This is a genomic window from Sulfitobacter sp. L-8 (genome assembly GCF_056859255.1).
This window is the reverse complement of the sequence record NZ_JBSXOD010000045.1, coordinates 54,376-169,718: the sequence shown is the minus strand read 5'-3', so window position 1 is coordinate 169,718 and position 115,343 is coordinate 54,376. Positions and strand designations below refer to the sequence as shown.

Annotated in this window: 109 protein-coding genes and 1 pseudogene (2 of these 110 only partly in view); 63 read left to right on the top strand and 47 right to left on the bottom strand. The window is 56.2% G+C overall.

Annotation, left to right across the window (positions count from 1 at the left end):
- On the top strand, window positions 1–1,004 hold the 3' portion of the coding sequence (gene ribA, locus AC13DE_RS08970) for a GTP cyclohydrolase II (protein ID WP_483047616.1). Its footprint begins 85 nt before the window's first position; the window shows 1,004 of its 1,089 coding nt (coding positions 86–1,089); the start codon falls outside the window, past its left edge; its stop codon occupies window positions 1,002–1,004.
- A complete protein-coding gene (locus tag AC13DE_RS08965; protein ID WP_483047615.1) occupies window positions 1,001–1,537 on the top strand; it encodes a L,D-transpeptidase family protein in 537 nt (178 codons plus the stop codon). The genes ribA and AC13DE_RS08965 overlap by 4 nt, the downstream gene beginning before the upstream one ends.
- Here the strand turns inward: AC13DE_RS08965 and AC13DE_RS08960 are convergent.
- Together AC13DE_RS08960 and AC13DE_RS08955 are read right to left on the bottom strand one after the other, a co-directional pair.
- Window positions 1,505–2,158 carry a YggS family pyridoxal phosphate-dependent enzyme gene (locus AC13DE_RS08960; RefSeq protein WP_446297813.1) on the bottom strand — a complete coding sequence of 218 codons (654 nt, stop codon included), beginning with the start codon at window positions 2,156–2,158 and terminating at the stop codon, window positions 1,505–1,507. The genes AC13DE_RS08965 and AC13DE_RS08960 overlap by 33 nt on opposite strands.
- Window positions 2,159–2,261: 103 nt before the next feature.
- Complete coding sequence (locus AC13DE_RS08955; RefSeq protein ID WP_483047614.1) at window positions 2,262–3,581, bottom strand: porin; 1,320 nt, start codon at window positions 3,579–3,581, stop codon at window positions 2,262–2,264.
- 83 nt (window positions 3,582–3,664) lie between these two features.
- On the opposite strand from AC13DE_RS08955, the gene AC13DE_RS08950 reads away from it, so the two are divergent.
- The 5 genes from AC13DE_RS08950 (at window position 3,665) to AC13DE_RS08930 (ending at window position 8,880) form a co-directional block, all read left to right on the top strand.
- A complete protein-coding gene (locus AC13DE_RS08950; RefSeq protein WP_446297810.1) occupies window positions 3,665–4,159 on the top strand; it encodes a DUF3576 domain-containing protein in 495 nt (164 codons plus the stop codon).
- An 85-nt stretch (window positions 4,160–4,244) separates the two neighbouring features.
- Window positions 4,245–6,791 (top strand): leucine--tRNA ligase, encoded by a 2,547-nt coding sequence (leuS, locus tag AC13DE_RS08945; protein ID WP_446306448.1) that lies wholly within the window; start codon window positions 4,245–4,247, stop codon window positions 6,789–6,791.
- Complete coding sequence (lptE, locus tag AC13DE_RS08940; protein WP_483047613.1) at window positions 6,778–7,263, top strand: LPS assembly lipoprotein LptE; 486 nt, start codon at window positions 6,778–6,780, stop codon at window positions 7,261–7,263. Before leuS ends, lptE begins: the two co-directional genes overlap by 14 nt.
- Complete coding sequence (holA, locus tag AC13DE_RS08935; protein ID WP_483047612.1) at window positions 7,260–8,258, top strand: DNA polymerase III subunit delta; 999 nt, start codon at window positions 7,260–7,262, stop codon at window positions 8,256–8,258. The genes lptE and holA overlap by 4 nt, the downstream gene beginning before the upstream one ends.
- A 31-nt stretch (window positions 8,259–8,289) precedes the next feature.
- A complete protein-coding gene (locus AC13DE_RS08930) occupies window positions 8,290–8,880 on the top strand; it encodes a glutathione S-transferase family protein (protein WP_446313933.1) in 591 nt (196 codons plus the stop codon).
- On the opposite strand, the gene AC13DE_RS08925 is transcribed toward AC13DE_RS08930, so the two are convergent.
- The 3 genes from AC13DE_RS08925 to AC13DE_RS08915 all read right to left on the bottom strand — a co-directional run bounded on the left by AC13DE_RS08925 (window position 8,877) and on the right by AC13DE_RS08915 (window position 11,632).
- On the bottom strand, window positions 8,877–10,079 hold the full coding sequence (locus AC13DE_RS08925; RefSeq protein ID WP_483047611.1) for a TIGR03862 family flavoprotein: 1,203 nt from the start codon (window positions 10,077–10,079) through the stop codon (window positions 8,877–8,879). The genes AC13DE_RS08930 and AC13DE_RS08925 overlap by 4 nt on opposite strands.
- A 171-nt stretch (window positions 10,080–10,250) precedes the next feature.
- Window positions 10,251–10,886 carry an enoyl-CoA hydratase/isomerase family protein gene (locus tag AC13DE_RS08920; RefSeq protein ID WP_483047610.1) on the bottom strand — a complete coding sequence of 212 codons (636 nt, stop codon included), beginning with the start codon at window positions 10,884–10,886 and terminating at the stop codon, window positions 10,251–10,253.
- Window positions 10,883–11,632 (bottom strand): SDR family oxidoreductase, encoded by a 750-nt coding sequence (locus tag AC13DE_RS08915; RefSeq protein WP_483047667.1) that lies wholly within the window; start codon window positions 11,630–11,632, stop codon window positions 10,883–10,885. Before AC13DE_RS08915 ends, AC13DE_RS08920 begins: the two co-directional genes overlap by 4 nt.
- Before the next feature lie 249 nt (window positions 11,633–11,881).
- Between AC13DE_RS08915 and AC13DE_RS08910 the strand changes: the two genes are divergently transcribed.
- The 6 genes from AC13DE_RS08910 to lpxK all read left to right on the top strand — a co-directional run bounded on the left by AC13DE_RS08910 (window position 11,882) and on the right by lpxK (window position 18,142).
- A complete protein-coding gene (locus AC13DE_RS08910) occupies window positions 11,882–13,420 on the top strand; it encodes a DUF2125 domain-containing protein (RefSeq protein ID WP_446314313.1) in 1,539 nt (512 codons plus the stop codon).
- A gap of 87 nt (window positions 13,421–13,507) precedes the next feature.
- Window positions 13,508–14,854, top strand: coding sequence for a TldD/PmbA family protein (locus AC13DE_RS08905; RefSeq protein ID WP_483047609.1), 1,347 nt, complete (start codon window positions 13,508–13,510; stop codon window positions 14,852–14,854).
- Window positions 14,841–15,620, top strand: a complete 780-nt coding sequence (locus tag AC13DE_RS08900; RefSeq protein WP_446314311.1) for an inositol monophosphatase family protein — start codon at window positions 14,841–14,843, stop codon at window positions 15,618–15,620. Before AC13DE_RS08905 ends, AC13DE_RS08900 begins: the two co-directional genes overlap by 14 nt.
- Before the next feature lie 54 nt (window positions 15,621–15,674).
- Window positions 15,675–15,917, top strand: a complete 243-nt coding sequence (locus tag AC13DE_RS08895; RefSeq protein WP_483047608.1) for a DUF4170 domain-containing protein — start codon at window positions 15,675–15,677, stop codon at window positions 15,915–15,917.
- Between the two features lie 6 nt (window positions 15,918–15,923).
- Window positions 15,924–17,153, top strand: a complete 1,230-nt coding sequence (locus tag AC13DE_RS08890) for a 3-deoxy-D-manno-octulosonic acid transferase (protein ID WP_446296015.1) — start codon at window positions 15,924–15,926, stop codon at window positions 17,151–17,153.
- Window positions 17,150–18,142, top strand: coding sequence for a tetraacyldisaccharide 4'-kinase (gene lpxK / locus AC13DE_RS08885; RefSeq protein ID WP_483047607.1), 993 nt, complete (start codon window positions 17,150–17,152; stop codon window positions 18,140–18,142). Before AC13DE_RS08890 ends, lpxK begins: the two co-directional genes overlap by 4 nt.
- 64 nt (window positions 18,143–18,206) lie before the next feature.
- Here lpxK and AC13DE_RS08880 read toward each other — a convergent pair whose 3' ends face one another.
- Genes AC13DE_RS08880 through AC13DE_RS08870 form a run of 3 tightly spaced genes read right to left on the bottom strand, consistent with a single transcriptional unit; the run spans window position 18,207 to window position 20,525 of the window.
- Window positions 18,207–19,319, bottom strand: coding sequence for a CaiB/BaiF CoA transferase family protein (locus tag AC13DE_RS08880; protein ID WP_446314307.1), 1,113 nt, complete (start codon window positions 19,317–19,319; stop codon window positions 18,207–18,209).
- Window positions 19,319–20,002, bottom strand: coding sequence for a DsbA family protein (locus AC13DE_RS08875; RefSeq protein ID WP_483047606.1), 684 nt, complete (start codon window positions 20,000–20,002; stop codon window positions 19,319–19,321). The genes AC13DE_RS08880 and AC13DE_RS08875 overlap by 1 nt, the downstream gene beginning before the upstream one ends.
- Window positions 20,003–20,015: 13 nt before the next feature.
- Window positions 20,016–20,525 (bottom strand): DUF721 domain-containing protein, encoded by a 510-nt coding sequence (locus AC13DE_RS08870; protein WP_483047605.1) that lies wholly within the window; start codon window positions 20,523–20,525, stop codon window positions 20,016–20,018.
- 84 nt (window positions 20,526–20,609) lie between these two features.
- Here AC13DE_RS08870 and mutY point away from each other — a divergent pair, with 84 nt between their 5' ends.
- Both mutY and AC13DE_RS08860 read left to right on the top strand, forming a co-directional pair.
- Window positions 20,610–21,674: an A/G-specific adenine glycosylase gene (gene mutY, locus AC13DE_RS08865; RefSeq protein ID WP_483047604.1), complete on the top strand. Its 1,065-nt coding sequence runs from the start codon at window positions 20,610–20,612 to the stop codon at window positions 21,672–21,674.
- An 88-nt stretch (window positions 21,675–21,762) separates the two neighbouring features.
- Window positions 21,763–22,914, top strand: a complete 1,152-nt coding sequence (locus AC13DE_RS08860) for an alkane 1-monooxygenase (RefSeq protein WP_483047603.1) — start codon at window positions 21,763–21,765, stop codon at window positions 22,912–22,914.
- A 118-nt stretch (window positions 22,915–23,032) separates the two neighbouring features.
- On the opposite strand, the gene AC13DE_RS08855 is transcribed toward AC13DE_RS08860, so the two are convergent.
- From AC13DE_RS08855 to AC13DE_RS08845, 3 genes are all read right to left on the bottom strand, one after another.
- A complete protein-coding gene (locus tag AC13DE_RS08855) occupies window positions 23,033–23,659 on the bottom strand; it encodes a LysE family translocator (RefSeq protein ID WP_483047602.1) in 627 nt (208 codons plus the stop codon).
- A gap of 219 nt (window positions 23,660–23,878) precedes the next feature.
- Window positions 23,879–24,985, bottom strand: a complete 1,107-nt coding sequence (locus AC13DE_RS08850; RefSeq protein WP_446298076.1) for a site-specific DNA-methyltransferase — start codon at window positions 24,983–24,985, stop codon at window positions 23,879–23,881.
- Between the two features lie 101 nt (window positions 24,986–25,086).
- Window positions 25,087–25,704 carry a ribonuclease HII gene (locus tag AC13DE_RS08845; RefSeq protein ID WP_483047601.1) on the bottom strand — a complete coding sequence of 206 codons (618 nt, stop codon included), beginning with the start codon at window positions 25,702–25,704 and terminating at the stop codon, window positions 25,087–25,089.
- Between the two features lie 307 nt (window positions 25,705–26,011).
- On the opposite strand from AC13DE_RS08845, the gene AC13DE_RS08840 reads away from it, so the two are divergent.
- The 6 genes from AC13DE_RS08840 to AC13DE_RS08815 all read left to right on the top strand — a co-directional run bounded on the left by AC13DE_RS08840 (window position 26,012) and on the right by AC13DE_RS08815 (window position 30,905).
- The gene (locus AC13DE_RS08840; RefSeq protein WP_483047600.1) at window positions 26,012–26,590 is read left to right on the top strand and encodes a hypothetical protein; all 579 of its coding nucleotides are present in this window, start codon (window positions 26,012–26,014) and stop codon (window positions 26,588–26,590) included.
- Window positions 26,591–26,758: 168 nt separating this feature from the next.
- Window positions 26,759–27,052 (top strand): hypothetical protein, encoded by a 294-nt coding sequence (locus tag AC13DE_RS08835; RefSeq protein ID WP_446298096.1) that lies wholly within the window; start codon window positions 26,759–26,761, stop codon window positions 27,050–27,052.
- A gap of 1 nt (window position 27,053) precedes the next feature.
- Window positions 27,054–27,728 (top strand): winged helix-turn-helix domain-containing protein, encoded by a 675-nt coding sequence (locus tag AC13DE_RS08830; protein ID WP_446298097.1) that lies wholly within the window; start codon window positions 27,054–27,056, stop codon window positions 27,726–27,728.
- 129 nt (window positions 27,729–27,857) lie between these two features.
- Window positions 27,858–28,634 (top strand): aldolase/citrate lyase family protein, encoded by a 777-nt coding sequence (locus AC13DE_RS08825; protein WP_483047599.1) that lies wholly within the window; start codon window positions 27,858–27,860, stop codon window positions 28,632–28,634.
- Window positions 28,631–29,806, top strand: a complete 1,176-nt coding sequence (locus AC13DE_RS08820) for an MFS transporter (protein WP_483047598.1) — start codon at window positions 28,631–28,633, stop codon at window positions 29,804–29,806. The genes AC13DE_RS08825 and AC13DE_RS08820 overlap by 4 nt, the downstream gene beginning before the upstream one ends.
- 76 nt (window positions 29,807–29,882) lie before the next feature.
- Window positions 29,883–30,905, top strand: a complete 1,023-nt coding sequence (locus AC13DE_RS08815) for an aspartate-semialdehyde dehydrogenase (RefSeq protein WP_446312191.1) — start codon at window positions 29,883–29,885, stop codon at window positions 30,903–30,905.
- A gap of 51 nt (window positions 30,906–30,956) precedes the next feature.
- Here the strand turns inward: AC13DE_RS08815 and AC13DE_RS08810 are convergent, their stop codons facing one another.
- A complete protein-coding gene (locus AC13DE_RS08810) occupies window positions 30,957–31,556 on the bottom strand; it encodes an NYN domain-containing protein (protein ID WP_483047597.1) in 600 nt (199 codons plus the stop codon).
- 75 nt (window positions 31,557–31,631) lie between these two features.
- On the bottom strand, window positions 31,632–32,282 hold the full coding sequence (locus AC13DE_RS08805) for a carbonic anhydrase (RefSeq protein ID WP_446298083.1): 651 nt from the start codon (window positions 32,280–32,282) through the stop codon (window positions 31,632–31,634).
- A 147-nt stretch (window positions 32,283–32,429) separates the two neighbouring features.
- On the opposite strand from AC13DE_RS08805, the gene AC13DE_RS08800 reads away from it, so the two are divergent.
- The 3 genes from AC13DE_RS08800 to AC13DE_RS08790 all read left to right on the top strand — a co-directional run bounded on the left by AC13DE_RS08800 (window position 32,430) and on the right by AC13DE_RS08790 (window position 35,033).
- On the top strand, window positions 32,430–32,807 hold the full coding sequence (locus AC13DE_RS08800; RefSeq protein WP_446298084.1) for a hypothetical protein: 378 nt from the start codon (window positions 32,430–32,432) through the stop codon (window positions 32,805–32,807).
- A gap of 67 nt (window positions 32,808–32,874) precedes the next feature.
- Window positions 32,875–34,257 carry a leucyl aminopeptidase family protein gene (locus tag AC13DE_RS08795; protein ID WP_483047596.1) on the top strand — a complete coding sequence of 461 codons (1,383 nt, stop codon included), beginning with the start codon at window positions 32,875–32,877 and terminating at the stop codon, window positions 34,255–34,257.
- On the top strand, window positions 34,254–35,033 hold the full coding sequence (locus AC13DE_RS08790; RefSeq protein ID WP_483047666.1) for a C40 family peptidase: 780 nt from the start codon (window positions 34,254–34,256) through the stop codon (window positions 35,031–35,033). The genes AC13DE_RS08795 and AC13DE_RS08790 overlap by 4 nt, the downstream gene beginning before the upstream one ends.
- Before the next feature lie 49 nt (window positions 35,034–35,082).
- On the opposite strand, the gene AC13DE_RS08785 is transcribed toward AC13DE_RS08790, so the two are convergent.
- Window positions 35,083–35,433 carry a DUF2794 domain-containing protein gene (locus AC13DE_RS08785; protein WP_483047595.1) on the bottom strand — a complete coding sequence of 117 codons (351 nt, stop codon included), beginning with the start codon at window positions 35,431–35,433 and terminating at the stop codon, window positions 35,083–35,085.
- Between the two features lie 116 nt (window positions 35,434–35,549).
- On the opposite strand from AC13DE_RS08785, the gene paaI reads away from it, so the two are divergent.
- The gene (gene paaI, locus AC13DE_RS08780; protein WP_446312195.1) at window positions 35,550–35,987 is read left to right on the top strand and encodes a hydroxyphenylacetyl-CoA thioesterase PaaI; all 438 of its coding nucleotides are present in this window, start codon (window positions 35,550–35,552) and stop codon (window positions 35,985–35,987) included.
- Entirely contained in the window at window positions 35,984–37,294 is a 1,311-nt protein-coding gene (gene paaK / locus AC13DE_RS08775) for a phenylacetate--CoA ligase PaaK (RefSeq protein WP_446312196.1), read from the top strand. Before paaI ends, paaK begins: the two co-directional genes overlap by 4 nt.
- Here paaK and AC13DE_RS08770 read toward each other — a convergent pair.
- Window positions 37,291–37,908, bottom strand: a complete 618-nt coding sequence (locus tag AC13DE_RS08770; protein ID WP_446298089.1) for a TetR/AcrR family transcriptional regulator — start codon at window positions 37,906–37,908, stop codon at window positions 37,291–37,293. The two genes, paaK and AC13DE_RS08770, sit on opposite strands and share 4 nt — an antisense overlap.
- Window positions 37,909–38,045: 137 nt before the next feature.
- Between AC13DE_RS08770 and mbfA the strand changes: the two genes are divergently transcribed.
- The 7 genes from mbfA (at window position 38,046) to AC13DE_RS08735 (ending at window position 43,949) form a co-directional block, all read left to right on the top strand.
- Entirely contained in the window at window positions 38,046–39,020 is a 975-nt protein-coding gene (mbfA, locus tag AC13DE_RS08765) for an iron exporter MbfA (protein WP_446298090.1), read from the top strand.
- Between the two features lie 66 nt (window positions 39,021–39,086).
- A complete protein-coding gene (locus AC13DE_RS08760; RefSeq protein WP_446306097.1) occupies window positions 39,087–40,016 on the top strand; it encodes an AEC family transporter in 930 nt (309 codons plus the stop codon).
- 101 nt (window positions 40,017–40,117) lie between these two features.
- A complete protein-coding gene (gene fghA, locus AC13DE_RS08755) occupies window positions 40,118–40,951 on the top strand; it encodes an S-formylglutathione hydrolase (protein ID WP_483047594.1) in 834 nt (277 codons plus the stop codon).
- 10 nt (window positions 40,952–40,961) lie between these two features.
- Window positions 40,962–41,411 carry a YaiI/YqxD family protein gene (locus tag AC13DE_RS08750; RefSeq protein WP_483047593.1) on the top strand — a complete coding sequence of 150 codons (450 nt, stop codon included), beginning with the start codon at window positions 40,962–40,964 and terminating at the stop codon, window positions 41,409–41,411.
- 74 nt (window positions 41,412–41,485) lie between these two features.
- Complete coding sequence (locus AC13DE_RS08745; RefSeq protein ID WP_483047592.1) at window positions 41,486–42,106, top strand: HAD family hydrolase; 621 nt, start codon at window positions 41,486–41,488, stop codon at window positions 42,104–42,106.
- Complete coding sequence (locus tag AC13DE_RS08740; RefSeq protein WP_483047591.1) at window positions 42,103–43,020, top strand: ornithine cyclodeaminase family protein; 918 nt, start codon at window positions 42,103–42,105, stop codon at window positions 43,018–43,020. Before AC13DE_RS08745 ends, AC13DE_RS08740 begins: the two co-directional genes overlap by 4 nt.
- On the top strand, window positions 43,020–43,949 hold the full coding sequence (locus AC13DE_RS08735) for an alpha/beta fold hydrolase (protein ID WP_483047590.1): 930 nt from the start codon (window positions 43,020–43,022) through the stop codon (window positions 43,947–43,949). The genes AC13DE_RS08740 and AC13DE_RS08735 overlap by 1 nt, the downstream gene beginning before the upstream one ends.
- Here the strand turns inward: AC13DE_RS08735 and AC13DE_RS08730 are convergent.
- Window positions 43,946–45,187, bottom strand: coding sequence for an MFS transporter (locus AC13DE_RS08730; protein WP_483047665.1), 1,242 nt, complete (start codon window positions 45,185–45,187; stop codon window positions 43,946–43,948). The two genes, AC13DE_RS08735 and AC13DE_RS08730, sit on opposite strands and share 4 nt — an antisense overlap.
- A gap of 139 nt (window positions 45,188–45,326) precedes the next feature.
- Here AC13DE_RS08730 and zapE point away from each other — a divergent pair, with 139 nt between their 5' ends.
- The gene (gene zapE, locus AC13DE_RS08725; RefSeq protein ID WP_483047589.1) at window positions 45,327–46,385 is read left to right on the top strand and encodes a cell division protein ZapE; all 1,059 of its coding nucleotides are present in this window, start codon (window positions 45,327–45,329) and stop codon (window positions 46,383–46,385) included.
- Here the strand turns inward: zapE and AC13DE_RS08720 are convergent.
- From AC13DE_RS08720 to AC13DE_RS08700, 5 genes are all read right to left on the bottom strand, one after another.
- Window positions 46,382–47,035, bottom strand: a complete 654-nt coding sequence (locus AC13DE_RS08720; protein WP_483047588.1) for a hypothetical protein — start codon at window positions 47,033–47,035, stop codon at window positions 46,382–46,384. The two genes, zapE and AC13DE_RS08720, sit on opposite strands and share 4 nt — an antisense overlap.
- A 99-nt stretch (window positions 47,036–47,134) precedes the next feature.
- On the bottom strand, window positions 47,135–48,409 hold the full coding sequence (locus tag AC13DE_RS08715; RefSeq protein ID WP_483047587.1) for a bifunctional folylpolyglutamate synthase/dihydrofolate synthase: 1,275 nt from the start codon (window positions 48,407–48,409) through the stop codon (window positions 47,135–47,137).
- On the bottom strand, window positions 48,406–49,350 hold the full coding sequence (gene accD / locus AC13DE_RS08710; RefSeq protein ID WP_446295103.1) for an acetyl-CoA carboxylase, carboxyltransferase subunit beta: 945 nt from the start codon (window positions 49,348–49,350) through the stop codon (window positions 48,406–48,408). The genes AC13DE_RS08715 and accD overlap by 4 nt, the downstream gene beginning before the upstream one ends.
- A gap of 58 nt (window positions 49,351–49,408) precedes the next feature.
- On the bottom strand, window positions 49,409–50,299 hold the full coding sequence (locus tag AC13DE_RS08705) for a CPBP family intramembrane glutamic endopeptidase (protein WP_483047586.1): 891 nt from the start codon (window positions 50,297–50,299) through the stop codon (window positions 49,409–49,411).
- Window positions 50,296–53,397, bottom strand: coding sequence for an ABC transporter transmembrane domain-containing protein (locus AC13DE_RS08700; protein WP_483047585.1), 3,102 nt, complete (start codon window positions 53,395–53,397; stop codon window positions 50,296–50,298). Before AC13DE_RS08700 ends, AC13DE_RS08705 begins: the two co-directional genes overlap by 4 nt.
- A 153-nt stretch (window positions 53,398–53,550) precedes the next feature.
- On the opposite strand from AC13DE_RS08700, the gene ilvD reads away from it, so the two are divergent.
- The 6 genes from ilvD (at window position 53,551) to AC13DE_RS08670 (ending at window position 59,248) form a co-directional block, all read left to right on the top strand.
- A complete protein-coding gene (ilvD, locus tag AC13DE_RS08695) occupies window positions 53,551–55,317 on the top strand; it encodes a dihydroxy-acid dehydratase (RefSeq protein ID WP_483047584.1) in 1,767 nt (588 codons plus the stop codon).
- On the top strand, window positions 55,298–55,912 hold the full coding sequence (locus tag AC13DE_RS08690) for a hypothetical protein (protein ID WP_483047583.1): 615 nt from the start codon (window positions 55,298–55,300) through the stop codon (window positions 55,910–55,912). Before ilvD ends, AC13DE_RS08690 begins: the two co-directional genes overlap by 20 nt.
- A gap of 98 nt (window positions 55,913–56,010) precedes the next feature.
- Window positions 56,011–56,784: a DUF6478 family protein gene (locus tag AC13DE_RS08685; RefSeq protein WP_446314580.1), complete on the top strand. Its 774-nt coding sequence runs from the start codon at window positions 56,011–56,013 to the stop codon at window positions 56,782–56,784.
- 10 nt (window positions 56,785–56,794) lie between these two features.
- A complete protein-coding gene (locus tag AC13DE_RS08680) occupies window positions 56,795–57,166 on the top strand; it encodes a hypothetical protein (RefSeq protein WP_446295109.1) in 372 nt (123 codons plus the stop codon).
- Between the two features lie 79 nt (window positions 57,167–57,245).
- A complete protein-coding gene (locus AC13DE_RS08675; RefSeq protein ID WP_446295110.1) occupies window positions 57,246–57,908 on the top strand; it encodes a potassium channel family protein in 663 nt (220 codons plus the stop codon).
- On the top strand, window positions 57,905–59,248 hold the full coding sequence (locus AC13DE_RS08670; protein ID WP_446314579.1) for a TrkH family potassium uptake protein: 1,344 nt from the start codon (window positions 57,905–57,907) through the stop codon (window positions 59,246–59,248). The genes AC13DE_RS08675 and AC13DE_RS08670 overlap by 4 nt, the downstream gene beginning before the upstream one ends.
- A 79-nt stretch (window positions 59,249–59,327) precedes the next feature.
- Here AC13DE_RS08670 and AC13DE_RS08665 read toward each other — a convergent pair whose 3' ends face one another.
- The 3 genes from AC13DE_RS08665 to gpmI are packed head-to-tail and all read right to left on the bottom strand — an operon-like array spanning window position 59,328 to window position 63,320.
- Window positions 59,328–60,665 (bottom strand): S41 family peptidase, encoded by a 1,338-nt coding sequence (locus AC13DE_RS08665; protein ID WP_446295112.1) that lies wholly within the window; start codon window positions 60,663–60,665, stop codon window positions 59,328–59,330.
- 4 nt (window positions 60,666–60,669) lie between these two features.
- On the bottom strand, window positions 60,670–61,800 hold the full coding sequence (locus AC13DE_RS08660; protein WP_483047582.1) for a murein hydrolase activator EnvC family protein: 1,131 nt from the start codon (window positions 61,798–61,800) through the stop codon (window positions 60,670–60,672).
- Window positions 61,797–63,320, bottom strand: a complete 1,524-nt coding sequence (gpmI, locus tag AC13DE_RS08655; protein ID WP_483047581.1) for a 2,3-bisphosphoglycerate-independent phosphoglycerate mutase — start codon at window positions 63,318–63,320, stop codon at window positions 61,797–61,799. The genes AC13DE_RS08660 and gpmI overlap by 4 nt, the downstream gene beginning before the upstream one ends.
- Window positions 63,321–63,505: 185 nt before the next feature.
- Between gpmI and AC13DE_RS08650 the strand changes: the two genes are divergently transcribed.
- The 3 genes from AC13DE_RS08650 to polA all read left to right on the top strand — a co-directional run bounded on the left by AC13DE_RS08650 (window position 63,506) and on the right by polA (window position 67,286).
- Complete coding sequence (locus AC13DE_RS08650) at window positions 63,506–63,685, top strand: zinc-finger domain-containing protein (protein ID WP_483047664.1); 180 nt, start codon at window positions 63,506–63,508, stop codon at window positions 63,683–63,685.
- Window positions 63,631–64,362, top strand: coding sequence for a TIGR02117 family protein (locus AC13DE_RS08645; RefSeq protein ID WP_483047580.1), 732 nt, complete (start codon window positions 63,631–63,633; stop codon window positions 64,360–64,362). Before AC13DE_RS08650 ends, AC13DE_RS08645 begins: the two co-directional genes overlap by 55 nt.
- 125 nt (window positions 64,363–64,487) lie before the next feature.
- A complete protein-coding gene (gene polA / locus AC13DE_RS08640; RefSeq protein ID WP_483047579.1) occupies window positions 64,488–67,286 on the top strand; it encodes a DNA polymerase I in 2,799 nt (932 codons plus the stop codon).
- Between the two features lie 71 nt (window positions 67,287–67,357).
- Here the strand turns inward: polA and AC13DE_RS08635 are convergent, their stop codons facing one another.
- The gene (locus tag AC13DE_RS08635; RefSeq protein ID WP_483047578.1) at window positions 67,358–67,936 is read right to left on the bottom strand and encodes a DUF1285 domain-containing protein; all 579 of its coding nucleotides are present in this window, start codon (window positions 67,934–67,936) and stop codon (window positions 67,358–67,360) included.
- Between the two features lie 70 nt (window positions 67,937–68,006).
- On the opposite strand from AC13DE_RS08635, the gene AC13DE_RS08630 reads away from it, so the two are divergent.
- From AC13DE_RS08630 to AC13DE_RS08610, 5 genes are all read left to right on the top strand, one after another.
- Window positions 68,007–69,014, top strand: a complete 1,008-nt coding sequence (locus AC13DE_RS08630; protein ID WP_483047577.1) for an AAA family ATPase — start codon at window positions 68,007–68,009, stop codon at window positions 69,012–69,014.
- Window positions 69,011–69,895, top strand: a complete 885-nt coding sequence (locus AC13DE_RS08625) for a DUF58 domain-containing protein (RefSeq protein ID WP_483047576.1) — start codon at window positions 69,011–69,013, stop codon at window positions 69,893–69,895. Before AC13DE_RS08630 ends, AC13DE_RS08625 begins: the two co-directional genes overlap by 4 nt.
- Entirely contained in the window at window positions 69,892–72,663 is a 2,772-nt protein-coding gene (locus AC13DE_RS08620; RefSeq protein WP_483047575.1) for a DUF4159 domain-containing protein, read from the top strand. The genes AC13DE_RS08625 and AC13DE_RS08620 overlap by 4 nt, the downstream gene beginning before the upstream one ends.
- A complete protein-coding gene (locus tag AC13DE_RS08615; protein WP_483047574.1) occupies window positions 72,660–74,705 on the top strand; it encodes a hypothetical protein in 2,046 nt (681 codons plus the stop codon). The genes AC13DE_RS08620 and AC13DE_RS08615 overlap by 4 nt, the downstream gene beginning before the upstream one ends.
- A gap of 156 nt (window positions 74,706–74,861) precedes the next feature.
- Window positions 74,862–77,018, top strand: a complete 2,157-nt coding sequence (locus AC13DE_RS08610; RefSeq protein WP_483047573.1) for a response regulator — start codon at window positions 74,862–74,864, stop codon at window positions 77,016–77,018.
- Here the strand turns inward: AC13DE_RS08610 and yaaA are convergent.
- The 4 genes from yaaA to AC13DE_RS08590 form a co-directional block, all read right to left on the bottom strand.
- Window positions 77,015–77,794 carry a peroxide stress protein YaaA gene (gene yaaA, locus AC13DE_RS08605; protein WP_483047572.1) on the bottom strand — a complete coding sequence of 260 codons (780 nt, stop codon included), beginning with the start codon at window positions 77,792–77,794 and terminating at the stop codon, window positions 77,015–77,017. The genes AC13DE_RS08610 and yaaA overlap by 4 nt on opposite strands.
- A 31-nt stretch (window positions 77,795–77,825) precedes the next feature.
- Window positions 77,826–79,871: a DNA helicase RecQ gene (gene recQ / locus AC13DE_RS08600; protein WP_483047571.1), complete on the bottom strand. Its 2,046-nt coding sequence runs from the start codon at window positions 79,869–79,871 to the stop codon at window positions 77,826–77,828.
- A 106-nt stretch (window positions 79,872–79,977) separates the two neighbouring features.
- Window positions 79,978–80,265, bottom strand: a complete 288-nt coding sequence (locus AC13DE_RS08595) for a YggT family protein (protein ID WP_446298070.1) — start codon at window positions 80,263–80,265, stop codon at window positions 79,978–79,980.
- A gap of 104 nt (window positions 80,266–80,369) precedes the next feature.
- A complete protein-coding gene (locus tag AC13DE_RS08590) occupies window positions 80,370–80,696 on the bottom strand; it encodes a BLUF domain-containing protein (RefSeq protein WP_446315929.1) in 327 nt (108 codons plus the stop codon).
- 184 nt (window positions 80,697–80,880) lie between these two features.
- Here AC13DE_RS08590 and AC13DE_RS08585 point away from each other — a divergent pair, with 184 nt between their 5' ends.
- The 6 genes from AC13DE_RS08585 (at window position 80,881) to AC13DE_RS08560 (ending at window position 86,403) form a co-directional block, all read left to right on the top strand.
- Window positions 80,881–82,254, top strand: a complete 1,374-nt coding sequence (locus tag AC13DE_RS08585) for an MFS transporter (protein ID WP_483047570.1) — start codon at window positions 80,881–80,883, stop codon at window positions 82,252–82,254.
- Window positions 82,251–83,186 carry a penicillin-insensitive murein endopeptidase gene (gene mepA / locus AC13DE_RS08580; RefSeq protein ID WP_483047569.1) on the top strand — a complete coding sequence of 312 codons (936 nt, stop codon included), beginning with the start codon at window positions 82,251–82,253 and terminating at the stop codon, window positions 83,184–83,186. The genes AC13DE_RS08585 and mepA overlap by 4 nt, the downstream gene beginning before the upstream one ends.
- 68 nt (window positions 83,187–83,254) lie before the next feature.
- Entirely contained in the window at window positions 83,255–84,052 is a 798-nt protein-coding gene (locus tag AC13DE_RS08575; RefSeq protein ID WP_446296979.1) for an esterase-like activity of phytase family protein, read from the top strand.
- 84 nt (window positions 84,053–84,136) lie between these two features.
- A complete protein-coding gene (locus AC13DE_RS08570) occupies window positions 84,137–84,757 on the top strand; it encodes a queuosine precursor transporter (RefSeq protein ID WP_483047568.1) in 621 nt (206 codons plus the stop codon).
- A 376-nt stretch (window positions 84,758–85,133) separates the two neighbouring features.
- Window positions 85,134–85,556 (top strand): alternative ribosome rescue aminoacyl-tRNA hydrolase ArfB, encoded by a 423-nt coding sequence (gene arfB, locus AC13DE_RS08565; protein ID WP_483047567.1) that lies wholly within the window; start codon window positions 85,134–85,136, stop codon window positions 85,554–85,556.
- A gap of 205 nt (window positions 85,557–85,761) precedes the next feature.
- Window positions 85,762–86,403, top strand: a complete 642-nt coding sequence (locus AC13DE_RS08560; RefSeq protein ID WP_416879633.1) for a nicotinate phosphoribosyltransferase — start codon at window positions 85,762–85,764, stop codon at window positions 86,401–86,403.
- 81 nt (window positions 86,404–86,484) lie between these two features.
- On the opposite strand, the gene pncB is transcribed toward AC13DE_RS08560, so the two are convergent.
- Both pncB and pncA read right to left on the bottom strand, forming a co-directional pair.
- A complete protein-coding gene (gene pncB / locus AC13DE_RS08555) occupies window positions 86,485–87,777 on the bottom strand; it encodes a nicotinate phosphoribosyltransferase (RefSeq protein WP_446314351.1) in 1,293 nt (430 codons plus the stop codon).
- 105 nt (window positions 87,778–87,882) lie between these two features.
- Window positions 87,883–88,479 (bottom strand): bifunctional nicotinamidase/pyrazinamidase, encoded by a 597-nt coding sequence (gene pncA / locus AC13DE_RS08550; RefSeq protein ID WP_483047566.1) that lies wholly within the window; start codon window positions 88,477–88,479, stop codon window positions 87,883–87,885.
- A gap of 102 nt (window positions 88,480–88,581) precedes the next feature.
- Between pncA and trhO the strand changes: the two genes are divergently transcribed.
- Window positions 88,582–89,481, top strand: coding sequence for an oxygen-dependent tRNA uridine(34) hydroxylase TrhO (gene trhO, locus AC13DE_RS08545; RefSeq protein WP_446296973.1), 900 nt, complete (start codon window positions 88,582–88,584; stop codon window positions 89,479–89,481).
- A 12-nt stretch (window positions 89,482–89,493) separates the two neighbouring features.
- On the opposite strand, the gene AC13DE_RS08540 is transcribed toward trhO, so the two are convergent.
- From AC13DE_RS08540 to AC13DE_RS08515, 6 genes are all read right to left on the bottom strand, one after another.
- On the bottom strand, window positions 89,494–90,813 hold the full coding sequence (locus AC13DE_RS08540; protein WP_483047565.1) for a UDP-glucose dehydrogenase family protein: 1,320 nt from the start codon (window positions 90,811–90,813) through the stop codon (window positions 89,494–89,496).
- Between the two features lie 65 nt (window positions 90,814–90,878).
- Window positions 90,879–92,207, bottom strand: a complete 1,329-nt coding sequence (locus tag AC13DE_RS08535; RefSeq protein WP_483047564.1) for an NAD(P)/FAD-dependent oxidoreductase — start codon at window positions 92,205–92,207, stop codon at window positions 90,879–90,881.
- Window positions 92,204–93,025, bottom strand: coding sequence for an ABC transporter permease (locus AC13DE_RS08530; RefSeq protein ID WP_446296970.1), 822 nt, complete (start codon window positions 93,023–93,025; stop codon window positions 92,204–92,206). The genes AC13DE_RS08535 and AC13DE_RS08530 overlap by 4 nt, the downstream gene beginning before the upstream one ends.
- Window positions 93,022–93,897: an ABC transporter permease subunit gene (locus AC13DE_RS08525; protein ID WP_446306372.1), complete on the bottom strand. Its 876-nt coding sequence runs from the start codon at window positions 93,895–93,897 to the stop codon at window positions 93,022–93,024. Before AC13DE_RS08525 ends, AC13DE_RS08530 begins: the two co-directional genes overlap by 4 nt.
- A gap of 2 nt (window positions 93,898–93,899) precedes the next feature.
- The gene (locus AC13DE_RS08520) at window positions 93,900–95,027 is read right to left on the bottom strand and encodes an ABC transporter ATP-binding protein (protein ID WP_483047563.1); all 1,128 of its coding nucleotides are present in this window, start codon (window positions 95,025–95,027) and stop codon (window positions 93,900–93,902) included.
- 86 nt (window positions 95,028–95,113) lie between these two features.
- Entirely contained in the window at window positions 95,114–96,199 is a 1,086-nt protein-coding gene (locus tag AC13DE_RS08515) for a polyamine ABC transporter substrate-binding protein (protein ID WP_446295920.1), read from the bottom strand.
- 146 nt (window positions 96,200–96,345) lie between these two features.
- On the opposite strand from AC13DE_RS08515, the gene AC13DE_RS08510 reads away from it, so the two are divergent.
- Complete coding sequence (locus tag AC13DE_RS08510; RefSeq protein WP_483047562.1) at window positions 96,346–97,026, top strand: GntR family transcriptional regulator; 681 nt, start codon at window positions 96,346–96,348, stop codon at window positions 97,024–97,026.
- A gap of 112 nt (window positions 97,027–97,138) precedes the next feature.
- Window positions 97,139–98,569, top strand: coding sequence for an aspartate aminotransferase family protein (locus tag AC13DE_RS08505; protein WP_483047561.1), 1,431 nt, complete (start codon window positions 97,139–97,141; stop codon window positions 98,567–98,569).
- Window positions 98,570–98,599: 30 nt separating this feature from the next.
- On the opposite strand, the gene argE is transcribed toward AC13DE_RS08505, so the two are convergent.
- The gene (argE, locus tag AC13DE_RS08500) at window positions 98,600–99,754 is read right to left on the bottom strand and encodes an acetylornithine deacetylase (protein ID WP_446314396.1); all 1,155 of its coding nucleotides are present in this window, start codon (window positions 99,752–99,754) and stop codon (window positions 98,600–98,602) included.
- Window positions 99,751–100,932, bottom strand: a complete 1,182-nt coding sequence (locus tag AC13DE_RS08495) for a M24 family metallopeptidase (protein WP_446295916.1) — start codon at window positions 100,930–100,932, stop codon at window positions 99,751–99,753. The genes argE and AC13DE_RS08495 overlap by 4 nt, the downstream gene beginning before the upstream one ends.
- A gap of 248 nt (window positions 100,933–101,180) precedes the next feature.
- On the opposite strand from AC13DE_RS08495, the gene AC13DE_RS08490 reads away from it, so the two are divergent.
- The 4 genes from AC13DE_RS08490 (at window position 101,181) to AC13DE_RS08475 (ending at window position 106,458) form a co-directional block, all read left to right on the top strand.
- Window positions 101,181–102,281: an ABC transporter ATP-binding protein gene (locus AC13DE_RS08490; protein ID WP_446295914.1), complete on the top strand. Its 1,101-nt coding sequence runs from the start codon at window positions 101,181–101,183 to the stop codon at window positions 102,279–102,281.
- A gap of 112 nt (window positions 102,282–102,393) precedes the next feature.
- On the top strand, window positions 102,394–103,509 hold the full coding sequence (locus AC13DE_RS08485) for an extracellular solute-binding protein (RefSeq protein ID WP_446295913.1): 1,116 nt from the start codon (window positions 102,394–102,396) through the stop codon (window positions 103,507–103,509).
- Window positions 103,510–103,606: 97 nt separating this feature from the next.
- On the top strand, window positions 103,607–105,274 hold the full coding sequence (locus tag AC13DE_RS08480) for an ABC transporter permease (protein ID WP_446295912.1): 1,668 nt from the start codon (window positions 103,607–103,609) through the stop codon (window positions 105,272–105,274).
- 5 nt (window positions 105,275–105,279) lie between these two features.
- Window positions 105,280–106,458 carry an ABC transporter permease gene (locus AC13DE_RS08475; protein WP_446314398.1) on the top strand — a complete coding sequence of 393 codons (1,179 nt, stop codon included), beginning with the start codon at window positions 105,280–105,282 and terminating at the stop codon, window positions 106,456–106,458.
- A gap of 77 nt (window positions 106,459–106,535) precedes the next feature.
- On the opposite strand, the gene AC13DE_RS08470 is transcribed toward AC13DE_RS08475, so the two are convergent.
- The 8 genes and pseudogenes from AC13DE_RS08470 to dapD form a co-directional block, all read right to left on the bottom strand.
- Window positions 106,536–107,771: a lytic murein transglycosylase gene (locus AC13DE_RS08470; protein WP_483047560.1), complete on the bottom strand. Its 1,236-nt coding sequence runs from the start codon at window positions 107,769–107,771 to the stop codon at window positions 106,536–106,538.
- Between the two features lie 80 nt (window positions 107,772–107,851).
- Complete coding sequence (rnr, locus tag AC13DE_RS08465; RefSeq protein ID WP_483047559.1) at window positions 107,852–110,119, bottom strand: ribonuclease R; 2,268 nt, start codon at window positions 110,117–110,119, stop codon at window positions 107,852–107,854.
- A 3-nt stretch (window positions 110,120–110,122) separates the two neighbouring features.
- Entirely contained in the window at window positions 110,123–110,725 is a 603-nt protein-coding gene (locus tag AC13DE_RS08460; protein WP_446295908.1) for a TIGR04282 family arsenosugar biosynthesis glycosyltransferase, read from the bottom strand.
- Entirely contained in the window at window positions 110,722–111,144 is a 423-nt protein-coding gene (locus AC13DE_RS08455; RefSeq protein ID WP_446295907.1) for a GNAT family N-acetyltransferase, read from the bottom strand. The genes AC13DE_RS08460 and AC13DE_RS08455 overlap by 4 nt, the downstream gene beginning before the upstream one ends.
- Entirely contained in the window at window positions 111,141–112,286 is a 1,146-nt protein-coding gene (gene dapE, locus AC13DE_RS08450) for a succinyl-diaminopimelate desuccinylase (protein ID WP_483047558.1), read from the bottom strand. The genes AC13DE_RS08455 and dapE overlap by 4 nt, the downstream gene beginning before the upstream one ends.
- A 196-nt stretch (window positions 112,287–112,482) precedes the next feature.
- A pseudogene (locus AC13DE_RS08445) lies at window positions 112,483–112,863 on the bottom strand (hypothetical protein); the annotation flags it as partial.
- Window positions 112,864–112,882: 19 nt separating this feature from the next.
- The gene (locus tag AC13DE_RS08440; RefSeq protein ID WP_446295905.1) at window positions 112,883–113,137 is read right to left on the bottom strand and encodes a GlsB/YeaQ/YmgE family stress response membrane protein; all 255 of its coding nucleotides are present in this window, start codon (window positions 113,135–113,137) and stop codon (window positions 112,883–112,885) included.
- 61 nt (window positions 113,138–113,198) lie between these two features.
- Entirely contained in the window at window positions 113,199–114,026 is an 828-nt protein-coding gene (dapD, locus tag AC13DE_RS08435) for a 2,3,4,5-tetrahydropyridine-2,6-dicarboxylate N-succinyltransferase (protein ID WP_446306066.1), read from the bottom strand.
- Window positions 114,027–114,180: 154 nt separating this feature from the next.
- Here dapD and AC13DE_RS08430 point away from each other — a divergent pair, with 154 nt between their 5' ends.
- Together AC13DE_RS08430 and AC13DE_RS08425 are read left to right on the top strand one after the other, a co-directional pair.
- Window positions 114,181–115,044 carry an LOG family protein gene (locus tag AC13DE_RS08430; protein ID WP_446314403.1) on the top strand — a complete coding sequence of 288 codons (864 nt, stop codon included), beginning with the start codon at window positions 114,181–114,183 and terminating at the stop codon, window positions 115,042–115,044.
- Between the two features lie 3 nt (window positions 115,045–115,047).
- Window positions 115,048–115,343: the 5' portion of an ion channel gene (locus tag AC13DE_RS08425; protein WP_446295901.1), read on the top strand. It continues 124 nt past the right edge of the window; the window shows 296 of its 420 coding nt (coding positions 1–296); its start codon is at window positions 115,048–115,050; its stop codon lies beyond the right edge, outside the window.

Here is a 115,343-nt window from a genome sequence, read left to right as displayed (position 1 = left end):
CCCGACCTGTTCTTGTATTTGCAGCCGAAACCTTGACCTCGCAGCGCTTGGCCGATCTGTTGGCGCTTGGCGGCGATCCTGTTCTTGTCATTACCGCGCGTCGTGCGGCAACGCTGAAGGCGCGGGCCTATGACGGCGATCTTGCCCGGGTGATGTTGCCCGACGACACAACGCCCCGGTGGGTCCAATCGGTCGCCGACCCGGCAGACGATCTGCGCAGCCCGATGAAAGGGCCGCTGATCTGTGCACGCGGTGGGGATGCAACACCCCATCGCGCGGCCTTGAGCCTGATCAAATCGGCCCGATTACTGCCCGCCGCTTTGGTCTTGGATCTGAACGACGCAATCGGATTCGCCGAACAGCATGGCCTTACGACGCTTGAACTTGCGACGGCTTTGCCTGTTCTTGCGGCCCGGTCTCCGCTGAAACCCATCGTACACGCGCGCTTGCCCATAGAGGTGTCGGACGCCGGAAGATTACATATCTTCCGCCCCGACGACGGCGGTGAAGAGCATTATGCCATAGAGATCGGTCGCCCCGATCGCAGCAAACCGGTATTGACGAGACTTCACTCCGCCTGCTTTACCGGCGATATACTAGGCAGCCTGAAATGCGATTGTGGCCCCCAGCTTCGCGCTGCACTGGCGCAAATGGGCACCGAAGGGCATGGTGTGTTGCTATACCTGAACCAAGAAGGCCGTGGCATCGGATTGGCCAACAAGATGCGCGCCTATTCCCTACAGGATCAGGGGTTTGACACTGTAGAAGCAAATCACCGCTTGGGTTTTGAAGATGATGAACGTGATTTCCGGCTTGGGTCCGATATCCTCAAGTCGATGGGTTTTTCTTCGGTGCGCTTACTGACCAACAATCCGCGAAAGGTTGAAATGATGGCTGCCAGCGGGATCGAGGTTGCCGAGCGCGTCGCGTTGAAAGTGGGCGGAAACCGGCATAACCACGACTATCTTGCGACCAAAGCGGCGAAATCGGGGCACATGCTGTGACGCCTGGCGATCTGGTTCTATCACCAATAGGGCTTCGGTTTCAGGGCAAGATCTATCCCTGCACGATTGGGAAATCGGGTATTACTCGTCGCAAGAAAGAAGGCGACGGCGCGACCCCGTCGGGCATCCATCGCGTCGTCGGGATGTTATACCGACCTGACCGCATTTGTGCCCCGACCCCGTGGGCCATTCCGACAGGCCTTGGGGATCTGTGGTCTGACGATCCCACCGATAAAGATTACAACACGATGGTCCGCGCACCCTACGCACACAGCCATGAAAAACTGCGCCGTGCTGATCCGCTTTATGACCTGATCATTCTGACCGACTGGAATTGGCCGGTGGCGGTGGCGGGTAAAGGGTCCGCGATTTTCATTCATCAGTACCGCAGAGCCGGATTCCCGACCGAAGGTTGCATCGCGCTGTCGCGTGCACATTTGCACAGTATAGCATCCCGCATTGCCGTTGGAGCACGCGTGATCATCCCCCCAGCCTGCGCGTCAACCGGGAACCCTGTCGCCAAAGATCGCTGAACCGACCCGCACGTGGGTTGCCCCAAGGGCAATTGCCTTTTCAAAATCGCTGCTCATCCCCATCGACAAGCCTGCCAATCCATTGCGTGACGCAATCTTGGCCAATAGGGCAAAATGCAACGCAGCTTCCTCGTGCGCGGGTGGGATGCACATCAAGCCTTTAACGGGCAGGTCAAGAGCCAGGGCATCCTGAATGAATTGGTCGGCGTCGGCAGGCAGAACACCGGCTTTCTGCTCTTCCTCCCCGGTGTTTACCTGAATAAACATGTCGGGACAGGAGCCTTGCTCTTGAGCGATCCGCGCCAAAGTGGCCGCCAGTTTGGGCCGGTCCAAGGTATGGATCACATCAAACAGCGCCATCGCCGCCCGCGCTTTGTTGCTTTGCAGCGGCCCGATCAGATGTAGTTCGATCCCGTCAAAATGTTGTTTGAAATCCGGCCATTTGGCTTCGGCCTCTTGAACGCGATTTTCCCCGAAGCAACGGTGACCCTGATCGAGAACTGCTTTCACGCGCCCATCCGGCTGCACCTTGCTGACGGCGATCAGTTTCACCTCGCCAGATTTGCGCCCGGCGTTGCGTTCAGCCTTGGAAATTCGATCGGAAATGTCCTGCAAGCTCATACCATGCCCCCTTGTCCAAGGTCGTACACAACTACAGCGTGGCAGAAAAGAAAAGGGGCAGACCGACGGCCTGCCCCTCTAAAATCAAACGAGTGGGTTCAACTTAGAAGCTGAATGCAACACCGGCTTGGAACTGATCGTTCTTGTTCGAACCGCGCTGGTAGCCAGTTTCCAAGGAAACACCGCCGCCCAGATCGTGCGCAAGGTGGATACCGAAAGATGTACCTTCCTGAGCATTGGAGCCGGCTACGCCGTCACGGTTGTCGTTACGACCGAGAGCAACGTCAGCTGCGCTGACTGCGCTTTCGTCGGCGACCCAGCCAACCAGCTTGGTTGCGGCACCAATGTCATAGGTACCCGCGAGCAGGATCTTGTCGATGCCTTCGTTGTTGGCATAAGCCAAACGCGCGCCGAACATGCCGAAGTCACCCTTGATAGTCAGGACTTCTTTGTCAGCCCAAGCGAAATCGCTTCTCTGAACCGCGGCTGCAACTGTGAAGTTGTTGAACTTGTAGCTTGCGTTCAAAGCAATAACGTCCTGAGCAACTGCACCGTTGCTTACGGAGTAGGACAGGTGGGTCCCGAAACCGCCAATGTTGTAGATCGCTTCAACACCGTTGGACGATACGTTGCCGTCAGAGTCGTAGTAATCCCAGTTGAAGTAGTTATTGTTTACGTTTGCGACGTTTCCAACATACTGCGAACCGTCAAGGCCAGTACCGCCGGAACGTGTTTCAAGGTACAGACCTGGAGTGGATTCCACAGCACCGTTGATGTTGCCGACACCCAACGTGAAGCCGCCGTATGTGGCGAACAAGCGAGGTGCGCTCCACAACATGACTTCGGCGTTGCTACGGAACGCTGCGTTGTTTGCAGCAACTGCACCGCCATAGATGTTGTTGTCTGCTTCTGCGCGAACACGACCACCGATGGTTACACCACCGTCTGTCTCAGAAGTTGCGTCGAACTGCAGACGGAAACGGCTGATGATGTCGGTCTTGGAGCGACCGTTAACAGCGCGGTCGTTACCGTTGGAAGGGTACCCGCCTGTGCCGGCCAGACCGTTTTCAGCACCGCTTGAATAGCCGACACCGAAACGAGCGTTACCACCGACTGTGATGTCAGCTGCGGCAACGCCAGCAGTTGCTACCAGAGCGGTTGTGGCGAAGAGAATTTTTTTCATGAGATTTTCCTCGGTTTGAAATAAATCCCAAACCAGTTCATCTGGCAGGGCATGGAGTTTGTTTGCATAAAATTTCTCGTCATTGCAACAACGCCACTTTCCCTGACGACGATGCCGCGCGGTATGATGCACCTTTGCCACAGTGCCGCCACAGTGCTGGTTAACTCTGCCATCATTGACATGCAGCGCCGCAATACAACCAAGCACCTTGCGCCCCTGCTCCAATCCCCCCTGCTCCAATATGGATACACCTTATATATACACCTTGCCGAGAGCCCCCGCCTTGGGTAGACCATTGCCGGAACAAGCAAAGGATCATCGTGATGGGTAAGTTCTCCAAATTGCACCTTACGTTAGCACTTGGCGCGTTGATCAGTCTTTCGGCCTGTGGCGGCGCAAATGTGACAAACGCTGAAGCGCCGGATAGCAGCAACCAGTCATTTAGCCCCAATACCGATAGGATCAGGATGGGTGAAACGACGATATGGAACATCTTCAAGCCCAAGAATTCCGAGACCAACGTCGCCGTGAACAAATACCTGTGGGCGGCAAGCCTCGAGGTGCTTAGCTTTTTGCCGGTGCAGTCGGTAGATCCCTATACCGGTGTGATCGTCACCGGCTATGGGACGCCTCCTGGCGGGGGTACGTCGTACCGTGCCACGGTTTTGATAGATGACCCCGCTCTCGAGGCTCGTTCCCTGAATGTGGCGTTGCAGACCACAGGCGGACGTCCAGTCAGCAAAGCAACATCCCGCGCGGTCGAAGACGCGATTCTAAGCCGCGCCCGTGAGATCCGTATCGCCGACAGTAAATTCTGAGCCCGCTCGCTTTTCCCCCCTCATTATAACGCCGGGCCCTGCGCTAGTCGCTCGCCCGGCGTGTTTGTTTGATAAGGTCCGCAAGATGCCCTCTTACTCTCCCTCTGAAATCGAAGCCCGCTGGCAGGCCGTCTGGGAAAAAGACGCAATATTCAAAGCGGTGCGCAGCGCCGACAAACCCAAATACTATGTGCTTGAGATGTTCCCCTATCCGTCGGGCCGCATTCACATGGGGCATGTTCGCAACTATACGATGGGCGACGTAATCGCGCGCTACAAGATCGCCACGGGCCATAATGTACTGCATCCCATGGGGTGGGACGCATTCGGCATGCCTGCCGAAAATGCGGCAATGGCCATCGGCGGCCACCCCAAGGATTGGACATACGGCAACATCGCCGACATGCGCAGTCAGATGAAGCCGCTAGGTCTTTCGATTGATTGGTCCCGCGAATTCGCGACATGCGACCCTGAATACTATGGCCAGCAGCAAGCGTTGTTCCTGGATTTCCTGCAAGAGGGTCTGGTCTATCGCAAAAACGCTATCGTGAACTGGGACCCTGTCGATATGACCGTTCTTGCCAATGAGCAGGTCGAGGCGGGGCGGGGCTGGCGGTCTGGCGCATTGGTTGAACGGCGCGAACTTACGCAATGGTTCTTCAAGATATCAGATTATTCCGAAGAGCTTCTGAACGCGCTCGATACCTTGGACAACTGGCCAGCCAAGGTCAAATTGATGCAAGCGAACTGGATCGGCAAATCGCGCGGTCTGCAATTCGCGTTTTCTACCGTCGATGCACCCGAAGGTCATGACCGGATCGAAGTCTACACCACCCGGCCAGACACGTTGCTGGGTGCAAGCTTTGTCGGCATTTCACCCGATCACCCGCTGGCCAAGCTTCTGGAAAAGAGCAACCCGGATGTAGCGGCTTTCTGCGTCGAATGCCGCAAGGGTGGCACTACGGAAGAATCGATTGAAACCGCCGAAAAGCTGGGTTTTGACACTGGCCTGCGCGTACGGCATCCCTTTGATACCGCATGGGAGCTTCCCGTCTTTATCGCCAACTTCATCTTGATGGATTACGGCACGGGCGCAATCTTCGGGTGCCCGGCCCATGACCAGCGCGACTTTGAATTTGCCAGCAAATACGGCTTGCCGATCATTTCGACGTTTCTTCCATCCGAAGATGCGAACCCGAAGCTAGAAGAAGCCTATGTTCCGGCAAAATCTGAAACGGTTTACTACAACGGCGGATTTGCCGGCGAAAAGTGGCAAACCGGAGAAGAGGCCATCGCAGCGGCAATTGATGCGTGCGAAGCCCAGGGCGTCGGCCAAGGCGTGACCAAGTTCCGTTTGCGCGATTGGGGCCTGTCACGTCAGCGATATTGGGGTTGCCCTATCCCTGTGGTGCATTGCGATGCCTGCGGCGTAGTGCCCGAAAGGAAAGAAAACCTGCCGATCGAACTGCCCTACGATGTCAGCTTTGATACGCCCGGCAATCCGTTGGACCGTCACCCGACATGGCGCGACTGTACCTGCCCTGCCTGCGGCGCACCTGCCAAACGCGAAACCGATACGATGGATACCTTTGTTGATTCTTCATGGTATTTCGCCCGCTTTACCGCGCCGCACGCCGATACGCCCACCGTCATGGAAGATGCTGAATATTGGATGAACGTCGATCAATATATCGGCGGCATCGAACATGCGATTCTCCACCTTCTTTATTCCCGCTTTTTTGCCCGTGCCATGCACATCACCGGCCATTTGCCTGAAAAGGCGATTGAACCTTTTGACGCCCTGTTCACCCAAGGCATGGTCACCCACGAAATATATCTAACCCGCGATGACAAAAATCGCCCGGTCTATCATCTTCCCGAGGATGTGACCGATGGCAAACTGGCTGACGGCACCGAGGTAGAGATCATCCCCTCTGCCAAGATGTCAAAGTCGAAAAAGAACGTGGTGGACCCGTTGGGGATCATCGCGAACTATGGTGCGGATACGGCCCGTTGGTTTGTCCTGAGCGATTCCCCGCCCGAACGTGACGTGGAATGGACAGCCTCGGGTGCCGAAGCCGCTCACAAGCATCTCAACCGTGTGTGGAATATCAGCGAACGCATCAGCGCGATGGGTACGGATACCCCCGGCGAAGGTGACGATGACCTTCTGCGGGCCATGCACAAAACCATCCATGATGTGACCATGGGCATCGACTCGTTCGGCTTTAACGCCGCCATCGCAAAACTTTATACCTTCACGGCCATTCTTCAAAAATCCAAAGCGGGTCATGCTGCTCAGCGCGAAGCCGTCATGACATTGGCGCAGCTTATGTCACCGATGACACCTCATCTGTCCGAGGAAATCTGGACGGCCCAAGGCGGCATCGGGCTTTGCACCACAGCTCCTTGGCCACAGGCGCTTGATGCGATGTTGATAGATGACACCGTAACACTTCCCATCCAAATCAACGGCAAGCGACGTGCTGAAATTCAGGTGCCCGCGGACATGGCGAAAGAAGAGGTTGAAAAACTCGCGCTGAGCCACGAAGCTGTCATTCGCACCCTTAACGGTGCTACGCCCAAAAAGGTGATCGTTGTGCCCGGACGGATCGTCAATGTTGTTGCGTAAGTGCCGATTTCTATTGGTACTGCCCCTGCTGGCCTTGGCGGCGTGCGGGTTCCAACCGGTATACGGCGACAACGGCAGCGGATCTGCCCTGCGCAACAGCGTCCAGGTAGAAGCGCCCGACGATGTATACAGCTATACCCTAGTGCGCGAAATAGAGACCCGGCTGGGTAGGGCACCGGCACCGCATTTCGCGCTGGAACTGACAGTCGCTATCGCCCAAGAAGGCCTGGCGATAGATCGCACCAACAACACCACGCGGTACAATATAATTGGGAAGGTCGATTTTATCTTGCGTGATCTTGCCGCTGGTCAGATCGAAAGCTCGGGCACGGTCGAAAACTTCACAGGATACTCGGCAACCGGCACGACCGTGGCGACGCTTGCTGCGGAACATGACGCACAAACCCGGCTCATGACAATGCTGGCGGATCAGATCGTCGCGCAGCTTTACGCGGCCAACCTTTCCCGATGAAACTGCCGCCACGCGATGCGAATGCCTATTTTGCCAAACCTGATCGACGCAAGACAGGGTTGTTGATTTACGGCAGCGACGCGATGCGTGTCGCCATCAAACGGCAAGAGTTCCTTAAGAACCTGTTGGGGGCAAATGCCGAAGAAGAAATGCGTCTCACTCGCATTCAGGCTGCCGATTTGCGCCGTGATGCACCGATGCTGCTGGACGCGATCAAAGCCACCGGCTTTTTCCCCGGCCCCCGCGCCGCCCTTGTCGAAGATGCAAACGACAACATCGCCAAGATTCTGATCGACGCATTGACCGACTGGCAACCCGGCGACGCGCAAATCGTCGTGACCGCCGGAGATCTCAAGAAAACTTCGAAAGTGCTCAAAGCCTTTGAGGCGCACAAGACCGCTTTTGCCACGCCAATCTATGATGATCCGCCGGACCGGGCAGAGATAGAACGCATTCTTGCAGACGCAAAGTTGAACCCTGAACCGGGGGCCATGGCCTCGCTCAGTGAACTGGCACGTGTGCTCGACCCCGGAGATTTTCGGCAAATGGTGGAGAAAGTCACGCTCTATAAATTTGGCGATGAACGCCCTCTTACCGCCGAAGATGTGGCGAACTGCGCCCCAACCTCGACCGAAGCGGATGTCGATGACATTCTGCATATTGTCGCTGAATCGCGCGCAGGTGATATCGGCCCCGTGATGGCCAAACTGCAAGCACAGGGGGTGAATGCCGTAACGCTGATTATTATGGCGACCAGACATTTTCGCACGCTTTATCGGATCGCCAGCAACCCCGGCGGCCAAATTTGGGGCGTGCGCGACCGGGACCGTGCTATGCGGCAAGCGAAAAACTGGGGGGCGGTGAAGTTGGAAACAGCCTTGACCGTATTGACCGATACCGATCTGACCCTGCGGTCAGCCGGACAACATGCGCCGACCATGGCGCTCGTCGAGCGCGCCTTCATTCGCTTGGCAATGCTGGGTGCACAACGTTAATTCATCGTAGACGGCTTAGGAGGGACTTAAAATGTACACAGTGATCGGTGCAACCAAAACGCGCGCCATGCGGGTGATGTGGATGCTGGAAGAAATCGGCCAGCCCTATAACCACATCGCCTGCGCGCCACGGTCAGAAGAGGCCAAGAAATACAATCCGTCCGGCAAGATCCCTGCACTGCTTGTGGGTGACGATGTGTTAACCGATTCTGTGGCGATCATGCATTATCTGGCGGACAAGCACGGGGCCCTGACCGCCCCTGCCGGGACCCCGGCACGCGCCAAGCAGGACGCTCTTACGTTTTGGTTGATCGACGAGATGGACGCTATCCTGTGGGCCGCCGCCAAACACAGCTTTGTATTCCCGCAAGAACAACGCGTCCCCGAAATCAAAGACAGCCTCAAGGCTGAATTCGCCCGCTCGGCGTCAATTCTGTCGGAAAGACTCGAGGGGGCTTACCTGATCGGGGACAGCCTGACGGTACCCGATCTGCTGGCGACCCACTGTATTAACTGGTCGATCGGCGCGGGTTTTCCTCGGGTCGATGACAAGCTGGGACATTGGGCCAAATCCATGCGTGATCGTCCCGCCTTCAAAGCCGCAGCCACCAAGGAAGACTAGACATTCCGAACCCGCGCGGCGGCGTGTTGTCCCGCCCATCGGCCTGTCGCCAGGCAGGCCGACAGCAGGTACCCTCCGGTCGGAGCCTCCCAGTCCAGCATTTCACCGGCGACGAAGACGTCCGGCCGAGCGTTCAACATCAGCGTTTCATCAACAGCGGCAAAGGGGATGCCCCCGGCGGTGGAAATCGCCTCGTCCAACGGACGCAGCTTTGCATTCTTTATCGAAAGCGCCTTGAGAAGCTCTGCAAGTACCCTGGAATCCTGAGGCAGAGGCCGGGCCAATTCCTGCAATAGCCCGATCTTGGCAGCGTCCAGCTTTACCGCCTTTCGCAGGTAATTTGAGACACTCATCCTGCCGCGGGGTCGGTCAAGCTTGGCGATCAACGCCTCAACGCTCTGGTCAGGCAGTAAGTCAATAACCAATGGATGCCCGTCGCGCACGCCGCGCGAGACAGCATAAATGCCCCCACCTTCAAGGCCTTTCGTCGCAATGATTGCCTCGCCCCGAGAGCGGTGCGCGCCTGATCGCAAGGCTATACCCTTGAGCGCAGCGCCGAAATGGGGTGCCATGTGCGAAGACCAGTTCACTGCAACACCTGCATTCGCAGCTTCAAAAGCAGCCACATCGATGCCTTGGCCGCGTAGAATCGTGGCCCATTCCCCTGTAGAACCCAATCGCGCCCAACTGGCACCACCAAGAGCAAGAACCGTTACGTCAGCGCCTAGGGTGCGCTGCCCTTGGGGGGTGGCGAACGCCAACGAAGTGCCGTGCCATCCTGTCCACTGCCACCGTGTATTGATCTGCACCCCTGCCCCCGCCAAGCGGGCAAGCCATGCCCGCAACAAGGGCGACGCCTTCATGACAGTAGGAAACACGCGCCCGGTCGAACCGGTAAACAGCGTCTGCCCCAGGTCTTCGGCCCATTTTTGTATTGCTACACTATCGAACCCGGCCAGCATTGGTTGCAACGGTGGTTTGGCCTCTGTGAACGCGTTCAGGAAAGACGCATCGTCTTCGATCTTGGTCAGGTTAAGCCCCGACTTGCCTGCCATAAGAAATTTGCGCCCCACCGATGGCTTGTGCTCGCAGATGGTGACTGACACCCCGGACCGGGCCAGGGTTTCCGCCGCCATCAATCCGGCAGGACCGGCCCCGACCACGACAGCATGTCCGTTGGGCGAATTATCTATGGTCATCGCATGGCTTTCGGAACTTTTGTGTGACAAAGATCAGCATTAGCGCAACCATAGTTCTTTTGCACGATCCAGGTGGATATTTAATCAGGAGATTCCCATGATGCGGATTATTTTCGCTCTTGCCCCGTTCGCCCTGTTTGCCGGGTGCGGCGTGCCCTTCGTCCCTTTCATCTAGGGTAGTTCTGTCGGTCTCGATGCCACGTCACACATTGCCTTGATACCCGTCGCGATCGACGGTGACGCCGCTAAGGTATCCTCCGCGATGGCATGTGCTGTGCCAAGCAATTCCTCTGACGTGACAATCCGATCAACCAGACCGAACATCAACGCCTCCTCTGCCGTGACCCTCTGGCCTCCCATCAAGATCAGCTTTGTTCGTGACGGGCCGATCAGGGCCGACATCCGTGCAGGGTCGCTGGGCTGCGGTAGAAAGCCCAGCTTCATCACCGGATAAAAGAACTTGGCATCGGGTACAGCAATGCGCAGATCGCAGGCCAGCGCCATTCCCATGGCGCCGCCGGCAAGGGTCCCGTTCAGCGCACAGATGCTCAGGCCAGGCAACGCCGCAATAGCCCCCGAAAGCCGCTCCCAGATATCGGAAACGGCAAGGCCGGCCTGCGCTTCCTTCAGGTCCGCACCTGCACTGAACACCTTGCCATTTCCGGTCAGGATGACAGCGCGGGCTGACTGCGCGTCCTCCATGAACTGAGCCAGATTCACAAGCATCTCATGCGTCAGTGAATTCGCCTTGTCGGGTCGGTTGATCGTGGCCTGCCAGATCGCACCCTCGCGGCTAAATTCTATCATATCAAGCCCACCGCCTTGCGGATATCATCGTCACGCAGCGATATCTCCTCTCCGCAGAACTTGTCGGCTGCGGGGCTACACATCCACAACAATGTACGGGCGGGCCAATCTGCCGGAATGTGGTCTTCCCATGCCAGCATGCTGATCGGATTGATCCCGCTGGCTTTGATTTCGCGCTGCATCTTTGTCGCGACGGTACCCGGAGACAGGCCGATTGCACGAATGCCATTGCTCGCCTCCTCCAGATGAACGGAACGGCCAAGCATGTTTACCGCAGCTTTGGATGCACAGTAATGGCTCCAGGCCTCGATCGCGTGATGAGCAGCTCCCGAGCTGATGGTCAAGATCGTCCCGCCCTTAGCGTCCTTCATCACCGGCAGAACCGCGCGCATCCCGTTATAGACACCCTTGAGATTGATATCGATTACCTGGCCCCATTCGTCGGGATCAGAGGTCGCGAGATGCGAGATCGGTTCAATGACGCCGGCGTTGTTGATCAGAACATCGACACTGCCAAACGCACCCAATGCAGTTTCCACCGCTGACGACATTTCGCCAAAGCGGGCAACGTTGCAGGGAATCGCGATTGCGGTCTTGCCAATCTCTCCGGCCAGGTCGGCGATCGCATCCTGCGACCGCGCCAGAAGCACCACGTTCGCATTTGCTTCGGCAAAGACCCGAGCCGCTTCGGCCCCGATGCCACGGCTCGCGCCGGTGATCATAACGGTTTTGCCGGTCATATCCATGTGTTGCTTTTCCATGTGATGCTTTCCTTTTTGTGCGATCTGGGAATTAGTGCACGGCACAGCACCCGGATTAGTGTATTGGTAAGCAACAACATAGTGGTTCGCCATTTAAAAGCACACCGCACGCGCGAAACAATGCTGACCCGCGGCAGGGCGGTGCCTTGTAACGGACAGTGCGGGAATTACCTTTATGCATAATATCTGTTAGGACAGCTTAGCCGTTGATCCGCGACAAAGGAATTTTCTAGAATGACCCATCTTCGCCCCATTTTTGGTTCGGCCGTCCTTGGCATGTTTTTTACCGCGCATGGTGCCTGGGCAGGTGTCACGCCCAACGACGTGTGGCAGGATTGGCGTGATTACATGCAAGGCATGGGGTATAAGCTGACGGCCACCGAAGACAGCAAGGATACGACGCTTGCCGTCAGTAACATCCAGTTCGATTTCGCCGCCGACGCAGACCAGGGGCAGATGTCCCTGTCTCTGGAAACCCTGAACTTTGTACAGAATGGCGATGGCTCCGTTTCGGTTGTCATGCCAGCGGTCATGCCCGTCGTGGTCGAGATCACGCCAGCAGGTCCGGACGCCAAAGCGATACGCATGGCGTTGTCGATCAACCAAAACGGTTATGACATGCAGGTGACTGGCGACCCCGCAGACATGACCAGCACCTACAGCGCAGGCGCGCTTGGCCTGAACCTTGATCAACTGACCGTCGGTGATGAAAGCTACGGGGCGCAGAACGCGCTTTTGAATGTCGCGATGATGGATGTGCGTAATACCACCACGTCACGCTTGGGAAACATGCGCAGTTATGATCAAAATGCCACGGTCGCGTCCGTGACATATAACATGCGGTTCAAAAACCCTGATGAACCCGCTCTGGCGGTCATTGAAGGCACGACCAAGAACCTGAAAATGGCGTCCGACGGTGTGCTTCCTCTGGGGTTGGCGCAGGTCAGTGATATGGCTGGAATGCTGCGCGCGGGGATGGACGCATCAGGCAAGATAACAGGTGGCAACAGTACGGTTACCTTGAACATTGAAGATCCGGCCAACGGCGATGTTGCCGTGGCGGCAGCTACCGAAAGCAGCACCCTGACTGTCGAGACCAGCGCAGACGGGCTGAGCTATGCCGGGACGCGACAGGGAACGGCGGTTTCGGTCCAGTCGCCGGAGCTTCCTGCCGCGCTTTCGTTTGCTATCGACAATGCCGCATTCAATCTGAGCGCCCCGGTGACCAAGTCGCCAGACCCGCAGAACTTTGCGCTTGGTTTGAATATGGATGGGCTCGCTTTGTCCGATCCGACCTGGGGCCTGATCGACCCACAGGGCGCGTTGCCCCGTGATCCGGCAAATCTGACGTTGGACCTGTCCGGCAAGCTTACCTTGCTCATGGATTACTTCGACCCTCAGACCGCAGAGAGTATGGCGAATTCCGGCACACTTCCCGGCCAGCTGGATATGTTCCAGCTCAACTCGCTGATCATCGAAGCCCTTGGGGCCAAGCTGACCGGTAATGGCACTGTAAACTTCGACAATGCGACGTCCGAGCCTGACCCCGGGACTCTCAAACCCGTTGGGGCGGTCGACCTGAAACTGACCGGGGGCAGTGCCTTGCTTGATACATTGGTAGCTTCAGGGCTGGTTCCGGCCCAGACCGCAATGGGCGCTCGAATGATTCTGGGGATATTTGCCGTCCCCGACGCTGCTCAGGACACTCTCAAATCCCGGCTCGAGTTCACCCGTGACGGATCGATTCTGGCAAACGGCCAACGTATAAAATAGCGGTCCCCTGCCTCGGCTCGTTCTTCGTCCCTTGCAGACCTGCATGTCGGGCTTTAGCAGTCTTACCATCCCCCCAAGGAGCCTTCCATGACGCAATCCCTTGATACCTTGACCAAAGCGTTGCTGCGCGCCGCGGAAAAAGCCGGCGCAGACAGTGCGGACGCGATGGCAGCTCGGGGCAGTTCCATCAGCGTCGATGTACGCGGCGGAAAGCTTGAGCAAGCCGAACGTTCCGAAGGTGTGGATATCGGTTTACGGGTTTTCATCGGCAAGCGGTCCGCCAATGTGTCCGCTTCAGATACCTCTGACAATACCATTGAAGAAATGGCTGTCCGCGCCATCGCCATGGCAAAGGAAGCGCCCGAAGATCCCTATAGCGGCCTTGCTGACCCCGACCAGTTGGCGACGCAGTGGGATGTTGAATCGCTTGAACTGTGCGACCCTTCACCGGAACCGACGCCTGAAACCTTGCAAGATGACGCCGCTCGGGCCGAAGCCGCGAGCTTGGCGATCAAGGGCGTGACACAGGTCCAATCCGCGAGCGCGGGATATGGTGCCCAACGGGTCTTTCTGGCCGCTACCAACGGTTTCGAGGGTGGATACCGACGTACGGACCGGGGGCTGTCTTGTGTGGCAATTGCCGGCGCGGGATCCGGGATGGAGCGTGACTATGACGGCGACAGCCGGGTTTTTCAGGCAGATTTGCGCAGCGCTGAAGATATCGGCGAGTCGGCGGGCACGCGCGCGCTTGCACACCTTGATGCCCGCAAGCCACCCACCGGAACATTCCCGGTGTTGTTCGATGAACGCATTTCCTCGACGCTAATCGGCCATCTGCTGGCCGCGATCAACGGGGCGGCCATCGGGCGAGGTGCCTCATGGTTGCGCGATGCGATGGACCAACAGGTATTGCCCGCCGGAGTTTATCTGATCGAAGACCCGCATCGCCCCCGCACACCGGGGTCACGTCCGTTTGACGCCGAAGGCTTGCCGACGTCGAAAAGGGTCATCGTTGAGGACGGCATCTTGAAAAGCTGGACATTGGATCTGGCGGCGGCCCGAAAGCTGGGGTTGCCCCCAACCGCCAATGCGGCACGCGGCCCCGGATCCAACCCGAGCCCCGCGACATGGAATATTGCGCTGACCCAAGGCGAAGCCTCAAGAGAGGACCTGATAAAAGACATGGGCACCGGGCTGCTGGTGACTTCCATGATAGGGTCTACGATTAACCCTAATACAGGTGATTATTCGCGTGGGGCATCTGGTCTCTGGGTCGAGAATGGTGAAGTCACCCATGCGATCAACGAATGTACGATTGCGGGTAATTTGCGCGACATGCTGGCCAACTTCTTGGCTGCCAACGACGCCCGTCAACACCTGAGCCGGGTGGTGCCTTCCTTGCTTGTACCGGGAATGACCCTTGCCGGAACATGACCTCTCTCTTTTGATGGATTGCGCCCGGCAGGCTGGTCGGGTCGCTCTCTCGTTCACCGGTGCGACCGCTGTGCGTTGGGACAAGCCGAAGGGGGCAGGTCCTGTGACCGAAGCGGACTTGGCCGTAAATGCAATGCTGCAAGAGCGGCTTTTGCAGGCACGACCAGATTATGGATGGCTGTCAGAGGAAAGCGAAGACAATACCGCCCGACTGGGGCAGTCGCATGTCTTCATAGTCGACCCGATTGATGGAACCCGCAGTTTCATCGAAGGGGCCGATACCTGGTCGCATTCGCTTGCCGTTGCCCGCGACGGGGAAATAGTCGCTGCTGTTGTGTACCTTCCCATGCTGGACCGGCTTTATGCCGCTTCCTTAGGGGGGGGGGCAAAGCTGAACGATGTGCCGATCAAAGCCTCGGTAACCACCGATCTGGTTCATGCGACAGTCCTGGCCACCAAGCCCGTCATGGCGGGTGTTCATTGGGCTGGCGGCGAACCCGGCTTCAAATCGGCGCATCGCCCGTCATTGGCGTACCGGTTGGGCCTCGTGGGTCAAGGCCGGTACGATGGCATGGTCACCTTGCGCAAAAGCTGGGAATGGGACATTGCGGCGGGTGCGTTGATCGTGACCGAAGCAGGCGGAATATGCACCGACAAGACAGGGGCCGCGCTACGGTTCAATAATTCGGACCCACGGCTGAACGGTGTGCTGGCGGGCGGACCGTCTGTACATGCGGCCCTGCTTGGCAGTCTTGCCCAGACGTGACCCTATGCCTTAGACAAGACCCAAGCCCAACTGTATGAAACGAAGGATCGCAATATGACCCAGCGTCTACACCTTGTGTTCGGCGGTGAACTGGTTTCACCCACTGGAACCGCCTTCAAAAACGTCGAAGATATTCATGTTGTCGGCATTTTCCCCAACTATGCCAGCGCCTATGATGCGTGGAAAAACGAAGCGCAGCGAACGGTCGATAACGCCCATATGCGCTGTTTCATCGCACATCTGCATCGCTTGCGCGACGAAGAGGCAGCGGCCTCTTCGACAGAAGAACTGGGCTGATATATCATGGCGCGATCGTTTGGATTGGCGGCGTATCGTGCTTTTGCCGGACGCGGCGGTGCCGCGCCGTTTTCACCGATTGACCATCGCCCAAAGGGCGAAATGGTGTGGTGCCATGCGCCCGAACCGGGAAATCTTCTGGCGATTCAGGATCTGGCCTTGCGCCTGTGCCGCAGCCGACCCGGGCTGTCTGTATTGATAACCATTCCTAAACAAGCAACACCTTCCGACCTGCCCCAGTCAGGCAACAGCAAGATCCTGATTGATTTCGCGCCCGAGGATCACCCAACCAGCACGAAGTTATTTCTGGATCACTGGCAGCCCGACACCTGTATCTGGGCATGGGGGCGCCTGATGCCCAACCTGATTATCGAAATGGCTGACCGCGGTTGCCCGATGTTCTTGATTGACGGGGATAGCGACGGCTTCGACGGTCGCAGGGACCGATGGCTCAGCGACCTCACGCGCGGCTTGCTGTCCCATTTCTCGGCAATCATGGTACGCTCCGAGGCGGGGTTTCACCGTCTGGTCCGTCTCGGGCTTGACCGAAAAAATGTCGAACTTACCTCGGCGTTGCTTGCAGGCGGCCAAGCGCTTCCGTGTCACGAATCGGACCTCGCCGATTTGTCCTGCGCCTTGGTGGGACGGCCGATCTGGTTTGCGAACCAAGTGCTAGAAGGCGAACTCGGCACCGTCTTGGCCGCACACCGCCAAAGCCTTCGGTTGTCTCACCGATTGCTGTTGATCCTGCAGCCCGCCGAGGCCGCGCTGGCCAACCGCTTTGCGGCCCGAATGTCGGACCAGGATTTTCGCGTACATAAATGGGGCGACTTTGGCTATCCCGATGCATCGACCCAGATCATGATTGCGGGCGATCCTGCCGAAGCCGGATTGTTCTACAGACTGGCACCCGTATCGTTCTTGGGCAGCTCCCTTGTTAGCGAAGGCAGCGGGTGTGACCCGTTCGAGGCAGCCGCATTGGGGTCGGCGGTTCTTTACGGGCCAAAAATCCGTCGATTTCTGCCATCATATACGCGGCTTGTCGCAGAGGGTGCGGCCCGTATCGTAAACGACGCCACGACCCTGGGCACGGCGGTCAGCAGATTGATAGCCCCCGACCAGGCCGCCACCATGGCCCATGCCGGCTGGGATGTTATCAGCCGCGGTGCCGCACTGACCGACAAGGTAATCGATCTGGTGCAAGACACTCTCGATACAAGGGAACGACGAGGATGACCAAGGCACCGAAATTCTGGCACCGAACGACGCCAGATTGGAGAGCGCGGATGCTCCAGCCGCTGGGTGCGCTGTATGCGATGGGGACTGCGAAACGTCTTGCGTCGACCACCCCTTTGCAGATGGACATTCCCGTGATCTGCGTGGGCAATATCAACGCTGGTGGAACAGGGAAGACGCCCACAGTGATGGCTGTGGTCGAACGATTGCGCGACAAATACCATACACCCCACATTATATCTCGTGGGTATGGGGGGACGGAAACCGGGCCTCTGTTGGTTGACCCGTCAAAGCACACGGCGTCGCAGGTTGGGGACGAACCATTGTTGCTTGCCGCGTTTGCCGAAGTCTGGATAGCGCAGGACCGCGCAGCCGGGGCCCGGGCAGCCGCTCAATCAGGCGCAAGCGTGATCGTGTTGGATGATGGATTCCAAAACCCAAGCGTCGCCTATGATATAAGCATCGTTGTCGTCGACGCGGCCAAGGGGTTTGGCAATGGCTTGTGCCTTCCGGCCGGGCCTTTACGCGAACCGGTACGCACAGGGTTGGCGCGCGCTGATATCGTTTTGTCGATCGGCAACCCTGATGAACAGGCCGGTTTTGACACGTCCGTTTTACCGGACCTGTTACCGCATGTCCGGGCAGAGCTTGTGCCTCTGCAAACCGGAATGGACTGGACAGATATGCGTGCGTTGGCTTTCGCCGGTATCGGTCACCCCGAAAAGTTCTTTGGCACATTGCGCGGCCTTGGCGCAAATATCATCCATGCTGAGGCACTTGACGATCACCAGCCGCTCAGCACCGCCCTGCTTGCCCGGCTCGAAGCTGATGCCGACGCCAAACAGGCTCAGCTTGTTACAACTGAAAAGGACGCAGTTCGCCTGCCAGCGTCTTTCAGGATGAAGGTGATAACCCTACCGGTGCGGCTGAAACTTGCCCCGGACAATGCGCTGTTCCAGGCGCTTGACCGTCTCCCTTTGCCCAAATAGGCTGATCGACCTTGAAACCTTCGGGCCATTTGCTGCTGCAAGCACAGCACCGGCCCGCGTGTCTTCAGTCATCTTGCCCCAGCTTGGGCGCGGCGCGGTGCAAAGCCAGTTCCGCCCCCGAGAATTTGAACGGCGACCGTATCCCCGGCACCCCTTCAAGATCGATCTTCATGCCACGGGCGACAACCTGCGGATCATCGAACATACCAGCCATATCGTTGATCGGCCCTGCGGGTACGCCGTGCTTTTCACACGCGGCAAGCAGATCATCCCGGGTGCGCACTTGCGTCGCACCGTTCAGTCGGCGAATCATCTCGGGCCGGTTGGCGACCCGGTCGGCATTCTTGGCGTATTCCGATGCATCAGCCATATCGTCGAGCCCCAGGAGACGACAAAGACGCTGGAACTGCCCGTCGTTCCCCGTTGCGATGATCAGGTGCCCGTCAGAAGATTCGAACACTTCGTAAGGGGTCAGATTGGGGTGCGCGTTACCCATCCGCGACGGCGCTGTTCCGGTGGTCAGATAGTTCATTGCCTGATTGCCGGTGACGGCCACGGCACAATCAAGCAGAGCCATATCGATGTGTTGCCCCACACCCGTTTGATTGCGCTGATACACCGCCGCAAGAATTGCCGTGGTCGCATATATGCCGGTGAAGATATCCGTGATCGCCATGCCGTGCTTTTGGGGCTGACGGTCCGCTTCGCCGGTAATCGACATTAAACCGGACATGCCCTGAATAATGAAATCATAGCCAGCGCGGTGGGCATAGGGACCGTCCTGCCCGAAACCGGTGATCGAACAGTAAATTAGCTTGGGGAACTGCTTGGACAAACTGGCGTAATCCATCCCGTATTTCGCCAGTCCGCCAGTTTTGAAGTTCTCGATCAGGATGTCAGCATCGGCCAACAGCTCCTTCATTTTGGCCTGACCTTCGTCCGTGGTCAGATCAACAACGACAGACGCCTTGCCCCGGTTTGCTGAATGAAAGTACGACGCCGACTTGTCGCCGTCGCGTTCGATAAAGGGTGGCCCCCACTGGCGGGTATCATCGCCTGCGGGGCTTTCCACCTTGATAACTTCGCACCCAAGATCAGAAAGTGTCTGGCCGGCCCAAGGGCCTGCCAGAATCCGCGCCAGCTCAATCACTTTGAGCCCTGCCAGTGGAGCTGCCATTAGTTTTCCAATGCGGCGTCGAGTATGCCTTTCATCTCGGCATAGGGCATGTTGGAATATTTTTTGCCGTTAATGATAAAGCTCGGCGTGCTGTTGATGTCGTCGGCCTTTTGGTTTTCTTCCCACCAAGCCACCAGCGTCTGTGCTTTTTCACTGTCCTGCAAACATGCTTCAAGGGTGTCGTTATCGATCCCCGCGAGGCGTCCGATCTTGCGCAGCTCACCCACGATCGCGGCGGGTTCGCCAGCGCGGACCCATTCAGATTGACCGGCATAGATCAGATCGGTGATGCCAAAGAATTTATCTTCTTCGCCGCAACGGGCCACCATCGACGCCCAAAGGCCATAGCGATCAAAGTATACCTCGCGGTAGGTAAAACCGATCTTGTCGGTATCAATATATTCGGCCTTGAGTTGTTTGTATGGCCCCTGATCAAACGCCGCGCAGTGCGGACAAGTGTAAGAGGCGTATTCGATCATCTGTACTTTGGAATCCGCATTCCCAAGGGTCATTTCCTTGATCGTGGATGTGTCGATTTCGGCGGCCTCAGTAGTTTGTGCGTTTGCGGCACTTACCAGAGGGCTAAAGGTAGTGCTGTTCGCAGTGTCTGTTCCGCCAAGGGCGAACCAGCCACCCGCAGCCACAGCGGCAACAACCGCAAGAATTGGGAAAGAGCGTTTCATTTAATTTCCTTTATCAGCGTTTGGTCTTGTTCAATATGTTCTCGCCCAGACGTGCAAGGGCATCGCGAAGGCTTTCGTTAGCAACAGGTCCGACAGTATCCATGGCGCGCTGTCGTGTCACCGGATCGGACGGTGGTTCGCGTCGGGTTTTGGGTTTGGCGTCGAAGGCGACCTGCCCTTCGGCAAAGCCCGTAGCCGCCGTCTGCGTAATACGAACCCGAGCGATCGCATTGTACCCGTAAACAGAATTGACCTTGGCGCGCAGCTGCTCTTTTTGCATCTCGAGTATCGGCGCATTCGCGCCGGTTGTCAGCAGGGTCAATGTAGCGCCCATTCCGCCACGACCATAACTTACCTCGACCGGGCGCGAGATGGACGATACATCCTGACCGGCGATTTCGGCCCATTGGGTCAAAAGCCTGGATTGGGCGAAACCACGGCTTTCGCTGGCCTGCCGTATCTTTGCGGAAAGCAAGCTATCTGTCCTTTTGAAGCCTTTTGTACTGGTACGCCGTGTCGGCATGACTATCTTTCCTGAATGACTAACCACAACATAACGATCCCGTACTATATCGCCAGCCAAACCAAACCGAGAAGGTCATAAAGATTGCGTGACACAGCCGCTACCTGTTCGCTACCCGACAGTTTGCTTGATTGGTATGACATCCATGCCCGCATTATGCCGTGGCGGGTATCCCCGGCAGATCGCGCGGCAGGTGTGCGACCCGATCCCTATCGCATTTGGCTTAGCGAGGTCATGCTGCAACAAACCACCGTTGCCACGGTGCGCGAATATTTTCAACGCTTCACGACACGTTGGCCAACCGTACAGGATCTGGCCGCTGCCCCGGACGCGGATGTAATGGGCGAATGGGCGGGCCTTGGCTATTATGCCCGCGCGCGTAACCTGCTCAAATGCGCTCGTGCTGTGGTGGAACAACATAACGGACAGTTTCCGGCAGACCATGCCGCTTTGCTGAAATTGCCGGGAATCGGCCCCTACACCGCCTCGGCGGTGTCTTCCATCGCTTTTGATCTGCCCTATACCGTTCTGGATGGAAATGTCGAACGTGTCATGGCGCGTCTTCACGATATTCACACCCCTTTGCCTGCCGCCAAGCCGGAGTTGATGGCCAAAGCACAGGCACTTACCCCTTCATATCGTTCTGGCGATTATGCCCAGGCGATCATGGATCTGGGCGCTACAATCTGCACCCCTAAATCCCCCGCCTGCGGAATCTGTCCGTGGCGTGAACCTTGTCTTGCGCGAAAAATGGGAACGGCAGCCGAATTGCCGAGGAAGCTTCCCAAAAAGGCCAAACCGATCCGCCATGGCACGGTGTATCTCGCACGTCGCGAAGATGGAGCGTGGCTTCTGGAAACGCGCCCTGACAAGGGCTTGTTGGGCGGGATGCTGGGCTGGCCTGGTTCAGACTGGGTTGATGCGACCGGATCTCGCCCCGCTGGCCGGGCCCCGATCGAGGCTCAGTGGCATGAGGCAGCAGGAGAAGTACGTCATACCTTCACCCACTTTCACCTGATGTTGACTGTAATGCGGGCCGATCTTGCGGGCGATCCTACTCCGGAAACGGGGCGGTTTATCCCGGTATCAGATTTTCGCCCGTCAGATCTCCCGACGGTAATGCGAAAAGCCTTTGATTTGATACAATAGCAATGGCGTGGCATTATCGTAGCAGAGGGTACCCGCGTCACCACATCCGGGCACCACATCCGGGCACCACAGATTTAAGGTTAGAAAGATGGCACCTCAGCACTCGATGGTAAGCGTAGATCAGCTGGCTCAGTTCAAACGTGCTTTGCCTTTTGCGCTTTCGTTCGCCCTGATTCCCCTGGCATGGCTCACCGCGTTCGTCGGAGGCTGGTCCGTCATCCTGTTGCCCTTGTTAACCTGGTATCTGTTTTCGGTTATCGACGGCATTGCCGGATTGAACCTTGAGAACGCCGATACCTCTGCCACCGATGATGATTTGTTTTGGTATAGAATTATCCCGATAGCATGGATGCCCGCACAGTTTTTTACCGTGTTCGGACTGGTCTGGTACGTCCCCCAAGCTGCGCATTTGGGCGGATGGGAAAAGGCGCTGATCTTTCTGGGCATCGGCGTGATGACGGGCACGATCGGCATCAATTACTCTCATGAACTGATGCACCAGAAAAACAAGCTAGAACGGTGGTGGGCAGATATCCTGCTTGCGATGGTGTTGTATTCGCATTTTCGGTCAGAGCACCTTTTGGTGCATCATCGCTATGTGGCAACGCCGCGCGACCCGGTGACCGCGTTCTACAATGAAGGGTTCCATCGGTTCTATCCGCGAGTGCTTAAGCAGTCACTGAAATCAAGCTTTCGGGCCGAAAAAGATATGCTTGCCCGGAAAGACAAACCTTGGACTTCCTCAAGCAACCCATTCTTTCGATATTGGTCGCTTCAGGGCGGGTTCCTGATACTTGCATTGATCCTGGGCGGATGGGTTGGCCTTGGCTTGTTTCTGATCCAGGCGGGGGTGGCGATTTGGCAGCTGGAACTGGTGAACTACATTGAACATTATGGGCTGACCCGCAAACACCTTGGCGAAGGCAAATACGAACACGTACAGCCCCGTCATTCCTGGAACGCTGCGCATCGCGCGTCAAATTGGCTGCTGATCAACCTTCAGCGCCATTCTGATCATCACTATAAACCCGATCGCCGCTTTCCGGTCCTACAGACCTACGGAAAGGCGGACGCGCCGCAACTGCCTTTTGGCTATCCGATCATGACCATGGTGGCGATGATGCCGTGGGTGTGGCGCCGCGTGATGAACCCGCGTGTGCGCAAATGGCGCGAGATGTATTATCCTGAAATCACCGACTGGACGCCGTACAACAAGGGACTGACACCCTACCCGCGGTGATGTGTTGAAGGCGAGGGCCGAATTTCAACGGCTTGCTGAATGTGCAGATAGATCAAACGGGCGGAGCAACGGATTTGATCGCCGGACAATATTGTACGCACCCGCCAACCCAAATCGGTCATTCGTCAGCCCAAGCCAGCTTCGCGGCCAAGGAGACGAAGACGAAACCGGACAGCCGGTTGATCCAGATCTGGGCACGAGGCGAGCTTTTCAGCCAGTCACCCAATGACCCCGCCGCGACAGCCACAAACCCGAAGACGCATAACGTCGCCAAAACCATCAACGCGCCAAGCTGATAGAACTGCCCGACGATTGATCCATGTTGTGGGTCAACAAACTGCGGCAGAAACGCAAGGAAGAATATCGTAATCTTCGGGTTGGTTATGTTCATGATCAGGCCGCGCAGAAAAAGCCTGGGTGCGGTTTCCGCCGGTGTTTTCCCTGCGGAAAATTGCCCGGATGACGCCCGGAAAGCTTTCCATGCCAGATACAGAAGATAGGCAGCACCCGCATACTTGAGAGCTGAAAAAGCGTATTGAGAGGTCTGGAAAATCACCGCCACACCCAAGGCCACTGCCGTCGTGTGAAAGATCAACCCCGATGCCAGCCCCATCGTCACGATAAGCCCGGCAATACGGCCATGCAACGCGGATTGCGTCAGGACAAATATATTGTCGGGTCCAGGAACCAACGCCAAAGCGAATGCGACACCGACGAACAGAAAAGCCAGATCGAAAGGAATCATTTTTGCGCCAACCTTGCTTGAAAAGCTGTCATACGAAGATGCTTGTTTGGCTATAGCAGGACAGTTCGAATTGAAAGATTTTTGCGCGGCCGCAGATCATGCGTTTTGAATGGAAAAAGACCCCGCCAACAGGCGGGGCCAAGGTGAGCACCCTTATAGGCACGCCTTCAGTCGAAGACGGCAGGGCACCGGCGGTGTTCAAAAATGGATGAGAGTGGGCTAGGCCAAATTGGCCATTTCTGCCCTGATTTGTTGGCGCAAGATGTCGATCGGCACGCGTTTGCCGTCTTTCTTGTAGCACCAGTATGTCCACCCGTTGCAGCTAGGGGCCTTTTCGTAGGCAGCCCCAACTTGATGGATCGATCCTTTGACCTCATTCCCGATTAACGTGCCATCGGCACGCACCTTGGCAGAATAGCGACCATTCAGCGAATAAAGCTCCTCGCCCGGCCGCAACATGCCCCGTTCGACCAATTGGCCAAACGGTACACGAGGTTCCGCGCGCTTCGAGGTTGTTGTCGTCAAGGCTTCCTTGTCGAATTTGCGCACGCTTTTGATCCGCTTCTCGGCGACTTTGCGATAGGCCTCTTCGCGCTCGATCCCGATGAAATCGCGGCCAAGCATCTTGGCCACCGCTCCGGTGGTCCCTGTTCCGAAGAACGGATCCAGCACGACATCGCCAGGGTTCGTCGACCCCACTAGAATACGGTGCAGCAGGCTTTCCGGCTTTTGCGTCGGATGTGCTTTTTCGCCTGCGTCATCCTTCAGCCGCTCATGGCCGGTGCAAATCGGCAATACCCAGTCGCTACGCATCTGGATGCCTTCATTAAGCGCTTTCAACGCTTCATAGTTGAATGTGTATTTCGCGCTCTCGTCCTTGCCCGCCCAGATCATTGTCTCGTGTGCGTTGGTAAAACGTTTGCCGCGAAAGTTGGGCATCGGGTTCGACTTACGCCACACAACGTCGTTCAAGATCCAGAAACCTTGATCCTGAAGCGCCGCACCGACCCTGAAAATGTTATGGTAACTGCCGATCACCCAGATAGCGCCATTCGGCTTCAACAGGCGGCGCGCGGCTTTTAGCCACGCACGCGTGAATTTATCGTAGACGGCAAAGCTTGCAAACTGGTCCCACTCATCGTCGACCGCATCCACCTTGGAATTATCCGGCCGATGCAGGTCTCCACGCAACTGAAGATTATAGGGCGGGTCGGCAAAAATCAGGTCAACAGACTCTGCCGGCAGCGCGTTCATTGCGTCAATGCAATCGCCGGATATAATCGTGTTCAAGGGGAGTGCTTGCGCACCCTTTGTCATCGTCTTCATAAATACTGCCTCTGCCCCGGCACATTGTGTGCTCTTGGTTGAGAACAAGATGCCCCGACAGAGGATTTGTGGTCAATTTCTTTTTTGAATCAAATGGTTGGTTATTTATCTTGATACAAGATATTGTAGACGGGTTTGAACAAACGTCTATGGTGTGGGGTCACCCCGATTTTTCCTAGCGCTTCTATGTGGCTTTTTGACCCGTATCCCATGTTTGTTTCCCACCCATAACCGGGGTGCTGTTGCGCCAGGGACAACATGACACAATCCCGACACATTTTTGCCATAATTGAGGCTGCAGAAATAGATTGCGACCGGGCGTCGCCCTTGATGATTGCTTCGGACGCAATGCTCAGGCCATTCGGTATCATGTTGCCGTCGATCAACGCGTAATCGGCCGGAGTTTTAAGCCCTTCAAGCGCGCGAACCATGGCGAGGTGACTCGCACGCAATATGTTCAACTCTTCGATTTCCTCGACCGAAGCATGCGCGACGCTGACATCCGCCACCGACAGGATCACCTGATACAACCGTTCGCGCCCCCGCTTGGTAAGTTTCTTTGAATCGTTCAGACCGTCAGGTATTCGGCTGGGGTCCAGCACGACAGCCGCCGCGGTCACCGGCCCCGCCAAGGGGCCGCGCCCGACCTCGTCAACCCCTGCCACGCGGGCATATCCCCGGGCATGGGCTGCGCGTTCAAATGTGAAATCCGGTATCATGCGCCTTGGAAAACCCAGCCAGCAAGAAACCTCAAGCCTTTAATCGCGGGAAACCACCTTAGTCGCGCATTCATCATAGGCGTCAGTTCAAAGGCTGAGGGCAAACCAAAAAGGGAGAGGTGCCCGAACACCTCTCCCTTCTCACTCAGGTGGCAAAACATACACACCACCCGACTTTGGCGCTCAGGAATTATCCACGCGCCAAACTGTATCCCGCGTTGCGCAAGCAGCGGGCGTCATAACCGTACTGTCTCCCGTTGTGGGTCCTGATTTCCTGACCACACTGTTGCGGCAGACGGTTTGCATAATGGTAATTCTGCTGAAGACAGCGCTCGCCAAACATCAGTACTCGGCCGCTGCGCGTATCGAAACTTTGGAAACATTCCTGCGGAAGCAGCTTCTCGTCAACGCGGGAGTGGTTCTGTTGACGGCGGTATGCTTCGGGCAACGGGCGCGGTTCGATGTGGTTGCCCGTACCGACGCGGGGTACCCGGTGCTTTGGCTGGGGATGATCGTGGTGCTGCTCGGCACGCGGCACACGATGAACCGGCGCGGGCTTGGCATGCTCGCGATGCTCCGCACGCGGCGCACGGTATACAGGTTCGCGGTCGACGTGCTCGCGATGCTCGGCGCGAGGGGCGCGGTAGACAGGTACGGGGTCGGCATACTGGCGTGTTACAGCCTGCTGGCGGGCGTCTTTGCGTTTGTTGTTGTCGTGAATCAGCTTGCCGATAATTGCTACCCCCAACACGCCGGCGGCAATGCGGGCCAAATCTCTTTCCTTGCTGCCCGCAATGGCGGGGCTGACCGTCGCGGCGGTCACGGCTATCGCACTGGCGACGATTATTGCTATGAATCTACGGTGCATAGTCTGTTCCTTTCCTGAGGGGTCGCGGGCCTGGCCCCATACACAGCCACCAGAGCGAGGGCCGTGAGAACCAAATGGGCCTACCCCCTCGCGTCAAGCAATAACGCCCGCTTGCTATCCGATATCAATCGCCCCGAGGACCAACGGATATTGAATATCCATCAGGAAAAGCGCAGTCTCGCCGACATGAAACATTTCCTTATTCCCATCATCGCCGCGACCGGGCTGGGGCTTGCTGCACTGCCCGCCCAAGCGGCTGGCTGCTATGCCGATTACAAGGCAAAGCAAGAAAACCCCTTGCGCCTCCACTATGGTGTGGCGCAGGTATCCGGCGAATGTAGCCGTGCTGCCGCCCAGGCCGAACTCGCCCAACGGCTCGCGGCGAACGGCTGGACGCTTCTGACCATCGTTTCCGTTTTCGGTGACGAAGGGCTCAACCAAAGGAAAGAAAGTGCCGGATCAAACTTCCTTCGCTTCTGAAATGCGCCGCAAGGGAGGCCGCTTTGTCGGCGGCGGCATCGCTGCGGTCACGGCGATTCTGCTTATCGGGGCCGGCTTGCTTCTCTGGGCGCTGCCTGACGCCAACGCGTTCAACGCCCAGGTCGAACGCATCTTTGTGGAAAACGATGATCTGACCACCCAGGCCGAAATCAAACTGCTCGAAATCCTCGCGCAATCGGGCAGTGCGTTTTCCGAAACTCTTTCCAGCTACCGTATCGTGATCATCGTACTTCTGGTCTTTGCGACTGCCATGCTCATCGCGGCCCTTGTTTTCCTGATCATGCTGGTCAGCTACAACCAGCGCATGGCCCAGATCGAACGTGTCGGGATCCAGGTCAACTCCCTGCTCATCAGCCGTGAAGAAAACACTGTTTATCTCAACAATCTAGGTTTCAAATTGACCGCCGCAGCCATGGAAACGATGTCGGTACTTGCCGAAGCCCGGATGGATGACGATGTTCTATCCGGGTCCGAAATCGAAGGAATGATCTCTGGCAAAATCGCGGCCGATTGCGACGAAGCCGCAGGTGCCACACGCATCAAACGCCTGCGCGACACCTTGGGCAACCAAATCGTTTCGGAACTCCTGGTCAAAAACATTGCGCGGCGCGGTTATATGCTGGCCATCGACAAAGATGTGATCAAGGTCATCTAACCCCTTTCATTTTGCGAAATAAACTCCGGGGGAAGCCCCCGACAGGGGGATGGGGGCAGCGCCCCTCTGGACAGCCCGCGATTTCTGGCCCTAGGGTGCGGCTACTGTCACAACCCCAGGGACCCCGTCATGCCGGCACCACGCAATCGCTTCAAGCAAGCCCTTAACGAGGGCACAACAGTTTTTGGATGCTGGCTCGGTCTGGCAGACACCTTCAGTGCCGAACTCATGGGAACCACGGGCTTCGACTGGTTGGTGATCGACGGGGAACATGCGCCAAACGATCTGCGTTCCATCACCGCGCAACTTCAGGTTCTTGAAGCATCGCAAAGCCATCCGGTCGTGCGGGTTCCTGTCGGCGAAACCTACCTGATCAAACAGATACTTGATGCCGGCGCACAAACGATCCTGGTGCCCATGGTCGATAACGCCGATCAAGCCCGCCAGTTGGTACGAGACGTCACCTACCCTCCCTCCGGTGATCGCGGTGTCGGCTACGCCTTGACCCGTGCCGCGCGGTTTTCGCAAATCGCCGATTACGGCACCACCGCTGACGCAGAAATTTGTCTGCTGGTGCAGGTCGAAAGCCTGAGGGGGCTGGAAAACCTGGATGATATTCTTGCGATCGACGGCATCGACGGCGTCTTCATTGGCCCGGCTGATCTGGCAGCGGACATGGGCCATATGGGCGATCTGCTTCACGCCGATGTTCAACACGCGATAATGGTAGCGCTGAAAAAAATCGCGGCTGCTGGCAAGGCCCCGGGCATTCTTTCCACGCATGATCCAATGACCGAAGACGCAATCAACGCCGGTGCACGCTTTGTCGCGGTGGGTGCGGATAGCTTGATACTAAGTCATGCCGCACAAGCGTTGGCCGCCAAATGGAAAGCGCCCAAAGCATGATGCGCGGGATCATGCTGTTGGGGCTGGCCTATGTGCTCAGCCAGTTTTTCCGGGCCTTCCTTGCCGTGCTCAGCCCGTTCTTGCGGGCTGACATCGGTGCCAACCCCGAAGATCTGGCTTTTGCATCCGGTCTATGGTTCTTCGCATTCGCAGCCATGCAGCTGCCGGTAGGGTGGGCTCTCGATACGATCGGACCCCGCCGAACGTCTGCCGTCCTGTTGCTTATCGGCGGCGGAGGCGGCGCGGCACTGTTCGCGATGGCCACCCAACCGGTGCATATCGACTTTGCGATGGTCCTCATCGGAATTGGCTGTGCTCCGGTGCTGATGGCATCCTACTACATTTTTGCCCGCGAATTTCCGCCAGCGCGGTTTGTGGTATTGGCGTCAGTGATGGTGGGGGTCGGGACCTTCGGTAATCTTGTGGCATCCTACCCGACGGCCATCGCAGCCGAGACGATCGGTTGGCGCGCCTCGCTTTGGGCGCTTTGTGCCATCACCACCCTTACGGCCTTGGGGATCTGGGCCTTTGTCCATGACCCTGCTACCCCCGAAGGCGAAGAGCGCGGCAGCCTGCTCGCGGTGCTCAAGATCAAGGCTCTTTGGTTCATCTTCCCGATCATGAGCGTGAGCTATGCCCAGCTGGGTGCTTTGCGTGGTCTTTGGATCGGACCGTACTTCGAGGACGTCTTTGCCGCAGACGCACACCAGATCGGTATCGCAACCTTGTTGATGGGGATTGCGATGGTCATCAGTACGTTTGCATACGGACCGTTGGACAAGCTGATCGGCAGCACAAAGTTGATCGTCATAATTGCCACCACTTTCAATCTTGCGGCCCTGATCGGTCTGGTCATCTACCCCGCCAGCAGTCTGGTGTTGTCCACAGTCTTTATGGCGGCGGTTGGCTTTTTCGGCGCGACCTATGCGTTGGTCATATCGCATGGCCGGAAATTTCTGCCGCCACAGTTGATAGGGCGCGGGATGACCTTGCTGAACCTGTGCAGCATCGGCGGTGTCGGCGTCGCGCAGTTTTTGTCAGGTAAGGCTTATGCCGCCAGTCAGCCTGCAACCAATCTGCAAACCCCTTATGTGGTGATTTTTACCCTGTTTGCGGCGCTCATGGCCGCAGGGCTGTTCATCTACCTCTTTTCTCGTGAAACCAATGAATAGGTCAGGCCCCCTTCCCCCGCAGCCCCAAGCGGTATAAGAGGCCCGCACCATCACATTTTAGTATTGGAGTTTTAAGATGGGTTATCGCGTCGTCATCGCGGGTGCCACAGGCAATGTGGGCCGTGAAATGCTGAACATTCTGGCCGAGCGCCATTTTCCTGTGGATGAGATCGTGGCGCTTGCGTCACGCAAGTCCCTGGGAACCGAGGTCAGCTTTGGCGACAAGACGCTCAAGACGAAAGACCTTGATACGTTCGATTTCACGGGCTGGGACATTGCATTGTTCGCCGTCGGTTCCGAGGCGACCAAGAAATACGCCCCCAAGGCCGCCAAGGCCGGCTGCGTGGTCATCGATAATTCGTCGCTGTACCGCTATGACCCGGATATCCCATTGATCGTGCCCGAGGTAAACGCCCACGCTATCCATGATTATTCCAAAAAGAATATAATCGCGAACCCGAACTGTTCGACAGCCCAGATGGTTGTGGCGCTCAAGCCTCTGCACGACCGTGCGACGATCAAGCGTGTCGTGGTATCGACCTATCAGTCAGTGTCCGGTGCGGGCAAGGAAGGCATGGACGAGCTGTGGGATCAGACCAAGTCGATCTACAACCCTACCGACGACAAGCCGGCAAAGAAGTTCACCAAGCAAATCGCCTTCAACGTGATTCCGCATATCGATGTCTTCATGGACAGCGGCGACACGAAAGAAGAGTGGAAAATGATGGTCGAGACGAAAAAAATCGTTGACCCCAAAATCAAGGTGACGGCGACTTGCGTACGCGTGCCGGTCTTCGTGGGCCACGCCGAATCGATCAACATCGAATTCGAAGACCATCTGGACGAGAATGAAGCCCGCGACATCCTCCGCGAAGCGCCGGGTGTCATGGTAATCGATAAACGCGAAGACGGTGGGTACGTCACACCGATCGAATGTGCCGGGGATTTCGCCACATTTATCAGCCGTATCCGTCAGGACAGCACCATCGACAACGGATTGAACCTATGGTGCGTCAGCGACAATTTGCGTAAAGGGGCGGCGTTGAACGCTGTGCAGATTGCGGAACTGTTGGGCCGCGAAGTCTTGAAAAAAGGTTGAACGCCAAGTTATTTCTCGCATTGAAAGGCCTGCGTAGTGCAGGCCTTTTTGCTATCCGGCGTTCGGATTCGTCCCCGTGATGGGAAGATCGAAGCAAAGCTCGCCCTCTTGGAATGTACCCTTGATCAAACGCCCCGGCTCCGACGCAAAAGGGAATTGCGAAACCCAGTCTCTATAGTTGTCGTTTGTGATGATGATCGCGTCCGTATCCTGAGCGGCATGCAGGATATAGGGGTCTGCTGCATCGCCCTTTGGCACGACAGTAACCGAGCCGGTCGGCAAGTTCAAAAGCCTGCCTAACGGTTTGCTTCCCAGATATTGCCCTGTAAAGAGATACCCCGCATTTGCATCAAAGAAAACTTCCGGCGCGAAACCGAGCCTTGATAGATGGTGCACCACATCCTGCACCGGCTCGATGCGGGGCGTACCATCAAACCAGTACATGACATTTGAGCCGTCAATGACAACTGCCTTGGGGGCGTTGTATTTGTCCTGTTTTGCCAGCCACCTTTGGGCTTCCCTGAGCAGCAGGATGACGCTTGCTATCGCGCTCGGTCCTGCCAACAGAATCAAATCACTGGTTACCGGTTGCGAGAATGCAAAGACGACACCAAGTATCGAGACGATAAATATGAGGGCTGGCGCAATCATGACACGAGGAAACCAGCCAGTGCCTATATAGACAAGGCTAAACTTGTTTCCTCGTACCCTGGAAATAGGCCGCTGTCAGACCGGAAGGAACATTTCCTTGTCGGCGCTGTAATATTCCAGCCCCCCTTCACCGATATCGGTCCACAGCCCGTGCAGTGTCAGTTCGCCGGCTTTTACCTTTTGCTCGATCCATGGAAACGTCATCAGGTTTTCAAGCGACGTCATCACCGCATGCTTTTCAAGCTGGCGCACCTGCTCTTGGGGGTCCTCGATGTCCGCGACGATATCGTACTTCGGGCGCAGAATATCCATCCATCGCCCGACAAAACTGTCTTTGGCATCCAGTCCGGGCGCTTTGCCCTGGCACATATCGATACACCCCTGCACCCCACCGCAACTAGAGTGCCCCAGCACGATGAGGTGGGCGACTTTCAGCACTTGCACGGCATATTCAACCGCGGCAGACGTCCCGTGCTGTTCGCCGTCAGGTTGGTAGGGCGGGACCAGGTTGGCAATATTGCGGTGAATAAAGAATTCACCCTGGTCAGCACCGAAAATCGACGTAACATGCACCCGACTGTCACAACAGGAAATCACCATCGCGCGAGGATGCTGACCGTCGCTTGCCAAGCGGCGATACCACGCTTGATTCTCAGCGTAACTCGTTGCTTTCCACCCATGATACCTTTGCACCAGATATGAGGGCAGGGGTTTAGTCGTGTCCATATGCGTCTCGCCTCTTTGTATTTTTAACGGGATACTCTGAATTCTTGTCACATTCGAGCAATAATATACGCAGGCTTAAACCATTTGAAAATCTCTATCCCTCTATGGTCATCCCATATCGTGGGGGCGGTATCAAAAGGTGATAAAATGCAGATTTTGCAAATGCGACCTACCGAACAAGTCTGCGTCGACCATGTACGACTCGGCTCTCTCTATGCGCAACTGGGCGAGGTGGATGCCGAAGATGTCGTTTCGCGCACGATGGAGGAACTTGCCTTGCGCATATCCCATTGTGACAGGCTTTTTCATGCTTCAAATTGGGGCGAACTGCGCAAGAACAGCCGTTCCTTGATCGCTATCGCGGATCAGGTAGGTCTAGCCCAGCTGACCGCTGTCGCACACGATGTTACCATGTCGATCGATCAAAACGACCATGTCGCCGTGGCCGCAACCCTGAGAAGGCTGATACGGGTGGGCGAACGTTCACTGACCGCCATCTTGGATATGCCCGCTTCGTCGTACTGACGGGCTTGCGGTGGCAGAGGATAGGATTAGGCTGCGGCAAAAATATTTGCCCGAAAGGTCCCGTTCTATGTCCGCCCACTTCGCCGACCCGACCCACACGTCGATCCCGCTGTATCTTATCGCTCAGGATCAACTAAGTGATTGGCTGAAAACACAGTCGGGGCCAGTCGCTGCCTGGGTCGATATCAACGGCTTCACAGGCGGTTTGGGACAGGCCCTGGCCATGCCAAATCCTGACGGTACCCTTCAGTGCGCGTTGGCGGGCTATGGCACGCCATCTACCCGCGAACGCGGCCGCTTCCATCTGGCGGGCGCTGCGACCAATCTGCCGACCGGGGTCTATCATCTCGAAAGCAGCCTGGCCCCCGCAGAGCTGGCGATCGAAAGCCTAGGCTGGCTTCTCGCCTCTTATCGTTTCGACCGTTATGCCCGGACTACGCCGATGAAGGCGCAGCTGGTGGCGCCGGCGGGGATAGATGTCGCACGTATAACCGCCCAGGCCCAGGGCGAATTTCTGACCCGCGATCTCATCAACACGCCAGCGTCCGATATGGGCCCCCCCGATCTGGAAACTGCTGCACGCGACTTGGCAAAGCAACATGGTGCAAATATAGACGTTTTGGTGGGCGACGACCTGCTTACAAATAATTTCCCGCTTATCCATGCCGTCGGCCGCGCTGCTGACCGTGCGCCACGGCTGATCGACCTCAAATGGGGTACCGAGGGTAAGAAAATCACGCTGGTCGGCAAGGGCGTCTGCTTTGATACGGGCGGGCTCAACCTCAAACCCGGTGCCTCAATGGGGCTCATGAAAAAAGACATGGGCGGGGCCGCCGCCGTGCTCGGCCTGGCTCACATGATTATGGCCATTGGCCTGAACCTACAGCTCAGGGTCTTGATCCCTGCGGTGGAAAACTCTGTTTCAGGCAATGCCTTTCGGCCCCAGGATATCCTGACCTCTCGTAAGGGCCAGACGATTGAGATCAACAATACCGATGCCGAAGGGCGCTTGGTATTGGCAGACGCATTGGCGCTGGCGGACGAGGATCAACCCGACCAGATCATTTCGATGGCAACGCTGACAGGCGCAGCACGGGTCGCCGTCGGCCCTGATCTTGCTCCGTATTTCAGCAACGACTCTGCCTTTGTCACATCCCTCGAAACAGCGGCGTGCCAGCAATCCGATCCGGTGTGGCGCATGCCTTTCCATGCGCCGTATGAACCGATGATCGAACCCGGCATCGCTGACCTTGACAACGCACCGTCGGGCGGGTTTGCCGGGTCGATAACCGCGGCACTATTTTTGCGCCGCTTCGTCACCGCAAGCTCATACGCGCATTTTGACATTTACGGATGGCAACCGACCCCTGCCCCCGCCCGCCCCAAGGGTGGGGTCGGCCAGGCAACCCGCGCCCTGCTGTCAACCTTGGAAACTCTGCTTTGCAAATGATCGATTACCGGCTCCACCCCGACCCGGCCCTGGTGACTATGCGTTCCGCGGGCCAAGTAATCAGCCCTGTCGCTGACCTGTGCCAGCATCCGCGCGGCCCTCGCGAACGCCAGTCGTTGTCCGGCGACACCTTAACGGTTTTGGGTGACTTCGGGTCGTGGTCCTATGTCCAGCTGGCAAAGGATAGCTACTGCGGTTACATGCAAAACACCGCAATTGGGCCACAACTTCAAGCAACACATTGGGTGTCCGCAAGAGCCACGCATGCCTACAGTCAACCCGACTTTAAATCGGCCGATCGCAGTTCTTTAAGTTTCGCAAGCCGGGTATCGGTCCAGAGCGAAGCCGCTAGTTTCGCAAAGACCAGCTTGGGCTATATCCCTCTCCAGCATTTGACACCGCTGACGCAAACCAGCCATGACCCCGCCTCCGTTGCCGGTCTGTTTTTGGGCACCCCATATCTCTGGGGCGGCAATAGTTCTTGGGGCATCGACTGCTCAGGCCTGGTTCAAGCGGCCTTGCTGGCATGCAACATTTCCAGCCCAGCCGACAGCGATCAACAAAAATCCCAATTGGGTTGGGCGTGCCCCCCTGGTTCCGCGTATATGCGCAATGACCTCCTGTTCTGGAAAGGCCATGTCGCCCTGATAACTGGCCCCGACATGCTGATCCACGCGAACGCACATCATATGGCGGTAACATATGAACCTATCGGTGACGCAGTGCAGCGTATCGCACGAACGGATGGGCCTGTTACGGCACATAAACGTCTATGATATTCCAAATGGACTTAAATCCATACCCGGTCGCCTCATGGCGGGGCGCTCAATTCTCTACCGCCTTGATGAACTTACGTTCCAGCACGCGCAGCACGGCGCTCAGGTCGTGCCCGCGTCGCAATACCTGACCGTTTGGTCCGATGACCGCATACATCCCTTGTTTCATGCGTAACTTCGGACGCTTTTCGATCCGGTACAGCGGCATCTCTGCGGTGCGCCGAAATATCGAAAACACCGCAACCTCTCTTAGGCAGGATATCCCGTAATCGCGCCACTCGCCTGCGGCGACCATTCGGCCATAAAGAGACAGGATCGGAGCCAACTCCGTCCGATGGAATGCAATTTGGTCCGGGACAGGGTCAGTCGGCGGCTGGGAGGAATGGATATGGAAAGTCATCCTTTGACAGTTGCGCTCTTCACGGATCAAATCAAGAGGCCCGCGGATCAAATATCTTGAAAGCGTTACAAATATTTCGCAATACTACACCCAGTGAAACATAAAGGCTGCACGGCATGACACCTCAAAATCGCGCTGAGAAATCCGCCGCTGCGATGTGGGCAAAGGATAACGCCAGCAAAAGTCTGGGTATTCGGCTTGAGAGAACAGCACCGGGTCAAGCCGATCTCACCATGACGGTGACCGCTGACATGCTGAACGGGCATGGCATCTGTCATGGTGGCTATATCTTCACGCTCGCCGACAGTGCCTTTGCGTTCGCCTGTAATTCGTACAATCAACTGGTCGTCGCTATGCAAAACCAGATCACATATCTTGCGCCTGCCCGATCCGGCGAACGCTTGACCGCTCAAGCCATCGAACAGTCCAGAACCGGGCGTTCAGGTATATATGATGTCACGGTCACGGGCCAGGACGGTCGCACCATCGCATTGTTCCGGGGCCTGTCCCGAACTATTTCCGGTCAGCATTTTCCAGAGGAAAAGTCAGAATGAAGGACCTCACCCCCGCAAGATCCAGCCTCGACCCGATCGAAATCGCAAGCCGCGACGAAATCAGCGCCCTGCAACTCGACCGCCTGAAATGGTCGCTGCGCCACGCTTATGACAACGTGGCGTTTTATCGAAAGAGCTTTGACGAAGCGAAGGTGCACCCCGATGATCTAAGCAGCCTCGATGATCTGTCCAAATTCCCCTTCACGGTAAAAACCGATCTGCGTGACAATTATCCTTTCGGCATGTGTGCGGTACCGCGCGACCAACTGGCACGCGTTCACGCCTCATCGGGGACCACTGGCCAGCCTACGGTTGTGGGTTATACCGAAAACGATCTGTCCCACTGGGGAAGCGTGGTCGCGCGATCTTTGCGCGCAGCGGGCTTAAAGCGGGGTGACATGCTCCATAATGCCTATGGTTATGGCTTGTTTACCGGGGGTTTGGGCATCCACTTGGGCGCTGATGCATTGGGTGTCTGCACCGTACCAATTTCCGGCGGCATGACACAACGTCAGGTTCGCCTTATTGAAGATTTCAAACCCAACGGGATCACCGTGACTCCTTCATATGCCCTGTCGATCCTGGATGAATATGCCCGCCAGGGTATCGACCCGCGCCAATCCTCCCTTGATGTCGGCATTTTCGGCGCTGAGCCTTGGACAAATGCGATGCGGCTCGAGATCGAGCAGGCCTTCGACATGCATGCGGTAGACATTTATGGGCTATCCGAAATTATTGGTCCCGGTGTATCGTGTGAATGTGTGGAAACCAAAGACGGGCTGCACATCTGGGAAGACCACTTCTACCCCGAAGTGATTGACCCTGTGACCGGTCGCCCCGTCGCCGACGGTGAAAAAGGCGAACTGGTGTTCACCTCCCTCACCAAGGAAGCTTTTCCGATCATTCGCTATCGCACCCGCGACCTCAGCCGCTTGCTTGCCGGCACTGCCCGCACAATGCGCCGGATGGAAAAAGTGACCGGGCGCAGCGATGACATGATCATCCTGCGCGGCGTCAACGTCTTTCCTACCCAGATCGAAGAAGCGCTGATGGCCACTCCGGGCTTGGCCCCGCATTTCCAAATTCATCTCGACAACCCCGGGCGCATGGATCAACTTCATGTCTTGTGTGAATGCACCGATGCGAGCGTTGGGGCCGACGCCCGCGCCGCTGTCGCGAAATCACTTGCCGCACGGATCAAGGACACGGTGGGCATCAGTGTCACCATCGACGTGGTTAACCAAGGCGCGGTGGCACGGTCAGAGGGAAAGGCGATCCGAATTATCGACAAACGCACCCGGCACTAAGTGCCATACCGTGCAATGAACATCTCGACTGCGCTATCGACGACCCGGTCGATTTCCTCTTCCTTTACCGTATCGATGACGCCGAATGTTAACCGCAAAAACAGGTCAGCCTTGCAAAGTTCGCCAAACTGGTCTGCGGCCAACAAAGGATCGTCAATCTTCAACTCCCCCCGCGCCATCGCGGTGAGAAAATAGGTGGCCATCTCTCGCCTTACAACCGCCGGGCCAGAATGGTAAAACCTTTGTCCCAGCTCAGGAAATCGATCTGACTCTGCCACGCACAACCGATACATCTGCTGCCCAAAAGTCGATGTGACAAACCGAAGAAAATGCCGCCCGGCCTGGCCTAATACCTTATGGGGCGCGTCTTCGGGGTTAATGCTGTCCAGGGCATACCGCGACTGCCTCACACATTCGACGTTGGCGACCTCCATGAACAACAGGCGTTTGTCTGGAAAGTAACTGTACAAGGTCGCCTTGGACACCTGTGCCACCCGGGCAATCTCGTCCACGCTTGCTCCTTCAAAACCATCAGCCATGAAAACCTGGCGTGCACCTGCAAGCACCTGGTCAAATTTTCTGCCTCTGTGGATTTTGTCTGGAACAAGGGTCATGTATTCTCCGCCGTATGCGATTTCGGATATAAACCGTTCTGTTTAGTTCCTAAAGCGAATTCAATTCCAATCCGAAACGGGTTGCCTCCATTCAGTCCGGTGCTTAGAATTATTCTAAGCTGCAAGAAAGTGCCCTCATGCGTTCCTTCCTCAACCGCAAACGTTTTGATGATCTGACAGAACAGGAAATAATCGCTCTCGCCATCTCTTCCGAAGAAGACGATGCGCGCATATACCGTGGATACGCCGAAAATCTGCGCAGCGAATATCCAGACAGTGCGGCCGTTTTCGACGGCATGGCAACCGAAGAAGACAGCCACCGACAGCAGTTGATAGATCTTCATAGCAAAAGGTTCGGCAGTGTCATTCCGCTCATCCGTCGCGAGCACGTATCGGGGTACTACGCCCGCACACCCGTCTGGCTGATCGAAAACCTCGGCCTCGACCGTATTCGCGCCGAAGCCAATGCGATGGAGCAAGCAGCCGAACGCTTCTACCTTTTGGCGGCGGCACGCAGTTCCGACGCGTCCACGCGCAAATTGCTCGGAGATCTGGCCGCCGCCGAAGCAGGCCACCAGCTTACTGCGGAAAACCTGAGCGACGAACACCTGACCGACGACACCATCGTGAAGGAAAATTCCGAAGCACACCGCCAGTTTATCTTGACTTGGGTGCAACCGGGCCTGGCCGGGCTGATGGATGGGTCGGTTTCGACACTCGCCCCGATCTTCGCCACAGCCTTTGCGACCCAAAATACCTGGACCACCTTCCTCGTCGGCCTTGCGGCCTCGGTCGGCGCGGGTATCTCGATGGGGTTTACCGAAGCTGCATCGGACGACGGCCAGATTTCGGGCCGTGGCTCGCCGATCAAGCGCGGCTTGGCCGCGGGCGTCATGACCACACTGGGCGGGCTGGGTCACGCTTTGCCCTATCTTATCACGGACTTCTGGACCGCGACGATCATCGCGTTCGGCGTGGTGTTCATAGAGCTGTGGGCCATTGCCTGGATACAAAACCGCTACATGAACACGCCTTTCTTTCGCGCCGCCTTCCAGGTCGTGCTTGGCGGGGCACTGGTTTTTGCGGTGGGTGTTCTTATTGGCTCTGGATGATCTAAAATACGCATTGGGCCCAGCTGTACCGTTGCACCCTGTGCCCGCGACAGCTAACACTTCCTGATGTTTGCGATCTTCCTCAAAACCCTACCGTTTTTTGCGCTCATCGGGCTCGGGTACTGGGCCGGTCGCACCCGCTTTTTCACTGCGGAAGCCACGGCCTACCTGACGAAATTCGTGTTCTACTTCGCCCTGTCGGCGATGCTGTTCCACTTTTCAGCCAGCCTGTCCTTGGCCGACGTGTGGGATAACCGACTTGTAGCCGCCTACCTTTGGGGCACGGCCTTCGTCTATGGCATTGCCAGCATGGTGGGTTTCCTGCGCAATCTGGATGTCGCCAGCAACGCAATGGAAGCGCAATGCGCCGTAATTGGCAACACCGGCTTTCTCGGCGTGCCGATGCTTACCCTGTTGCTTGGTCCCGAAGCAATTGGCCCGGTCGTATTGGTCCTGGCCATAGACTTGATCGTGTTCTCCAGCCTCATCGTCATCCTTATCACAGGCTCGCGCGACGGCCAGATGAGCATGCGCGTCCTTCGCACGATCAGCATGGGCCTCATCAAGAATCCGATGATCGTCGCCATGGGGCTTGGCTTCGTCTGGTCAGGTCTTCGTATCCCCATCCCTGACCCGATGAATGACTTTCTGATGATCCTCGGCGGAGCCGCCACCCCGGGCGCGCTGTTCGCCATTGGCGCTTCGCTCGCGACCAAGTCGGCCGAAAAGCTTCAGGTCGCCGGCTGGCTGACCTTTTGCAAACTGATCCTCCACCCCGCCTTCGTCGCAATCGCGGCTTTCGCGCTGTTTCACGTCGACCCCTACAAGGCGGGTGTCATCATATCTGCGGCCGCTCTTCCGGTGGCCGGCAATGTATACATGTTGGCCCAGCACTATAATGTGGGCCCGCAACGTGTTTCAGCCGCTATTTTAGTGTCCACCGCTCTCAGTATTTTCACGGTCAGCATCGTCATCGCCTGGGTGACGGCCGTGTAACATTCACCCTTTTAAAAATACTCCCCCGCGGAGCGGGCCTCCCTTGCCGCGCTCGTCAATGCCCGATAGCCCTAGAACAGACATTCCTAAAGGAGCCCGCCATGAAAACCATTTCGGAAAATACCAGCTTCCAAGGCATTCAGGGGGTATATGCCCACACGTCGACCTCCTGCAAATGCGACATGACGTTTGGCCTGTTCCTGCCCGAAGAGGCAAAGCAGGGGCCGGTTCCTCTTTTGTGGTTTCTCTCCGGGCTGACCTGCACCCATGAAAACGCGATGACCAAAGCCGGTGCCCAGGCCTGGGCGGCTGAACACGGCATCGCGGTTGTCTTTCCCGATACATCCCCGCGCGGCCAGGACGTGCCCGACGATGATGCCTATGATTTGGGTAAAGGTGCCGGGTTCTACGTCAACGCGACTCAAGGCCCGTGGCAAACACATTTTCAGATGTGGGACTATATTGCTGACGAACTTCCGGCCCTGCTGTCTGAAAATTTCGCGCTCGACATGAGCCGCCAGGCAATCTGCGGCCATTCGATGGGGGGGCACGGTGCCCTTACCCTTGCGATGAACCTGCCGGGGCGTTTCACCTCGGTCTCCGCCTTCGCGCCCATTGCCAATCCGACCAACAGTGATTGGGGGCGCAAGCAACTCTCCGCATATCTCGGCACTGATGAAGAAACCTGGGGCAAACACGACGCAACGCTCTTGATGGCCGAGAACGGGTTTGATGGTCCAATCCTGATTGATCAGGGGACAAACGACCAGTTTCTCGACTTGTTAAAGCCGGAAGCCTTGGCCGCGGCGCTGGCAAAACGGCGACAAAACGGAATATTCCGCATGCAACCCGGCTATGATCACAGCTATTTCTTTATTTCCACTTTCATGGAAGATCACGTCGCGTTTCACGCCGATGCGCTCTATGCCGATTGACACAGCGCCGATGACTTCCCTCTTCATTGATGCCGATGCGTGCCCCGTAAAAGCAGAAGCCGAGCGTGTTGCCACACGTCACAAGGTCCGCATGTATGTCGTCTCGAACGGCGGGTTGCGACCGTCGCAAAATCCGCTGGTAGAAACGATTATCGTCCCTGATGGCCCCGATATTGCCGATATCTGGATAGCCGACCGCTGCGGCCCCGGCGATGTTGTGGTGACCGGCGACATTCCGTTGGCCGCGCGCTGTATCGAGGCAGGCGCGCGGGTGTTGGAACATAACGGCGAAGCCTTGACCGCCGCCAATATCGGCAACGTTTTGGCGACCCGTGATCTGATGACAGATTTGCGCGCCGCCGATCCTTTCAGACAAGGAGGCGGCAAAGGCTTTACAAAGGCGGACCGCTCGCGTTTTTTGGAAGCGCTGGAACGTGAGATGCGCTTGGCGCAACGCTGAAAGCTCTCGCTCTCCTCTTACCCTTACTGTGTGAAGTTTTCCCATAACTTCGCCATCTACTGACAGGATCCGCAATGAAACCCGCCGCAGTCGTATTCGATATTGGAAATGTCTTGATTGAATGGCAGCCCGAAAGGTTCTTTGATTCCGTGATCGGCGCGGATCGTCGCCAAGCCATGTTCGCAGCTGTAGATTTGCACGCGATGAATGACCGCGTCGATAGCGGCGAGCATTTTACCGATACAATCTATGCGACCGCGGATTCCACTCCAGAATGGCGCGATGAAATACGCCTTTGGCATGATCGCTGGATCGAAATGGCCTCCCCGGTCATTCACCATTCTGTGCGTCTGATGAAGGCACTGCAAAGCAATAATATCCCGGTATTTTCGCTCACCAACTTTGGTATCCAATCCTACGATCTCGCGGCGCGGCATTATCCGTTCCTCCGTGAATTTGACCGCGATTTCATTTCCGGTCATCTGCGCATGATCAAACCAGACCCCGAAATTTTTGCCGCGGTCGAACAGCAGACCGGGCTTTCCCCCGATGCGCTCCTTTTCACGGATGATCGCCCTGAAAATATCGCCGCCGCACGTGTTCGGGGCTGGCAAACCCATCTATTTGAAGGTCCTACCGGGTGGGCGGCACGACTGGTCGACGAAGGCTTGCTATCGCCGGAGGACGCGGCATGACCCAGATTGAGATCATCCCTTTCGACGCTGGCGAAGCGCAACTCGACTGGCTTGAGCTGACCGATGCACTGATATCCGGACACGATCAACCCAAGGCTGAAATCGCTGATACCTTTCTGTACCGCGGCAAAGATACGTTATTGAACCGCGCGGCATGGATTGACGGGCTGGGGCTGGCGGTAAAATCTGCGACCGTGTTTCCCGGAAACCCCGCAAAGGGTGTGCCAATGGTGAATGGCGGGGTCTCGCTTTATGGGGACGCGAACGGGGCGCTCGAGGCTCTGGTGGATTTTCACCTGGTCACCAAGTGGAAGACGGCGGGCGATAGTCTGCTGGCCGCACGTTTACTGGCCCGCCCTGACAGCAAGAATATTTTGATCGTTGGGGCTGGCACCCAGGGGCGTGGCTTGCACGCAGCCTATTCGTCGCTGTTCCCCGACGCGCAATTCCTGATCTGGAACCGATCCGCCCCGAATGCCGCAGCGATGGCGGCCGACATTCCCGGGCTCCGTGTGGTCCGGGATCTTGAGACTGCCGTGCGCGCGGCTGACATCGTTACCTGCGCCACGATGTCTACGTCGCCGTTGATTAAGGGCGACTGGCTCAAGCCCGGGCAACATATTGATCTAATCGGGGCATATCGCCCCGACATGCGCGAGGTCGATGATGTGGCACTGAACCGTGCACGTGTCTTTGTCGACAGTTTCGACACCACCGTAGATCATATCGGAGAGCTGAAAATACCGCTTGGATCCGGGGCAATCACCCGCGGTTCGATATTGGCAGATTACTATGATCTGGCGCAGTTCAAAAGAAGATCTGTCGATGAGATTACCCTGTTCAAGAATGGCGGCGGCGCGCATCTGGATCTGATGACCAGCCGCTACATCTTGGATCGTTGGCGCAAGCGCTGATGATGTGGCTTTTCTTGGCGCTCGTGGCGATGGGTATCGCCGCCGCTCCCCTATTGATCGAACGGTACCGGAAACCGATGACAGACGTCACCCGCGGCGGGGCCTCGGGGCAGTTTGCGGAACTAAGTCAGGGGGTAACTCATTTTGAATGGCTCGGCCCCCCCGAGGGTCCGATCGCGGTGTGTATCCACGGGCTGACAACCCCAAGTTTTGCCTGGCGCGCGATCACCAAAGGTCTGGTCGCCATGGGGTACCGGACCCTCACCTACGATCTGTATGGACGGGGCTATTCCGACCGCCCCAGCGGTGCGCAGGACCGTCATTTTTTTCTCGGTCAGCTCGAGGAACTCCTTGAAAACCAGAACGTCACAGAGCCCGTTACCGTCATGGGCTATTCGATGGGCGGCTCGATCGCCACATGCTTTGCCGCGGCGTTCCCTGACAAGGTCAACCGTGTGATCCTGCTGGCCCCCGCGGGCATGGGCCTGACCTCACGTGGCCTGATGAGCTTTATCATCCAGACCCCGATCCTGGGTGACTGGCTGATGATGGCACTTTTTCCGTCAATGTTTCACCGTGCTGTCAAAGCAGAACAACACCGGCCAAGCAGCGTCCCCGATGTATATGACATGCAAAGAAAACAAACAGCCTACAAGGGCTATGTCGCCGCGATTCTGGCGAGCCGCCGCGGCATTCTAGCGGATGTGCTGAGAGATGAGCACCTCTCGATTTCGGCTGCGGGCTTACCTGTGTTCGCGATATGGGCCGCGGACGACCAGGTCATTCCCGCTTCTGCCATAGGCTGTCTGGCAGAATGGAACCGCGACGCTCGACACGCGGTGATTGCAGGTGCCGGGCATGGCCTGCCGTATACCCACGCGCCCCAGGTGATCGAAGAAATGACTGCATATCTTCAACCTTCTGCCTAGACGGTCACAAGCCCGGTCAACCGCCGCTCGCGAATAGGCAAATGCACAATTGCGCTGAACGCGCCGACACCAACGCCTATCCACCAAACCGCAGTATATCCGCCGTATACATCATACAGCCGCCCGCCAAGCCAGACACCCAGAAAGCTGCCCAGCTGATGGCTGAAGAAAACGATGCCGTAAAGCGTTCCCATATATCGCAGACCGTAAATATGTGCGACCAAACCACTGGTCAGCGGCACTGTAGCCAGCCATAACGAACCGATCGCGATCGAGAACACGATAACCGAAAACGGGGTGATCGGCAGCAATATGAACAGGGCAGATATCACCGTCCGTCCGGTGTAGATCCCCGCCAACAAATACTTTTTTGAGAACCTTTTGCCTGCCCAACCGGCCAAAAGCGTCCCGGCGATGTTGGAAAGGCCGATCAACGAGATCGCAACAGCGCCCAAGGCAGAGGTCGTGGTTATCCCGATATTATGCAAAAACCCGCCCACCGGGATCGGGCTGCTAAGCTCGGTGACGAACGCAGGGAAATGCGCGGTAAGAAAAGCCAACTGATATCCGCACGAGAAGAACCCCAGAAAGATCAAGCTGAAGCTCGGGTCTTTGAAGGCTTTGGCCAGGATTTGGCCCAGACTTTCCTCAAGCTCGGTTTTGCTTGCCATTTCCGGAGCACGCATCAGCGGCAAGGTCAGAAGCATGGCTAGAATAGCCCCGGCAAAAACCACAAACGTTGTTTGCCATGTCAAAAACCCCAGCATCCATTCCGCGACGGGGGCACCAAACACCTGCCCGGCACTGCCTGCGGCCGTTGCAACAGCCAATGACATCGACCGGTTTCCCGCTGTAGACGCACGCCCGACAACAGCCAGAATGACCCCGAAACCAGTGCCAGCAATTCCGAACCCGATCAGCCACGCATAGGTTTGGTGTTCGATCGGGGAAACCGCATTGGCAGAAAGCACCAAGCCGATAGCATAAACCAGCGATCCGGCAACAATCGCGCGGCGGTCGCCGATTTTTTCCGCAATTGCACCGAAAATTGGCTGACCGATGCCCCACGCCAGGTTCTGAATCGCTATGGCCAGTGAAAATTCAGATCTCAGCCAGCCGAATTCAGCGGCGATTGGAATTTGAAACACGCCAAAAGACGCGCGAACGGCGAAACTGACCATCACGATCAGGCACCCCACAATCAAAACCGGGGTAAATATCGAGGTTTTTCTATCCACCGGTTGCTCCACGCCGAGATCGCGCCACACTATCCTTGATTTACGGGGTGTCAATTCCATCCAATGTTGCTCAGGCTCCGTTCACCGGCTGCCCACTGGCGCACTTTTCAATCCGATTATAGCGTTGTAAGCCACAGGCATGACAACTTTGCGTACCCTTTATGATCAACGCGTTGCGGACGGCAGCCTTACGCCGGATCCCGCTCAGATGGCGATCCTGCCTCAGTTTGATCGCATCCGCACGGCCTTGTTGACGCCCGAGAAAAAAGGGTTTTTCAAACGCGCACCCGAACCGCCCAAGGGGCTGTACCTGTGGGGGGGCGTCGGCAGAGGCAAATCCATGCTAATGGACATGTTTGCGCAAAACATGCGCGACGTTCCGACCCGTCGTGTGCATTTTCACGCCTTTATGCAAGAAATTCACAATGCTATGCACGAGGTTCGCAAGACCGGCGTGGATGATGCTATCGCCCCGGTTGCCGCCGACATCGCCGCAACCGTGCGGCTGCTGGCATTTGATGAGATGCAGATTACCGATATAACCGATGCAATGATCGTGGGACGCTTGTTCCAAGCGCTTTTTTCAGCGGGCGTGGTGGTGGTCACTACGTCGAACCGCCCGCCCGATGATCTATACAAAGACGGTTTGAACCGCTCTATTTTCCTGCCCTTCATTGAATTGATCAAGGACCGGATGGAAGTCGAAGAGTTGATCAGCCCACATGACTATCGGCAGGATAGATTGGCCGGTGCTCAGTCATATTTCACCCCTGTCAATGCCGAAAGCCGCGCGGCGATGGATGCAGTCTGGGACGATCTGGCCGGCGGCGCGGGTGACGAGTTGATCATTCGCGTCAAGGGCCGTGACGTGGCTATACCCCAATTCCGCAACGGGATCGCCCGAGCCGGTTTTCATGCGCTGTGCGGAAAACCCCTGGGTGCCGCGGACTATCTTGCATTGGCAAAGGCAATTCGCGTGTTGATGTTGGACAACATTCCTTGTTTGGGCCGGTCAAATTTTAACGAAGCCAAGCGGTTTGTTACCTTGATCGACGCCTTGTACGAAGCAAAAGTCAGACTGATCTGTTCTGCCGCAGCGCCCCCCGAAATGTTATACCTTGAAGGCGAAGGGACGTTTGAATTTGAACGCACAGCTTCGCGTTTACGGGAAATGCAGGCTGAAGACTGGGGCAATTAAAAGCCAGGAATTTCAACAATCTGCCCGACTTGCGCTTCCGCGATCCGCGGCATGACCTCATTCGCATCCGAAATGCGCATGTGCGCCTGCGGATTACCATAATACGTCAGGGATAACCCCGCGAGGCTATCGGACAGCTTGAGTAGGTGCTGTTGCGCCCGGGGGGGTGCCTTTGGCTTTTCCCGTTCCCCGGCTAAAAGGACCGATTTCAACAAACTGGGGGTATCCAAACGCCCCGACAGCGTAAGCAGGGCTTCCGGTATGTTGAAATCACCGTTTTTCGCGGCACTGTTCAACAAAGTATCGATATAACCGTCAGGTTTCGCCGAGCTGATCGCCCATACTAGGTAAGACGCAAGCACCCGTCCCTTGGCCGTATTTTCGTAGGATTTAACGACGACGTCCACCGTTTCAGAGACATCTGAATACGGGTCGTTGTACATCTGCGCCAGCAAGGCCGCTGGCGATTCTACACTCCCGCCCGGTTCTTCAGCGGGCAGCCTGCCTTCGCGTGTCGAAACTTGGCCGCGATCGAACACTGTCCCCCATTGAACTTCAAAAAACTGGCTGGTCCCGATAAATACGGCCAGCAACCCAACCTGGATGAAGACGAGTTGTATAGTACTAAAATTCTTTTTCGCATCGGTCATTGTTATAGTCCCCCCAAAGGACAAGAGTTATCACCTCGCGACCTTATGCAGACAGGGTGCTATAGTTCGTAAACAGCACGGGATATAACGTTTAAAAAGTTATCCGTTTTCGCGAAGGATACCCCCTGCGAGGTACAGCGACCCGCAGATCAGCACCCGCGCCTGAGGCGTTCGCGCAACAATTTCGCTCAGTGCATCCAGTACGCAGGATGCCTCGCTTGCCGCCATGCCCGCTTCTTGGGCGGCGACGGCTGTCTGATGCGCTGGCAGGGTGGCTGCTTCGCCCGGGATCAAGACCGCATAGAGGTGGTCGGCATGCGCGGCCAATGGCCGCAAGTACCCGCCGATATCCTTGGTGTTCAGCATACCGCAGATCAAGTAGGTGGGCCGTTTCGGCATGTCTGCCAACAGCTTGGAAATCGCTTGGCCAGCGGCAGGATTATGCCCCCCGTCCAGCCATATTTCGGCCAGCGGAGCGCTATCAGTCAGCGGCCCCTTGCGCAGCCGCTGCATACGCGCCGGCCACTCGGCTCGCGTGACGGCGGCCTCGCAATGTGGCGCTGCGATCCCAAGATGACGCAAAGCCGTCAAAGCGGCCCCTGCATTGGAAATCTGGTGTGCGCCCAACAGGTTGGGGCGCGGCAAATCGAGCAACCCGGTTTCATCCTGATAGACCATTCTGCCGGCCTCTTCCGCCACGTGCCAGTGCTGCCCGCTTGCCAATACCGGGGCGCGATGTCGGGCGGCCTGGGCTTCAATGACTTGCAGTGCCGCATCTTCCTGTGGGCCGATGATGCAAGGCACCTGGCGTTTGATGATGCCGGCCTTTTCACCAGCTATCTCGGCCAGCGTATTGCCCAGATATTGCTGATGGTCGATCGACACCGGAGTGATGATCGTCAGCGCCGGTTGCCGCACGACATTTGTCGCGTCCAGGCGACCGCCAAGCCCCACTTCCAACAATGTAAAATCCGCGGGCGTACGCGCAAAGGCAAGAAAAGCGGCACAGGTGGTTATCTCGAAATACGTAATATCCCGGCCAGCATTCACGTCATAACATTCGTCCAGGATAGCTGTCAGCGCGTCTTCTGAAATCAGCTCTCCTGCGACCCGGATGCGCTCATGAAACCGCGCCAGGTGCGGCGAGGTATAGGCATGGACCCGGTGGCCTGCATCTTCAAGGCCCGCCCGGATCATGGCCTGTGTCGACCCTTTTCCATTGGTGCCCGCGATATGTATCACCGGCGGAAGTTGATCCTGGGGATTTCCCAATGCGTCCAGCAACCGCCACATCCGGTCAAGCGTCAGGTCGATGATCTTTGGATGCAGCGCCATCATGCGCGCCAGCACCACATCAGAGCCTGAGTGCGTCATTTCTTGGCTTTTTCCGCCTTGTTACCCTCTGACAGAGCATGCGGTAAATCACCTCCTTCGGTAGGAGGCGGCAAATCACCGCGCACCGCTGGGGGCAGCTTCATCAGCATGCGGGTGATCTCGATCAGCTCATCGCGCAGCTTGGTGCGCGGGGTCACACGGTCCAGCATCCCGTGGTCCAAGAGGTATTCCGCACGTTGAAAACCCTCAGGCAGCTTCTCGCGGATCGTCTGTTCGATAACGCGGGGACCTGCAAAACAGATCAAGGCACCGGGCTCGGCGATTTGAACGTCCCCCAACATCGCATAGCTCGCCGTTACCCCGCCCGTCGTCGGATGGGTCAGCACGACGATATACGGCAATCCGGCTTCCTTCAGCATCTGGACTGCGACCGTCGTCCGGGGCATCTGCATGAGGCTAAGAATGCCTTCTTGCATCCGCGCACCTCCAGCAGCGGAAAACAGAATTAGCGGTGCCTTCAACTTCACGGCTTCTTGTGCCGCAGCAATTATGGCGTTCCCGACATACATCCCCATCGACCCGGCCATAAACGAAAAGTCCTGCCCCGCTGCAACAATCTGCGTTCGCCCGATTTCACCCTTCGCAACCAGCATTGCCTCGGCCTCGGACGTTTGTTTCTGCGCAGCTTTCAGTCGGTCGGGATACTTCTTTTGGTCGCGGAAATGGAGCGGATCAGGCGTCGGTGCTGGCACCTTAACCTCTACGAACACGCCTCCGTCGAACAATGCCTTAAACCGCGCACGTGGGGTGATCGCCATGTGGTGGCCACAGCTTGTGCATACATTCAGGTTGTCTGACACCTCGCGGTGGAACAACATGGTCCCGCATTCTTCGCACTTGGTCCAAAGATTGTCAGGCGTCTCGCGGCGCGAGAAGATTGAATTGATATGAGGGCGAACGTAGTTGTTGATCCAGTTCATGGCGAACCTTTGCTTTCAGTTTCGACTTTCAGATAAGCCGGCGTGGGCGAAATTGCAATCAACGGCGGATCGCCAGCCGGGCTGCTAGCCAGGTTACTAGCATGAGGGCAAAATCAACAGGCAACCATGCGCGCAGCTCTTCGGGATTGTCCATTCCAAACGGGGTCAGGTACAAGGCCAACCCCGACAGGTCATCCGGCATCGAGATAAACACGATAGCGGCAACGTTGTTTGAAAAGTGCACGGCAATCGCCGGACCCAACGACCCTGACCGCGCCGTGAGGTCAGCCATCAGCATGCCGAAAACCCCCGCCCATAGCGCAATGAGAAATGCATTTTCACCCGCTTGGTCAGGCAGGTAATGGCCCAGGGCAAACAGCGCAGCAGGCAACACCATCCAGACAAGCGGAGACCGGAAGCGCGCGGCAAGCTGTTGCTGAACGTAGCCGCGGAAAACCATTTCCTCAGCCGTGACCTGAATCAGCACCCCGATGAGAGAAAAGGGCAGCAGCAGGACCCACTTGGAAAATTCCATGTTTGGAACATAGTCTGCTCCCATGTCCCAAGGGGGCAGAACGTATATTGCTGCGTTCAGCAACACCATTACCCCCAAAACTGCGCCGAACTGGGACAAAGCCAGTTCCATAGGCCCGATCAGGCCCAGGAAAGAACGCCGATGGATGAGACGGGTCACCACGGCCACACCGGTGATCATCAACCCGAAGCTTCCCAACAGCAACAGCATCGCGAACGGGGTGCGCCCCGCCATGATATCTTGGTAGAACGCGTCACTTTGCGCGCCCAGAACTGAAAAGACCGCGCCAAATAAAAGATTATTCAGCAACAGATAAATTGCCGAGGCCGCCAAGAAACCAATGACGACACGCCAAACCGCAGCACTTGGAATTGCTGGCGCATAAAACGCCGCATGGGCTGAATATCTGTTCACGAGCGTTTATCCCCAAGTGGTACCGGTAAATTCTCACCGGTGCGCGGGATGTCTATTCCCGCGGTGCGTAACAAGTCGGCGGCCCCGGTCAGGTGGCTCGAAACCGTGCGCAGCAGGCTTAGCAGAATAACCTTGTCATTTTCGACGACCGACCGGAACTGATCGGCCCCGATCCTCAAAAAGCTACTGTCTTCGACTGCGATAAAGTCAAATTGCCGCGGTTCGTTCATCAACACTGCAAGGTCGCCGATCAACCTGCCTGCTTCCACGGTAGACACGTGATGGCTTGCCCCGTTCGGATCTACCCAATTCAGTTCGCTCTTGCCTGACAGGCACAGATAAACTGCATCCGGCCTTTGCCCCATGGCGAATATCTGACCACCCTTCTCTATCGAAATCCACTGCGCGGCAAAGGCAAGCAAACGCTGATTGCGCGGATCAAGATTATTGAAAAGCTCGTTACGCGCAATGATGCGCAGCTTGCGCCTTAGATCATCCGAAATGGTGTCTTCCTGGCTCGGCGTATCGATCTGTGCGACACCGTCCACGCGACCTCCTCTGATCTCGATGGACATGTCAAAATCGCTGGGGCTGTCAAAATGGCTTTCCAGATAGATTTGCGTCATTTCCGGCAACAGTTCGCTCAACTGATTACGCAACCTGCCCAAAGACGCTGCATCATGTCCCGCTAGCGAATGGTTCATTATCAGCACATCCGGGCGCTTTATCGCGGCTCGGGCAAAAGACATGCGCTCCTGAAACAAGGCGGGCATATTCGTGCCGCCCAAGGTCGTCGGGAAGTTTAGCGCATTGATCGCCACCGCCTGATGCAGCCCGTGCGACTTGAACACGTCCGAAACCACATCGAGCACCAGATCGGCCTGCAATCCGGCGACGGCCGAAATGCGGCCATACAGCGCATTTTCCAGCACGGTCATGCGGGGCAGATACTTGTCTGGCGTGATCGGAGTAAAAAGATCCCTCGCCTTTTCGCGTATAAGGGCACCCTTGTTCTTGCGGATCGACAGGATCTCTTGCTTGAAGTTTTCGGGGAAAGCCGGACCGATCTGTTCGGCTGTGAACGCGAACGGGATAGTCAGCAGTAGCGAAAATTCATCTTCGCTCAGCACGGCGTCGCCTTCGTTGCGGCGGCGTGAGGCGATGTCGACAAGCTGTTCGTACAGGTCCTCTTCGATACCAAGCGCCGTGAACAAGGGGTGGTCCGTGCCATCCCTGCCAAATGTATGGTGCAACGTTTCGACAAGCGTCTGTGAAATGGCAATGGCCTGTTCGGCCAGCCCATGTTCAACCAGCATCGCCAGAAACCCGCGTTCCATCGCCAGACCGGCTTGCGTGATACTGCGAACCGGGGCCGCGAACATCACATTACCCCCAAGCGGCAAGGCCGGGTTGAACCGGTCGGGGTCAAATCGGTAGACTACCTTGTCTAGACCCTGTTCTTTAAGCCGTTCATGAACTTCGCCGCGCAAGGCAACAACGTTCGCGGCCAGCTCTGGGTTTTGGTTCGGGTCCATCGGATTGGTCACCATGCGGCGAAACATGATTTCCTCTGTGCCGATCGCCTTTACCAGTTCATACCACCAATCGTTGATGTCCTCGATGGTGTTCAAGTCCGCGATGCCTGGATCCAGCCAATCTGCTTTCGTACTGTCACGACTGTTGCCGGATCTTAATGTCTCGATCGCATCGCGGTCCATCCGCTGGGGGTCCCAAAGCACGGTCTTGGGGCTGGTGCGCAGAGGCATCAACAGGTTGTCACCGACATTGCCCTGAAACATGTATGACCCCCCCTGTGCGTAACCGATACGGGCCGCCAGGACTGCCTGATGCAGATCTGCCAAATCATGATCGGCGATCATGACGCGACCTCTGCTGGGAGATATCTCGCGGGTAAGCAGTTCGGCCATCGCGTTACGTTCGGTCTGGCTGGGTATCTTCATCGCCACCCGTGACCCTTTGGGTATCTCAAGGTTGATATCCTCAAGAATCGCACTGCCATCGGTACCGCGAACCGAGATATGTTCCAGCTTGATCGTGCCCCGCAAGTGCGGAATTTCGGCCGGTTCTCCTTCGATAAGTTCCTGGGCGATCATGCCTCTGGGCGCAAACCGTTCCACCACGACTTCCCATCGCACAGCCATGTCCTGCGTCTGATTGTAATAGGTCAGCAGCTCTTTCCAGGGGTTCGACAGGTCCTTATAGGCCGCAAGCGCCGCAACCAGCGCACCTACTGTTATCTGCCCCTTGATGGCCAGATAACCGCCCACGGCATAAAAGAAAAACGGGGTAAGCTGGGTGATGAAGTTGTTGAGAAACTTCATGAAGAACTTTTTCTGGTAAATTTGGAACCGAATGTCGAACAACCGGCCCAGCCGGTCGGTGAATGTCGCCAGCCGGTACCGCCAACCCCCATTGGTACGAAGATCGCTGATCCCCGCCGCCGTTTCGCCGATTTCAGACGAAAACAACCGTACTTCTTTGATCCGTTCCTTGTTAAGCAGGTTAATCTGACGTTGCAGCATCGGGATCAGATAGGCCTGCAACGGGATCAGCGCGACACCCGCCAACCCGAACCAAAGCGATTGTACAAACAGAAACACCAGAATGATCAACATCTGGCCGGCCTGAAACACCGGTTGCGCGACCGCATCCCCCATGAGCCCGCCCATCGGTTCTGCCTCGGAGGTGACCATGGATACCAATTCGCCCTGACTGGTATTTTCGAAATAGCTGCGCGGAAACCGCATCATCCGTGCGATAAGCATATACCTGAAACGTCTTAGCAAACGTTCAGACAATACGCCCTTCATCGTGTTCAGGCGCATTTTCAACAGACCATGCGCAAGAACCGCACCAAGGTAGGCAAAGCACAACACCAGAAGAAACTGCACTTGGCTCAGCTGAATGCCCCAAATATCTATCGCTTCGCTCTTGGCCCCGATGGCATCGTTGATGATGCGTTTGGGTAACTCGAGCGACACGTACAGAAAGGGAAAAGTGATCAGCGTGAAAGCCAGTAGAACAAGCTGGTCGCGGCGTGAATACTTCCAAATAAAGGAAAAGATTGATCGCTCCATGCGGCGCGGCTTTCGCTGAGGGACGGCACGGTGCCTAATATTGCGTAAACACCTAATGGCAAGGGCTGAGCTATTCAACTGGCCGCTTGAGCCTTGCAGCGGCACGGCTGGGTGGCTATTCCAATGGAAATGTCCATTCAGGGAGGCTTTCTGATGTCCACCAACAGCCGTTTCGATAAATCCAAATTACCAAGTCGTCATGTTACAGAGGGGCCAGAGCGCGCGCCGCACCGGTCGTATTATTACGCGATGGGCATGACCGAAGAAGAGATTCACCAGCCGCTGGTCGGCGTCGCGACCTGCTGGAACGAAGCCGCGCCCTGCAACATCTCGCTGAATCGTCAGGCCCAGGCCGTAAAATTGGGTGTGAAAGCGCAACAAGGTACACCCCGCGAATTCACCACGATCACCGTAACGGACGGGATCGCGATGGGTCACGAAGGCATGCGATCTTCGTTGGCTTCTCGCGAGGCGATTGCCGATACTGTTGAATTAACCATGCGCGGTCATTGCTATGACGCGATCGTGGGGCTTGCTGGCTGTGACAAGTCGCTTCCTGGCATGATGATGGCGATGCTGCGCCTGAATGTCCCTTCCGTTTTCCTTTATGGCGGCTCGATCCTGCCTGGCAAAGCGCCCGAAGGGGCTGATGTCCCGGCGGATTTTGCCAACCGTGACCTGACGGTACAAGACATGTTCGAGGCCGTGGGCAACTACCAAAACGGCACGATGTCCCAAGCGGCGCTCGATATCCTCGAGCGCGTCGCCTGCCCGACCGCCGGTGCCTGCGGGGGCCAGTTTACCGCCAACACGATGGCCTGCGTGTCAGAGGCAATCGGTTTGGCGCTCATGAACTCTTCCGGCATGCCGGCACCTTATGTGTCGCGCGATGCATACGCCGCTGCCTCTGGCGAAGCGGTTATGAACCTGATCAAAAAGAACATCCGTGCCCGTGATATCTGTACCCGGCAGGCCTTTGAAAATGCTGCCCGGATCGTTGCCTGTACCGGAGGGTCAACCAATGCAGGCCTGCACCTTCCCGCCATGGCACACGAGGCGGGCATCGACTTCTTCCTTGATGATGTCTGCGAAATCTTCCGCGACACCCCCTATTTTGTCGATATGAAGCCCGGCGGGTCGCATGTGGCCAAAGACCTGTACGATGCAGGCGGCGTGCCTGTGGTGATGAAGGAACTGCGCAAAGCCGGCCTGATTCACACCGACTGCATGACCGCATCCGGACGCTCTGTCGGCGAAGAGCTGGACATGATCGAACGCGAAGCAGATGGCAAGGTCATTCATTCGATCGCGACCCCCATCAGCAAGACAGGCGGCGTCGTAGGGCTCAAGGGCAACCTTGCCCCCGAAGGCGCAATCGTGAAAATCGCCGGCATGTCCGAGGACGACATCGTTTTCACCGGCCCCGCCTTGATTTTTGAATGCGAACAGGACGCGTTTGAAGCAGTGCAGAACCGCGCCTATAAAGAAGGCGATGTATTTGTCATCCGCAACGAAGGGCCTGCCGGCGGTCCCGGCATGCGCGAAATGCTGGCCACAACCGCGGCCCTGTCTGGCCAGGGGATGGGCAAGAAAGTGGCACTGATCACCGACGGGCGCTTTTCTGGGGCGACCCGTGGGTTTTGCGTCGGTCACGTCGGACCAGAGGCTGCATACGGCGGCCCGATCGCATTGCTGAAAGAGGGCGACATGATCACGCTGAACGCGATGACTGGATCAATTTCGGTCGATGTCAGCGACGAGGAAATGGCCAAGCGCAAAGAAGCCTGGCCCGGTCCTCGAGCCACAAACTATCAAAGCGGTGCCTTGTGGAAATACGCTCAGCTTGTTGGGCCAACATATCTGGGTGCGGTGACCCATCCTGGAGGTAAGGCTGAAACCCATGACTACATGGACCTTTAAAGGTCCGCTTGTCGCTTTTGGCCTGTTGACCCTCGTCGCCTGCGAAGCGGGTCAGGGCTTCGGGCCAGGGGCGACTGGGTCTCGCGCAGCGGGTGAAACAGCGGCTCCGGTTTCACGGGCACGTATGGCGGATGGCGTCGTTCTGGTGACACCCTCCGGCTTTTGCATTGACCGGTCCAGCCTCGAACCTCGGTTCGCTGTGATGGCCCGCTGTGACGGTCTTGGCGTTCCATCGGCGGCTGGCGGGGCCCCTCTTGGCTTGATTACCGTCAGCCTGACGAACGCGCAGACCGGGCCCCTGCCCAGTGCCAAGCAGATTGCGGGTGCAGCGGCGCTGCAAAAACTGAGCAACGTCCAACAATCAGATGATCAGGTCGTGTTCAGGGCACAAGGCCGCGTACCCATAGAAGGACTATCGGCCTTTCAGTGGCGGGCGATCGTGCGTATCGGATCCCAGATAGCGGGCATTGCAGTTTATGGCCCCCAAAATGGTCAGGTCGTCACTGCCACCGGCCGTGCGGTGTTGCTGCAACTTGTCGAACGCAGCATAGCGGCAACCCCAGAACTGAAAACCCTGGTCACTACGCGGCGCTAACGCTTTCGACTGTCCACCCAATTTGTTTGAACCAAAATCTCTCAGCAGCTAGGGTTGTTGAAAACGATCCTCTGATCAACCCGATGCAGCAGGCAGCTATGGCTAAATTTGATACTCGGCTTTTCGACAGGGCACTGTCTGCGCGGATCATGCGCAGATGGGCAGACAAGGCCGAGCGGGCAAAAACGGTCGATCTTGTCACTCTGCAAAAACAATCTCGGCGTGCCAGAAAGCTCAAGGGTTATCTGGATCATCTGATACATGTTGCTGAATACCGCTTGGCAAAACCTCTGGTTGGGTCGGATAAATTTTTCAAACCTCACAACGCCGATTGGCTCTGGCGTCCGCAAATCTGGCGCGGACCATTACCGAAACCGGGAATTGCCTCCGCCATTTCCAAATCCGCCATCGGCGATGAATTAACATTGTTTCATGACTGCACCCTCTCGGAAATGGGGGTCAGACAGCTTCGTAACCTTCGCGAAGCGGATCTGGCCCCATACGGTTTGCGGTTGGAGGTATACCGTTTCGACGGGACGTTCCTTTCCCTGGTGCTGGAACTTCCCGAAGACTGCACGGAAGGCCTTGCCAAGTCTCATTTGCTGCGCCTTGATGCGATCATCGAAACAGAACAACCGATCGAAATATTTGCCCGGCTGAACATCCGACACGGCCCGAACACCGAACAAATCGTTCGTGAATTACCTTTGGATCAAAAGGATATCACAGTCGAATTCGATCTGGCCTATACCAACCTTAACGAAAAGCGCGTTGAGAAAGCTTGGATTGACCTGATATTCGAGGGGCCCGAAATGAACGAGATAATACTACGCGATCTGACATTTTCCCGTTCCCCCCGCGCGAAGCTTTAGGATACATCGGATGACCTCTTTAAAACTGACCAAAACCCGGATGCTTGAGGGCGTGTGGCAAGGGATCATCACAGATGCCGGCGATGTGAAACCTGAGCTGTCTGTCACCCATGCAAATACCGAGCTTGCAGACGTAAAATTAGTGCACAACGAGGCGGCGAACCACTGGGTCTTATCGATACCCGTGCCAGCGGCAGCCATAGCCGACGGCATCCAGACCATCCTTGTGATAGACCGAAAGTCCGAAAGGAAGCTCGGGAATGTGGTCTTGATTGGTGATGACGTATCAAGTGTGGACTTGCGTAACGAAATGGACTTGCTTCGAGCGGAACTCGACATGCTAAAGCGGGCGTTCCGTCGCCACTGTGTCGAAACCCGCTGAAATTACTGCACCTTGTTCCGCCCGATGACACGATATATTCACCGGTTAAGACATGTGAATGGTGAATGAGGAGTACCTGATGGCGGCGAAGCGACGTACCATAGGCGTGATCGGGCTGGGAAACTTCGGCTCCACCGTCGCAACCGAGCTGCAACGCTTTGGCAACTACGTGATTGGCGTGGACCTGAACGAACAGCGCGTCAGCAACCACGTGGAAAAGCTTAGTCAGGCCGTAATTGTAGACGCCCGTGATGACGCCGCGCTGCGCGAGGCCGGCTTAGGTGACTGTTCCATGGCTCTGGTTGCGATGGGGTCGGATCTTGAGTCAAGCATCCTGTCGGCCATCAACTTGAAACTGCTGGGCGTCGAAACAATCTGGGCCAAGGCGAAAACCAAGACCCATCACCGTATTCTAAGCAAGCTTGGTGTAGACCGCGTTATCCACCCCGAGGTGGAGGTTGGCCAACACATCGCTCAGGTCATCCACAACCCGTTGGTGCGCGACTATGTTAGCTTGGGGAACGGCTATCACGTGGTCAATTTTCGCATTCCGGAATCGTTGGAAGGCAAGAGACTTGAGACACTGACCCACTCCAGCAAGTTCAATCTGCGTTGCATCGGCGTGATGCGTGGCACCGAATATATCGGACGCGATGGTCAGGACTGCACCTTGCAGCGCGATGATCTGCTGATCCTCCTTGGCCAGCGGACCGACCTGCGCAATTTCGCGGCAAGCCTTTGAAAGCCATCTATCGCAACCCCGGTCAAAAGTGGTGGCGGTTGCCACCGCCTGCGGTACTCGTCCTGATTTATTTCACACTGATCGTGGTCGGCGCACTGGTGCTGTGGTCACCGTTGGCGAACAAGGCCGGCATTACCTTGGCGGATGCACTGTTCACCTCGACTTCGGCGGTCACGGTGACCGGACTGTCGGTCGTGGATGTCGGCAGCACATTCAACTTTTTCGGCCAACTGGTCATCGTGGTGCTGATCCAGATGGGTGGACTGGGGTTGATGACCTTCGCCGTTCTGCTTTTGTCAGCCCTCGGCATCCCGCTGGGCATGCCTCAAAGAATTATCCTTCGTGAAGACCTGAACCAATCGAGCTTTTATAACCTGACGTCGTTGGTGCAGGCGATTCTAAAGATCGCCTTTATTGCCGAAGCCGTCGGTGCCCTGTTTCTCTGCTTTGTTTTCGTACCGGAAATGGGCTGGAGCCGCGGCATATGGCAGGCAATCTTCCACAGTGTTTCCGCATTCAATAACGCAGGGTTTTCCCTGTTCCCGGACAACCTGACCAATTGGGTCGGCGACCCCATCGTCAACCTGGTCATACCGGCATTGTTCATACTTGGCGGTCTTGGGTTTATCGTTCTGGCCGACGTATGGGAAAAGCGTAGTTGGCATGGGTTAAGCCTTCACAGCAAACTCATGCTTGCGGGTACGGTTGTACTGATATTGTTCGGCTGGATGATGTTTGCAGTGCTGGAATGGCACAACCCATCAACGTTGGGCCATTTGGGAACCACCCCCAGCAAGATATGGGCAAGCTGGTTTCAGGCAGTGTCCCCCAGAACCGCCGGGTTCAATACAATCGACTACGCCGATGTTCATGAAAGCACGGCACTGATGACCATGACCCTGATGTTGGTGGGCGGGGGCAGCACCTCGACGGCGGGCGGGATCAAGGTAACTACCCTTATTGTCCTGATCCTCGCCACCATCGCGTTTTTCCGTCGCAGCACCAGCCTACATGCTTTCGGAAGGTCAATGGGGTCTGATGAGGTTTTCAAGGTGATGGCATTGACGACAATCAGCATTCTGCTGGTGCTGACAGGAATTTTTGTCACGTCCATAAGCCACGATGGAGAGTTTCTCGATCTTGCTTTCGAAGTAACGTCGGCGTTCGGCACCGTCGGTCTTTCGCGGGGGGCAACTGCCGATCTTGACCTGACAGGTAGATCGGTCATCATGCTGATGATGTTTTTGGGGCGCGTAGGCCCCCTGACGATCGGCTTTTTTCTGGCGACCCAATCGGTTCCGCGCGTACGCTATCCCGACGGCAAGATCTATCTCGGTTAACCACAGGCTATGGCAGCCAAGCAAAAGCCGGCCCTGATACTGGGCCGGCTTTCTGACATTCCGAACAAAAGGTTGCCCGTTATTCTTTTGGGCCTAGCGCTGACAAACCCTTGAGAATGTCGATGGCATAGGCCAGCTGGTAGTCTTCTTCGCGCAGCTTGGCCGCTTCTTCTGCCTTTGCGCGGTCTTCCATGATCTGGTCGACTTGATCATCCGTCAGACTGTCGTTGTTCAGACTGCCACGCAAATCGGCCTCGGAACGCAGTGGACGAGATTTAGACTGTTCGTCCTCGGTGCTGGCCGGTTTCGCCGGAGGCTGGGCCACGATGATGTCGGGGGATACGCCCAAAGCCTGTATCGACCGTCCCGACGGCGTGTAATAACGCGCCGTGGTAAGCCGCATGGCACCTTCACCGCGCAGAGGCATGATGGTCTGGACAGATCCTTTGCCAAAGCTCTTGGTGCCGACGATGATCGCCCGACGATGATCCTGAAGCGCGCCCGCGACAATCTCGGATGCCGAAGCGGAACCGCCATTGATCAAGACAACGATCGGCTTGCCCTGCGCCAAATCGCCAGGGGTGGCATTTGTGCGGTCGCCTTCCGCCGCATCCCGACCGCGCGTGCTTACAATTTCACCGCTCTCAAGGAATGCATCTGAAACTGCGATCGCCTGATTCAGCAAACCGCCGGGATTGTTGCGCAAATCGACCACGATGCCGCTGATGTTATCAATGCCACCCGCTGCCTTGATCTGCTCTTCCAGGCCTTCTTTCAGCTTGGGGTAGGTTTGTTCGTTAAACGTGGTTACCCGCATCACGACGGCGTTGCCGACCGTTCTGGCGCGTACGGCTGTCAGTTGGATCGTGTCACGGGTCAACGTCACATCGAATGGTTCGGTTTCGCCTTCCCGGACCACGGTAATGACGATTTCGGACCCGACCGGGCCACGCATCAATTCCACCGCGTCGTCCAGGGTCAGCCCCAGCAGACTTTCTCCGTTGACGTGGGTGATGAAATCGCCCGCCTCAATACCGGCCTCTGCGGCGGGTGTGCCGTCAATTGGCGACACAACTTTTACAAAGCCTTCTTCCTGGGTGACCTCGATCCCCAATCCGCCGAATTCGCCTCTGGTCTGATCCCGCATCTTCAGCGCGTCTTTGGGCGACAGATAGCTCGAGTGCGGATCAAGAGACGTCAACATTCCGTTAATGGCGGCTTCGATCAGTTCTTCGGTGTCGACCTCTTCGACGTATTGGGCGCGGATTCGTTCAAAAATGTCTCCGAACAGATCCAGTTGTTCGTAAACGTTTCCGGTCTTTGCCGTTTCCTGCGCCAGCAAGGGGCCTGCAATCTGGGTGGTGGCGATCACGCCTGCCAGCGTTCCTCCCACCGCAGCCATCACAAATTTCTTCATTGTTTTATCCATCCTTGTCGGTTCGGAACCATTCTGAAGGGTCCTGTGTCACGTTATTTTCCCTTACTTCTATATAGAGCGTTTCTGAACGCTCCATGCCAGCCCCATCACCATTTGGTGACAGCGCGTTGTCACGGTTGGCGGGCCCACCGCCCATCAACCCGATGGGCGTGCCCGAACCGATCACCTGCCCGGCGGCGCCATACACCACATCCAGCCCAGCGAGGACAAACAATGTATTCGCCCGCGGTTCAAGAATGACCACATTGCCCAGATCCAGCAGCGGTCCGGTATAGCGGATCGTCGCAGCGGTTGGCGAGGTGACAATCGCCTGGGGCCGGGTGGCCAGAATAAGCCCCGGCCGCGTCACGCCCGCCGCATCTGTTTCGTTGGCACGGCGAAGTATGACCCCTTGCACAGGCAACGTCAGACTACCGATTTGACCGTCGAAATCCACGGGGGCCGGGTCAATTTGATCTGACGTCATCTCGGACAAACCGCTGGCGAAGCCCGACAATGTTTCAGAGGTCGATATGAGAATCGCGGTACGGACAGGGTCTTCGGTAAAGCGTTTGGGCAGATCGGTACGATTCGCCATTGCTTGATTCAGATCGGTACGCGCCCTTTGGACTTCGGTCAGGCCCTCTTGCAGACGCATCGCGGCGTCAGCTTGCAGGGTCCGCAACATCTGCACCTCGTTGAGGTCATTGCGCAGAGCGTCGGCACGAGAGTTCAGCGCAGGTGTCAGTTCTGCCAACAACATACCCGCTCTGGCAGTGCCCACCGGCCCCTGAGGATGCAAGAACAACGTCGGCGACGGATTGCCCCCCATGGTTTGCAAGACCCCCAACAATTGCGCGACTTCACCGTCGCGCGACGCCAGCTTTCTGCTTAGCTGCGCTTCGTTGATCGCCGCCTGACGCAACCCTTCGCGCATCGCGCCCAAGCCGACCTCGAACGCCTGAATGGTTTGGGTCAAGGCTTTTACCCTGTCGCGGGCCCCATCTGCCGCCGCCAAGGCTGCTGAGGCGGTTTCCAAGTCCGCCATGGCCCGGCGCGCCTGATCTGCGGCCTCGGATTGCGCGAAAGCGGCAAAGGGCCATATCAGCATGACAAGGGCAAGCCTGCGCATCATTTTATCAGTGACTTTCCCGTCATTTCATCAGGTTGCGGCAACCCCATCAACGCCAGCAAGGTGGGTGCCAGATCCGCCAACCGGCCCGTGCGAAGCCCGGTGACCGCGGGTGCCCCTACTACCGCTACAGGAACAGGGTTCAGTGTATGAGCGGTATGGGGACCACCAGTTTCAGGGTCTATCATGGTTTCACAATTGCCGTGGTCGGCGGTGATGATCATTGCCCCGCCCGCAGTTTCCAGAGCCTTCAATACCCGCCCAAGACCTTCATCAACGGCTTCGCAGGCGGCTATTGCCGCTGGAAGATCGCCTGTGTGACCGACCATATCGGGATTGGCATAGTTCACGACAATCAAATCATAGCGCTGTTCAATCGCCTGGACAAAAGCGTCTGTCACCTGCGACGACGACATCTCGGGTTGCATGTCATAGGTCGCCACAGCAGGCGATTTCGGCATGAACCGGTCTTCGCCAGCCTCGGGTTCTTCGACCCCGCCATTCAGAAAGAACGTGACATGCGGATATTTTTCAGTCTCTGCCAACCGGAACTGACGCAGGCCCTTTTGCGCTACCCAAGCCCCAAGCGTGTTCACGATCTCTGCCTTGGGGTACATCGTCGTCATATAAGCGTTATGCGCATCCGAGTATTCCGCCATACCCATCAACGCCGCCCAATCAGGACGGTGACCCACGGAAAACGCCGCAAAATCGGGCGCGCCGATTGCAGCCAAGATTTCCCGGGCCCGATCAGCACGAAAGTTGAGACAGAACAGTGCATCACCGTCTTTGGCTCCGGCATAGCCCTCCAACACCGTCGGGGTGATGAATTCGTCGCTTTCACCTGCTTCATAAGCCGTCGTCACCGCACCGGATGCAGTTGCCGCGCTAGACCCTTTACCATTCACGATGGCGTCAAAGGCTTTTTCGATACGATCCCATCGGTTATCACGGTCCATCGCGAAATAGCGCCCGACAACCGTGACAATGCGTGCGTTCTCTGATTCGTTCACGGCTGCTTGCAATGTATCAAGATATCCGAGAGCCGATCGCGGTGCCACGTCGCGCCCGTCCGTAAGCGCATGAATCGCAACGGGAATGGCATGGCGCTGCAATACTCTAACCGCGGCGATCATATGATCGAGATGGCCATGCACGCCACCGTCAGAGATGACCCCCATCAGATGGGCCGTGCCCCCGGTCTTTTTCAGCTCGCCGATATAGTCAAGCATCGGGGGGTGCTGCGCGAACGAACCTTGCGCGATCGCAAGGTCGATCTGGCCCAGATCCATTGCCACGACCCGCCCGGCACCGATATTCATGTGTCCGACTTCGGAATTGCCCATCTGCCCTTCCGGCAAGCCTACATCAGGGCCGAAGGTGGTCAGCGTAGCATGAGGGGATGTCCGCATTATCCGATCAAAATGAGGCGTGTTCGCCAGCAAAGGCGCGTTGCCCAACGGGTCATCGCGCTGGCCCCAACCGTCGAGTATACATAAGACGACAGGTTTAGGGGTATTCATGCTGGAACTGCTCCGGTTTATAGGCGGTTTGGTCGTCTTTTAACCATTGTGCAGCCGATGGTGAACCGGTTTCATTGAAGATTACAAACTTGTAGAGAACTATGAGCCAAAATCTGCGGCCCACCCTTGCCCTGTCCGTCCGGTTTGGTCATAAGATGAACGCATCCAAAGCCAAGGACAACAGCATGATATCGCAAGCCCCCGAAACCCGTATTGTCCATACTTGGCGCGTCGCCTGCGATGGCGGAGAAGGTGCATTGGGCCATCCCCGTGTCTGGCTGCAAATTCCGCAGGACGAGGGCTGGGTGGAATGCGGGTATTGCGATTGCAAGTTCATTCACCAAGACTTCGAGGGCAAAGTCTGAAAAAACTGTCACGATGGCTTGGGCTGCTGGCGATCTTGCCAGCGCTGTATCTGATGGCGGCAATCTATGGTGCGATGATTGCCCGCTCGGCCGAACCTGGGGTCGATGGGCACGAATTGACCCGGGATGTTTTACTGCTTCGTGGCCCCATACATTATGACATTCTATTGCCGGTCGACGATCTTTCGCGCGCGCGTTTTGCCGGTCTGGCGCAAGCCGGTATTCCGCTAAGCGCGCCTCAGGCGCGCTGGCTGGTGATCGGCTGGGGGGCACGGAGATTTTACACCGAAACCCCCACCTATAGTGATCTGAGCCTGGGCAACGTCTGGCGCGGCATCATTGGCGACGATTCGGTGTTGCGGGTCGATGTAGCCGGAGAATTGTATAAGGATCTGCCAATCCGACACCTGCGTCTTGCCGAAACAGAATACCGCGCTCTTCTGGACGGGATTTGGGAAAGCTTTGCGTTGACCCCCGAGGGACTGCCGGATCGGATCGACGTGAAAGGCTATACGTCAAGCGATGTTTTCCTTGCCGCGCGTGGTCGGTTCAATATCCTGCGCACCTGCAATGTGTGGATCGGAGAACAGCTGCGCGCTGCGGGGGTGCGATTTGGGATATGGACGCCGCTGCCGCTATCGGTCAGCCTGTCATTCGACCTATACCACGGCGAGTGAGGCCGGGCTGGGACGCTCCGCGGGGAGTTTATCTGGCAAAATGAAACTGGCGGTTTGCCACATGTCCGCTGGCAGAACGGGTGTCTTCGTGGCAAAAGGCGGTTAAACATTCAAGGAGCACCGTTATGTCTGGCACATTTGGCAAAGGTCACCATCTGCATCTGATCGACGGGTCGGCGTTTATTTTCCGTGCCTATCATGCGTTGCCGCCCCTGACCCGAAAATCGGATGGTATGCCGATAGGAGCGGTCGCCGGATTTTGCAACATGTTGCAGCGCTATGTCGAAGGTAACACCGGACCTGACGCTCCGACACATGTCGCGGTGATTTTCGATAAGGGCAGCCACACGTTTCGCAACGAGATGTATGAGCACTACAAAGCCAACCGGGAGGAAATGCCCGCAGACCTGCGGCCTCAGATATCGTTGACCCGGCATGCAACCGAAGCGTTCAACATTGCGTGCAAGGAAAAGGAAGGTTTCGAGGCGGATGACATTATCGCCACCCTGGCGGTTCAGGCCCGCCGCGCCGGCGGTCGGTGCACCATCATAAGTTCGGACAAGGATCTGATGCAGTTGGTTGGCGACGGGGTCGAGATGCTCGACGCCATGAAGAACCGGACCTTTGATCGCGAGGGGGTATTCGAAAAGTTCGGGGTCTATCCTGACCGGGTGGTGGATGTGCAGGCTTTGGCCGGGGATTCCGTTGACAACGTCCCCGGAGCCCCCGGTATCGGGATCAAGACTGCTGCGCTTTTGATCAATGAGTACGGTGACCTGGATACCTTGCTGGAACGTGCCGCAGAGATCAAACAGCCGAAGCGGCGGCAGACGTTGCTAGATCACGCAGAGCAGATAAGGTTGTCGCGGCGGCTTGTGCAGCTTGATGAAAGCACCCCCCTGGATTTCACACTGGACGATCTGGAGGTGCGCGACCCCGATCCGGACACGCTGTTGGGGTTTCTTGGCGAAATGGAATTCCGCACATTGTCCAAGCGGGTAGCCGACATTTTGGGGAAAGAGCCACCGGTGATCGCGCAGGTGCCTGTCGTGGAGGATGGGCCGGCTGTGTCCGAAGAGCCTTTTGCCGCCGACCGATATGAGCATGTCGCAGACGCCGCGGCGTTGCGTGGATGGATCGAAAAGGTCTACGAATATGGTTATGTCTCAGTAGACACCGAAACCACCGGGCTTGATGAAATGATTGCCCAGCTTGTCGGCATTTCCCTAGCCGTCCAGCCCGGCGAGGCCTGCTATATACCACTGATTCACAAAGCAAACGCGGGGGACGATCTTTTTGGCTCTGACGAGTTGGCGCAGGGGCAGATGCCCGTGGCAGAGGCGCTGAATATCTTGACTCCGATGCTGGAAGACCCCGCGATCTTGAAGATCGGGCAGAATATGAAATACGATGCCAAGATTTTTGCCCAGCTTGGCATCACCGTCGCGCCCATTGATGATACCATGCTGATGTCTTACGCAATGCACGCAGGGTTGCACGGCCACGGCATGGACACGTTGTCGGAAAGGTACCTGTCGCATACGCCGATCCCGATCAAACCCTTGCTGGGTTCGGGGAAATCCGCAGTGACATTTGATAAGGTGCCCCTGACCGATGCGGTCAGATACGCCGCCGAAGACGCCGATATCACCCTGCGTTTGTGGCAGCTGTTCAAACCGCAACTGCACCGTGCCCAGGTCACGAAGGTCTACGAAACGCTCGAGCGGCCTTTGGTCCCCGTGCTGGCGGGCATGGAGCGATCGGGCATCAAGGTTGACCGCGACACGCTGAGCCGCATGTCGAACGCGTTTTCTCAGAAGATGGCGGCGCTTGAGGACGAAATCTATGAGCTTGCCGGTCGAAAGTTCAACGTCGGATCACCGAAGCAACTGGGCGAAATCCTATTCGGCGACATGGGCCTTGACGGGGGCAAGCGGGGCAAGACCGGCGCATATGCGACCGGTGCTGATGTACTGGAGGACCTTGCCACCGAGCACGATTTACCGCGGCGCGTGTTGGACTGGCGGCAACTGTCAAAGCTCAAGTCCACCTATACCGATGCATTGCAGGACCATATCAACAAGGACACCGGACGGGTTCACACGTCGTATGTGATCACCGGCGCTTCTACCGGGCGCCTGGCATCGACAGACCCGAACTTGCAAAACATCCCGATCAGGTCCGAGGAAGGCCGCCGTATTCGCGAAGCTTTTGTGGCGGAACCCGGCAAGGTTCTGGTTGCGCTTGACTATTCGCAAATCGAACTCCGCATACTGGCCCATATGGCAAACATACCCGCGCTGAAACAGGCATTTTTGGACGGGTTGGACATTCACGCCATGACGGCGTCGGAAATGTTCGGCGTCCCGCTGGATGAGATGACAGCGGATGTGCGTCGGCAGGCCAAGGCGATTAACTTTGGGGTGATCTACGGCATCTCGGGCTTTGGCCTGGCACGCAATCTGAGAATTCCGAGAGCTGAAGCGCAAGGGTTTATCGACCGATATTTTGAACGCTTCCCCGGCATCCGCGATTACATGGACAACACCAAGGCTTTTGCCAAGGAACACGGATACGTTCAGACGTTGTTTGGACGCAAGATTCACACGCCCGAGATCGGGGCCAAAGGTCCACGGGCAGGGTTTGCGCAGCGTGCCGCGATCAACGCCCCCATTCAGGGGACCGCCGCCGACGTGATCCGCCGCGCCATGATCCGCATGCCCGCCGCGATACACCACTTGCCGGCGACCATGTTGCTACAGGTTCACGATGAATTACTGTTCGAGGTCGAAAAAGGAGCCGAGGACGATCTTATCGCAGCCGCGCGTGACGTGATGGAAAATGCCGCGGACCCGGTGGTAAAACTGGATGTGAAACTGGCGGTCGATGCCGGGGTAGGTACGAACTGGGCCGAGGCGCATTGAACCCGCACCTTTTCTAAAAGCTCTCGAATCTAGACATCCCGGCTACCAAGGTATCCCGGCTGCCAAGTGGGCTAGTCGGGCAGCTCTGATGACGGGATGACGCCAAAAAATTCGCCCCCGGACCAGACGCCAAACCAGCCGTCGTGGTGCACACCCAGCTCGATCAGCCGGTAAAAACTTTTGCGGTCGATCAATGCCTCAAGGTTTCGGCGAATTCGCACATAAGGGGAGGGTTCCTGGGTATCGGCGTCGCGGACAAAGCGAATAGGCAGGTCCGGTCCAGCGGCAGCGATATCATCGAGATTCGTCTGGAACGTCAGCAACTGATCCCGCCCTTTGCCGGATGCTTCAAAGTCAATCGCAACAAAGGGCGCGTCTTCGACCTTGATGCCGACTTTTTCGACAGGCGTAACCAGAAAGTATTCGTCACCTTCGCGTATTAGAATCGACGCGAAAAGTTTAACCAATCTTTTACGGCCGATGGGGGTGCCTTGATAAAACCAAGTCCCGTCACGCTTTATTTGCATATCCAAATCGCCACAAAAAGGCGGGTTCCATTTCTCCACCGGCGGCAATCCGCGTGTTTTGATGGCAGAAACAGACGCAGCAAGCCCTTCTGCGGTAGGGGTAACGGTATTTTGTCTACTCATTGCTTTTGCCATTTCCAGTTCACGCGATACAATCACTTGTAACAAGTATAATCCAAAGGACGCAAAAGTCATGACCCGAGCCCGCGATATGGTCGCTGAAATCGAAACGCTTGGTGAAAAGCTGGCGCAGGCCAAGACATCGATAAATAACCGCTTCATCGGCCAGCAACGCGTTGTCGACCTGACCCTGACGGCACTGTTGTGCGGAGGTCACGGGTTATTGATCGGGTTGCCGGGTCTGGGCAAAACACGACTGGTCGAAACACTGGGTACGGTGATGGGCCTCGCAGGGAACCGAGTGCAGTTCACCCCCGACCTGATGCCGGCGGATATTTTAGGTTCTGAGGTGCTGGATACTACGGCTGACGGGACCCGGGCCTTTCGGTTCATCGAAGGCCCGATCTTCTGCCAGTTGCTGATGGCTGACGAAATAAACCGCGCCTCTCCGCGTACCCAGTCGGCGCTGTTACAGGCGATGCAGGAAAAGACCGTAACTGTCGCTGGCAAGGACCGGGCGCTTGGCCATCCATTTCACGTATTGGCGACCCAAAACCCGATCGAACAGGAAGGCACATATCCGCTGCCCGAGGCCCAGCTTGACCGGTTCATGGTGCAGATTGATGTCGCCTATCCTGACCGCGAGACCGAACGTGATATTCTTCTTGCCACCACCGGGGATACCGATGCGCAAGCCACGCCGGTGTTCACCACACAGGAACTGGTTTCCGCCCAAACGTTGTTACGCCAAATGCCGGTAGGCGATTCAGTCGTGGAAATGATCCTTGATCTGGTCCGCGCCTTCCGTCCGGGCGAAGCCGATGCAAGCCAGCAGGTGCGCGACACCGTGTCTTGGGGTCCGGGGCCGCGGGCCGCGCAAGCGCTGATGCTGACAGTCCGCGCAAGAGCGCTACTGCACGGTCGCCTCGCCCCATCGGTCGAAGACGTGATCGACATGGCACGCCCGGTATTGACCCATCGCATGGCGCTTAATTTCGCCGCCCGCGCGCGCGGGGACAGTTTGGCTAAACTGATCGATGATACCGCAGACAATCTGGCTGGGAAAAAGGCCGCCGCGTGACCAGTTCAATCGCCCTTCGCGCCAAAGCCGAAGTCGAGGCAGCGCGCCTGCCCGCCTTGTTGGCGCGCGCCGAGCACTTGGCCGGGGCCGTGCTGTTGGGCGCGCATGGTCGCCGTCGGGCTGGCGTCGGCGATGATTTCTGGCAATACCGCCCGGCACAGATCGGCGACAGCCGCCGCCGAATAGATCACCGTCGGTCGGCCATGGGCGATCAGGAGTTCGTCCGTGAATCGGAATGGCAGATTGCCCAGTCGGTGATGTTGTGGGTCGATCAAGGTGGCTCCATGCGTTTTACTTCTGATGCGAATTTGCCGCAAAAAGCCGACCGTGCGCGGCTTTTGGGCCTCGCCGTCGCGATATTGCTACAGCGCGCGGGCGAACGTGTCGGTCTGACCGGTACAGCGCTGCCCCCGCGTTCGGGCGCAATACAGATACAGCGCCTGGCCGAGATGTTCTGCAAGGATGATACCGCTGACTATTCCCCCCCGGAACACCGCGCGATGATCCCACAAGCAAGAGCCGTGTTCATTTCCGATTTCATGGGAGACATCGGCGCAGTCACATTGGCACTGACCAAAGCCGCCGACCGCGGCGTCCGCGGTGTGTTATGCCACGTGCTAGACCCGTCAGAAGAAGCTTTTCCCTTTAGCGGCCGCACCATCTTTGAAAGCATCGGCGGCACGCTCAGCCATGAAACTCTCAAGGCCAGCGACCTGAAAAGCCGTTATCTTGCGCGGCTGGCGGAACGCAAAGCCGAGCTGCAACGCCTGTGTGCCTTGACTGGTTGGCATTACGGGCTTCACCATACCGACGCATCCGCGCAAGCCGCGCTTTTGTGGCTGTATGGGGCCCTTGATACACGTCCCGGGGTGACAGCATGACCGTTCTTGGTGGGATCGGGTTTTCCGCCCCTTGGCTGCTGTGGGGGCTGATTGCCCTGCCGATTTTGTGGTTGATCTTGCGGGCGGTTCCCCCCGCCCCGATCCGGCGTCGTTTTCCGGGTGTGGCGTTATTGCTGGGTCTGAAGGATGACGAAAGCGTTTCGGACCGCACCCCCTGGTGGTTGCTGGCGCTTCGCATCCTCGCGGTTGCCGCCGTGATCATCGGGCTGGCCGGGCCGATCTTGAACCCGTCAAACCCACAAACCGAAGGCTCTGGTCCATTGTTGATTGTGCTGGACGGATCATGGGCCGGCGCGACACGCTGGCCACAGCAAGCCGAAGCGCTTGACGTCCAGCTGGCCCGAGCTGCCCGATCCAGCCGGACCGTGGCCTTCCTGACGCTAACCCGCCCCGAGGAACTGACCTTTCAATCCGCCGACGTCTTGCGCACACGCCTGGCCGGGTTGCAACCGGCCCCGTGGCAACCCTCGGCGGCGAACATTACGCGCGCCATCGAAACCATGGGCCAGTCAGGCGGATTCGACACACTTTGGTTCAGTGACGGGTTAGACTATCCGGGACGCTCTGATGTATTGGCCGCTCTCCAAGCTCAGGGTGCGGTGGAAATCTATCAGACCGGGGCCAACGTGATGGCAATGGCCGCCGCTGTCTACGAGGACGGGGCGATAAATCTTTCCGCCAAGCGCGCACTGGCTGGCGAACCACGCGAAGTGACATTGAACGCGCAGGGCCGCGACCCGGCAGGAAATATCCGCACCCTTGCCTCGATCCCAGCCGTATTTGAGCAGGGGCAGGTTGATGCATCGGCCGCCCTCGCACTTCCGGCCGAGCTGCGCGCCCGTATCACACGTTTCGATATTGCCGGGCAGCGTTCTGCCGGTGCCACCACATTGGTTGACGATGCCTTGCGTCGACGCGAGGTGGCGCTGATCGCAGCAAGGGAGGACCGCGAGGGGTTGGAACTGCTGTCACCGTTGCACTACATCGAAAAGGCACTGGCCCCCACTGCGGACCTGATCCACGGATCATTGAATGACGTTCTGCCTGCCAACCCCGATGTTATCGTTCTTGCGGACGTAGCGACCGTCACCGAAACCGAACAGGCCGCCTTGTTGGAGTGGATTGAAAACGGCGGCATGTTGGTGCGCTTTGCCGGACCACGCATCGCCGCGAGCAACATCAGCCGCGACGCCGAAGACCCATTGATGCCCGTACGCCTCAGGGCCGGCGGCCGCAGTGTCGGCGGCGCAATGAGTTGGGGCGAACCCAAATCGCTGGAAAAATTCAAAGACAGCTCGCCCTTCTTTGGGCTGGACATCCCTGATGATGTGGTCGTGTCTGCACAAATCGTCGCACAGCCCGATCCGACATTGTCCAACCGTGTCATTGCGTCACTGAACGACGGTACACCGTTGGTCACCCGCAAGTCCATCGGTCAGGGGCAGGTCGTGCTGTTTCACGTGACAGCGACCGCAGAATGGTCGACCCTGCCACTATCAGGTCTGTTCGTCCAAATGATGGAGCGCTTGGCTATTTCCTCTTCATCCGCCAGCAATGACACCCAGAGCCTGCAAGGGACTGTGTGGACACCATTGCGGGTTATGGATGGGTTTGGGGTTTTGTCAGACGCGGGCAATCTGCCCGGCGTGGACGGAGCCGATCTTGCCAACAGCCCCGCGGGTCCGGATGTGCGGCCTGGTATCTATGGGTCGGGGGACCGTCAAATTGCCCGCAACGTCGTGACCTTGGATACACAGCTTGCGCTTGCTGACTGGCCGGCGGGTGTGCCGGTTCGTGGCATGAACATTTCGCCCGAGACCGTTCTTGCCGGGTGGCTATTAAGCTTTTCGATCCTGTTGCTGCTAGCTGATGTCGTCGCGTCCTTGGCGTTGTCTGGCAGGCTGCTCAAACGGGGGGAAATCATTGCCGTGTGGATCATCGCGGCGATCCTTCAATCACCTGCGCCAGCGACCGCGCAAAATGCCGATGCGGATGCATTTGCGTTGAACGCCACGTCGGAACTGACGCTGGCGTATGTGGTAACGGGTGTATCCAGCATCGATGAGATTTCCCAAGCAGGATTGCGGGGCCTATCAGATACGCTGTATTTCCGAACCTCGGTCGAACCGGCCAACCCGATCGGTGTCGATCTTGAGAATGACGAACTGGCCTTTTTCCCGATGCTGTACTGGCCGATCACCCCGGATCAGGCACGCCCTTCGGACGCGGCCTATGTCAAGCTGAACGAATACTTGCGCTCTGGCGGGATGATCCTGTTCGACACCCGAGATGCTAATATCGCAGGCTTCGGCGCGGCTAGCCCGAACGGGCGCAAGTTACAGTCGCTCGCTGCTCCGTTGGACATACCGCCGCTGGAGCCCCTGCCAAGCGATCACGTTTTGACCCGCACCTTTTATCTGCTGCAAGATTTCCCCGGCCGTTATACCGGGCGCGATATCTGGGTCGAGGCATCCCCCGCTGATGCAGAGCAGGTTGAAGGCATGCCGTTCAGAAATTTGAATGACGGGGTGACTCCGGTGGTGATTGGCGGCAACGATTGGGCAGCGGCTTGGGCCGTTTCAAGCTCCGGTGCCCCGATGGTGCCTATCGGGCGTGGTTTTACCGGGGAACGCCAACGTGAGATCGCCTATCGCTTTGGCGTCAACCTGGTCATGCATGTGCTGACGGGAAACTATAAATCCGACCAGGTTCATGTGCCTGCGCTTTTGGACAGGTTGGGCCAATGACGTCTACGATAGTATTCGACCCGATGATCCCGGCGGTACTGCTGGGTGTTGTCGCGCTCTTATCACTGGCGGCAGTCGTGCTTGCCGTGGCCCGCGGGCTGCAAGGGTGGGCGCTGCGCGGCGCAGCCCTTATGGTGATACTGGCGGCATTGACCGGCCCGTCCGTTCAACAGGAAGATCGGGCACCGCTGAGTGATATCGTTCTTATGCTGGAAGACGTCAGCGCCAGTCAGAAATTGGGCGACCGAGCGGTTCAAACCGAGACGGCCGCCGATACGCTGGCCGCGCAAATACTGGCGCGCGAAAACACCGAACTGCGTCGAATACCTGTAAAAGACGGTATAGGGGATGCGGGAACGCAACTGATGACCGCGCTCAGCGACGCCTTGGCCGAAGAACCCCGTTCTCGTATCGCCGGCATCCTGGCGTTCAGTGATGGGCGTATACATGATGCTGATCTTCCTGTTGATCTACCAGCGCCGATGCATCTGTTGATGTCGGGAAAGAAGTCGGATTGGGACCGGCGCCTTTCAATACGCAACGCGCCGGCCTTTGCCATTATCGGGGAACCAATCACCCTGACCCTGCGCATTGATGACTTGGGCAATCCCCCCGAAAATACAGTACTCACGCCGCTTGAAATTTCCATTGACGGCGACCCTGCCCAGACATTTCGCGTGCCGGTCGGGCAGGATCTGGAATTGCCGGTCACCCTGCCCCATGGGGGGCGCAATGTGATCCGCTTTTCGCTTCCCGAAGCTGCCGGCGAATTGACCGACCGTAACAACGCCGCGTTGATTCAAATCAACGGCGTGCGGGACCGCCTGCGCGTGCTGCTGGTCAGCGGAGAGCCGCACCAAGGCGGACGCACTTGGCGAAATCTTCTGAAATCAGATAGTTCGGTGGATCTGGTGCATTTCACCATCCTTAGACCACCGGAAAAGCAAGACGGCGTTCCCGTAGATGAGCTTTCATTGATCGCCTTCCCGACCCGCGAATTGTTCATGGAAAAGATCGAGGATTTCGACTTGATCATTTTTGATCGCTACAAGCGTCGTGGCATCCTGCCCGCGCTTTATCTGGAAAACGTCGCAAATTATGTCCGCAATGGCGGGGCGGTACTGGTGGCCGCAGGTGCGGATTTTGCCAGCGCTGACAGTCTTTATCGATCGCCGTTAGGGGAAGTTCTGCCTGCAACCCCGACCGCCCGTGTCATCGAAGAACCCTATCTGCCGCGGGTGTCGGACTTGGGTCAGCGTCACCCCGTGACTGCCAATCTACCCGGAAAGGGCGATTGGGGACGTTGGCTGCGCCAAATTGAAGTATCGGAGCCGCAGGGCAACGTCGTGATGACCGGGCAGGATGACCGCCCGTTACTGATCTTGAACCGCGTGAAAGAGGGACGCGTTGCACTCCTTGCCTCTGATCACGCGTGGCTCTGGAGCCGCGGATACGAAGGCGGCGGCCCCCAATTGGAGCTGCTGCGCCGGCTGGCCCACTGGATGATGAAAGAACCCGAGCTTGAGGAAGAAGCTTTAACCGCAAATGCCGAAGGCCAGACAATGCGTATCGTCCGCCGCACTCTCGCCGACGAGATTCCATCTGTCACGATCACCGCCCCTGACGGCAGTACAACCGAGCTCACCTTGTCCCAGACCAGCGAAGGCGTCTTTGAGGGAACGTTTGAAGGGCCGGAAATAGGTCTTTACCGCCTGGAAAATGGCGACCAGAAAAGTATCATTGGTCTAGGGCCTGCCGCCCCGCGAGAGTTCGTGGAGACCATCGCCAGCGCCGAGGTGGTCAAGCCGATCCTATCCGCAATGCGAGGTGGAGTTGCGCGACTGGAAGAGGGTGTGCCTCGTTTGCGAGACGTACGTTTGGGGCGTCCTGCCGCCGGGCGCGGCTGGGTCGGACTTACCCCGCGCAATGCCTACGAAACCCGCGATATCCGGCAAACGCCCCTTCTGCCAGCTTGGTTGGTTTTGCTGCTGACCGCAGCGTTGATCGTCGCCGCTTGGGTGCGCGAAGGCCGACGCAGCTAACCAAGGGCTATTGCACCGCCATTTTCACCCGACATTGCCCTTATGCCGATCTTGATGGGCCTGTGGTTGCCGTGCATGGCAACACCTTTAAACACTTGTTCACGACCCGCAGCGATTATCGAACCGTAATCATGACCCAAGGATTCGGAGCGACGCATGAGTTTGGCAGATAAGCTGACCCAGGAACGGCGCGTACGTCTTGCTGCGGAACGGATGCTTGAATTGAAGCAAGCCGAGCTTTTTGCGGCCAACCAAAAGCTTGGACAACATGCGCAGCGCTTGACGGATGAAATCGTCGAAACCCGTGCCGAAGTCGAAACCATTCGCGGCGAAAATCGGCGTGTAAAATCTGACCTCGATGCGGCGCGCGAAAAGATCGAACTGACTGAACGGCGGCTTTGGCAATCCATCGAAATTATCAAGGATGGCTTCGCCTTTTTCAACGCGAACAATGAACTGATCATGGCCAACCGGTCCTATCTCGCCATTTTCGATGGGTTGGACGTCATTCGCCCGGGCGTGAATTACGTCACCATTCTTCAGGTTTTAACTGACGAGGGCATTGTCAACACAGGCGAACTTTCTGCAAGAAACTGGCGTCGGTTGATGTCTGAACGGTTTCACCAAACAGCTCCCGACCCCACGATTATCCAATTATGGAATGGCAATCACATAAAGCTTGTCGATCGACGGGGACCAGCGGGTGACATGGTATCGCTGGGCTTGGATATCACAGCGACCGTCGAATACGAAAGACAGCTACGCGAAGCCCGGACAATCGCTGAAAGCGCCAACCGCGCAAAAACGACGTTCCTTGCCAACATGAGCCATGAAATCAGAACCCCGATGAATGGGGTGGTAGGGATGTCAGAGGTTCTGCAAGATACGGATCTGACCGAAGACCAGCGTCTGTGCGTCGATACAATCAAGAACTCGGGCGAGGCATTGCTCGTCATCATAAATGATGTTCTCGATTACTCGAAGATTGAAGCCCAGAAGCTGGATTTGCACCCGGAACCTTTCGATCTTGAACGGTCGATACAAGAAGTCATGATTTTGTTGCAACCGCTGGCGCGCGAAAAGGGTTTGGACCTGGCACTTGATTATGATCTGCCCATTTCCCAACAGCTTATTGGCGACCCCGGTCGTATCAGGCAGGTATTAACCAACCTTATCGGCAATGCGGTAAAATTTACCCGCGATGGTCATGTCCTGGTCCGGGTGACAGGGATACCTGACAACACCTCTGCCAAAGTTCAGGTCAAGATCGCGATCGAAGATACCGGGATAGGCATCGCCCCGGACATGATCAGCCATATCCTGGGTGAATTCAATCAGGTCGAAAGCAATCGAAACCGCAATTTCGGAGGTACCGGGCTTGGGCTCGCCATCTGTCAGCGACTGATTAAGATGATGAACGGCAACTTCTGGATCACCTCAGACCTATCCGTCGGCTCCTGTTTCGGGTTCGAACTTCCTTTGTCAACTCATGGTGACCGTTTTCTATCGCAAACACAGCTTCCCCGTCAGCTTCGACATGTCATGCTGGTGAGTCGCAGAGGCGTGAACCGATTTACCCTGCGCAAACAGCTTGAAAGGATAGGCCTAAAGGTTTCGTGCAGCGATACTGCTTTGGACGCTGTTTCGCGGATGGGCAACAACGTGGATTTGATTCTAGCGAACCACAACATACCCTTTACGGACGGGTTCGACTTGGCCAATACGCTGGACGAAAAGGGAATGGCGATCCCTATCGTCATCTTCACGCCGAACTCCACCCAGGTTGAAAGCCACCCCGCGCGCCCGTTGATCAAAGCTGTATTGAAAGAACCCGTATCCCGCAGTGATTTACTGGAGCTGCTTACCAAGGTCGAATTCCCGACCGACGTCGTTCCCGAAACCCCTTTTTGCAGCATGAGGATATTGTCGGCGGAAGATAATAAAACCAATCAACTTGTTTTCTCGAAGATGGTTCAGGATTTGAACGTCGATCTCATGGTGGCTCACAACGGCGAGGAAGCCGTCGCAATGTATGAAACCTTTAAACCCGACCTCATATTCATGGATATCTCGATGCCAAAAATGGATGGCAAAGAAGCCAGCAAATCCATTCGAAAAATTGAGGAGAGAACCGGGCAGCATTGTCCAATCGTCGCGCTGACCGCCCACGCGATGCGGGGCGACGAAAAAGGGATACTCGCTGCCGGTCTAGATCATTATCTTACGAAACCGTTGCGGAAGTCCGATATCATGGCCCAGATTGAACGTTATCATCCCGCAGGAGCAGCTTCGATCAGACAGCAACCGGTTTAGGTGGCACCATAAGGACGAATGAACACCGGGCGCTCAGGCGTCGACTTCATTTCGTGCCAGACATATCCACCGCTGTCGAAATCCCGAAGCGCTTCGATGTCTTTCAACCGGTTTTGTACAATGTACCGCGCCATCGCGCCTCGCGCTTTCTTTGCGTAAAAACTGACTATTTTAGGGGCCGTACCGTCCCCCTTGTCTTCCAGGAACTGAGGGGTAACAACTGTGGGTTCCAACGCGTTGGTATCCACAGCGCCAAAGTATTCCTGACTGGCACAATTTATCAATAATGAACTATTCGTAGCTTGTGCCTCCATATTCAAAGCTTCCGCCAGCCGCGCACCCCAAAAATCATATAGCGACTTTCCGGCATTGGTCCTCAGTCGGCTTCCCATTTCCAGCCGATACGGCTGGATCTTGTCGAGAGGGCGAAGCAGTCCGTAAAGTCCTGACAGAATACGCAGGTGGGACTGGGCAAATTCCAGCTCTTCGGGCTCAAGGCTCGCGGCCTCCAACCCTTGGTATGTATCGCCCGCAAAAGCAAACACAGCCGGACGCACGGCATTCTCGTCGGGATCCACCTGAAACTGTGCAAACCGATCTCTGTTCAGTTCAGCCAGTGCTGGGCTCAGACCCATTAGTGTCCTGAGCTCTTCGACAGTCAGCGCTTTTGCATACTCAACCAGTTCGGTTGCGGCATCATGCATTGCAGGTTCGGTCACCGTAATGTCGCGGACAGACCAGTCCAGTTTTTTAGCGGGCGAAATAACAACTAGCATCAATTTTTCCTTCTACGGTATTCACGACCGCTTAATCGTTCTCTCGGAGAATGTTCAGAAACGCCGTACCAAACCTTTCGGCTCGTTTTTCCCCAAGCAGACGAACGAGCGACGCATCGTCAGGCGCATGCAATTGGGCGACCTTGGACAGCGAGGACACTGAACAGCTTAGCGGCTTTTCAGTCCCTGCAACCCCACGGACGAGATCTGCCTGTACTTGCAACAGCCGATCATAAACAGTGCCGGCCTTTCGCCCCGCCAATTTGCGCCGGGCCGGGTGCACGGCTGCTGAGGCCCCATTGATCACATCCAGAAATGCCTTGCCGTAACTTTCCAGCTTTTTGGCACCCACCCCGCTGATTGCCGCCATATCGTCCACCCCTACGGGTCGTTTTTCAGCCATCTCAATCAAAGTCCGGTCATTAAATATGATATAGGCGGGGACCTTGGCAGCTTCTGCCAATGCCCGCCGTTTGGCCTTCAGTGCCGATAACAGCGGCGCATCCTCGTCATCGACGACGGATTTGACCGCAGGGCGTCGTACCGCGCTGGCGGCTTTGATGCTGTCGCGCCGCAAAAAGATCGGACGTTCCCCCCGCAGTATTGGCAAAGCCGTGTCGGTCATGCGCAAAGCCCCGTGACGTTCGCCATCGGGGCGCACCAGATCATGACCCATCATCTGCCGAAACACGGCTTGCCATTCACGTCTGTCGTATTCCTTGCCGACACCATAGGTTGGCAGGTCTGCATGCCCTCGGGCGCGTACCTTGTCGGTTTCATTCCCGAGCAAGATGTCGATAAGGTGCCCAGACCCGAACCATTCGTCCGTACGCAATATGACGGACAACGCTTTTCTGACCGCCGTCGTGCCATCAAAAACATCTGCGGGTGTTTCGCACAGATCACAATGCCCACATGTTACTTCGACCTCGCCGAAGTATTTCAACAAATTGGATCTTCGGCACTCGAGCGCTTCGGCCAAGCCCAATAATGCATTCAAACGCGCGTGGTCCGCCGCCCTGCGTTCGGGCGCGGCAAGACCCTCGTCAATTTGGCTGCGACGAAGCCGTATGTCGTCGGGGCCGAAAAGGGTAAGCGTTTCAGCGGGTGCGCCGTCGCGACCAGCCCGCCCAATTTCCTGGTAGTACGCTTCAATAGATTTCGGCAGATCGGCATGGGCAACCCAGCGGATATCTGGCTTGTCGATGCCCATCCCAAATGCCACCGTCGCAACCACGATCAGCCCGTCTTCCTGTTGGAACCGGCGTTCGGCAATTCGCCGATCTTCGGCCTCCATGCCACCATGATAATGCAGGGCCGTATGTCCTGCGTCACGTAAAGCTTTAGCCAAACCCTCCGTCTTTGCGCGTGTCCCACAATATACAATGCCGGATTGGCCCTTGCGCGCTGAAGCAAAGTTAAGAATTTGTGCGCGCGGCGCATTCTTTGCGGCAAAGGCAAGGTGAATATTCGGCCTATCGAAACCACGCAGAAATGCGCACGGCGCGACCCCATCAAAAAGCTTTCGGACAATTTCGGCCTGCGTTTCCGCATCGGCCGTTGCGGTGAAAGCGGCCAAAGGCACGTTTAACATGCGACGTAATTCACCAATACGCAGGTAATCGGGGCGAAAATCATGCCCCCATTGGCTCACACAGTGCGCCTCATCCACCGCAATCATCGAAACGCCGATCCGTTTGAGCATACCAGGGACCGATCCGGCAGCCAGACGTTCGGGTGCCATATACAGAAGTTTCAGCGTGCCCGCTTCCAGTCCTTCCCATACTGCATCCGTTTCTTCAGGGGTGTTGCCCGACGTCAGCGCCCCTGCCCCTACGCCCAATTCCTGCAATGCCCGAACCTGGTCGCGCATCAGGGCGATAAGCGGTGATATCACCACTGTCACACCATCGCGTAAAAGCGCAGGCATTTGAAAGCAAAGCGACTTTCCCCCGCCCGTCGGCATGATCGCCAGCACATTTTCACCGCGTGTGACTGCTTCGACGATCTCTTGCTGGCCGGGGCGAAAACCGTCGAAACCAAACACATCACGAAGTAGCTTGGGTGCCGCTGCCATGGAAACCTAATCCTAATTCTGCTTAATTGTGACTAAATCCTATTCAGCGACACCCGCCGCGATGCCGCGTTTATCAGCATCATCAAGAGCCGCTTGACGTCAGTTGTCAGAAAAACAGGGCAGCGTTGTTGATCAGAAGAATCCGCAGTATGGCGACCCCGATCAAAACGACCAAAGGTGCCAGGTCAAGCCCCCCAACCGCCGGCAAAACGCTTCTGACTCTGCTGTAAACTGGCTCTAACAGACGGTTCAACCCATCCCAAAGCTGAGCGACAAGCGGCTGTCGAAGGTTCAAGACCTGGAAATTGATGAGCCAGCTCATGATCACATGGGCGATTACGATGAACCACACTATGTTCAGAAGAAGCATCAAAATCTGGAAAATAGATGACATGGAGAAGCCTTTCACTGCATGAAAGAGCACTTAAACACAGAGGACTCAAAGAACAAGTGCAGCCAGAAAACGTCTAGGCCCGATCACCCCCGAAGGTGTTAAGCTTAGGCTTCCATTGCGTTGATGACTACGGAAAAATCAAGCCTGTCGACCAATTGCATAGACCAGCTGTCAAAGTGGCGCGTCGTGATAGGTTTCTCATCCAGAATTTTAAATCCGCTGTGGCGGTCATCTGCAATTATATTTGCCACCAATCTGCGCACCGCTGTCTCTTCGCCTTCCAGTAACTGGCAAAAATTTCTCCCATTATAGGCCAGAGCACCGGTGATGTTGTGAACGCTATTGGCCGCAGTTGCCTGTTCTACGATCTCTGCAACAGTCTCTTTTGTGACGGAATATGCAGCGGTGCTAAAATACAGAAGTCGGATCATAGACAATGTGTGGCCTTCTTAGTTAAGTATGAATGTCAATTCTGAGCATAGTATATAAGTGCGATAACTTAGCAGCGTGTATGTCAAAGTACATACGTTAATCTTCAATTTCCCTGAGTTTCAAAACGACAGCTTGCGTCGGGTAATGCCGCTACTCTACCGTTCAAACCAACAGGGGGCATGAATGGCTAAAATTTCCAAACGTAAAAGAATATGGGGCTGGTATTTTTTCGACTGGGCCAGTCAGCCTTACAATACCCTGCTTTTGACGTTCATCTTTGGACCCTATTTTGCACAAACCGCGACGTCTTCGCTTGTCGAAGGTGGGATGGCGCTGTCCCAGGCCAAAGCACAAGCACAGGCCTATTGGGGATACGGCTTGACTGCTACCGGTCTCGCCATTGCTGTTTTGGCACCGATATTGGGGGCTGTTGCCGATTCGTCCGGCCGCCGGATGCCGTGGATTTGGTTGTTCTCGGCGCTATACGTGGTCGGGTCAGCGGCGCTTTGGTGGACGGAACCGCAAGGTTTCTCGGTTGTTTGGGCGCTGTTCTTTTTTGGTATCGGTTTGATCGGCATGGAATTTGCGACGATCTTTACGAATTCATATCTTCCTGAACTGGACCCGGACCCCAGCGAACGCGGGCGGCTTTCGGGTTCTGGGTGGGCCTTTGGATATGTGGGCGGCGTCGTTGCATTGGTGCTTATGATCGCCTTGTTCCAAGCAGGCCCGGACGGAGTCACCATGGCCGGTCTTAAACCGTTTTTAGGATTAAACACCGCGACAGAAGCAGATACCCGGATAGTCGGACCGTTAACCGCCCTGTGGTATGTGGTCTTTATGATACCGTTCTTCCTGTACATTCGTGACACGCCGCACGCCAATCCTGTGCGATACAGGATGGGCAAAGGCTTGTCGGACCTCGGAAACACCCTGAAAAACCTGCCACGCCATCCGTCGCTGTTGGCATACCTCGGGTCGTCAATGTTTTACCGGGACGCGTTGAACGGGATGTATACTTTCGGCGGCATCTACGCGCTCGGTGTGTTGAATTGGTCGATCATCGACATCGGTGTTTTTGGAATTCTCGCCGCGGTTTCCGGGGCGGTGTTTTGCTGGATCGGCGGACGTGTCGACCGGGCAGTGGGACCGATGCCCGTTATTGTCACATGCTGTGTTTTGCTCATCACGACCGCTTGTCTGATCATATCGTTAACTCCGACGAGCGTGTTGGGCATCGGCGTTGCAGATGGGTCGGCCCTGCCGGATATTCTGTTCTACCTTGCGGGGGCTATTATTGGTGCTGCCGGAGGAGCGCTTCAGGCGTCTTCGCGAAATATGTTGACGCGTCAAGGCAACCCGGAACGCATGACCGAAGCTTTTGGTCTTTACGCCCTTTCCGGCAAAGCTACATCCTTTCTAGCGCCTGCTCTTATCGCGGTAACCAGCGATATGACTGGCAGTCAACGTCTTGGTATCACACCGGTAGTAGGGCTGTTCATCGTAGGGCTTATTCTGTTAGCATGGGTTAAACCCAAAGGAGATTTCGTAAGATGATCCTTACAAAATTTTTAATCTGCACCTCGCTGGTACTGGCGGTTTCTGCCTGTTCTGGTTCAAAGACCGAACCCAATCCGGAAGCCTCTGTCATACTGCCGACAATTGGTTCGTCCGGCGGGGTCAATAGCAATACCATCGCAAAAAAGCTTTTCGGTACCAAGCTGGGACCCTCCGCTCAGGTCCCGGCTGCTTATGGAAGTTATGCCAAGGGGTGCGTAGCCGGTGCGCAGCAACTGCCCGAAACCGGGCCCACCTGGCAGGCGATGCGGCTATCTCGGAACCGTAACTGGGCCCACCCCGAGATGATCGACTATATCCGCCAGTTAAGTGCGAAAGCTGCCCGCCTACCGGGGTGGGGCGGGCTGTATGTAGGTGACATCAGCCAACCGCGCGGCGGTCCGATGCTGACCGGGCATGCCAGCCATCAAATGGGGTTGGATGCTGACATCTGGATGCTGCCGCCAAAGTCCCTTGGGCTGAGCAGCGATCAGCGCGAAAAAATTTCGTCAATTTCGATGCGTCGGTCTAACGGCGCGTACGTTAACGATAGCTGGACGCCGCAACATCACGCGCTTTTTAAGGCGGCGGCATCGGATCCCAGGGTCGCACGCATATTCGTGTTTCCAGGTGCGAAGGTGCAGATGTGCAACGACGAAAAAGGCGACCGCACCTGGTTGCGGAAAATTCGCCCTTGGTATGGCCATCATTACCACTTTCATGTGCGACTCAGTTGTCCGGACGGCGCAAGCGGATGTGTCAATCAAACTCCACCGCCCCCGGGCGATGGCTGCGCCGATGCGCGACAGTGGCAGGCCAATATCCTCAACCCACCGCCGCCCAAGCCTGACACACCCAAGCGTAAACCAAAACGCGAATTAATTCTGGCCGACCTGCCTGCGCAGTGCCAATCCGTATTGGAATCAAACTGAACCTTATCCAGATCATTTTGGCGATCGGTCTCGCTTCCGCATCACTTGCTGCGGGGGGTAAGGGGGGCGTGTCGCAAGACGCCATGCTGGTTTGGGCTTATGATGCACCGTGGTTCGGGGGCATCTCGGGTGCCGAAATAAGCGCAGATGGCCAAGAGCTAACGGCCATTACCGATCATGGACGGGTGATCCGGGCTGAAATGGTCCGCGAAAGGGGCGTTCTGGTCGGCCTGAAGGTTATTCATTCTGTGGCACTACGAGACCCGACTGGCCAAGTTCTGGCAAAGCCCTTCACAGATGCCGAAGGTCTGGCGGTCGGAAAGAATGGCCAGGCTTACGTCAGCTTCGAGGGGCAGCACCGGATTACGACGCTCGACATTTCCAATGGCGTGACGACCCCTGTGGCAAACGCACCCGGTGCAGAGACCCTGAGCGACAACGCGGGAATCGAAGCTTTGGCAATCCATCCGGATGGAACGCTTTTCGCCTTGCCCGAAGAGTCAGGCAAAGATTTCTTTCCGCTCTACGCGTATCGTGACGGGGCTTGGGTGATGCAAACACGTATCCCCCGGCGCGGCCCATTCCTGCCTGTCGGAGCCGATTTTGATGATGCCGGTAATCTGTATTTGCTTGAACGCACCGTGACCCCGCTTGGCTTTCGCAGTCGCATTCGACGCTTTGACCTTAGTAAATCTGACTTGGCAGCAGAGACGTTGATGCAGTCATTTCCGGCCCATTACGATAACCTCGAAGCGATTTCGGTCTGGCGTGACCCAGCGGGCCGAACCCGCTTGACGGTTCTGTCGGACGACAACTTTCTAGCGATCCAGCAAACGCAAGTGATCGAATTCATCGTTGCGCAATAACTTGCACCACCCGGATGATGCTTTTAAAGCAAGGTGACCTGTGATCCGAACAGGTAAAGCCACACACCCGACAGGCAACTATTTATGACGCGCACTTACCTTCCCGGCATTATTGCCATGGCAGCTATCGTAGTAGCCTCGAATATCCTTGTTCAATTTCTATTCGGCCAATGGCTGACTTGGGGTGCGTTCACCTATCCTTTCGCGTTTCTTGTTACTGATGTGATGAACCGCGTATACGGCGCGGCGGCTGCACGCCGCGTTGTTTTGGCTGGCTTTATCGTGGGGCTGATCTGCTCGCTCATCGGTACTCAGATTTCGGGTGAGTTCGGGCCGCTTGTCACCGTGCGAATTGCCGTCGCTTCAGGTACCGCCTTCCTTACGGCGCAGCTTGTTGATGTGGCGATCTTTACATCATTACAGTCCGGCAAGTGGTGGCGTGCGCCGCTGACCAGCACGCTTGTGAGCAGTACCCTCGACACGATTCTTTTCTTTTCGATTGCCTTTGCTGGGTCGCTTTCGTTTGTGCACCCGGCCACCGACGTCACCTGGGCGGCCGAACAGCTTCCGCTATTAAGTATTGGGCCGATGGCACCGCTTTGGGTATCTCTTGCCGTCGCCGATTGGTCGGTAAAGCTGGGCCTGGCACTGGTGGCGCTCGTGCCCTTCCGCCTGGTCACCAAAAGGCTGGCCGGGTATCGCTGACGTCACTTAGGATTAGCGACAAACGCACCCTTGTTGAGTGGCGGCAGTAATCCCAGACGAATACCCTTTCCGCACCCCGAAAAAAAACGTTTTGAATTTTCGTGTTCTCGTGCAAACATTTGACTGAGTTCAACAAATGTAAAGGAGGTGATCCAGTGTCAAGAACGGTATTGGAGCGAGGTGTCGGAACAGCTTGGGAGGGTACCCGTTAAGGCAGCCCTTAACGGCTGATACCATCCAGGTGGATCATTGATCTAACCGATCTCACCTCCTGCATCCCTTCGATTGGGCCGCTCCGTTCAGGGCGGCCCTTTTCTTTGCCCCTACCCTTCACCTTTGTGATCTGTGATATGATAATGCGCCCAAGGAGAAGGCCGTGCTGCACATTACCGATAACGTTGCCATTCAGGATTGGGAGCTTTCCGAGAGCTTCATGCGCGCCTCTGGTCCGGGCGGGCAGAACGTGAACAAGGTTTCAAGCGCGGTAGAACTACGCTTCGAGGCCGCAACCTCCCCTTCACTGACCGTTCCCGTCAAGAACCGGTTGCGAAGATTGGCAGGGCGCCGGTGGACCAATGAGGGGGCGTTGGTCATTCAATGTGATGAAACGCGCAGCCAAGGAAGGAACCGGGAAATTGCGCGTGACAGGCTGAAGGATTTGATTCAAGCCGCTCTGAAGCCCCCGAAAAGGCGCATCGCCACCCGACCTACACTCGGGTCGAAAAAGCGTCGCTTGAAGGCCAAAAAAACCAGAGGCGAAATCAAGGCCTTGCGCGGAAAGGTCGACCCGCCATCCTAGCCGGCCGATACTATTTTCAAACAACAACGTTCCATCACATTATCTTCATTTTCAGACGCTTGCAGAGTTTCGCCGATTTTATGAAGCGTCAGGCGGAGCTTTGCCACACGGCAATATATACCCCGGAACTGAACCAGATTTTCGACGTTACCCCAGCAGACGCACAGAACGTGTCTGGAAATAATTAACGTTGAGGAGAATTGAGATGAAACTTACTTCAAAAACCCTGATCGCTACTCTGTTGGCAACCGGTATGTCGACGGCAGCAATTGCTCAAACGTCCACCGGTACCGGTGCGGGCGCGAGCGTTGGAACCTCAAATGGCGCAAGTGCCGATGTGAATGCATCAGGTTCTGCATCGACTAACGCCACAAAAGACCTCACCAAAGACGCAAAAGAAATGTCGAAAGACATGACCGATATGGCCAAAGACAAGACCGATATGGCCAAAGACAAAGCCAAAATGGTTAAAGACAAAGCTAAAGAAGGTGCCGATAAAACATCAAAGATGGCTAAAGAGAACTATGGCCAACTGATTTCTGATCTGCGCTCCAATACTTCTGCAAACGCCGAAGTTGAAACCAACATCAAAAACTTCAAAGCGGATGCCAAAGTCGATACCGTTCTTGTATCCGACTTGAAGAAAAATGCGGGTAATGAAGCAAAATCGCTTGATAACGCATTGGAAGCTCAAAAAGATTCCGTAACGAAAATGCGTAGCGCAATCGACGCCAACCCTGACCTGAAATCGAAAGTCGAAGATGAAGGTTATACCGTCGATGATATCGTGGCTGTTCGCTCCGGTACCAACGGCGAACTGACTTTGGTCGTCGATGACCGCAAATAAGAAGTTGATCTAACTTCTAGCTGCCGCTCTTAGGGGCACAGCATCTGGGGCTGGTGAAATTCACCGGCCCCTTCCTTTTTGTCACACCAACACTGCTTGCGCCTTCTGGTCTCCGACACCAAAGACGCGTTTATAGCGCTCAATTTCGTCTGCGGGGCCCATCGCCTTGTTGGGGTTGTCTGACAGTTTGACCGTCGGTTGCCCGTTAGCCTCAACCGCTTTGCAAACCAGACTGAACGGAGCCAGCGCATCATCCGGAACCAGACCGCGAAAGTCGTTTGTCAACAAGGTCCCCCAGCCAAACGAAGCTTTGACCTTGCCAGCGAATTGGCTGTGCAACTCCTTGATCTTGTCGACATCCAGGCCGTCGCTGAAAATGACCCGTTTTTCGCTCGGGTCTTCACCACGCGACTTCCACCAGTCAATGGCGGTCTGCGCCGCCGTAGCAGGATCTCCGCTATCAATGCGAATGCCTGTCCATCCGGCAAGCCAATCAGGTGCGTTTTCCAAAAACCCCTTGGTCCCATAGGTGTCCGGCAGAATAATCCTCAGGTTTCCGTCATGCTCTTCGTGCCAGTCTTGCAGGACGTCGTAGGGTGCTTGCGCCAAGGCCGCATCGCTTTGTGCAAGCGCGGCGTAAACCATAGGCAGTTCATGTGCATTGGTACCAATGGCTTCGACTTCACGGCTCATGGCGATCTTGCAGTTTGATGTTCCGGTAAAGGCTTTCCCCAGACCTTCTTGCATTGCCTGCACGCACCAATCCTGCCAGAGGAAGGAATGGCGTCGGCGCGTTCCGAAATCGGCAATCGAAAGACCAGGCATCTCGCGCAAGACTTCGATCTTTTCCCACACTCGGGTCATGGCGCGGGCATAAAGCACCTGAAGCTCAAATTTACCCATACGATCCAGCACGGCCCGCCCGCGAAGTTCCATCAAGACAGCGAGCGCAGGGATTTCCCACAACATGACTTCATGCCATTTCCCTTCGAACGTCAGCTCGTACTGATCGCCCTTTCGTTCCAGATGATACGGCGGCAGGCGCAACCCCTCGAACCACTCCATGAAATCGGGTCGGAACATCTGGCGTTTGCCGTAGAATGTGTTTCCGCGAAGCCAGGTGCTTTCTCCACGGCTCAGGGAGAGCGACCGGATATGATCCAGTTGTTCACGCAATTCGCCTTCGTCGATAAGATCCGCAAGAGGCACATGCTTTGATCGGTTGATCAGGCTGAAGGTCACCTGCGTATCGGGTTTGTTGCGGAAAACTGACTGGCACATCAGTAGTTTGTAAAAATCCGTATCAATAAGGGATCGAACAATCGGGTCGATCTTCCATTTGTGATTCCAGACGCGGCTAGCGATGTCGACCATTATAAAGGCTCCTTTAGCCGGTGTTTGTCGCGCATCGCAAATGGGGGAGCAAGCAAATTGACGCCTGTTCCCGTCAAAACCTGACCCTGATCGTCCCGAGGGACACTAGCCAAGACTAACCCCCGCTGACCTCATCGCAGTCAACGCATCATCGAGCGATCCATCCAGATCAATCGCCCGGCACAGATCTTGGCGCACAGTTACGTCAAAGCCGAGCCTCGCCGCGTCCACCGCAGAAAAATGCACACAGAAATCCAGCGCCAGACCGACGATCGTCAAGCGGGTTATATCCCTAGATCTCAGATACCCCTCAAGCCCGGTCGGCGTGATGTGATCATTCTCGAAAAAGGCCGAATAGCTGTCGATGGCCGGATTATAGCCTTTGCGAATGATCAGATCGGCGCTTGATTGATCAAGGTCAGGGTGAAATGCCGCGCCGTTGCTGCCTTGAATGCAGTGGTCAGGCCATAATACCTGCGGTCCATACGCCATTTTGATAACGCTGTAGGGAGCCTGGTCCGGATGAGACGATGCAAAGGAAGAATGGCCGGCAGGGTGCCAATCCTGCGTTAAAATTACCGCGTCGGCTTGCTTCATCATTCCGTTGATACCGGCGATAATGGCGTCACCTTCGGGAACCGCCAAAGCTCCGCCCGGGCAAAAGTCGTTCTGTACATCGATCACGATCAAAGCATGGGTCATGCTGCACTCCTGTTATACAGGCCTCGTGCCATTTCCCCTATCGGGATATAGCAAGCAAAGCCCCCCTTGTCTGGAACCAAGCTAAAGCGTATCTGAGCGCCCATGTACACAATAGCCGCACTTTACCACTTTAGTCGTTTTTCCGACCCTGACAGCCTGCGCAAACCGTTGTTGGCGCTGTGCAATGAACACGCGGTGAAAGGGACTTTGCTGATCGCGGGTGAAGGCATCAATGGCACCATTGCCGGACCGCGATACGGCATCGACGCTGTGATTGCACATATTCGTTCGCTTCCGGGCTGTTCCGATCTGGAGTGGAAGGAAAGCACCGCCACAGATCCGTTGTTCAGCAAAATGAAGGTCCGCCTGAAGCGTGAGATAGTCACCATGGGCCAGCCAGACGTCGATCCGCTGGCACGCGTCGGACACTATGTTGATCCGGCTGACTGGAATAATCTGATCGGTCGTGACGACGTCGCAGTCATCGACACCCGTAATGATTACGAAGTCTCGATCGGGTCGTTCGAGGGGGCCATTGACCCCCAAACCCAGAGTTTTGGAGAATTCCCTGCGTGGTGGGAAGCCAATAAGGACCGGTTTCACAACAAAAAGATCGCAATGTTTTGCACCGGGGGCATCCGCTGCGAGAAATCGACGAATTATCTGATTGGTCAAGGCATAGAGGACGTATTTCACCTCAAGGGTGGGATCCTCAAGTATCTTGAAGAAATCCCGCCGGAAGACAGCAGTTGGAAGGGCGACTGCTTTGTGTTCGATAACCGCGTCAGCGTGGGCCACGGTCTGAAGGAGGGACCTCATGTGTTGTGCCATGGTTGTCGCCGGCCGATCTTGCCGGCCGACGCTGAGCGCGAAGGGTACGAAGCCGGCGTAAGCTGTCACCAGTGCGTCAATGAGACCTCTGAGGACGACAAGAACCGATTTCGTGAAAGGCAGCGCCAGATGGCTTTGGCCAAAGCCCGCGGCACCACCCACCGACTATAACGGGTATAGAATTCAGGTGCCAAATCCGTCGCGACCGATTGAAACATAAGATGAAAACCCGGCGCGCTTCGCATCCTTTGGACTGTAGATGTTGCGCAGGTCGGCCATGGCCGGCGATGCCATCCGTTTCGCCATACGCTCCAGGTCAAGAGCGCGAAATTCGTTCCATTCGGTAAGAATAACCAGCGCATCCGCGTTCTGTACTGCCTTATAAGCATCATCAAACCATGAAACACCCGGCAACAACGTCTCTCCCTCGCGCTTGCCCTGAGGGTCTACAACCCGAACCTTAGCGCCGTTACCAACCAGCGAGGGAACGATTGTAAGGCTGGGCGCATCGCGCATATCGTCCGTATTCGGTTTAAACGTGACACCCAAGACCACAATAGTTTTTCCATTCACCGAGCCGTCGCATATATCGACGACCTTGTCGATCATCCGGCGCTTAACCTCGTCATTCACTTTGATCACAGTTTCGGTCAGTTGCATCGGCACGGAATGGTCCTGCCCCATACGGGCCAACGCTCGCGTGTCTTTTGGAAAGCAGCTACCACCGTAACCGGGACCGGCGTGTAGAAATTTGGACCCAATGCGATTGTCCAGACCCATCCCCTTTGACACCATCTTGACGTCGGCACCCGTACGCTCACACAGTGCTGCGATCTCGTTAATAAAAGTGATCTTGGTCGCCAGAAAAGCATTGGCGGCATATTTTATCATTTCAGCGCTTTCCAGATCCGTCGACATGATCGGGAATTCGCGCAAAGAAAGCGGGCGGTAAATATCTTTCATTACATCCGCCGCACGTTCATTTTGCACCCCTACGACGACGCGGTCAGGGCGCATGAAATCATCAATAGCTGCCCCTTCGCGCAGAAACTCCGGGTTTGACGCGACGTCGAAATCGGCTGACGGGTTGGCTTTGGCAACGACCTGTTTGACCTGCCGATTTGTCCCAACCGGAACCGTCGATTTGGTTACCACGACCGTATAGCCCGTCATCGCGTTGGCGATTTCCTCAGCCGCGGCCATGACATACGTGAGGTCAGCATGTCCGTCGCCGCGCCGCGTCGGCGTACCGACTGCAATGAAAACCGCGTCGGCACCATCAACGGCGCTGGCTAGTTCACCGGTGAACGATAGCCGGCCGGCGCTCACATTCTTTGCCATCAGGTCTTCGAGACCCGGTTCGTAAATTGGCACGATGCCTTGTTTAAGCTGTTCAATCTTCCGAGGGTCTTTATCCACGCAGACAACGTCGTGGCCAAAATCTGAAAAACAAACGCCAGAGACCAAGCCAACGTAACCGGTGCCAATCATTGCAATCTTCATCGGATAATATTCCTAAATAAATTTTTTGCGCCACCTCTGTCAGTCAAGGCGCGCTATTCTCACACTTAACGATCTGCAATCGCAAAACCAAGGTATGCAATAGGCATCAGCATACGTCTTAACCGACCAAGCTCGAATTTCACGAACGGACCTTTCATGCTTTCTGGATACGGTGTTTGTGAGGGCCTGCGCAACACCACATCTGCGATGAGCGCGCCACAATAGCTTCCCATGGCCACGCCGTTTCCATGGTAACAAAGGCTTGCATACAGATTTTCCGATTGGGGGAGCTTCCCTACGAACGGCATTTGATTGCGCGCCAAGCAAACCATACCGGACCAGCCATAGGGGGTCTCTACGCCTTTCCACGCGGGAAAGATCAATTCGAAATCGCGTCGGACACGCATCAGCGCACGCACTTCGGCCTTTGGTCCGGTCATTAACCCGCCGCGCATTCCAAATAACATTCGCCGATCCGGCATCAGCCGGAAATAATGTAAAAGATTGCGGGTGTCATAGACCATCTGGGGGCTCGTCCACCCTGCCTGTTCAAGCTCGTCATCCGATAATGGGCGTGTCACGATAACGCTAGATTGCGCCGGCATGTAGCGTCCGGAAAGATCCGGCGACAGATCTTCGGAAGAATAACCGTTTGTGGCCAAAATGATCTTGTCAGCAGTCACTGTGCCGCTTGACGTTTCAATTTGATGCTTGTTGCCTGTCCGAGTGATCCGCTGCGCACCCGTATGATGATAGATGATAGCGCCCGCCTTTTCGGCAGCGGCTGCAATCCCGGTTAGATATTTAAGCGGGTTTAGTGCAAATCCGGCCGGAACCGTCAATGCGCCATGGAAAGGTCCGCTTGTCCCCAAAGCCGCCATTTCATGCTTTTCAACCAGTGTTGCGTCGAGCCCATAGTTTTCCTTGATTACGGAAACGCGCCTGCGCAGATAATCCATGTCACGCGCGCGGTGCGCCAGCTCGGTCTCTCCGGACGAATGTCGGTCAACATCGATGTCATACTGTTTTACCAGCGCATCCACCAGGTTGATCGCAGCCATTTCGGCGGAACGGAATGCCAGACGATCAACCCGCCCAAACTGTTTATCCAATGCGGTATCGTCAAGCCGCCCTCCCCCCAGGCAACAGAAACCGCCATTTCTACCCGATGCCCCCCATCCGACGTAGTGATTTTCTAGGACCACAGTTTTGACGCCGAACTTAGCGAGATGAAGAGCCGCAGATATCCCGGTAAAACCTCCACCGATGATAGCAACATCACAGCTTTGCCCCCCGGTAAGCGGCGGGCGTGTCGGAATTTCACAGGTTTGGTTCCACCAGCAATTCAAGCGCGGGGCGTCACCATAGGCGAACTTTCCAAAGATATGCTTCACGAAATCCCGCGCTCTGCCGCTTGCAAATCTTGCTGCGCCTTTACCGTCCTGCGCTTGGAAATCAGCGATGCCGTGATCACACCCACGGTAACCACCCCGATCATTATTGTGGATAATGCGTTTATCTCGGGTGACACGCCCAATCTGACCGCGCTCCAGATCTTGATAGGCAGCGTGGTGGAAGAAGGGCCAGTGGTGAATGAAGCAATAACCAAATCATCCAAAGAAAGGGTAAAGGCGAGCAACCACCCCGAGATCACAGCGGGGGCGATGATCGGCAAAGTGACCAACCTGAACGCGTCAAACGGAGAACAGCCCAAATCAAGCGCGGCTTCCTCAAGCGACCGGTCAAAAGTGACCAGACGCGAAGACACCACAACAGAGACGTAACACATTGAAAACGTTGTATGCGCAAGTACGATGGTCAACACGCCGCGGTCCAGCCCAATGCCGATGAACAGCAATAACAGCGACAGGCCGGTGATGACCTCTGGCATTACCAGTGGGGCATAGATCATCCCGGAAAACAGGGTACGGCCCAGAAATTTCCCTCCGCGCACCAGGACATAAGCAGCCATCGTTCCCAAAATTGTCGCCAATGTCGATGAGATTACTGCGACCTTCAACGTCACCACCGCCGCATCCAAAAACGCTTCGTTTCGGATAAGTTCCCCGTACCATTTGGTCGAGAAACCTGCCCAGACGGTGACCAGCTTCGAACTGTTGAAGCTGTAGAACACCAATAGCACCATCGGCAGGTATAAAAACGCAAACCCCAAGGTGAGTGACGTGACATTGAACCAACTGGCGCGCCTCATGTGTCTGCCTCTGCTTGGCGCTGCTGGTTGCGTTGAAACAGCGTGATCGGGACAATCAAGATCAGCAACAACACCACCGCCACCGCGCTGGCGACCGGCCAATCCCGGTTGTTAAAGAACTCCTCGAACAAAACCTTTCCGATCATCAGCGTGCCGGATCCCCCCAGAAGCGAGGGAATAACGAACTCTCCCAGCGCGGGAATAAACACAAGGAAACAGCCCGCAATAATGCCGTTTCTAGATAACGGGACGGTAACAAGCCAAAAGGCTGTGGTGCGTGAGCAACCCAGGTCCTCGGCCGCCTCTATCAGAGATTCATCCAGACGATCCAGAGCCGCATAAATTGGCAGAATCATGAATGGCAGGTAAGTGTAAACAATTCCGATATAGACTGCGGTTGTCGTGTTCATGATGGCCAATGGCGCGTCAATCCACCCCAGCCACAAAAGCAACTGGTTCAAAAGCCCTTCATTACTGAGAATGCCGACCCACGCATACACACGGATCAAAAAGCTTGTCCAAAAGGGTAAGATCACCAACATCATAAGCGTGGGACGCCATTCGTCTGGCGCGCGGGCCATGCCATAAGCCATCGGATAACCGACAAGCAGAGCAAGTACCGTCGAAATTAACGCAATCTTCAGACTGCTTAGATACGCCTTCCAATACAGGTCATCGGACGCAAGAAAGGTAAAATTCTCGAAATCAAACGCAGACAGCATATTAAGGATGCCATCCTTGACCGTCGGAGAATACGGGGGGATCGCCAATGCCAAGTCGGACAATGAAATTTTAAGAACGATAAAGAAAGGAATGAAAAACAGCGCCAGCAACCATGCATATGGCACCGCGATAAGGACAAAACGGCGGATATTCATTGGTCTAACAACACGCCAGCGGTAGCGCTCCAAGATATCCAGACCTGATCTTCCCATGTAATTGAACGGCGTGACAAACGGCGGGTATTGGCGGTTTGCGCCTTAACAATTTGCCCACCCTCAAGCTGAACATAATAGGTGCTTAGGTTTCCCAGATAGGCAATATCCAATACAGTCCCTTTTGCCGTGTTCTTGGCATCTACCGGCTGCTCGGTTGATATCGTGATCTTCTCGGGCCGAATGGCCAGATGAGCGGTTTGCCCATCGCTGAACGGACGCTCCGAAGCTGCCAAGAGCGGGGCCTGACTTGCGTTCCAGTCGATATGATAAAGGTCTTCGCCAGCAGGTTTGACCGTGCCTTCGATAATATTGACGTCACCGATGAAGTCCGCGACATAAACCGAGTTAGGGGCTTCGTATATTCTGTCCGGTGTCGCCACTTGGATGATACGCCCCTCGTCCATCACCGCAACACGGCTGGCAACGGTCATCGCTTCTTCTTGATCGTGTGTCACAATTACAAAAGTTGTACCCGTACTCTCTTGGATATCCATCAATTCAAACTGCGTGTCCTGGCGCAATTTTTTGTCCAGCGCGCCCAATGGTTCATCCAGCAGCAACAATTTCGGAGCTTTCGCCAATGAGCGCGCCAAAGCGACCCGTTGACGCTGCCCCCCGGATATCTGATGTGGTTTGCGCCGTGCAAATTTCGTCAGACGGGTAAGCTTCAGCATCTCTTCAACACGCGTTACTATTTGCTGTTTGGGTACCCCGCCGCGCTTTAGCCCGAATGCTATGTTATCCCACACGGTAAGATGCGGAAACAACGCATAGGACTGAAACATCATGTTCACTGCGCGCTTGTTGGGCGGAACACCGGCGATGTTCTTGCCTGCCAATTCCATCGTTCCGGACGTAGGATTTTCGAACCCGGCCAGCATTCGCATCATGGTTGTCTTGCCACAGCCCGAAGGCCCCAGCAGCGCAAAAAATTCGCGCTCATAGATATCCAGCGTCAAACCATCAATTGCGACGAATTCACCAAATTTCTTCGTAACATTATTAAATCTTATCAGTGGCTTACCATTTGGGTCGTCCCAAGGGGAAAAATTGGTTTGGCTCACTTTGGGCTAATCCTTTACACAGCCCAGAACGGGCATGGGAAGAGAAAAAGATGGGGCACGGTTGCCCCATCCTCTTTCATGTCGCGTTAAGTTCCCGACTTCACCTTGGTCCACAAGCGCGTCACCACACGCTGAACTTTGGGTGGGTAAGGTGAGGTCGTATAAAGATTTTCCAACGTTGCCGCGTCAGGATAGATCGCGGAATCCCCGATCACGTCTTCGACCAGAAACTCTTGGCTCGCCTTGTTGCCATTAGCATAATAGACGTAGTTTGACGCCGCTGCCATGTTCTGCGCATCCATGATGAAATTGAGAAACTTATGCGCCCCCTCCGGATTTGGCGCATCAATCGGGATTGCCATATTGTCGAACCACATCAAGGCCCCTTCTTTGGGGGCGTGGTATTCGATTTCAACACCATTGTCCGCCTCAGCCGCCCGATCCCGAGCTTGCAAGATATCGCCGGACCAGCCGAAGGCTACGCAAATGTCCCCGTTTGCCAACGCATTGATATACTCCGAGCTATGGAACTTTTGAACGAAGGGAGCCACCGCGGCCAGAACAGGCTCGGTTTTCTGTATCGTGTCAACATCTTGGGCGTCCGGGTCTTCGCCAATATACTTCAGCGCTGCCGGGATCATCTCGACCGGTGCGTCCAGAAACTGCACACCGCATTGCGAAAGCTTTTCCATGTTTGCGGGATCAAAAATCAGCGCGAGAGAATCAACGGGTGCGTCATCACCCAGGACTTCTTTGACTTTATTAATGTTCACCCCAATGCCGGTTGTGCCCCACATATAGTTAATCGCGTACTCGTTACCGGGGTCATATTTAGCGACCCGTGCATCGATCACATCCCACATGTTCTTGATGTTAGGTAGCTTGGATTTATCAAGTTTTTGAAACGCGCCGGCTGAAATCTGTCGTTGTAGGAACGTTCCCGACGGGACCACCACATCATATCCCGAGCCACCCGCCAGCATCTTGGTCTCAAGAACTTCGTTGCTGTCAAAGACGTCATAGATCAGGTCGTAACCGGTTTCGTCCTCAAACTTTTGCAGCAATTCTTCGTCAATATAATCAGACCAGTTATAGACACGCACCTCTTCGCTGATAGCGGTGGTGCCGATGAATGCGATTGTGGCGATGCCGCCAAGCAAACCATATTTCATTGTAAACTCCCTTACGATAGGCTCGGTTGGTCCAGGCCTTTATCTAATTTGATCAAGTTTTGCGTCTTGCGACAAGATGATTTATAAAAATAGGCATGCGTATGCCGCGCATGCAATGATTGCTGTACACAATTTGGGCAGATCCGATGATCCTTAATGACACCACCATTAGCTCTCAACAGGTCCTCGATATTTCCCCCAAGGTGCCCGCACACCAACATGTCTATGAACGCTTGCGCGCATGCATTTTGTTCGGCGATCTGGCACCCGGTCAACCTGTCACGATACAGGGCCTTGCTGCCACACTCAGCGCAGGAATGACCCCTGTCCGCGAAGCGCTGCGCCGGTTGATAGCGGAGGGTGCGTTGGTCCATCAGGGCAACAGGCGTGTGTCCGTTCCCGTTCTCACGCAGGCCGGCGTCAAAGAAATGGGTTTTATGCGTAAACACCTTGAAGGGGAGCTTGCACGCCGTGCCGCCGTTCGGATGACCCCTACGTTTCTTGCAAGGTTGGTTCAGATCGACTCAGCGTTGAACGATGCCATTTCCGGCGGCAATATCGGGGACTACCTCACGCATAATTACCGGTTTCACAACGAGGTATACCGTTGTGCCGATGCGCCGATAATGGCTGAAAGCGTCGATCGGCTTTGGCTGTTGTTTGGTCCCTCACTCCGTGTGGTGTGCGGGCGCTTTGGGACCCTGAACCTGCCCGACAAACATGCCGACCTGCTTGCCGCGTTTGAGGCGAATGATGATGTGGCGGCGGCGGCGGCGATGGAAGAAGACGTGGCGCAGGGGATGCGTCAGATACGGGCATCGCTTTAAGTCGAACGACACTGTCCAACGGATCACGGAACAGGCGCGATTCGATTGACTCTGCATAATTTGATCATATTCTAGCCTCTACAAATTTCGCAGTAATTTTAGGTGCTCCTTCATGTCCCATATCACCAACCATATGCCTACAGCCGAGCTTCAAGCATTGGACGCCGCCCACCATATGCACCCCTTCACGACCAATGATGAACTGGCCCAGAAAGGTGCGCGCATCATTACCGGGGGGAAGGGCGTCTATCTGACCGATAGCGAAGGTAACCAAATTCTCGATGGCATGGCCGGGCTATGGTGCGTCAATATCGGTTATGGCCGACAAGAGATGGCCGATGTCGCGGCACGGCAGATGTTGGAACTGAACTATTACAACACCTTCTTCATGACAACGCATGTGCCTGCGCTTGCCTTGGCCAAGGAAATCGCCAGCCTTGCCCCCGGCGATCTGAATCATGTCTTCTTTGCCGGTTCGGGTTCCGAGGCGAATGACACGAACATTCGAATGGTGCGCACCTATTGGGCGATGAAAGGCAAACCCGAGAAATCACATTTCATCAGCCGCAAGAATGCCTATCACGGGTCGTCAATGGGGTCGGGGTCGTTGGGTGGGATGACTTATATGCACGAACAGGGGGGCCTGCCGATCCCCGGGATTCACCACATCAATCAACCCGACTGGTGGGCTGAAGGTGGTGATCAGACCCCCGAAGAATTCGGCCTGTCCCGAGCACAAGAGCTTGAGGCGAAAATACTCGAACTTGGGCCCGACAAGGTTGCCGCGTTCATTGGAGAACCCATTCAGGGTGCCGGTGGCGTTATCATCCCACCCAGCACGTATTGGCCCGAGATCCAGCGAATTTGCGACAAGTATGATGTGCTGATTATCGCGGATGAAGTCATTTGTGGGTTTGGGCGGACCGGCAACTGGTTCGGTTCGCAAACCGTTGGTATTACCCCTCATATCATGACCATCGCAAAGGGTCTGAGCTCCGGTTATCAGCCCATCGGCGGATCGATCGTATGTGACGAAATTGCCCATGTGATCAACAGCGGCGAATTCAACCATGGCTATACGTATTCTGGCCACCCGGTATGTGCAGCTGTCGCTTTGGAAAATCTTCGCATAATTCAAGACGAAAACATATTGGACCACGTCAACAACGTGGCCGGTCCGGCGTTGAGGGAAGGCTTGTCTAAGCTGGCTGAACATCCATTGGTCGGCACTGCAAACGTCGCAGGCCTGATGGCGTCCTTGCCGCTGTCACCCCGCAAGGAGACCCGGTCAAAGTTCGCGGGCGATGCGGGTGTTGTAGGATACATCTGCCGTGAACGGTGTTTCGCCAACGATTTGGTGATGCGCCACGTCGGCGACCGGATGATCATCTCTCCGCCCTTGGTCATTACCCCCGAAGAAATCAAGGTATTCATGACCCGTGCGACCAAGGCGCTGGATGAAACTTATAAAGCGCTCAAGGAAGATGATCTGCTCAAGGCCGCCGAAGATCATGCCCATGATCATGAAACGCCTTTGGGCTAAGAGTCTGCGGCACGGTCTGCGATCGTGCCGCTACACCAATCTGTCGCCAAGCCTTTCCAGCATCCCCAGGCACATTTCCAGCTGATCAAGGCTGACGAATTCATCCGGCTTGTGGGCCTGCGCAATGGACCCTGGCCCACAAAGGATGACATCCATTCCCATTTGTTGAAACAGGCCGGCTTCGGTGCCAAACGGCACCACTCCGGCAGAATTCGCGCCAAGCAGCGTCGCCATCAAATCACGGGCCGCATTCTCGGTCATCGGCTCCAGGCCCGGCACTTCACCCACGGTTTCCATTGCGATATCAGCCTGTGGATATACGGCGCGCATCTGAGGCAACAGCTCATCCGTCACGAACGCCTCCATCGCTGATTTCACAAAGCGCATATCGCTGTCTTGAACTGGTCGGAATTCCCAATCCACTTCGGCTTTGCCGACGATGACATTATGTGCGTGGCCACCTTGGACCCGGCCGATGTTGATCGTGGTATAAGGCGGGTCGAACCGGCTGCCTATGGGAGTACGCGCGCGCAAGTCGCCGCGCAGTTCCATAAGCCGTGTCACATACCGCACCGCGTATTCCGCCGCGTTCACACCTAGCTCGGGCGAGGACCCGTGCCCCTCCAGCCCTTCAAAGCGGGTGGTATATTCACAGCATCCTTTGTGGCCTTCGATGACGCGCATCTCCGTCGGCTCTCCGATGATCGCGATATCGGGCTTGATACCCAGCCTGTTCAGCTCAGGTATCAACGCCTGTGCGCCCAGACATCCGGTCTCTTCATCATAGGTAAAGGCAAAATGAACAGGTCGCTTAAGAGGCATTGCCGCATATCGCTCCGCCATGACGATAGACGCGGCGATGAACCCCTTCATGTCGCAGGTGCCGCGACCGTAAAGAAGCCCATCAGCCCGGCGCATCTCGAACGGGTCGCTGGTCCAGTCCTGATCCGTTACAGGGACCACGTCCGAATGCCCCGACAGCAAAATTCCCCCAGGCTCGTCTGGCCCCAGCGAAGCGAAAAGCGTCGCCTTGGTGCCTGTCTCGTCGCCAAAGATATGCGTTCGGGCACCCAGCGATTGCATTCGCCCCGAAAGGTCGAGGATCAGCTCCAGGTTGCTATCAGTGGAAACTGTCGGGTAAGCGATCAGCCGTTCCAGTAGATCAACAGTCGCCTGTAGGGTCATTTAACAAACATTTTACGTGGGCGATTGCAAAATGTCTCGGCGGCTCCGTCTTGTCTGATCCGAATGCTCTCCGTGATCTCGATACCCCAATCCTTCATCCAAAGACCGGGCATAAAGTGAAATGTCATGTTCGGTTCAAGCACGGTTTCGTCCTCAGCACGGAGAGAAATTGTCCGCTCGCCCCAATCCGGTGGATAGCTGAGGCCGATTGGATACCCACAGCGTGCGCCCCTTTCGATGCCGGCCTTTTCCAATGGCGCGGCCAATGCATTGGCTATATCGCACGCACGGTTTCCGGCGCGGGCAATTTCCAACCCTGCTTCCATCCCTTCGACCAGCGCCGCTTCGGCGCGTTTCAGAAAATCAGGAGGTGTCCCCAGAAACAGCGTCCGGCAAAATGGCGCGTGATAGCGGCGATAACACCCGGATATTTCAAAGAATGTTGCCTCGCCGGTGGCGAAAGGCCGTCCGTCCCAGGTAAGGTGCGGTGCAGCCGCATCGGACCCGGAGGGCAGCAATGGCACGATTGCCGGATAATCGCCCCATGCCCCATCAACACCTCGAATCGCATCGCGGTATATCTCTGCGACGATCTCGTTCTTGGGGACACCAGGCTCCACTCTTTCCAGCAGGCCGTCCACGATTTTTTCGGAAATAAGAGCCGCCTTGCGCATGAACGCCAGCTCGGGTTCCGACTTCACCGCGCGCTTCCAGTTTACCAGGGCCGTCGCATCGACCAACTGGGCCTTTGGCAAACTCGCAACAAGTGCCGCGTGAGCCTTGGCGGAATAGTAATAGTTATCCATCTCCACGCCTATACGACCCGCCTCGACCCCGGCAGCCGCCAGATGTACAGCCAGATCCTGCATGGGGTGCTTGTCGGTCGCCTGTACAAAGCCATCGGCATAGCCGCGAACCGAATCGGCGGTCATCCAGACAGTGCGCAAGGCACCGTTGGTGTCTTGATTGCGCCCCCACCATATCGGCTCCGCGTCGGGGAGCACGATCACGCCTTGGTGCACATAAAATGACCAACCGTCATATCCTGTTAACCAGGCTTGGTTACTTGGGTCCGTAACAAACAGCGCGTCCAGCCCACGATCGGCCATTTCGGCACGAACCAGATCCAGTCGGCGGTCATATTCTGCGGAGGAGAACGGCAAATCTAGTGCAGGCATTATAGTTGTCCTAGGGTCATTCAGGCCAGAGTGCGTCAACTTTGGGCGACGAGCAAACGAATACCGAAACTGATACTGCTTAGATAGCGGGCAAATAAACTGAATATTTAATAAATACCGATTTTCTTCCCGCAATTGGCGCGTTCTGCCCAAAACTGTCGTTAATTGGTTGCAAACAACAAGCCACCCCGCTTTAACTTTGGGTCAATGAGGGCGCAATAACGTCACAACCAACGGGGAGCCAACTTTTGGCAGATACTTCAGCAACAAATGCGTTTGTCGAATTCGAACGCGTGCAAAAAAGTTATGACGGTGAAAATCTTGTTGTAAAAGACCTGAACCTGTCTATGCCCAAGGGCGAATTTCTCACAATGCTAGGCCCATCAGGATCAGGCAAAACGACCTGCCTGATGATGCTTGCCGGTTTTGAAACGGCCACCCATGGCGACATCCGTCTTGATGGCAAGTCGATCAACAACATCCCGCCGCACAAACGCGGCATCGGCATGGTCTTCCAGAACTATGCGCTGTTCCCGCACATGACCGTTGCCGAAAACCTCGCCTTTCCGCTTGAGGTTCGCAAAATCGGAAAATCCGTGCGTGAGCAAAAGGTCAAGACGGCGCTCGATCGCGTGCAGATGGGTGATTTCGGTGGTCGCCGCCCTGCGCAGCTATCCGGGGGGCAACAGCAGCGCGTCGCGTTGGCGCGCGCCTTGGTTTTCGAACCCGAACTGGTGTTGATGGACGAACCACTTGGTGCGCTTGACAAGCAGCTTCGCGAAACCCTGCAATTTGAAATCACACACCTTGCCCACGAATTGGGAATTACAGTGGTATACGTCACCCACGACCAAACCGAAGCGCTGACCATGTCAGATCGGGTGGCCGTGTTCGAGAACGGCCGGATCCAGCAACTTGCCCCGCCGGATCAGCTTTACGAAGAACCGGAAAACAGCTTTGTTGCGCAGTTCATCGGTGAAAACAACACCCTGGAAGGTGTGGTGAAAGAGATCAAAGGCGGCACGTGTCTTGTTCAACTGGACGGCGGCGGCATGATCGAGGCAAAGCCGATCAACGTGACACAGGCCGGTGAACGCACCCGCGTTTCGATCCGCCCCGAGCGGGTTGAGTTCAACAAGGACCGAATGCCGGAAGGCGCGCATACTCTTAAGGCCGAAGTGCTTGAATTTGTTTATATGGGCGACATTTTCCGCACGCGTCTGCGTGTCGCCGGTACGGACAACTTTATTATCAAGACACGCAACGCACCTGATCAAGTGCGCTTGCAGCCAGGTCAGCAAATAGAAATCGGCTGGCTCGCAGAAGATTGCCGTGCGCTGGACGCCTAGGCGTCAGGCGACGGATCACCGCCCAACGATCGGCGGTATAGCACGAGGCTGTGATTAAGCCCGATATCACAGCCTCAAGACCCACACGGGCATATAATTGGGAGACTACTGTATGAAATTTACCACAACACTTCTCGCGACGTCAGCGCTTATCGGCGCGGGTACGTTCGCGCTTGCCGACGCTCACGGTAATATGGCGAATGAGATGACACTCGTTTCCTGGGGTGGCGCATACCAAGCCAGCCAAGACAAGGCTTATCTTCAGCCTTACCTTAAGAACAACCCTGGCGTGACCGGCGTGTGGGACGAAAGCTCCAACGAAGCGGTCGCCAAGCTGCGTGCGATGAACGAGGCGGGCAACATCACCTGGGATCTTGTTGACGTCGTGGCGGCCGATGCAATTCGTCTGTGCGACGAAGGCTTGGCAATGGAAATCGACGCCGACGAGCTGCTCGCAGCGGCACCTGACGGAACGCCCGCATCCGAAGATTTCGGTGACCTGCTGGTCAGCGACTGTTTCATCCCGCAGATCGTGTATTCGACTACGTTCGGCTACCGCACCGATATGGTTGGTGACACACCACCGACAAAAATCTGCGACGTGTTCGATCTGGAAGCCTACCCAGGCAAGCGCGCGCTTGAAAAGCGTCCGATCAACAACATGGAATGGGCACTGCTGTGCGACGGCGTGCCAAAAGATGAAGTCTACGACGTTCTAGCGACACCTGAAGGTCAGGAAAAAGCCCTGGCCAAGCTCGATACCATCAAGGACAGCGTAATCTGGTGGTCTGCCGGTGCTGACACTCCTCAGCTTCTGGCCGACGGCGAAGTCGTGATGGGCTCCACTTATAACGGGCGTCTTTTCAGCGTTATCGAAGAGCAAAAGCAACCCGTTGCGATGCTTTGGGACGCGCAGGTGTTTGACCTTGACGGTTGGATCATTCCTGCGGGCTTGCCAGCAGATCGCTTGGCACGCGTAAAAGACTTCGTGAAATTCGCCACCGACACACAGCGTCTGGCGGATCAATCGCAGTATATCAGCTATGGCCCTGCGCGTCTGTCCTCGGCTCCGATGGTCGGCAAGCACGCTGATCTTGGCATCGACATGGCACCCCACATGCCCACAGACCCCAAGAATGCGGCGAACACATTCTTGTACAACTACGAGTTCTGGGCAGATTATCGCGATGATATCGACGCGAAGTTCCAGGCTTGGTTGGCACAATAAACCACTAAACCGTTTGGAGGGGGCCACACAGGCCCCTTCCCGCCTTTTGTGCACTCCCTTCCAGACTTCCACACCGACCTAATCCCATGGGGCCGATATGAGCGACACAGTCGACGCAACGAATATTCCAGGCGAAAAATCAGGCCCAATGCTGGCGGCCGATGGCACGCCGCTCAAGCGTAGCCTCCGACGCGCGCTGCGACGCCAAAAGATGAGCGCCCTGCTGTTGATCGCACCCCTTCTGATCTTCATCTTGATAACTTTCATCGCCCCGATCGCCGACATGCTTTTCCGTTCGGTCGAAAACGAGATCGTCCAAGATACGCTTCCGCGCACGACTGCGATACTTGAAACCTGGGACAGCGAAAGTGGCAACGTCCCGGACACGCCTGTCTTCAAAGCACTCTACCAAGACATCTTCATTGCCCAGGAACGTAAGTTACACACCCGGCTTGGGTCACGGCTGAACTACGAACTCACCGGCGCATCGTCGCTTTTCCGCAAATCCGGTCGTGGCGTTGGCGACATCGGCGAAGTCTATCAAGACCAATTCGAGGACATGAACGCTTTTTGGAAAAAAGGCGAAAACTGGAATGACATTCTTGGGTCCGACGCGTGGTTGGCCGAGATCAAAAGCTGGAAGAAAGCTTCCGGTCAGGCCCAGCCCCCCTTCGAAATACGTGCTCAGATCGCTGAAATATTACCCCAGACCGCAGCCTTCTATCAGATTTTCGCTGATTTCACCCAAAACGAAAAAAACAGTAATCTGTACAAGAAAGACCCGTGGGAGCTTATCTACTCCGCTTTCTACGATGATTTGACAGGCGCGAACGCCGCCCGGATTGACACCTATACCGGCCCGGGTGCGGCTGAGCTTTCCGAGGCCAAAGCCGCCGCAGCCAACTTCGAAACCGTGGATTACAAGGCGGCCTTTGGCGATATCGACAAGGACTGGTTGAAGATGCCCATCTGGGATACCATCCGCGCCTATAGTCCACGATTTACAAACGGTTACTTTCTGAACGCCGTGGACATGCAGAAGTCTGAAAACGGCCCGGAATTGCGGCCTGAAAACCAGCGCATCTATGCCACGCTGTTTTTACGCACGTTGTTCATGTCTACAGTCATTACACTCAGCTGCATACTTTTGGGATACCCGGTCGGCTGGATACTGGCGAATTTACCGGCGCGCACCGCCAATCTGCTGATGATACTTGTATTGCTACCCTTCTGGACATCGCTTCTGGTGCGCACATCGGCGTGGAAAGTCATGTTGCAACAGCAAGGCGTGGTGAATGACACGCTTGTTTGGTTGGGTATCGTCGCCGACGATAGCCGCCTGGCATTGATCAACAACCAGACCGGCACGATCATCGCAATGACACACATCCTGCTCCCGTTCATGATCCTGCCGCTTTATTCGGTCATGCAAACAATTCCGCCAAGTTATCTGCGTGCGGCCAAATCGCTGGGGGCCACCAATTGGACCGCTTTCTGGCGGGTATATTTTCCGCAATCCGTGCCCGGCATCGGTGCGGGATCGATCCTCGTGTTCATCCTGTCGATCGGCTATTACATCACACCCGAGATTGTCGGCGGGACCACAGGGACCTTTATCTCGAACCGCATCGCATACCACATCTCCAGCTCTCTGAATTGGGGGCTCGCGGCAGCTCTCGGGGCAATCCTGCTCGCCGTTGTTCTGGGTCTCTACTATGCCTACGACAAAATTGTCGGCATCGATAACGTGAAACTGGGAGGCTAAAAGACATGGTCGCACTCACACCCATCTCCCGCAAGCCGGTTGGCTTTTATGTTCCCACGGTTGCCGCCGCCGGTGCCTTTCTCGGCCTGTTTGTAGGTACATCCCAAGGCAGCGGTATTCTGGGGATCCTCGTCGGTGCAATAGTCGCGGGTGCCCTCGCCTTCGTGCTAACCCAGATCGTCAAGAACGAAACAGTTGCCCGGTGGGCCACCGTCCTCGCGTTTGCTGTAATCGGCCTGTTGCTAGGGGGCATTCCTGCCCTGGTGCTCGGTGCGATCTTTGGCTGGTTCTTCGCCTGGTTCAGTTTTTGGCTGTACGAAGGTCGTTACCGTGCCAAAATCGCCCCCTACCTGACCCCGGGTCAGGTCCTGTGGCATTTCACCTTTCGCGTTATCTGCGGGGCCATCCTGGTGTTCCTGATTACGCCTATTCTGGTGGTCATACCACTCAGCTTCAACGCTGAGAATTTCTTCACCTTCACCCCGAAAATGCTCAGCTTCGACCCCGAAGGCTATTCCCTGAAACACTACCGCGACTTCTTCACAAGCTCGGCTTGGCAGGGCGCGGTCTGGAACTCGATCAAGATCGCGCCAGCCGCGACCCTGCTGTCGGTCAGCTTCGGCACATTGGCCGCAATCGGCCTCAGCCAACAGCACGTACCCTTTCGCCGGGCGATCATGGCAATCCTGATTTCGCCGATGATCGTACCGCTGATCATCTCGGCGGCTGGCATGTATTTCTTTTACAGCCGTGTCGGGCTTCAAGGTACTTACCTGGGCGTCGTGCTTGCACACGCTGCGTTGGGTATTCCCTTTGTAATCATCACCGTTACCGCTACCTTGGTCGGGTTCGACAGGTCCCTCACCCGTGCCGCGGCGAATATGGGGGCCAATCCGGTAACGACCTTCTTCCGAGTTCAGATGCCGCTCATCTTGCCCGGAGTCATTTCCGGCGGCCTGTTCGCCTTCATTACCTCATTCGACGAAGTCGTCGTGGTTCTGTTCGTCGGGTCTGCCGGCCAAAAGACTCTGCCTTGGCAAATGTTTACAGGCTTGCGCGAACAGATCAGCCCGACCATTCTTGCCGTGGCCACCATTCTTGTCGTCATTTCGATCTGCCTGCTTACCGTGGTGGAACTGCTCCGTCGTCGGTCCGAACGCCTGCGCGGCATGTCCCCAGGCTAAATCAATTTCCAAATGGAAAAAAATCCTCGCCGAAGGCATGTCCAAGGCCCCCTTCAGGGTCTTGGACACTAAACCCTTCACCGGGCCTCACGTACCATGTCCAGCAATCGGACCGACGCATAACCATCCGGTGCCACGGCTTTCGAAGTCTGGAATTTCCGTACCGCATTGATGGTCAAAGGCCCGATTTTCCCGTCGATCTTCACAGTGTCAAAACCCAGGGCAGTCAGTTCGGTCTGCAACTCAATCCGCTCGGCAAAGCTTAAAGCCCGGTCTTCCATCGGCCACGGGTGTTGAATGGGCTTACCCCCCTTCAAACGATCACTCAGGTGACCGACGCCAATCACATAGGCATCGGCGGAATTATACCTTTCCAGGACCGCAAAGTTGTCAAAGATCATAAAGGCAGCACCCTTGGCCCCTCCCGGCAACAGAATGGATGCGGGCCCGTTGTCGGGCACTTCTTCCCCACTCACACCGACCACACCCAGCTCGGCCCATTCCGGGGAAGACTTTGTCACTTCCCGATCCGCCAGGAGATAGTCGAAGCCAGCGGGCAATTGCACCTCGGTGCCCCATGGCTGCCCCGTGGTCCAACCAAAGTGCTTCAGGTATGCGGCTGTCGACGCCAACGCATCTCTTGGATCATCGCTCCAGATGTCCCGCTTTGCATCCCCTGAAAAATCAACGGCGTGCAGTTGGAACGACGAAGGCATGAATTGCGTGTGGCCCATGGCTCCTGCCCAACTCCCGGTCATTTGCGCAGCCGACGTGTCCCCTGCCTGCAGTATCTTCAGGGCCTCGATCAGTTCACCCTCGAAAAAATCCTGCCGCCGTCCTTCGTAAGCCAGCGATGCAAGAGACGAAATCACATTGTCGTCTCCGCGAAATGTGCCATACGCACTTTCCAATCCCCAGATCGCCACGACTATTTCTTTTTCGACCCCGTAGGTTTTTTCGATTTGCTCAAGCGCCTCTCGTTGTCCGGCCAATGCCCGCACGCCATTTTCAATACGTGCGTCAGACGTCGCAGTCGCCAGATAGTCCCAGATGGTTTTGGTAAATTCGGATTGATTGCGGTCACGGCGCACAACATTCGCATCGAATTTCACGCCACGCATGGCGGTGTCAAAAGTCGCATCATCTATACCCGCGGCCACGGCGCGTGGCCGAAATGCCGTCAGCCATTCCTGAAACCCCGTATCGAAGGCCTCGGACGCGGGGACCACTGAATCCGCTTGTTCCGCGAACACTGCGACGGGGGTAAATACTGCGGCAGCTATCGCAAAAACGCCTACATGAACCGACTTCATACCATTATCCCTTACCGTATCCCGGCAAAGCCTAACGACAAATGGAAACCCCAGAAAGATTAATGTCAGTGCTGCGCGACCTACCGCCGGGCGCGCTTGACCTTACGCTTGATCTTATCATCCTTGCGCTTGGCTTTGGTTGCCTTGCGTTTGGGGTTCGTGCGTCCGGCAGGGCCGCGACCGCCCCGACCACCCTGCGGCAGCGCCTTACCTTCAAGGGTCAACAGCTCGAGCGCTATGCCACCCGTGACCGGCACGGCCTCGGTCAGGCGCACCGTCACACGCTGACCAACCGAAATCATCAGCCCGGTGTCTGCCCCCATCAGTGTGCCAGCTTCTGCGTCGAAATGGAAATATTCGCGCCCCAGCGATCGCATCGGCAATAGCCCGTCCGCACCGGTTTCGTCGAGCTTCACGAAGGCACCGAAGCGCGCGATGCCGCTTATTCTGCCCGAGAATTCGTTACCGACGCGCTCGGATAGGTAGGCCGCCAGATACCGGTCTGTTGTATCACGTTCGGCTGTCATTGACCGGCGTTCGGTGTCCGAAATATGGGCCCCGGTCTGCTCTATGTCTTCAATGTCTAGTTGGCTTAACCCGTCTTTGCCCCAGCCATGTGCGGAAATCAAAGCACGATGGACAATCAAATCGGCATAGCGACGGATCGGTGATGTAAAATGTGCATAGGACCGCAACGCGAGGCCGAAATGCCCAATATGCGCCGGTCCGTAATAGGCCTGTGTCATGGACCGCAAGGTCGAGATATTGATCAGCTCTGCGTCATCCGTACCGGCCGCGTCGTTCAGCAACTTGTTTAGGTGCTTGGTATGCAAAACCTGCCCCTTGGCCAGATTGTACCCCGCAGCCTGCACCGTTTCGCGCAGCGCGTCCAGCTTGGCAACTGACGGTTCTTCGTGAATGCGAAACAGCAGCGGTGTTTTCTTTTCCAGCAAAGTCTCTGCCGCGGCCACGTTAGCCAATACCATGAACTCTTCAATCAGCTTATGAGCATCCAGCCGGTCCTTGAAATTGACCGATTTCACCGTACCGTCCGGGTCAAGCTCGATCCGCCTCTCGGGCAGGTCCAGATCCAGGGGTTGCCGCACGGCGCGCGCATCCTGCAGTGCGGCGTAAGCGGCATAAAGCGGTTTCAAAACCGGATCGAGCAGGGGGCCGGTTCGTTCATTGGGGCGACCGTCAATCGCGTCTTGCACCTCTTCGTAGTGCAACGACGCCAGCGAACGCATCAACCCCCGGTGAAAGCTGTGGCTGATTTTCCTGCCCTGTGCATCCAATACCATGCGCACGGCGATACAGGCACGCGGTACGCCTTCGTGCAGCGAACACAAATCACCCGACAGCCGATCCGGCAACATCGGCACGACGCGGTCGGGGAAATAGGTGGAATTGCCCCGCTTACGGGCTTCTCGGTCAAGCGCCGAACCCGGCGTCACATAGGCCGCGACATCCGCGATCGCGACCCAGACCACATGGCCGCCCTGGTTCTTGGGGTCTTCGTCGGCATGGGCATAGCATGCATCATCGTGGTCGCGCGCGTCCGATGGGTCAATGGTGATCAGCGGCATGTCGCGCAGATCTTCACGGCCTTTCAGCCCGATAGGCTTGGCGGCATCAGCCTGCTCGATAACATCGTCAGGAAACGTATCTGGAATGCCGTGCTGGTGGATAGCGATCAGCGACACGGCCTTGGGTGCGGAAGGATCGCCCAAGCGGTCAATGACGCGGGCGCGGGGCAGCCCCATGCGGCCTTTGGGGCCTGCCTGTTCAGCTTCAACCAGCTCTCCGTCTTTGGCACCATGCGTGGCATCGGATGCGACCGTCCACTCCTTGTCGTCGCCCTTGTCGATAGGGACGATCCGCCCGCCTTCGGTGCCGGCACGGAATATGCCTAGAACCCGCTGTGGATTGGCCCCGATCCTTCGGATCAACCGCGCCTCGTAGTGATAATCTTCGTCTTGTACCAGAGTGAGCCGTGCAAGGATCCGGTCGCCTGCCCCCATTGCAGGGTCAGAGGCACGGGGAATAAGCAGCACCCTCGGCTCGACGCCTTCGCCTTGCCACTCCATCGGCTTGGCGAAAAGGTCGCCGTCCTTGTCCGGCCCAGTGACCTGCAGAACCGAGACTGGCGGCAAACGGTCCGGATCTTGATAGCTGCGCTTGCGCTTTTCCAGATGCCCTTCGGCTTCCAGTTCTTTCAATAGCCGTTTCAGGTCGATGCGTGCCGCGCCTTTGATCCCAAAAGCCTTGGCGATCTCGCGCTTGGCAGTCAGGGTGGGATTGTTGGCGATCCAATCAAGGATTTCCGGCTTTGAAGGTATGTTGCTCATACTTTAGCAGGTAGCACGCCGTCCCCGGTTCGTCATGGGCAAATCGTCGATCGTATCGACGTCATTCAGTGTCGCGATCTGTGCGATGCGGTGGTTGGGCAAAGTCGCGATCGTGTCCATCAAAGCGTGTTCGGTCGACCAACGAACATTCGCAAACAGCCGTGGCGGGATGGGGCGCGCGCGCTTCAGGCCAATCAACCAGTAACCACCATCAGGTGCTGGCCCGAATACAGCATCGTTTGCCCCTAATGCACCAAAAGCACTGGCAATATGGGTCGCGGTTATCCCGGGAATGTCCGCCCCGACAATACATACCGGTCCGGGTGGCGCGGTGCCCAACATGCGGCCCATACGGTCGCCCAGATTGCCGCGCCCCTGCGGCCATCGGGTCAGATGCGACGGCCAAACGCGACTTGTCATTCCCGCGTGATCAGGCGCAACCGCCAGTACCACCTGCCAACGTGGATCCTGGACCCGACGCAACAACGCGCGGCTTTGATGGCGGAACCACCACGCGGCAGCGGTCATGCCAAGATCGCGACCAAGCCGGGATTTGACGCGGCCGGGGCGCGGCTCCTTGACCATAACCACCAGTGTGCGGTTCAAAGAGTCAGCACCATATCGCGGTGCTCGATTCCGGCATCATCATAGACCGGGCCCTGCGCCTCGAAGCCCAGTTTTTCATAAAAACCCAAGGCATGGGTTTGTGCGCCCAACTTCACCGTCGTTACGCCGGACATCTTGCGCGCCTCTTCGACCGCAGCCCGGATCAATGCGGCCCCCAGCCCGGTACCGCGATGCGATTTTATCACGCAAACGCGCCCGATCTTTGCTGTGTCCCCGTTGATCCGCATTCGTGCAGTACCGATCGGCAGTTCATTTTCCGTAGCCAAAAAATGCGTGGCGGAATTGTCCAGATCGTCCAGCTCATCTGCTTCCGACACGCCTTGTTCTTCAATAAAAACGATCCGTCGCAGAAGGTGGCAACTGGCAAGGTCTTCGGTGACTGAGATATGCAGGCTCATGCAAAGTAGTCCTTTAGAATGCGCGTATAAATCGACTTAAGCTGGTGTATTTGCGCAATATCAACATTTTCATCCACCGCGTGCATAGATTGCCCGACAAGTCCGAATTCGACCACAGGACAGTGGTTTTTCACAAAGCGGGCATCCGATGTCCCCCCTGAGGTGGAAAGCTCGGGGGTTATGCCTGTTTCAGCGGCCACCGCCTTTGACACAAGTTCAGATAGGGCACCGGGTGGCGTAATAAAGCTCTCGCCCGATATTTTCACTTTCAATTCGATTTTCACGCCGTATGCGTCGCGCACTTGTGCAACCTGGTCTTCCAGCCAGTTTGTCAAGCGGGCCCCGGAATGAAGGTCATTGAACCGAATGTTTATAGTCGCGTGGCACGAGGCGGGAATAACGTTCGTCGCCGGGTTGCCCGTGTCGACCGTCACCACCGCCAGCGTTGATGCATCAAAGTGATCGGTACCTTCATCCAACCTATGCGACGCGAGCCTGTCCATTAGCCGCATCATCGCGGGAAGAGGGTTGTTGGCGCGATGAGGATAGGCAGCATGCCCCTGTTTGCCGATGACGCGAAAATGGGCGTTCAGTGACCCGCGCCGTCCGATCTTGATCATCTCACCCATTGTGTTCGGGCAGGTCGGTTCCCCCACAAGGCAGACATCCATCCGTTCGCCCGATTGCTCCATATAGTCAAGCAAAGCCAACGTCCCGTCGATGCCTTCGGCCTCTTCGTCCCCGGTGATCGCCAGAATGATGGCCCCGTCGGGCGGCGTGTCACGCACGAAATCAACAGCCGCAGCGGCAAATGCGGCTACACCCGACTTCATATCCGTCGTGCCGCGCCCATACATTATTCCGTCTTTGATCTCGGCTCCGAAAGGTGCCATCGACCAATCTTGTTCGTTGTCGACAGGTACCACGTCGGTATGGCCATTAAAGCCGAAGCTACGGGCGTTACCCTTCTTGCCCCAGCGGGCAAACAGGTTACGGATCCCCCCCCGATCAGCCCAAGCGCATTCAAAACCGGCCCCGCCCAACAGGTCATGCAAAATATCCAGCGCGCCTGCGTCTGCTGGCGTCACAGAGGGGCATTTTACCAGTTGGGCAGTTAGTTCCACAGGGTCGGTATCGGGCATGTCGGCGTCCTATAAGGTTTCTCAACGATTTACCCTAGACTTGGAGCGAATTGCCACCGGTGCCAAGGGGCGCGGTCGAGAATTATCATATAGGTGACCGGTTTGAGGATCCGTCACGCGCCGTTACATGGACCCCAACGGCGTCGAGGAATACGCATGTGTTACCGTCAAATCGCGCTGTCCGAGCCGCGGGCGTTCAGTCAAAAAACGGTGTCATCTGCGCAATAATAACAGCGTTTTCTTCCAATGCCCGTGCCATGAGCGCCCGTTCATCATCGTCGATCTCATGACCTTCCGCTTCGCGTTCGGCCAAGGTGCCATACCCGCTGACGTCCAGCGGATTGGTGTCCGCCTGCTTGAGAATCGCTACGGTTTCGCGAACCGCCTCGGCCTCGTCTATGCCGGAAGCAAAGCACATCAGCGCCGCACCGGTCGATTTTTCAGGAAGGCCGTCGCCTTCTTTGCGCCCGATCTCAACCAACAAGGTATAGACCTGCTGACGCGAGGGCTTCTTGGGTTTCTTTTCATCAGACATAAAAAAGGCCGCCGCATTGTTATGCAGCAGCCCTATCGTGTTATTGCAGGCCTGAAAAGGGTCAGGTCCGGCCGCGCACCAATCGTGTCAGCCAAATCAACAGGCACGCGCCGATGATACCCACGACAAGCTGGCCAATCCAGCCGCCAAAGGTCGTTCCGATTATCGCAACCAAGAGAAAGTTGGCAACAATCGCGCCGACGATACCCAGAACGATATTCATGATGAGCCCCATATCGGACTTCATGATTTTTTCAGCAATCCATCCCGCCAAACCACCAACGATAATGGCGGCGAACCATCCCAGACCTGTCATTTCAATTCTCCGTAAATTCAGTTTCACGAAGCAAACTCACAAGCCTGTGAAAAGGTTCCCGTTAATCGCGCAGCAATTCATTGATGGACGTTTTGGAACGGGTTTTCTCGTCCACGCGCTTAACGATTACCGCGCAATATAGGTGCACCCCGTTTTTGGACGGCATCGATCCGGCCACAACGACCGAACCGGACGGCACTTCGCCATACATGACCTTACCGGTTTCACGATCCAAAATCTTGGTGGACTGGCCGATAAAGACCCCCATCCCTAAAACCGAACCTTCGCGGACGATACAGCCTTCGACGACTTCAGAACGCGCGCCGATAAAGCAGTTGTCTTCAATAATCGTCGGTCCTGCCTGCATCGGTTCCAGCACGCCACCGATCCCCACGCCGCCCGACAAGTGAACGTTTTTACCGATCTGAGCGCAGGACCCTACGGTTGCCCAGGTATCGACCATAGTGCCACTGTCGACATACGCGCCGATGTTCACGAACGATGGCATCAAGACCACACCAGGCGCGATATAGGCCGACTTGCGGACCACGCAGTTGGGGACAGCCCGAAATCCGGCTTCTTTCCACTCTGCGTCACCCCAGCCTTTGAACTTGCTATCGACCTTGTCCCACCAGCCGGCCCCCTGCGGACCGCCCTCTTGTTGTTCCATATCCTTGATGCGGAAACCCAGCAGCACGGCTTTTTTGGCCCACTGGTTTACATGCCAGTCGCCGTTTTCCATCTTTTCAGCGACACGCAGCTTGCCACTATCGAGCGCGGCCAGGGTATCTTCGATTGCATCGCGGGTTTCACCCTTGGTCGCAGAGGTGATCGTGTCACGCGCATCCCAAGCAGCTTCTATGGCGGTTTCAAGGCGGGCGTTTGACATATAACATGCTCCGGGAACAAAGGGTCTGATATTGCAGTTGCCTATACAGATGTCGGCGTGCGCGCGCAATCACCTCGGGCACCGTGGTCATTTTCTTAAAAGAAGGGCATGTTGGACAAAGGGTATATTCTGCCCCTATTCACCGGAGACTTCGATGACCCAGACGACCCGACACCCCTTGCGACACGCAGATGCCGACCGCGCCAAAGCTGAAAACGTACCAGATACACCACAGACCCGTGCCCCGGCCTATCGTCTGGCATTCACCGATGACGACTTCATGTGTCGCGATGAATTGCGTCCGGTGCGCTTGCAGCTTGAACTTCTCAAGCCCGAGCTGGGCCTTGATGCACACGGGGTGAAATCGACAATAGTTCTATTCGGTGGCGCACGCATTCCCGCCCCCGATGACAAACATAAAGCGCGGACAAAAACCTTGGCCGATCTTTCGCACTTCTATGACGAAGCACGGGAATTCGCCCGGTTGATGACGCTGAAATCCAACGAAACCAACGGTCAGGAAAACGTCATTGTGACCGGCGGGGGCCCGGGCGTAATGGAAGCAGGCAACCGTGGCGCTGTGGATGCGGGGGGGCATTCGGTCGGTTTGAACATCGTACTTCCGTTCGAGCAGGCCCCAAACACATATGTTACCCCCGAGCTGTGTTTCAATTTTCATTATTTTGCCATCCGCAAAATGCATTTTCTGATGCGGGCGCGGGCCATATGCGTATTCCCCGGCGGTTTTGGGACACTCGATGAACTTTTTGAAACGTTGACCCTGATTCAGACTGGCCGCATGTCACGTGTACCGTTCTTGCTATTTGGCCGCGCCTTTTGGGAAAAAATCGTAAACTGGGAAGCTCTGGCAGATGCCGGAACCATTTCAGAGATCGATCTGGAGTTATTTCGCTTTGTCGAAACTGCGGCGGAAGCGATGGAAATGATAGAGCACTGGCCACTTGAAAACACAAAACGCGAGGTCGTTCCGGGCCGAAATGTAGCAGACGGAGAATAAAATATGTTAACTACAGCCATTCTTGCAGCCGTAACGTTTCTCGCGGTCGGGTCTTTCCACTTTGCGGTCCTGTCACGGGTGGCTTCCAGATTAAACACATCCGATCTATCGGCCGGGTGGCATCATTTCTTGCTGCTTGGCACAATTGGTTTGCTGCATGTATTCGAGGCTGCCGTCTATTCGGTCGCCTTTCGCCTAGGGCAAAGTTGGGGCCTGGGGGGCTTCAAAACAGAAGGCCCATTAAATTTCATGGATGTTTATTACTTCTCGATCGTAAACTATACGACTTTGGGGTTGGG

Coding starts and splice junctions, on each gene's coding strand:
- AC13DE_RS08960 (WP_446297813.1), bottom strand. CDS start 2,158: ATGAGCTTGCAGGACATTTCCGATCGAATTTCCAAGGCTGAACGCAAC.
- AC13DE_RS08950 (WP_446297810.1), top strand. CDS start 3,665: ATGGGTAAGTTCTCCAAATTGCACCTTACGTTAGCACTTGGCGCGTTG.
- leuS (WP_446306448.1), top strand. CDS start 4,245: ATGCCCTCTTACTCTCCCTCTGAAATCGAAGCCCGCTGGCAGGCCGTC.
- lptE (WP_483047613.1), top strand. CDS start 6,778: ATGTTGTTGCGTAAGTGCCGATTTCTATTGGTACTGCCCCTGCTGGCC.
- holA (WP_483047612.1), top strand. CDS start 7,260: ATGAAACTGCCGCCACGCGATGCGAATGCCTATTTTGCCAAACCTGAT.
- AC13DE_RS08930 (WP_446313933.1), top strand. CDS start 8,290: ATGTACACAGTGATCGGTGCAACCAAAACGCGCGCCATGCGGGTGATG.
- AC13DE_RS08925 (WP_483047611.1), bottom strand. CDS start 10,079: ATGACCATAGATAATTCGCCCAACGGACATGCTGTCGTGGTCGGGGCC.
- AC13DE_RS08920 (WP_483047610.1), bottom strand. CDS start 10,886: ATGATAGAATTTAGCCGCGAGGGTGCGATCTGGCAGGCCACGATCAAC.
- AC13DE_RS08915 (WP_483047667.1), bottom strand. CDS start 11,632: ATGGATATGACCGGCAAAACCGTTATGATCACCGGCGCGAGCCGTGGC.
- AC13DE_RS08910 (WP_446314313.1), top strand. CDS start 11,882: ATGACCCATCTTCGCCCCATTTTTGGTTCGGCCGTCCTTGGCATGTTT.
- AC13DE_RS08905 (WP_483047609.1), top strand. CDS start 13,508: ATGACGCAATCCCTTGATACCTTGACCAAAGCGTTGCTGCGCGCCGCG.
- AC13DE_RS08895 (WP_483047608.1), top strand. CDS start 15,675: ATGACCCAGCGTCTACACCTTGTGTTCGGCGGTGAACTGGTTTCACCC.
- AC13DE_RS08890 (WP_446296015.1), top strand. CDS start 15,924: ATGGCGCGATCGTTTGGATTGGCGGCGTATCGTGCTTTTGCCGGACGC.
- lpxK (WP_483047607.1), top strand. CDS start 17,150: ATGACCAAGGCACCGAAATTCTGGCACCGAACGACGCCAGATTGGAGA.
- AC13DE_RS08880 (WP_446314307.1), bottom strand. CDS start 19,319: ATGGCAGCTCCACTGGCAGGGCTCAAAGTGATTGAGCTGGCGCGGATT.
- AC13DE_RS08875 (WP_483047606.1), bottom strand. CDS start 20,002: ATGAAACGCTCTTTCCCAATTCTTGCGGTTGTTGCCGCTGTGGCTGCG.
- AC13DE_RS08870 (WP_483047605.1), bottom strand. CDS start 20,525: ATGCCGACACGGCGTACCAGTACAAAAGGCTTCAAAAGGACAGATAGC.
- AC13DE_RS08860 (WP_483047603.1), top strand. CDS start 21,763: ATGGCACCTCAGCACTCGATGGTAAGCGTAGATCAGCTGGCTCAGTTC.
- AC13DE_RS08855 (WP_483047602.1), bottom strand. CDS start 23,659: ATGATTCCTTTCGATCTGGCTTTTCTGTTCGTCGGTGTCGCATTCGCT.
- AC13DE_RS08850 (WP_446298076.1), bottom strand. CDS start 24,985: ATGAAGACGATGACAAAGGGTGCGCAAGCACTCCCCTTGAACACGATT.
- AC13DE_RS08845 (WP_483047601.1), bottom strand. CDS start 25,704: ATGATACCGGATTTCACATTTGAACGCGCAGCCCATGCCCGGGGATAT.
- AC13DE_RS08840 (WP_483047600.1), top strand. CDS start 26,012: ATGGTAATTCTGCTGAAGACAGCGCTCGCCAAACATCAGTACTCGGCC.
- AC13DE_RS08835 (WP_446298096.1), top strand. CDS start 26,759: ATGAAACATTTCCTTATTCCCATCATCGCCGCGACCGGGCTGGGGCTT.
- AC13DE_RS08830 (WP_446298097.1), top strand. CDS start 27,054: ATGCGCCGCAAGGGAGGCCGCTTTGTCGGCGGCGGCATCGCTGCGGTC.
- AC13DE_RS08825 (WP_483047599.1), top strand. CDS start 27,858: ATGCCGGCACCACGCAATCGCTTCAAGCAAGCCCTTAACGAGGGCACA.
- AC13DE_RS08820 (WP_483047598.1), top strand. CDS start 28,631: ATGATGCGCGGGATCATGCTGTTGGGGCTGGCCTATGTGCTCAGCCAG.
- AC13DE_RS08815 (WP_446312191.1), top strand. CDS start 29,883: ATGGGTTATCGCGTCGTCATCGCGGGTGCCACAGGCAATGTGGGCCGT.
- AC13DE_RS08810 (WP_483047597.1), bottom strand. CDS start 31,556: ATGATTGCGCCAGCCCTCATATTTATCGTCTCGATACTTGGTGTCGTC.
- AC13DE_RS08805 (WP_446298083.1), bottom strand. CDS start 32,282: ATGGACACGACTAAACCCCTGCCCTCATATCTGGTGCAAAGGTATCAT.
- AC13DE_RS08800 (WP_446298084.1), top strand. CDS start 32,430: ATGCAGATTTTGCAAATGCGACCTACCGAACAAGTCTGCGTCGACCAT.
- AC13DE_RS08795 (WP_483047596.1), top strand. CDS start 32,875: ATGTCCGCCCACTTCGCCGACCCGACCCACACGTCGATCCCGCTGTAT.
- AC13DE_RS08790 (WP_483047666.1), top strand. CDS start 34,254: ATGATCGATTACCGGCTCCACCCCGACCCGGCCCTGGTGACTATGCGT.
- AC13DE_RS08785 (WP_483047595.1), bottom strand. CDS start 35,433: ATGACTTTCCATATCCATTCCTCCCAGCCGCCGACTGACCCTGTCCCG.
- paaI (WP_446312195.1), top strand. CDS start 35,550: ATGACACCTCAAAATCGCGCTGAGAAATCCGCCGCTGCGATGTGGGCA.
- paaK (WP_446312196.1), top strand. CDS start 35,984: ATGAAGGACCTCACCCCCGCAAGATCCAGCCTCGACCCGATCGAAATC.
- AC13DE_RS08770 (WP_446298089.1), bottom strand. CDS start 37,908: ATGACCCTTGTTCCAGACAAAATCCACAGAGGCAGAAAATTTGACCAG.
- mbfA (WP_446298090.1), top strand. CDS start 38,046: ATGCGTTCCTTCCTCAACCGCAAACGTTTTGATGATCTGACAGAACAG.
- AC13DE_RS08760 (WP_446306097.1), top strand. CDS start 39,087: ATGTTTGCGATCTTCCTCAAAACCCTACCGTTTTTTGCGCTCATCGGG.
- fghA (WP_483047594.1), top strand. CDS start 40,118: ATGAAAACCATTTCGGAAAATACCAGCTTCCAAGGCATTCAGGGGGTA.
- AC13DE_RS08750 (WP_483047593.1), top strand. CDS start 40,962: ATGACTTCCCTCTTCATTGATGCCGATGCGTGCCCCGTAAAAGCAGAA.
- AC13DE_RS08745 (WP_483047592.1), top strand. CDS start 41,486: ATGAAACCCGCCGCAGTCGTATTCGATATTGGAAATGTCTTGATTGAA.
- AC13DE_RS08740 (WP_483047591.1), top strand. CDS start 42,103: ATGACCCAGATTGAGATCATCCCTTTCGACGCTGGCGAAGCGCAACTC.
- AC13DE_RS08735 (WP_483047590.1), top strand. CDS start 43,020: ATGATGTGGCTTTTCTTGGCGCTCGTGGCGATGGGTATCGCCGCCGCT.
- zapE (WP_483047589.1), top strand. CDS start 45,327: ATGACAACTTTGCGTACCCTTTATGATCAACGCGTTGCGGACGGCAGC.
- AC13DE_RS08720 (WP_483047588.1), bottom strand. CDS start 47,035: ATGACCGATGCGAAAAAGAATTTTAGTACTATACAACTCGTCTTCATC.
- AC13DE_RS08715 (WP_483047587.1), bottom strand. CDS start 48,409: ATGACGCACTCAGGCTCTGATGTGGTGCTGGCGCGCATGATGGCGCTG.
- accD (WP_446295103.1), bottom strand. CDS start 49,350: ATGAACTGGATCAACAACTACGTTCGCCCTCATATCAATTCAATCTTC.
- AC13DE_RS08700 (WP_483047585.1), bottom strand. CDS start 53,397: ATGGAGCGATCAATCTTTTCCTTTATTTGGAAGTATTCACGCCGCGAC.
- ilvD (WP_483047584.1), top strand. CDS start 53,551: ATGTCCACCAACAGCCGTTTCGATAAATCCAAATTACCAAGTCGTCAT.
- AC13DE_RS08690 (WP_483047583.1), top strand. CDS start 55,298: ATGACTACATGGACCTTTAAAGGTCCGCTTGTCGCTTTTGGCCTGTTG.
- AC13DE_RS08685 (WP_446314580.1), top strand. CDS start 56,011: ATGGCTAAATTTGATACTCGGCTTTTCGACAGGGCACTGTCTGCGCGG.
- AC13DE_RS08680 (WP_446295109.1), top strand. CDS start 56,795: ATGACCTCTTTAAAACTGACCAAAACCCGGATGCTTGAGGGCGTGTGG.
- AC13DE_RS08675 (WP_446295110.1), top strand. CDS start 57,246: ATGGCGGCGAAGCGACGTACCATAGGCGTGATCGGGCTGGGAAACTTC.
- AC13DE_RS08665 (WP_446295112.1), bottom strand. CDS start 60,665: ATGAAGAAATTTGTGATGGCTGCGGTGGGAGGAACGCTGGCAGGCGTG.
- AC13DE_RS08660 (WP_483047582.1), bottom strand. CDS start 61,800: ATGATGCGCAGGCTTGCCCTTGTCATGCTGATATGGCCCTTTGCCGCT.
- gpmI (WP_483047581.1), bottom strand. CDS start 63,320: ATGAATACCCCTAAACCTGTCGTCTTATGTATACTCGACGGTTGGGGC.
- AC13DE_RS08650 (WP_483047664.1), top strand. CDS start 63,506: ATGATATCGCAAGCCCCCGAAACCCGTATTGTCCATACTTGGCGCGTC.
- AC13DE_RS08645 (WP_483047580.1), top strand. CDS start 63,631: ATGCGGGTATTGCGATTGCAAGTTCATTCACCAAGACTTCGAGGGCAA.
- polA (WP_483047579.1), top strand. CDS start 64,488: ATGTCTGGCACATTTGGCAAAGGTCACCATCTGCATCTGATCGACGGG.
- AC13DE_RS08635 (WP_483047578.1), bottom strand. CDS start 67,936: ATGAGTAGACAAAATACCGTTACCCCTACCGCAGAAGGGCTTGCTGCG.
- AC13DE_RS08630 (WP_483047577.1), top strand. CDS start 68,007: ATGACCCGAGCCCGCGATATGGTCGCTGAAATCGAAACGCTTGGTGAA.
- AC13DE_RS08620 (WP_483047575.1), top strand. CDS start 69,892: ATGACCGTTCTTGGTGGGATCGGGTTTTCCGCCCCTTGGCTGCTGTGG.
- AC13DE_RS08615 (WP_483047574.1), top strand. CDS start 72,660: ATGACGTCTACGATAGTATTCGACCCGATGATCCCGGCGGTACTGCTG.
- AC13DE_RS08610 (WP_483047573.1), top strand. CDS start 74,862: ATGAGTTTGGCAGATAAGCTGACCCAGGAACGGCGCGTACGTCTTGCT.
- yaaA (WP_483047572.1), bottom strand. CDS start 77,794: ATGCTAGTTGTTATTTCGCCCGCTAAAAAACTGGACTGGTCTGTCCGC.
- recQ (WP_483047571.1), bottom strand. CDS start 79,871: ATGGCAGCGGCACCCAAGCTACTTCGTGATGTGTTTGGTTTCGACGGT.
- AC13DE_RS08595 (WP_446298070.1), bottom strand. CDS start 80,265: ATGTCATCTATTTTCCAGATTTTGATGCTTCTTCTGAACATAGTGTGG.
- AC13DE_RS08590 (WP_446315929.1), bottom strand. CDS start 80,696: ATGATCCGACTTCTGTATTTTAGCACCGCTGCATATTCCGTCACAAAA.
- AC13DE_RS08585 (WP_483047570.1), top strand. CDS start 80,881: ATGGCTAAAATTTCCAAACGTAAAAGAATATGGGGCTGGTATTTTTTC.
- mepA (WP_483047569.1), top strand. CDS start 82,251: ATGATCCTTACAAAATTTTTAATCTGCACCTCGCTGGTACTGGCGGTT.
- AC13DE_RS08570 (WP_483047568.1), top strand. CDS start 84,137: ATGACGCGCACTTACCTTCCCGGCATTATTGCCATGGCAGCTATCGTA.
- AC13DE_RS08560 (WP_416879633.1), top strand. CDS start 85,762: ATGAAACTTACTTCAAAAACCCTGATCGCTACTCTGTTGGCAACCGGT.
- pncB (WP_446314351.1), bottom strand. CDS start 87,777: ATGGTCGACATCGCTAGCCGCGTCTGGAATCACAAATGGAAGATCGAC.
- pncA (WP_483047566.1), bottom strand. CDS start 88,479: ATGACCCATGCTTTGATCGTGATCGATGTACAGAACGACTTTTGCCCG.
- trhO (WP_446296973.1), top strand. CDS start 88,582: ATGTACACAATAGCCGCACTTTACCACTTTAGTCGTTTTTCCGACCCT.
- AC13DE_RS08540 (WP_483047565.1), bottom strand. CDS start 90,813: ATGAAGATTGCAATGATTGGCACCGGTTACGTTGGCTTGGTCTCTGGC.
- AC13DE_RS08530 (WP_446296970.1), bottom strand. CDS start 93,025: ATGAGGCGCGCCAGTTGGTTCAATGTCACGTCACTCACCTTGGGGTTT.
- AC13DE_RS08515 (WP_446295920.1), bottom strand. CDS start 96,199: ATGAAATATGGTTTGCTTGGCGGCATCGCCACAATCGCATTCATCGGC.
- AC13DE_RS08510 (WP_483047562.1), top strand. CDS start 96,346: ATGATCCTTAATGACACCACCATTAGCTCTCAACAGGTCCTCGATATT.
- AC13DE_RS08505 (WP_483047561.1), top strand. CDS start 97,139: ATGTCCCATATCACCAACCATATGCCTACAGCCGAGCTTCAAGCATTG.
- argE (WP_446314396.1), bottom strand. CDS start 99,754: ATGACCCTACAGGCGACTGTTGATCTACTGGAACGGCTGATCGCTTAC.
- AC13DE_RS08495 (WP_446295916.1), bottom strand. CDS start 100,932: ATGCCTGCACTAGATTTGCCGTTCTCCTCCGCAGAATATGACCGCCGA.
- AC13DE_RS08485 (WP_446295913.1), top strand. CDS start 102,394: ATGAAATTTACCACAACACTTCTCGCGACGTCAGCGCTTATCGGCGCG.
- AC13DE_RS08480 (WP_446295912.1), top strand. CDS start 103,607: ATGAGCGACACAGTCGACGCAACGAATATTCCAGGCGAAAAATCAGGC.
- AC13DE_RS08475 (WP_446314398.1), top strand. CDS start 105,280: ATGGTCGCACTCACACCCATCTCCCGCAAGCCGGTTGGCTTTTATGTT.
- AC13DE_RS08470 (WP_483047560.1), bottom strand. CDS start 107,771: ATGAAGTCGGTTCATGTAGGCGTTTTTGCGATAGCTGCCGCAGTATTT.
- rnr (WP_483047559.1), bottom strand. CDS start 110,119: ATGAGCAACATACCTTCAAAGCCGGAAATCCTTGATTGGATCGCCAAC.
- AC13DE_RS08455 (WP_446295907.1), bottom strand. CDS start 111,144: ATGAGCCTGCATATCTCAGTCACCGAAGACCTTGCCAGTTGCCACCTT.
- dapE (WP_483047558.1), bottom strand. CDS start 112,286: ATGCCCGATACCGACCCTGTGGAACTAACTGCCCAACTGGTAAAATGC.
- AC13DE_RS08440 (WP_446295905.1), bottom strand. CDS start 113,137: ATGACAGGTCTGGGATGGTTCGCCGCCATTATCGTTGGTGGTTTGGCG.
- dapD (WP_446306066.1), bottom strand. CDS start 114,026: ATGTCAAACGCCCGCCTTGAAACCGCCATAGAAGCTGCTTGGGATGCG.
- AC13DE_RS08430 (WP_446314403.1), top strand. CDS start 114,181: ATGACCCAGACGACCCGACACCCCTTGCGACACGCAGATGCCGACCGC.